Source organism: Pedobacter aquatilis (assembly GCF_032678405.1).
GTDB classification, from domain to species: Bacteria; Bacteroidota; Bacteroidia; order Sphingobacteriales; family Sphingobacteriaceae; genus Pedobacter; species Pedobacter aquatilis_A.
On record NZ_JAVTSJ010000009.1, the window covers coordinates 1 to 115,343 of the forward strand.

Genomic DNA, 115,343 nt, shown 5'->3' on the forward strand with positions numbered 1-115,343 from the left:
TTTTTTTACACCATATTAGAAATCTGTGAAACTAGCTTAATCTGCGGGATGAAATATTATTTTGCTATGATGCTGATCGCATAACCACCACCAGGTGCACAGTTAAGCGTTAATTTTGTCTTACTGGTAACCTCCATCTTGCGAATGGTATAAGCCTTAGGGTTTTTCTCATAGTGTGCATCCTTAGCATCAGCATAAATCGTAGCCGTATATTTTCTACCAGCATCAAGGAAACTTAAATCGATTTTTGAAGTTCTTGCTTCCTCATCATTGGTGCGACCAACAAACCAGTTATCCTTACCTTTTACCTTACGGGCGAAAGTGATATAATCTCCAGGCTCTGCTTCTAACACTTTAGTGTCATCCCAATCAACAGCTACGTCTTTTATAAACTGGAAAGCATCCATATATTTATTATAAGTTTCAGGTAAATCTGCAGCCATTTGCAGCGGACTATACATAGTAACATAAAGTGCCAATTGACGGGCAAGCGTACTGTGTACAAAAGAATTATTTTCAGGATTATAAGCGGAAACTTTTGTTTCAAAAATACCCGGCGTATAATCCATAGGACCGCCTATTAAACGAGTAAAAGGTAAAATAGTGGTATGATCAGCATTATTTCCACCAAAAGCTTCATACTCTGTTCCACGGGCAGATTCGTTACCGATTAAGTTCGGGTAAGTGCGTGCTAAACCTGTCGGACGAACGGCTTCATGAGCGTTTACCATAATTTTATAATCAGCTGCTTTTTGAATGGCATATAAATAATGGTTGTTTAACCATTGTCCATAATGATGTTCTCCACGAGGGATCATATTACCCACATAGCCACTCTTAACAGCATCATAACCATTTGCTTTCATAAATTTATAAGCGGTATCAAGGTGCCTTTCGTAATTACGTACCGATGAAGAAGTTTCATGGTGCATAATCATTTTTATGCCTTTGCTGGCTGCATAGCGATGTAATTCCTGAACATCAAAATCAGGATAAGGGGCTACGAAATCGAAAACATAATCCTTGGTTTTACCAAACCAATCTTCCCAACCTTCGTTCCAACCTTCAACCAAAACGGCATCCAGACCATTCTTAGCTGCGAAATCGATATATTCTTTCACATGAGCAGTATTAGCGGCATGTTTACCATTTGGCTTTGTTTTTGAATAATCGGTTACACCCAACTGAACACTCGTTAAATCATTATAAGCCCAGGTACTTTTTCCGGTAATCATTTCCCACCAAACACCAACGTATTTTGTGGGTTTAATCCATGATACATCTTTAAACTTTGTTGGTTCATTAAGGTTATAAGTTAATTTTGAAGTTAAAATATCGCCAGCTTTGTCGCTTACAATAATGGTTCTCCACGGTGATAAGCAAGGTGCCTGCATATAGCCTTTATCGCCTACTGCATCAGGCGTTAACCATGGTTCCAAAACCATGTTTTTATCATCCAGATTAAGCGACATCAAAGAATAATTAATTAATGCGGCCTCGTGGATATTGATATACAAACCATCTTTACTTTTCATCATTAAAGGCGTTTGTAAACCTGTTGGCGAAAAGGTAGTTTGTGAGGCATTAGGTGTTACCGCAGCCTTCATTTTACTACGAACTTCTGATAAGTTAGATGTTACCGTACTATATTCCTGCGTATCGTAATCACCTGGTAACCAAAAAGCCTTATGATCACCTGCCAAAGCAAACTGTGTTTTTTCTTCCTTGATTACGAAATAATCCAGGTTTTTCTGTTCCGGAAATTCATACCTGAATCCTAAACCATCATTAAACAAACGCAAACGAACAATAATGAAACGATTAGTTTCCTTCTGCGTTAAAGTTACTGCCAGTTCATTGTAGTGGTTTACAATTTCTTTCACTTCGCCCCAAACTGGTTTCCAGGTTTCGTTAAAAGTGCTTGTTTTAGTATCGCTGATTGTAAAACCACTTATTAGATTTTTGCCGTCCTTAAGCTCAAGTCCAAGCTTACTGGTTTTAATTACATCCTTACCTTTATATTTAAGGCTATAGCTTGGTATACCACCATCAGCTAAGGAAAAATTAGCGATAAGGTTTGCATCCGGCGATTTTAATTCCTGTCCGGAAACGTTCCCGGAAAATAGCCAAAAGCTAAAAAGCAGCAATAGTTTGGAGAGGTTAAGGGCCTTGTTAATGTTGTTTTTATTCACTTTCTATAATTTTTTAATAATTGTATTTAATTTACCATCATGCTGAATTCATTTCAGTCTCACTTAGTGTGAAGACCCTGAAATAAATTCAGGGTGAAGACTTTTCATTTTAATGGCACGAATCCTTAATCCAATAACAAGGTTTCATCGTCATCTTCGGTTAAGCTTAATTGTATGCTGTCGCTACCAGCTATGCCTTCAATCGAACCCCGGATGTGAGTTGCATTTAATAAAACTTTTTCCAGTTGTTTCTCACGGGCTTTCCATAAACGCTCCATCGCATCACGTTCGCGTTGGATAGACAATTTCATGCTCATAAAACCTTCACGAATGGCTTTCCATTGTTCAGAAAATTCTGCTCCCGTTAAATAATCATAAAGCATGTGCATTTTATCACCGCGGTTTTCCTGCGATTTCATTGCTGAAGCTAAGCGCAAAATTCCATCACGTAAAACATAGGCTACCGCATTTACTTCTTCAAACGAGCAGATCCAAACACCATCCCGCTGACCGAAACTCGTCATTCCTTTCGGATAACATTGACTAACAATAACGGCAACATCAACCCCCATGCTGCGCATGTCTTTCTTTAGTTTCTCAATCCAATCGCCACCAAAATCTTTGGTTCTTTTACTTTCGTAAATGATTTTGCCACATTCTTGTCCAAATTGGTTACGCACCAACTGAACGCAGTCTGCTCCTCGAACCCCCTTGCCTACTTCTTCAATTAAATCGAATGGAAAATTACTCCGTAATAACTCTTCCAAAATCAACTCTTGAACCTCACCCTGCAATTGCATACTCCCCTGTTCAGCCTTGCGCTTCATTTCTTCAGCAAGCTTTTTCTGATCTTCCAGTTGTTTATCTTTTTCGGCCAGCTTAAGTTTAAAATCAAGTTCTGCTTGTTGTAAACGTTGGTTTTCAATATTACGGATATCAATAGCTAGCTTTTCACGCTCTTCGGTTAAACGGCGCTGAATTTCTAAATCCAGCTCTTCCTGTTTACGCTTAAACTCATTAGCCATCTGCATATATTCCAACTCTTTTTGGCGGGCTTGTTTTAGTTTCTCCTCGTTCTCTTTATTATTATCATCTAAAAGCCTTAATTTATTCTCAAAATCAGCACTGATTGATTTACGAAGATTCCCTTCTAAATCATCTTTTAATTTGTTTTTCTCTGCTGCTAATTTTAAATCAAAAGCTTTCTGTTGTTGTTGCTTCTCTGTTTCTAGGGTTGCCAGCTTCTGCTGAAATTCTTGTTCATTTTTTTTCTTGAAAGCATTCATCTGCTCCCGTAGCTCTTTCTTGTAATCTTCGGCCATGGCTTCTTCCATCGGAAAAACATGGGCACAGTTAGGACATTTAATTTCTGTAGCCATAAATACTATTTACCTCAAAAAAATCAGGTTTTTACAAAGATACCAAAGCTTTGGTGGATTGTGTAAAGGAGTTTTGCACCATTTACTAGAGCACTTTAGAACGCACTTCGTGCCCCTTGGTTAATATTTTACTTACCGGACACTTAGAAGCAATATCCTCCAGGCGTTCTTTTTGTTCGTCCGTTAAATCCCCTGTACAGATAATTTCCTCAAAAAAAACTTCCTGTGCATTTTCGTTGATCATATTTACTTCTACCTCAATCTTTTCAATCGGCCATCCTTTTCTATCGACATACATCCTCAAGGTAATGGCAACACAAGATGCCAGGGAAGCCATTAATAATCCTTTTGGGGCAAAGCCTTTATGTGTTCCACCCAATTCAACTGGTTCGTCTACTACAATTTCATGCGAGCCATTGCTTACCGAGCAGGCGTAATGTTCCTTATTTATCGTCGCTTTTACCATATCATTAATTTTAGAATCCCAAATATTGAGGTTTAGCATTAAAATTAAGTAAAAAACAGGTCTTTTTTTGAATCCAGGCAAGCATTTACCTACTGCATTTAAAAAAAACAAAAAACATTATTAACCGCGGTTTGTTCCTTTAAAAAATCTTAGGTTATGAAATACAAGAAGTTAATCGGAAAATATTTAACGCAAAGATCAGATAATAATGCGCAAGTAGCTATTGCACTTGTTGCCGGTTTGGCCGTTGGAGCTGTTATCAGCATACTTTTCGCACCTGATAGTGGTGCTGGTACACGTGGAAAAATTGCCGGAAGCGCAAAAAATCTACGCTACGGTTTTCAGGACAAATATAACCTGCTTAAAGAAAAAGTATTTGGCGTTGAGGCCATCGAAAATGATATTGTTGAGCATGAGGTACCGCATTTTAAACACAGGGTAGCTAAAAAACCCAAATCTAGTGTGAAGGAAATTCTGGAAGATGCACATCAGAATGGTCAGGTACAGGAAGGCCTTGGTTAATTGTATTGCTGTCAATTAAAACAATTTATTAGTTTTACGGGATAATATCAATTAATGATCTTTATCCTCTCCAAAGTTTTATTGTTCTTAATTAAGCCATTTTTTTGGCTTTGTACTTTATTGGTGATTTCAGTTTTTGTTAGGAACAAAAAACTGAAAAAGCGTCTGTTTCTAGCGGCCGTAATGGTTTTGCTTATATTTTCCAATGGATATCTTATTGGTAAGGCATATAACCTTTACGAACCTGATTATCCTTCAATAAAAAAAAATTATGATGTAGCCATTGTTTTGGGTGGTTTTTCGGGATTGAATAAGCGAAACAACGAAATACAATTTAACTGGGCGAGCGACAGGCTTTTTCAAACTTTTTCTCTTTATAAAAAAGGCAAAGTAAAAAAAATCCTCATCACCAGCGGAAATGCCAGTTTAAGTGACAATGAAGTTAAGGAGGCTGATTTGGTTCAAAAATTCCTTAAAGATATCTGCATTCCGGATAGCGATATCATTATCGAAAACCAAAGCAGAAACACGATTGAAAACGCAAAATTCAGTACTCAGATCATTGAAAAAAAATATCCGGATGCTAGTATTTTAGTGGTAACAAGCGCCTGGCATGTACCAAGAGCCAGGTTAATCTTCAAAAGGTTTTTAAAAACTAAACCAGATTACCTGCCCACAAACTATATTGGCAAATACGAATATTCACCTGAAGACTTCATCCCCGACCCTGGTAATTTAAGTTCCTGGGAAATTCTTTTCAAAGAGTGGATAGGTTATCTGGTTGATCGTTGGAGAGCATAATTCCTGCTCAGGTATTAAGCCGTATAAAAGGGCTCTTGAAGCCACTCAAATTCCTTACCTGTTTTTTTCACATATCCTGTTCCAGGCCAGGGTAAATGATAGCCAATTGCTCTTACCTTAGTTTCGGCTAGTTGCTGTAAAATCTTTCTTCTTGAAGTTACCGCAATATCTAAATCGGTATCACCAGAGAATCCCCATTCCGGATGAGGGAATAAAATCACATCGTTATGAATCAAATCGGCCACAACCAGCAATTCTTCATTACCTGATTTTATTCTTGTTAAAGTCATGCCCGGCGTATGCCCCGGAGCAGGTTGAAAAGTGAAATCTTTATAAAGTGGCTCCTGATAATTGTAATAACTGATCGAAGGCTCAATCTTTTTCAAAATCTTGCGTAAGGCAGGAAATAAGGTTTTGAGAAAATCAAGTTGATTCACAAGTGCGCTATTTTTAAAATCACTTTCCGTTGCTTTCATCCAAAAATCGAACTCAATCTTCGAGATATGATATTTTGCGTTTGGATAAATAAGTGAATCATTTTTATCAACCAAGCCACCAATATGATCGGGATGGGCGTGGGATATAAAAACATCTGTGATCTGGCCGGCCTTAAAACCTGCCTCTTCGAGACTCTTTAACACAACACCCGTATTTTCATCGGCAAAAATACCCATTCCGCTATCAAAGAGTATAAGTCTATCTGCAGTTTTTACCAGCAATACATTCATTGCCATATCGATGTAACCATCAGGACGAAAATTATCTTTTAATATCTTTTTCAGTTCAGCAACATTAGCCCTTGGAGAATATGCATCAACATTTTTATCACGAATGTAACCGTCAGACAGTACAAATAAATCCAGTGTTCCTAATTTCAATTGTTTAAAGCCCGAAAGCTTTCTATCTGTAAGAATTAGTTGCTTATGCGTTTTTGCAAAGATACTTGAAGGCGCCATAGCAGCTAAAGCAGCGAAGCCACCGGTTTTTAATAGCGTTCTTCTATTCATTTTAGTTGTTTACCAGTTTCATTGCTCCCTCAGCATACCTTGCGCCAGTGTTCGGGTATTTGCTTAAAATGGCATCAATTGTTTTTAAATCGGCAGAAGAAAGATTAATTTCAGTGGCAGCGGCGTTTTGCTCCAGGTATTTTACCCGCTTGGTTCCAGGGATTGGAATCAAATCATTGCCTTGTGCCAAAACCCAGGCAAGAGCAAGTTGCGTTCCCGAACTATTTTTAGAAGCAGCAAATTCATTCAGTTCTTTTGCAAGGTTGGTGTTATTTTCAAGATACTCTTGCTGAAAACGCGGTAAGGTTTTTCTAAAATCACTTTCAGATAGATTTTTGACTTCTGAAATATTATTAAATAATCCTCTTGCGATCGGAGAATAAGGAACCAATGAGATGCCCAGTTCACGGATAAGTGGTAAAATTTCAGCCTCTACGTCTCTGGTTAACAAAGAATACTCACTTTGTAAAGCTGAAATCGGATGAATTGCATTTGCTTTTCTGATTGATTCTGCTGAAGCTTCTGAGAGCCCTAAATACCTTACTTTTCCAACTTTAACCAAATCAGCCATTGCACCAACGGTTTCTTCAACAGGGATATTCGGATCAACCCTATGCGCATAATACAAATCGATTTCATTAACCTTTAGGCGCTTCAAACTTAAATCTACCGCCTGTTTAATCCATTCAGGAGAGCCATCGAAATAAGTCCCGGATGAATTTGCTGGATTTTTGATATCATCTTTATAGCGGAAACCAAATTTTGTTGCAATAAAAACTTTATCACGATTTTCTACCAGTACTTTCGAAATCAGTTCTTCATTTGCTCCATTTGCGTACATATCGGCAGTATCCCAAAAGTTAATACCTAAATCGAGTGCTTTATATAAAGTTGCAATGCTTTCATTTGCATCAGACGGGCCATATGCAAAGCTCATGCCCATGCAACCTAAACCAATAGCAGAAAGCTGCTCACCTGTTTTTCCTAATGTTCTGTAATTCATAATCAATGTTTTTTGTAAATGAATAGAACAAAGTTATCCCGTAAAAGCATTGGCTGAATATAAGAATCAAACCAATTATTATAAAAATCAAACAGGCACGATTCTAAAGTTAACTGGCGACATACCTGTTCTTTTCTTAAAGTAATTGGTAAAATAAGCAGGTTCTTCAAAACCCAAACCATAGGCAATCTCGTTCACATTCCAATCGGTATGGTGGAGCAGCGCTTTTGCTTCCTGAATAATCCGTTCTGAAATAAGTTCGGAAGTGGTTTTACCGGTGATATCCTTTAAAGATCTGTTCAGCGAATTCACATGTACATTCAGGTTACTGGCAAAATCCGTTGCGGTTTTTAATTTAAGCACATTTTCGGGCCCATCGATAGGAAACTGGCGTTCCATAAGTTCCATAAAAAGAGAAACAACCCTTTGCGAAGCATTTTTATATTGTTCAAAGCTTTCTGCCGGACGCATTTTCAGCGCCTCATGAATGAGTAATTGCAGGTAGTTCCGAATTAAATCATACTTATGGATATAATCTGATTCTATCTCTGCTTTCATTTTCAAAAAAATGGCACTCACATCTTTCACCTGACTTTCAGATAAGAAGAAAACAGGTTCACCCCCAATTTTAAAAAATGAATTATCCTGAAGATTCAAAACTGCGTTTCCACCATGTACAAATTTTTCGGTAAACAAGCAGAACCAACCATCCTGTTCATCTGATTCTGCCTCCCAGGAAAAAGGAACTTTCGGATTTGAAAAAAGTAATGCAGGCTTGTCAATATAAATCCATCGGTCGGCATAATGCAACCTACCTTTACCAATGATGAGGGAAATCTTAAAATAATCACGTCTTCTGTAAGGAGAAACGACGGCACATTTATCTCTTGAAAAAACATTGAAATGTCCGAGACTTAATTCACACACCGATTCGGGCAAAAAGTCGAGCCCAAAAATTCTTTTATAAAAATCTGCGATATTTTCTGATGATTGCATTTTATAAAGTTATAAAAATCAAACATCAGAAAACAAAAAAAACGAACCTAAGTTCGTTTCTATAAATATTAAATAATTATTTCAATCAGTGATTAGCCCTCAATAGCCTTCCAAAGCATATCTTTCAATTCCAGAATATTTTTTTGTGCTACCGATGAAATAAATATGGATGGTATTTCCGGTAAATCTGCCTTCATTTCTGCCATCAGTTCATCATCCAGCATATCGGATTTAGTAACAGCCAACACGTGTGGCTTTTGCATCAGCTCGGGATTGTAAGACAACAACTCCTTTTTAAGGATTTCATATTCTTCTTTAATACTCCTACTGGTATCAGCAGGAATCATAAACAACAATACTGAGTTACGTTCAATGTGGCGAAGGAAACGGTAGCCTAAGCCCTTACCTTTCGATGCACCTTCAATAATCCCAGGAATATCAGCCATCACAAAAGATTTTCCTCCTCTGTAACTTACGATACCTAAGTTTGGCACAATGGTGGTAAATGGATAATCGGCAATTTCAGGCTTTGCTGCAGAAATAACAGAAAGCAAGGTAGATTTACCAGCATTCGGAAAGCCTACTAAACCCACATCGGCCAATACCTTTAGCTCAAGAATATTCCAAACCTCTTGCCCTTGTTCGCCTGGTTGGGCGAAACGCGGTGTTTGCTGCGTAGGTGATTTAAAATGTGCATTTCCCTGACCACCACGGCCGCCTGCTGTTAATATCTTAGTTTCACCATCTTTGGTAATCTCAAAGAGTACTTCTCCCGTTTCCGCATCACGGGCAATGGTTCCAAGTGGAACTTCTAATATCTCATCAGTACCCTGTTTACCAGATTTGTGCGAACTACCGCCAGCACCACCATCTTCGGCAATAATATGTTTACGGTATTTAAGGTGTAGCAAGGTCCAGATATGAATGCTCCCTTTAACAATGATGTGTCCTCCACGACCACCGTCACCACCATCAGGACCGCCCATTGATGTTAAAACATCACGGTGCAAATGCGCCGAACCTGCACCTCCCTTTCCAGACCGGCAACAGATTTTCACATAATCTACAAAATTCGAACCTTGAGACATATCGATTTTAATTTATTATTTTCAACTGGCAAGCAATTAAAAATGCTTTAAAAACAAAAATCCGCAAAAAAGCAATCAATGCATTTTTTGCGGATGAAATACTTTATTCTATATTTTAGAAACTATCGATAACCTTACACAGGTTATCAAAAATTACTTCAATTTCGCCGATTCCGTTTACTTTGTTTAACTTCCCTTGCTCCTCATAATATGGTAACACATGGATTGTTTTATCAAAGTACTCCGAAATACGTTTTTTCAATTTTTCTGCATCGTCATCCGGACGACCACTAATTTTATGGCGCTCGGCAATGCGTTTGGTTAATTCTGCCTGATCTACATCTAAAGCGATAACGCCAGCAATTTTACTGCCTTTACGTTCCAGAAATAAGTCAAGCTCTTTCGCTTGCGGCACCGTACGTGGAAAGCCATCAAACACAAATCCTTTTGCGTCAGGATTTTTATCTACCTCCTCTTCAAGCATTGCAATTGTAATTGCATCAGGCACTAATTCACCATCCGCCAACAACTGACTAACTTTTTTCCCTAATTTGGTTTCTCCCTTAACATGCGCTCTAAACAAATCGCCGGTTGAAATATGTACTAACTGATATTTTGAGATCAGTTTTTCTGATTGGGTGCCTTTACCCGCCCCCGGAGGGCCAAAGAGAACTAAATTAAGCATTCAAATTGTTTAGGTTGTCTTCAAAATTAAAAAAGCCTTATTCCTATGGCTCTGCTGAAAGCTTTTTTGTATTTGACTATAAAAGAATCAAATAACTATTGGCTTTCGAGGCTGCAAATATATAATTATTAATTTTAGAAGCCCTTTAAAATTGAGAATTTATTTAAAAAGAAGCAGTTTTAATGACATTTATCTTATCCTTTAAAGATTATTGTGCCATTTTTATATTTTAACGGAATAATCCGGCAAACTGCAGTAAAATTTAAAGCGATAAAATTGAGCATAAAAAAAGCTTCAGATTTCGCTGAAGCTTTTTTGTGCACTCGTAGGGATTCGAACCCCAAACCTTCTCATCCGTAGTGAGATGCTCTATCCAATTGAGCTACGAATGCATTTCCGTATCGTTAACGGACTGCAAAGGTATAAACTGATATTATAATTTCCAATTAAATTTTAAAAAAATCGTTTATTTTCTTGCAGAAAATTATGCTAAGCTTTCAACAAATCGTTAATCGCTTTAAAATCAGGCAACTCGTGCGCATCCTCTAAAACTTCTGCATAAATAATTTTACCTTCTTCATCAATAACAAAAGCTGCTCTTTTGGAAACACCTTTTAAACCGAAAACAAATTCGTTATATAAAGCGCCATAAGCTGCAGATACTTCTTTATTGAAATCTGACAATAATGGAAACTGATAATTCTGCACTTCTTTAAACTTAGCTAAAGAGAACGGAGAATCTACAGAAATACCCAGAACCTGTGCCTGAATACCTTCGTAAAAACTAAAATTATCTCTCATTGTACATAGCTGCTCGGTACATGTTCCGGTGAAAGCCATTGGAAAGAAGTGAATAATTACCTTTTTTCCTTTAAAGGCAGCTAAAGAGATTTCGGTAAGATCCGAACTGTATAATTTAAAATCTGGGGCCTGATCGCCAATTTGTAGTGACATATTTTATATTGTTTATTTATTATAATTAGTTAATTATTTATCTCAATAAACTATTGGGCTCTTTTTATCTGCTCATCAACAAACGCCAGCCCTTCCTCAAAAGTATGCGGCTGATAGTTTAAGTCTTTAATTGTTTTATCGAGTATAAATCCTGTTCTAGCAGGCCGTTTTGCTGTTTGATTTAAGCTTTCAGAACTTATCTCTGAAATGATTGATTTATCTAGCCCCCAATAATCGGCAACTTTTCTCACTAAATCCGCAATACTCATATAATCTTTACCCGATACATGATAAATTCCCTTTGCACTTTTCTCCACGGCCAGAATACAGGCCTCAGCCAAATCCTCGGCCAAGGTAGGCATTCGCCACTGATCGTTTACTACGTTAATTGGCTGCCCTTTTTCTAATGCACCCTTTGCCCAAAGTACAATATTGCTTCTGCTCATGTCATTGGTAATCCCATATACCAATATAGTTCTTAAAATTGCCCAGTTAGCATTCGATTTTTTCAGCAATTCTTCAGCTAATACTTTGCTTTCGCCGTAATAACTTACCGGGTTGACAGCATCATCCTCTTTATAGGGGCCCTTCGCCCCATCGAAAACAAAATCAGTACTCAGATGTACAAGTTGAATAGCATTTTCTTCACAGATCGATAACAATGTCTGAACCGCCTCCACATTGAGCTGATGACAAAGCTCTTTGTTTGCCTCAGCAGTATCAACATTCGTCATTGCTGCCGTATGTATAATCGCATCTGGTTTATACCTTTCTATAACCTTTCTAACCTGCTGAGCATCGAGAATATCCATTTCAGCATAATCATAACCTTCTTTAATTGGATAACGGTTTGCACCAATTGATGTTGCGACCAATTTTACCCGCCCCTCGTTTAAAACTTTTTCTGTTAATTTCTGCCCTAAAAGGCCGTTGCTACCCGTCGTTAAAATGGTTTTCATAGCTTAATTTTGTTCGCCTAAATTATCTATAAAAAGCTTGTTGAAAAAATTTATAATATATATTTAAAATTAAGTAAGAATAACTTAACTTTGCCAACCGAATTGGAGCCCCTATAAACAGCTTTAATTCATTGACTGTAATAAATTTACTCACAACAGATATGCCTAACTTAGGAAAAATAGCACAAATTATCGGCCCAGTGGTTGACGTTAGCTTTGCTGATGATGCCCATCTACCTAAAATTTTTGATGCGTTAGAGATAACGAAAGAAAATGGACAAAAAATTGTTTTAGAGGTTCAACAACACTTAGGTGAAGATCGCGTTCGTGCAATCTCAATGGACTCTACAGACGGTTTAGTTCGTGGAATGAAAGTAGTTGATACTGGTGCTGCGATTAAAATGCCAGTTGGCGACCAAATTAAAGGTCGTTTATTTAATGTAGTTGGTGAAGCGATTGACGGCATCAACACAGTTGATAAAACTGATGGACGTCCTATCCACGCAACTCCTCCTAAGTTCGAAGATTTATCTACTGAAACTGAAGTACTTTTCACAGGTATTAAAGTAATCGATTTATTAGAGCCTTATGCAAAAGGTGGTAAAATTGGTTTATTCGGTGGTGCAGGTGTAGGTAAAACTGTATTAATCATGGAGTTGGTTAACAACATCGCAAAAGCTTATGCTGGTTTATCAGTATTCGCAGGTGTTGGTGAGCGTACTCGTGAGGGTAACGATTTACTTCGTGAGTTTATCGAGTCAGGTGTAATCAACTATGGTGATGAATTCTTACACTCAATGGAAAAAGGTGGATGGGATTTAAAATCAGTTGATACTGAAAAATTAAAAGAATCTAAAGCAACATTGGTATTCGGTCAAATGAACGAGCCTCCTGGTGCACGTGCTCGTGTGGCATTATCAGGATTAACAGTTGCTGAATATTTCCGTGATGGTGATGGCGAAGGTGCTGGAAAAGATATCCTTTTCTTCGTTGACAATATCTTCCGTTTTACTCAGGCAGGTTCTGAGGTATCGGCTTTATTAGGTCGTATGCCATCAGCGGTAGGTTACCAGCCAACATTGGCAACTGAGATGGGTTTAATGCAAGAGCGTATCACTTCAACAAAACGTGGTTCAATTACATCAGTACAAGCGGTATACGTACCTGCGGATGACTTAACTGACCCTGCTCCGGCTACAACTTTCGCCCACTTAGATGCAACAACAGTACTTTCACGTAAAATCTCTGAGCTTGGTATCTATCCTGCGGTAGATCCATTAGATTCTACTTCACGTATCCTTTCGCCTGCTGTATTGGGTGATGAGCACTACAATACTGCTCAACGTGTTAAAGAAATTTTACAACGTTATAAAGAATTACAAGATATCATCGCGATTTTAGGTATGGATGAGTTATCTGAAGAAGATAAATTAACTGTACACAGAGCTCGTCGTGTTCAACGTTTCCTTTCTCAACCATTCCACGTAGCTGAACAATTTACAGGCTTAAAAGGTGTATTGGTTGACATCAAAGAAACCATCAAAGGTTTCAACATGATTATGGATGGTGAGGTTGATGAATATCCGGAAGCTGCATTTAACTTGGTTGGTAGCATTGAAGATGCCATCGAAAAAGGTAAAAAATTATTAGCAGAAGCGAACTAGTATCAAGATTTGAGTATCAGGTATTAAGACTGAAAATATAATCTTGATACTTGATACCAGCTACTTAATACTCAAATCTAAAAAGAATGAATTTAGAAATATTAACTCCAGATAAAAAAGTTTACGAAGGTGAAGTAACAGCAGTTACTGTTCCGGGTACTTTAGGTTCTTTTCAGATTTTAAAAGACCATGCCCCAATCATCTCTACTCTAGAAGATGGAGAAGTTATTATAAAAGCAAGTAAAACTGACGAGCAACGTTTCTTTATTAAAGGTGGTGTAGTTGAAGCTATCCACAATAAAATTGTTGTTTTGGCAGAAGGCATTGCTTGATCAATACTGGCACTGCAGTAATATTTCTGCTGCAAACAAAAGCCTTTCTAAAATTTATTTAGAAAGGCTTTTTTATTTTTCAGCAACCAAAGCGGGCTTTTAATCGTATCTTATATAAGAACGTTTTTTAAGCAATGAGTTCAATTAAAAGTTGCCTTATTATATTTTTACTTATTTTGTTTTCAGGAGCTGATGCAAAAGAGTTTGCTCGGCTCAATGATTATCTGCTCATTTATCCACAAGGTCTACATAATGGTTCAGATGGGAATTGGTTAAAAACCGACAGGGAAAAAGAAAATGAGATTTGGAACCACGCAAATAAATTCAACTTAACAAAACAAGATGGTTATCTTGAATACCAGACAATCTTCCAGCGTTGCGATTTTTATAAATGGTTTCAGCAGAAAACAGATTCATTAGGCTTTGAAACCAGGTGGCCTGAAGCCGCTAAAGAAACGACTTCGAAATTAAAAAAACTACTCAACCCGATAGCTATTGCTGCCGGAAATTCAAATCAGGAAATTGAAGCTTTTGTAAATACCGGGAATGGCATTATTTTCGACGATATCTGGAGCGACTTAACCATGCTTTATAAGCAACAGCCCTTAAAAGGAAAAGCCGCGGAAGTATGGGATGGACAGCTGCTTCTAAAAGAACAGCAGCTGATTGACCCCTATTACAAAAAACTTAGTGAAGCATCTTTAAAAAAACTTCAAAAATCATTAAGAAAAGAAACAGCACTATCAAAATTACTTACAGGCCTGGAGTTTGAAGGAGATTTACTAAATATCCAGGATAGATGGCTTTATGGAATGAAGATGATGCGCTATAAAAATGCGATTTTGAATGATTAAATCCTTAAGGTTTCCCTGTCAAAAAGCGCCCAAAATTTTTAATTTTTTGTACTAAGAAATCCGATTTAGGAAGAAAAATAGAAAATTTATAATGCAAGCATAATAAACATACCGTATACCGTTTTGATATTTAGTCTACGCCTATCGGCATAACCTCTCTAATCAAGCTTATAATAAGAACATTATTTTGAAAAATTAAATATTAACAATATAATATTCTGATTTCAATTTTTTCCATTTTCTTTTGCATATTAATGAACCAAAAACTAAATTGGTATTTATAAAGCATTAGGAAATTATGACAATTCAAACAAACACATCATTCAACAATATTATCGCTAATGCTATAGTGAATGTAGTGCTTTTACCTGTCATTATTTTCAACCTACTACTCCTAAACATTTTAGGAAGTACGAAGCGGGCGCAATTGAAATAGATTTTTGAAAAAGATATATCTAAAGCGTCCCGACAAAACGGGACGCTTTTTTTAAATAACAAAACAGCGTATTATGAAATACTATAATGCCAATACGATTATTTACCTTGACGGACGGTTTGAAAAAGCTGTAGATAGTAGCACAGATTTATATGGTCAGTCGCTACATTATGGTTATGCTGCATTTGAAGGAATCAGAGCATATAAAACTCATAACGGAAACCGTATTTTCAAAGCTGCTGCCCACTTTGACCGCCTGGAGCGTTCTTGCCAATTGGCAAATATTCCTTTCCCATGGGATAAAAACGAACTGATTAAGGAAACCTATAAATTACTTGAGCTAAATAAGCTTAAGGATGCATATATACGTCCACTGGTATTTTGCCACCCAAATATGAAATTGAATGATCCCAGTGGTGCTTCAATTTTAATTTGTGCCTGGGACTGGGATGCATACTCGGGAAATAAGTTATTGAAGCTAACCATTTCTGATTACGAACGTCCTAATCCGAAATCGACTCCAATGGAAGCGAAGCTAAGCGGAAATTATATAAACTCTATTTTAGCAACCACCACCGCAAACAGAAAAGGTTATGACGAGGCATTGCTTTTAGATATGTATGGCTTTATCGCGGAAGCTTCAGGCGCAAATATCTTTCTTGAAAAAGATGGAAAATTATATACCCCTTCATTAGGCAATATACTTCCTGGCATTACAAGGGCTACCGTAAAAGAACTTTGCGCTGTTCTAGACATTGAGTGTATAGAGAAAAAATTAACGGTAGAAGACTTGCGCAAAGCAGATAGTGCCTTTTTATGCGGAACAGCAACTGAAATTGCCGGAATTGCCTCAATTGATGATATTGTATTCCGTTCACTATGGCGGGAGTCAATCGGCTATACGATACAACGTGCCTACAAAAACCTTGTGCTTGAAAAAGTAAATTACGAGGTTATTATTTAGTACAAAATAGCGAATAGCAAGAACCAATATTAAAAAAAATATACATTACCAATGCATCAAGACATAAACCAAACATTTCCAAAAGCCTATCATCAAATCGATGATGCAACTAAAGCATCAGGATTTAATATGGCTTCAGATGTTTTGACTTGTTCATTGTTAAAAACACTTGCCACTTCAAAACCTGCTGGTCGTTTCTTAGAGTTGGGTACCGGAACTGGCTTATCAACTTCTTGGATTTTAGATGGAATTGATAAAAGTTCGACATTGATTTCTATAGATAATGATCATCAGTTTTTAAGCATTGCCAAAACATTTTTGGGAGATGATAAACGCCTTGCCTTAGTCTTATCAGATGGAGGCGAATGGTTTAAAAAAAATAAAGAAAAAAAATTCGATTATATTTTTGCGGATACCTGGCATGGGAAATATTTGCTTTTAGATGAGGCAATTAACATGCTAAATAAAGGTGGCCTTTATATTATCGATGATATGTTGCCTCAACCAAATTGGCCTGATGGTCATCAGGAAAAAGCAATTAAGTTGATTAAAGATTTAGAATCACGAGAAGATTTGCATATAACTAAACAAGTTTGGGCAACAGGGATTGTAATCGGTGTAAAAAAATAACCAGGTTTTTAACCTGCTATAAAATAACTAACAGAACCAGAATATACATTTTAAACGATGAGCGAATTAAACAAGTACAGTAAAACATTTACACAAGACCCCACCCAACCGGCGGCACAAGCCATGCTTTATGGAATCGGATTAACAGATGCAGATATGGCAAAAGCACAGGTCGGAATTGCGAGCATGGGTTATGATGGTAACACCTGCAACATGCACCTTAATGATCTTGCAAAAGACGTGAAAGCTGGGGTCTGGAAAAATGATTTGGTTGGCTTGATTTTCAATACCATCGGCGTGAGTGATGGAATGAGTAATGGTACAGATGGTATGCGTTATTCATTAGTAAGCCGTGACGTTATTGCAGATAGTATCGAAACCATCTGCGGAGGACAGTATTATGATGGCGTAATTGCCATCCCGGGGTGTGATAAAAACATGCCAGGTGCTATTATGGCTATGGCACGTTTAGACCGTCCGTCAATTATGGTTTATGGCGGAACAATTGCTCCGGGCTATTATAAAGGCGAAGAATTAAATATTGTTTCTGCTTTCGAAGCTTTAGGTCAAAAAATATGCGGTAACCTTTCCGATGAAGATTACCAGGGGATCATCAAACACACTTGCCCGGGAGCCGGTGCTTGTGGTGGTATGTATACTGCTAATACTATGGCATCTGCCATTGAGGCGCTGGGAATGAGTTTACCTTATTCAGCATCAAACCCTGCAGTAAGCGAAGAGAAAAAACAAGAGTGTCTGGATGCTGGTCAGTACATCAAAATTTTATTAGAAAAAGATATCAAACCATCTGATATCATGACCAGAAAAGCTTTTGAAAATGCCATCAGAACAATCATTGTTTTAGGTGGGAGTACAAATGCTGTATTGCACTTTATTGCTATTGGAAAAGCCATTGGTGTAGAAATTACACAGGATGATTTCCAGAGAATGAGTGACATCACTCCGGTATTATCTGATTTTAAGCCAAGTGGAAAATATTTAATGCAGGATTTACATCAATATGGTGGTACACCTGCAGTAATGAAATATTTGTTAAACGAAGGTTTAATCCATGGCGATTGTTTAACCGTTACAGGAAAAACAGTTGCAGAGAATTTAGCTGATGTAAAATCGATCATGGATTACGATCAGAAAATTGTTCAAAAATTAAGTGAGCCGATCAAAGCTACCGGTCACTTACAGATTCTTTATGGAAATCTTGCTGAAAAAGGCTCAGTAGCAAAAATTAGTGGCAAAGAAGGTGAGAAATTTGAAGGGCCAGCCCGTGTATTTGATGGTGAACATGATTTAATCGCAGGTATCTCAAGTGGTCGTGTTCAAAAGGGTGATGTTGTGGTAATCAAAAATGCTGGTCCTGTGGGTGCTCCTGGTATGCCAGAAATGTTAAAACCTACTTCTGCCATTATTGGTGCAGGATTAGGAAAATCTGTTGCATTAATTACAGATGGTCGCTTCTCTGGTGGTACACACGGCTTCGTGGTAGGTCACATTACTCCGGAAGCCTACAAAGGTGGATTAATTGGCTTGGTTGAAGACAACGATCCAATAATAATTGATGCTGTAAATAACATCATTAGCCTACAAGTTAGTGAAGAAGTGATTGCAGAAAGAAGAGCAAAATATGTTCAGCCTGCATTAAAAGTGACTAAAGGTGTTTTATACAAATATGCTAAAACTGTATCAGACGCAGCTAGTGGTTGTGTAACTGATGAATAATAACCCAATCATTTGGTTCAACAGTTTTGAACCAAATCAAAAAATATGAATCCGTCACAAATTGTGACCAGTTCCCTCAAAAGATTATCAATAGTGTTTGATAAAATAGCAAGGAACAGATAACCGCAAAAAAATAACTATGGAAACTGCACAAGATACAATTCAACCGGAGGCAAAAGCAGAAACCTCTAAAACATTATTTAAAGGAACGGGGTCACAGGTTCTTTTGAATGGATTAATTGAAGAAGGCGTAACCACCATCTTCGGTTATCCAGGCGGCGCAATCATGCCAATTTATGATGCACTATATGATTATGCTGATAAACTGGAGCATATTTTAGTCCGTCATGAGCAAGGAGGAATTCATGCAGCTCAGGGCTTTGCCAGAGCAAGTGGTCAGGTAGGTGTTTGTTTTGCAACCAGCGGTCCTGGCGCAACTAACTTAGTTACTGGTTTAGCTGATGCACAGATTGACAGCACGCCTTTGGTTTGTATCACCGGACAGGTTTTTGCACACCTATTGGGTACTGATGCCTTCCAGGAAACAGATGTGATTAACATTACGACCCCAGTTACGAAATGGAACTACCAGGTTACTGATGCTAAGGAAATACCAGAGGTTTTAGCTAAGGCATTCTACATTGCGAAAAGCGGCCGTCCAGGACCTGTTTTAATTGATATTACTAAAAATGCACAAATACAGGTTGAAGAATTCCCTGAATATGTAAAATGTAATCATATCCGCTCCTATCGCCCTAAACCAAAGGTTCGAATCGAATTCATTGAGCAGGCTGCTGCCTTGATCAACTCGGCTGAAAAACCTTTTGTTTTGTTTGGTCAGGGTGTTATTTTGGGAAATGCCGAGACAGAATTTAAAGCGTTTATAGAAAAAAGTGGCATTCCCGCTGCATGGACAATTATGGGCGAAGGTGCTATTCCTACCGATCACCCTTTAAATGTTGGGATGTTGGGTATGCACGGTAACTATGGACCTAACGTTTTAACTAATGAAGCCGATGTAATTATTGCCATTGGAATGCGTTTCGATGACCGTGTAACCGGACGTTTAGATAAATATGCCAAACAAGCAAAAATTGTTCACTTAGATATCGATCCTGCTGAGATTGATAAAAATGTTAAAGCAGAAGTTGGTGTTTGGGGTGATTGTAAAGAAACACTTCCGTTATTAACCGGATTGGTAAAAGAAACTAAACATGATGAATGGCTTGCTCAATTCAGAGCATACAACCAAGAGGAGATCGACCAAGTGATTACACCTGAGCTTTATCCAGCGGGCGATGAAATGACTATGGGTGAAGTATTAAGAACCATCAATGAAATTTGTGGTGGTGAAGCAATAATTGTGACCGATGTTGGTCAGCACCAAATGGTAGCTTGCCGCTATGCGAAATTCAATAATACCCGTAGCAACATTACTTCAGGGGGCTTAGGTACAATGGGTTTTGGATTACCTGCCGCAATTGGCGCAAAGTATGGTGCACCAGATAAAAACGTAATCGCAATTATTGGTGACGGTGGCTTCCAAATGACGCCACAAGAGTTAGGAACCATAATGCAGTTTGGCGCAGCCGTTAAAATCCTGATTTTAAATAACCGTTTCCTGGGAATGGTTCGTCAATGGCAACAGTTATTCCATGATAAACGTTACTCGTTTGTTAACATTACCAGTCCTGATTTCGTTGCCTTGGCAAAATCATACTACATTGAGGCGAGTAAAGTTGATGAACGTGCTAACCTGAAACAAGCGCTTGAAACAATGATTAATCATGACGGTTCTTACTTATTGGAAGTAATGGTAGGAAGAGAAAACAATGTTTTCCCTATGGTTCCACAAGGTTCGAGCGTAAGCGAGATTAGACTTAAGTAAGTTGAAAGATTAAAGCTAAAAGAAATTATCATGAGTACTGAAAGCACATTAGAACATAAAATAACAAAAGCCGATTTTGAAGGTAAGCAGGAGTTTACCATAACCGTTTACGCTGAAAATCGCATTGGCTTATTAAATAGAATTGCGATTATCTTTTCGAAAAGAAAGATCAATATTGAAAGCTTAAATACTTCTCCATCAGAAATTGATGGTATCCATCGTTTTAACATTGTAATTACTGAAAGTTACGACGTGGTGCGTAAGCTTGCCCGTCAGATTGAGAAGCAAGTGGAAGTTTTGAAAGTATATTTCAATACCAATGAAGAAATTATCTGGCAGGAACTTGCCCTATACAAAGTTTCTACCGATGAGATTGCTGAGCGTGTTACCGTAGAAAGACTTTTGAGACAGTATGGTGCAAGTGCTGTGGTAATCCGTAAAGATTATACTGTATTTGCCGTAACTGGTCACCGTGAAGAAACTGATGCATTGGTAAAAGCATTGGAACCTTATGAACTGATCGAATTTGTTCGTTCAGCGAGGGTAGCCATCATAAAAGATAGTGCAGGTTTTCACGAAAAGCTGAAAGAATTCGAAGCGATCGAACCTGGAGAGGAGCTTGTGGAAAACGAGTTTCTTGATAAGGGCGAGAAAATTTTCACGATGTAATCGGATCAGCTTTAAAAGTGAATCACAATGAGATGCAATAAAGTCACACCCATTTTAAGAATATTCGATTACGACAAGGCAATTGAGTTTTATGTAAATTGGTTAGGTTTTACCATAGACTGGGAGCATCGATTTGAAGATAACACACCTGTTTACCTGCAAATTTCATTGGGTGGCATTGAACTACATTTAAGTGAGCATCATGGCGATTGTTCTCCTGGTGCACATATTCATGTTGATTGTAATGGTTTGAAGGAATTTCACAAGCTGCTGATTGACAAGAAGTATAAGTATAACCGTCCAGGACTTGAAAAGACCTTTTATGGAACATGGGCAGTTACGGTAAATGATCCTTTTTTTAACAAGATTACATTTAATGAAACGATCAGAGAACAAAACTGAAAGATTAAAGCGAAAACAATAAAAATGAACGAAGTATTTGATTTTATCATCACCTCAAGACAGGCATTTATCCAATTACTGGATGGCCTAACGATTGAGCAGTTGAATAAGATACCTGACGGATATAACAATAATATTATCTGGAATTTTGGACATATTGTAGTGAGTACACAAACACTTTGCTACCTGCGTACCGGAATTGTACCTGATGCAACTGCGGTTAAATATGTGGATAGCTACAAGAAAGATACCCGTCCTACTTATTTCGTAACAGCAGAAGAAGTTGAGGAATTAAAAACAATTGCCTTAGCAAGTATAGAAAAGATAAAAGATGATTATAACAAGGGTGTTTTTTCAAACATTACCCCTTTTGCTACATCCACTTTTCATGCAGAAATGAAAAGCATTGAAGAAGTATTAATTACTACCATTGGACATGATAATGTACATTATGGTTACGCCTGGGCGTTGAAGAAAGGCGTTTAGCATAAATATTTGATGAAACCTCACAGGTTTTAAAAACCTGTGAGGTTTGAAAAGAATTTAACAAAAAGCACATAAACTGCTTTTCAAAACAAAGAATAAACCTTAAAAGAATAATAACAGAAATTAACCAATAAAAACGATGTCAAATTATTTTAACACATTACCTCTTAGAGAAAAATTAAACCAGCTTGGTGTTTGCGATTTCATGGAAAGCAACGAATTTTTAGATGGCGTTAGCGCATTAAAAGGCAAAAAACTGGTAATTGTAGGTTGCGGTGCACAAGGCCTAAACCAAGGTTTAAACTTAAGAGATAGTGGTTTAGATGTAAGCTACACGTTGCGCAAAGAGGCGATTGAAGGTAAAAGGGATTCATGGAAAAATGCAACTGAAAACAACTTCAAAGTTGGTACTTACGAAGAATTAATTCCTACAGCTGATGTGGTAATTAACCTTACACCTGATAAGCAACATACTGCTGTTGTAAACGCAATTATGCCTTTAATGAAAGAGGGTGCAACATTATCTTACTCACATGGATTCAACATTGTGGAAGAGGGTATGCAAATCCGTAAAGATTTAACGGTAATTATGGTTGCTCCTAAATGTCCTGGAAGTGAAGTAAGAGCAGAGTATGTTCGTGGTTTTGGTGTACCAACCTTAATTGCTGTTCACCCAGAAAATGACCCTCAAGGTAAAGGTTTAGCAGAGGCTAAAGCTTATGCTGTAGGCACAGGTGGTCACAGAGCTGGTGTTTTAAAATCATCATTTGTTGCTGAAGTAAAATCTGATTTAATGGGTGAGCAAACCATTCTTTGTGGATTATTGCAAACAGGTTCAATCCTTTCTTTCGACAAAATGGTTGAAAAAGGAATCGATGCAGGTTATGCTTCAAAATTAGTTCAGTATGGTGTTGAAGTAATTACTGAAGCTTTAAAACAAGGCGGTATCACGGCAATGATGGATAGACTAAGCAATGTAGCTAAAATCAAAGCTTTCGAGATCTCTGAAGAATTAAAAGACATTATGCGTCCGTTATTCCAAAAACACCAGGATGATATTATGAGTGGTGAGTTTAGCCGCATCATGATGGAAGACTGGGCTGCCGGCGATAAAAACTTATTGAAATGGAGAGCTGAAACAGGTGAAACGGCATTCGAAAAAACTCCTGCCGGTGATGTTAAAATCGGTGAGCAGGAATATTTCGACAATTATACTTTAATGGTAGCTTTCGTACGTGCTGGCGTTGAATTAGCTTTCGAAACAATGGTTCAGGCTGGTATTAAGCCAGAATCTGCTTACTATGAGTCGTTACACGAAACACCACTTATTGCGAACACGATTGCACGTAAAAAACTTTTTGAAATGAACCGGGTAATTTCTGATACTGCTGAGTATGGTTGTTACTTGTTTGATCAGGCTTGTAAACCATTATTGACTGATTTCATGAAAAAAGTAGATACTGACTTGGTGGGCAAAAACTTCAATGAAGGTAAAGATGGTGCTGTTGATAACAGAAAGTTAATTGATGTTAACGAGGCGATCTGTTCACATGAAGTAGAGCAAATTGGTGCTACATTACGTAAGGCCATGACTGCAATGAAGGCAATTAAAACTGCATAATACACTTACAAACCTTATAGGTTTTAAAAACCTATAAGGTTTATTAAACATAACAAAATGTCAAAAACATTAGTAGAAAAAATTTGGGATGCACACGTTGTAAAAAGTGAAGAAGGGTTTCCTGATATTTTATACATTGATACCCACCTCATACACGAAGTAACCTCGCCTCAGGCTTTTGATGGCTTGCGTAAAAGAGGCTTGCCAGTTTTCCGTCCAAAACAAACAGTAGCAACAGCCGACCATAACGTGCCTACTTTAAATCAATTATTACCGATTAAAGAAGAGTTATCACGTTATCAGGTTGATATGCTCACGAAGAACTGTGCTGAATTTGGCGTAGTACTTTATGGACTAGGACATCCTTTTCAGGGAATTGTTCACGTCATTGGACCGGAGTTAGGGATTACCTTACCTGGAAAGACCATGGTTTGTGGTGATAGCCATACATCAACTCACGGTGCTTTTGGCGCTATTGCTTTCGGTATTGGAACTTCTCAGGTAGAACAGGTTTTCGCTACGCAATGCTTATTGCAATCGAAACCTAAAACCATGAAGATTGAGGTTAACGGAGAACTTGGAAAAGGTGTTGGTGCGAAAGACATTATTTTATACATCATCTCTCAGATTTCTGCTGCAGGTGGAACGGGTTATTTTGTAGAGTTTGCTGGCTCGGCTATCCGTGGCTTAAGTATGGAAGCCCGAATGACAGTTTGCAATATGAGTATCGAAATGGGTGCCAGAGGTGGTTTGATTGCTCCAGACGAAACTACTTTCGAGTACATTAAAGGACGCGAATTCGCACCAAAAGGTGAAGAATGGGACAAAGCTTTAGCTTATTGGAAAACTTTGTATAGCGATGCTGATGCAAAATTTGATGTTTTATTAACTTATGATGCCGCAGCTATTGCCCCGATGATTACCTACGGTACCAACCCTGGTATGGGTATTGGTATTGGTGAAAAAGTACCTGCAACGCTCGCTCAACCACAAACAGAACAGGTTTCGTATAAAAAAGCACTTGATTATATGGGCTTTAACGATGACGAATCATTGTTGGGTAAACCTGTAGATTATGTATTTATCGGTAGTTGTACCAACTCACGTATTGAAGATTTACGTGCCGTAGCTGAATTTGTGAAAGGTAAGCAAAAAGCGGCTGGCGTTGAAGTTTGGATAGTACCAGGTTCGAAACAAGTTGAAGCACAAGCGAAGGCCGAAGGTATTGATAAGGTTTTCGAAGCTGCAGGTTTTCAATTACGTGAACCGGGTTGCAGTGCTTGCTTGGGAATGAACGAAGATAAAATTCCGGCTGGAAAATATTGCGTTTCTACTTCAAACAGAAATTTTGAAGGACGTCAGGGTCCTAACGCCCGTACCATGCTGGCAAGCCCGCTTACAGCAGCGGCAGCAGCTGTAACAGGAAAAATTACAGATGTTAGGGAGTTATTGGAAGAAGCTTAATAAGGCCGTCATTGCGAGGCATTATTGATATATGATTTTAGAAGTAGCCATATTAAATATCAAAGTAGGTTTATCGGCCGATTTCGAAAAAGCGTTTAACGAGGCTCAGGAAATTATTTCTTCAATGAAAGGTTATGTTTCTCATCAGTTGAAAAAATGCCTGGAAGAAGAAGATAAATATATCCTGCTAGTAAACTGGGAAACGCTGGAAGATCATACAATAGGCTTTAGAGGCTCAGATGCATATCAGGATTGGAAAAAGTTATTGCATCACTTTTATGAACCTTTTCCAGTTGTTGAACATTATGTAAATATAGATTGGAAATAAAAACCTGATCAACTCCTCCTCATGTCGAGGCACGAAGTTAGGAAGGTAATAAAAAATAGAAATTTATGCCAGAGATAGTTTGGGACGCGAATGTATATGATAAACAACACCACTTCGTATCAGATTACGGAGCTGATGTTGTGCAGTGGTTAGATCCAAAAGCGGGTGAAAATATTCTGGATGTAGGTTGTGGTACAGGACAACTTGCTGCGCAGATTGCAGAAAGTGGCGCTAATGTATTAGGAACAGATGCTTCGGCTGAAATGATTGAAAGTGCTCAAAAAGCCTATCCGGATTTAAAATTCGAAGTTGTAAACGGAACAGAACTTCCCTACAACCAAGATTTTGACGCCATTTTTAGTAATGCCACATTTCACTGGATCGAGAATCAGGAAGATTTGATTAAAGGTTTGTTGAAGAGCCTTAAACCAGGAGGAAGACTTGTTGCAGAATTTGGCGGAAAAGGAAATGTTCGTAGCATTACTGACGCGATTAAAAGCGCAGCAGAAAAGCTTAATCTTTCAAACAATGTAATCAGCAACTTCTGGTTCTTCCCCTCAGTAAGTCTTTACACCACAATGCTTGAATCTGCGGGTTTTGAAGTAGAGCAAGTATGGCTTTTTGACAGACCGACTAAACTCACAGGAGAAGATGGAATGTATATCTGGATCAATCAGTTTGCTCAACATGCTTTTAAAAATCTGAGCACTGAACAAGCTGAATCAATCAAAAATTTAGCAGTTGAAATCCTGAAACCCAAATATTTTATCAACGGCGAATGGGTAGCGGACTACAGAAGATTGAGAGTGAAAGCCTGGAAAAGGGCTTAAAGACTAAAGCAAAAAGACCAAAGCTAAAATAGCGATGGCAATATTAAAAGAAATAAAATCAGTGAAATCACCATAATCGGTGTAATCATATTATAAGATGAAAAAGTTCACAAAATTAACATCGGCCGTTGTGCCTTTAAACATAGAGAACATTGATACCGACCAGATTATTCCTGCGAGGTTTTTAAAAGCAACTACCCGCGAAGGATTTGGTGAAAACCTCTTTCGCGATTGGCGCTACAATGGTGACAATACACCAAAGCCAGATTTTGTATTGAATAACCCAACCTACAGCGGAAAGGTATTGGTTGCAGGTAAAAATTTTGGTTGCGGAAGTAGCCGCGAGCACGCTGCCTGGGCTATTCAGGATGCAGGGTTTGATGCGGTAATCAGCAGTTTCTTTGCTGATATTTTTAAAGGAAATGCATTAAACAACGGTTTATTGCCTATTCAGGTAAGCGATGATTTTTTAGCACAAATTTTTAAAGCAGTAGCTAATAGTGCTAATGCACCTTTGGAAGTTGATTTAGAAAATCAAACTGTAACCATCGTAGAGACCGGAGCAAGCGAATCTTTTGAAATTAATCCTTACAAAAAATCTTGTCTGATTAACGGCTATGATGATATCGATTTCATCCTGGCACAAACAAAACTAATAGAAGAGTTTGAAAAAGGATAAAAAATCAAAGATTAAAGCAAATAAAATATCTCATAACAACGCCTGCTAAAAACACAGAAAAAACCATCCAACTTAGATGTACTAAGGTTGCTTAGGTGGTAAAAAATTAACAAATGAAAGAGGGTTTCGTCAATATTCAAAATTTAAATCTGAAATACCAGCAAAAACCGGTGTTAACGGATTTGAACTGGGTAACTAATCCTGGTGAAAACTGGGTATTGGGTGGGCTTAGCGGAAGTGGAAAAACTTCTTTAGCAAAAATTATAGCCGGACAACATAAGGCCATTGGCGATATAAAAATCAATTACCAGAAAGCTGGCATTCTACCTGCAGAAACATTGTACGTTGACAGCTGGTATCAATTCAAAAACCTTGAAGGTGTAGCTAATTTTTATTATCAGCAACGCTATACCAGCCAACAGGCGAAAGATACTTTAACCGTTCACGCTGAGCTTGTTGCTTACGGAAAAGAAAAAGGGCTTCATTTAGATGCTGTTGAACCTATTTTGGAAGCACTTAATTTCTCTTCATTTGCCAGCTCACAATTAATTGAATTATCAAGCGGAGAACATAAAAAACTGCAACTGGTTAAGGCCATCTGGTTAAAACCGCAATTATTAATTATCGACCAGCCCTATACAGGATTGGATGCTTTATCACGCAAAAATTTAAATACCCTACTGGATGAAATTTCTGCTGAAGGTGTTCAGTTAATTTTAATATGTAATGATGCCGAAATACCTGGTTCAATTAATCGTTATGCGGAAATAAAAGAGGGGCAACTTGTACAAGTTGAATCTCTTGAGCACACATTAGCTGTCAATGCACATCAAAAGGCAATACCAGGCTTTTTAAAAGAATCACCCATTTACGCTTCGCAACAAATTGTTAAAATGGTTAATGTAAACATTAGCTATGGTGCAAAGCAGGTACTTAAAAATATTAACTGGGAAGTTAAAGCTGGGGAAAAGTGGTTACTACAGGGGCATAATGGCTCAGGTAAATCTACATTGCTTAGCCTGGTAAATGGCGATCATCCGCAATCTTATGCAAATGAGCTTTACTTGTTTGGAAACAGACGTGGTAGTGGCGAAAGCGTCTGGGACATCAAGCAACATATCGGTTTAATTTCACCAGAATTCCATTGGTATTTTGATGCATCAGCCACGGTTTGGCAAAGCATTGCATCGGGTTTCTATGATACCGTTGGACTCTTCCAGCAATTACCTTATTCCAAAAGTGCACAGGTTGATGAACTTGTGGAATATTTTGGTTTAACATCGAATAAAAATGAGTTGTTAACCTCGCTCCCACTGGGCAAACAACGACTGGTATTACTCGCCAGAACAATTATCAAAAATCCGGAATTACTTATACTGGATGAGCCATGCCAGGGACTAGATTTACAGCAAACTAAACATTTTAACCAACTGGTAGATGAGCTTTGCAGTAATGGCATGACGTTAATTTATGTTGGCCATTTTGAATCGCAGCTGCCAACCTGCATTGAAAAAAGAATATTATTAGAAAAAGGCGAGGTCAAAGTCGTCGAAAACATACTAGAAAGCGTTTAAGAATGAAGAAGAACATATTAGTAATACCTGGAGACGGTATTGGTCCCGAAGTTACCACATGGGGAAAAGCGGCATTAGAGAAAATTGCCGAAATCTTTGGACATGAATTTGTGTTTGACGAAGCTTTAATGGGGCACGCGGCAATTGAAGTTACAGGAGAGCCACTTCCAGACGAGACTCTGGAAAAAGCGAGAAAAAGTGACGCCATCCTTTTCGGGGCAATTGGTCACGCCAAATATGATAATGACCCAAGTTTAAAAGTAAGACCTGAGCAAGGCTTATTGAAAATCCGCAAGGAACTTGGTTTGTTTGCCAACCTCCGCCCAATATTACTATTTGATGAACTTCTTCAGGCATCAAGCATCAAGCCCGAAATCCTGAGAGGAACAGATATCTTATTCTTCAGAGAGCTTACTGGCGATGTTTATTTTGGTGAAAAATCACGCTCAGAAGACAGAAACACCGCTTCTGATTTAATGATTTACCATCGTTACGAGGTAGAGCGTATTGCACACAAGGCTTATCAGGCAGCACAACAGCGTAATAAAAGATTATGCTCGGTAGACAAAGCAAACGTTTTGGAAAGCTCTCGTCTTTGGCGTGAAACAGTTCAGGAAATTGCAAAACAGTATCCTGACGTAGAAACAGAACATATGTTTATCGACAATGCAGCGATGCAATTAATTAAAAACCCTAAGAAATTTGATGTGGTTTTAACCGCAAATCTGTTCGGAGATATTCTTACCGATGAAGCTTCGCAAATTGCAGGTTCAATGGGAATGCTGGCCTCTGCTTCTGTTGGGGATAGCACAGGCTTCTTCGAGCCTATCCATGGTTCAGCGCACGATATTACCGGCAAAGACTTAGCAAACCCACTTGCTTCTATCCTATCGGCAGCATTAATGCTCGAAATTGGTTTTGGTTTAAAAGAAGAAGCCAAATTATTGGTTGATACTGTAGATGAAGTATTGAAAGATGGTTTCAGAACGCATGATATCGCTGATCAAACAACCAATCGTTTCAAAGTATTAGGTACAGCTGAAATGGGCAAATTGGTGTTAAAATTCTTAAGTCAAAAAATTACTCAATCCTAAATAAAAGATTATGATTCACGATCCGAACAAAGTTTATATTTTCGACACGACATTACGTGACGGTGAGCAGGTTCCAGGCTGCCAGTTAGATACAAAACAAAAAATTGAAATCGCTAAATCACTTGAACTTCTAGGTGTTGATGTGATTGAAGCAGGTTTCCCTGTTTCAAGCCCAGGCGACTTTAACAGTGTTATTGAATTATCTAAAGCGGTTAACGATCCGATTATTTGTGCCTTAACCCGTGCAAACAGAAATGACATCGATGTAGCTGCTGATGCGTTACGTTATGCCAAAAGGCCACGTATCCATACCGGAATTGGTTCTTCTGATTTTCATATCAAACATAAATTTAACTCAACCCGCGAAGATATTTTAGAACGTGCCGTTGATGCCGTTAAATACGCTAAAAAATATGTAGAAGATGTTGAGTTTTATGCGGAAGATGCTGGCCGTGCTGACATTGAATTTTTAGCAAAAATGATTGAAGCGGTTATCGCTGCTGGCGCTACTGTTGTAAACATTCCGGATACTAATGGTTACTGTTTACCTGACCAATACGGTTCTAAAATTCTTTATTTGAAAGAAAACGTTAAAAATATCGATAACGCTATTATCTCTGTACACTGTCACAATGATTTAGGCTTAGCTACGGCAAATTCAATTGCAGGTGTGCAGAATGGTGCCCGTCAGGTTGAATGTACCATCAACGGTATCGGCGAACGTGCAGGAAATACTTCAATGGAAGAAGTAGTAATGATTTTAAAAACGCATAAAGTTTTAGGTTTAAATACCAGCATTGATGCCAGGCAGTTTTATGACATCAGCCAAATGGTGAGAAGCCAGATGAATATGCCTGTTCAGCCGAACAAAGCTATTGTTGGTGCTAACGCATTTTCGCACAGCTCAGGAATTCACCAGGATGGTTTCTTAAAAAACCGTGAAAACTACGAAATTATTAAACCAGAAGACGTTGGTTTCCCTGATGCAAGTATTGTTTTAACAGCGAGAAGTGGTCGACATGCATTAAAGCACCATTTAGTTCGCTTAGGGCATGATTTAGACAAAGACAATTTAGATATTGTTTACAAACAGTTTCTTGTTTTAGCCGATAGTAAACAAGGTATTAATGATACTGATTTAAATGAATTAGTAGCTTTGCACTTGGCATAAAATAAGCTGAAAGGCAAATGCTGAAAGCTTACAAACCCGTTATTGAGGGACATTAAGCAACTGCATTTGTTTTTCAGAAAATATAACCGGGTATGAGTTATGATACCCGACATCTGAATTTAAAATAATGAATACGACTACACCATACACACTCGATTTTAACGCTGCATCGCAACGGTTGAAAGACGTAGTGAAACGCACACCTTTGGAGTTTAACGCAGGCCTTTCCGAACGATACAATGCCAATATTTACTTGAAAAGGGAGGACTTACAAATTGTGCGTTCTTACAAATTGCGTGGTGCTTATAACAAAATCAGTACCCTTCCGCAAGAAGCATTAACCAATGGAGTTGTTTGTGCCAGTGCTGGTAACCACGCCCAGGGTGTAGCTTATTCCTGTAAAAAACTAGGTATTAAGGGAGTTATCTTTATGCCTGAAATAACACCAAAACAAAAAATCAAACAGGTAAATATGTTTGGTGGTGATAATATTGAAATCATCCTGGTTGGCGATACTTTTGATGATTGCCTAAAAGAAGCACTCATCTATTGTGAAGAAAAATCATCGACTTTCATTCCGCCTTTTGATGATGAAAAAGTAATTGAAGGGCAGGCTACTGTTGCTGTTGAAATCTTCGAAGATTTACCCGAATTAGATGCTATTGTTGTGCCTGTAGGCGGCGGTGGTTTAGCCTCAGGAGTAAGTTCTTATTTACAAACAGTAAAACCAAATGTGAAGATTTTTGGTGTAGAACCAATGGGTGCTCCCTCATTGAGTGAAGCACTAAAAAATGGCGGTCCGGTAACTGTTGAGAATATCGAGCGCTTTGTAGATGGTGCTGCTGTAAAGAGAATGGGCTGGATCACTTATCAGTATTGCAAAGAACTGCTAAGTTCTACTTATCTTATTCCCGAGGGGCAAATCTGTACTACCATCCTAAAGCTTTATAATGAGGATGCAATTGTAGTAGAACCAGCCGGAGCCTTATCTGTTGCTGCACTAGAACAGGTTAAAGATCAGATTGCCGGTAAAAATGTTGTTTGTGTCGTTAGCGGTGGAAATAATGATATCGAGCGGATGCAGGAGATCAAAGAAAAATCTCTACTGTTTGAAGGTTTAAAGCATTACTTCATTGTTCGTTTTCCACAACGTCCGGGTGCATTAAAATTATTTGTGAATGAGGTTTTAGGCCCAAAAGATGACATTACACGTTTTGAGTTTATCAAAAAAACAAACAAAGAAAACGGACCTGCTTTAGTTGGTATCGAGCTTTCAAATAAAAATGATTATGCAAGTTTATTACAACGCCTGAGGGATTTCAAATTTGAAATTATCGAACTGAACCAAGATCAAACTTTGTTTGAATATTTAGTTTAATTTGTACACCTAAAAAACTTCGTTGTGAGGCATAAAGCAATCCCTTGGAAATAACTTGCTTATGCCTCGCAACTACAAAAATACAACACCGCAAACTTCCCAGATATATGAACTTTAAAGATCTAACTAATAGGACATTAATTGCTGACGAGGATATCGATTGGGAAGAACTAGGTGATGGTGTCAGGCGTAAAATTATGGCTTACGATGACAACTTAATGTTGGTTAAGGTTGAGTTTAAAAAAGGTGCGGTCGGAGCCATTCATAATCATCCACATTTGCAGCTAAGTTATTTTGCCAAAGGTAGCTTTGAAGTGACTATAGGGGAAGATAAGAAGCTTCTCAAAGAAGGAGATGTTTTCTTTGCGCCAACCATGGTTTACCATGGTGTTCATTGTTTAGAAGATGGTTTGTTAATCGATGTATTTAACCCGCATCGGGAGGATTTTTTAAAATAATTTAAATCATATTCATCTCCCGAGTATTTCTTCGAACATGCGAGCTTACCTAAGGTGAAAAAAATATTTACTCAAAAGTCAGCCTTACATTTTTATAACCCAATCCTTCAATAATCGGTTTGAGCACACTTGCCGCATTTGTTTTGGTTTGAGTTAAGATATCAGATTTTTTTACCTCGGCCATTATTTTCTGTTCCGCGGCTTTATAGGCTTCATCAACCAGTTTTGCTTCTCTAAAGAAAGCCATTTTGGTATCGTAAACCCTTGAATTTTTGTGGTCAATCTTTACGTAACAAATTTCAGGCTGTGGTAAATTTACTACAGCAGTGTCCGCATCAATGGTAATGTTACTTCTGGTAATTTTAGCTAGATCAATACAACCAACGGCATCGGCTTTAACAATAAGCAAAACACTTGCTTCAGGTAAAAAATCGGTTTTGTTTTTATGTTCCAGTACGTCGCTAATTTGATAACGAACCAGTTCTAATTTACCAATAGCTTCGATTTTTTCTACCAAAAGCTGATGTTTGCTCTCTACAGAAGTATTTATGCTAAACTTTTTTGAGATAAAAAAATAACCAGCCACGGCTAATATAATCCAGGGCAAAACTCTAAAAAATAATCTCATCAGGGGATGTTGCTAATTTAAATTTCAATAATGTGCATTTATTAATAAACAATTATTAATCCATAATGTGTTTTCTGATTTTTTGGCAGCTATTTTGCATTACGCCAAACACACACAAATAAACACTAATCACATGAAAAAGCTAACCATTCTAATGCTATGCATTGCCACACTAGGTCTGGCATCCTGCAAAAAGGACACAATTGTTCAAAACACGCCTAACATTACGCTGTATAAAACCATCCAGGCAAATCAGTGGATTTCAGCGAGCGATGCCAATGGACTTTATTATTATGTAGATATCACCGATAACCGTATTGAACAATATGAAGATGACGGTATAATCTTATCCTTTGCCCGTTTTAATGATGATGGCTACGACGCTTTACCATTTACCTACGGAACAGATTCTTATAGTTACAGCTCTTTTCCAGGTAGAATAAGGGTTTATTTACAATATAACAATAACCGGAATACACTACCCGTAAGACCAACGGCAAGCATAGGTGCCAGAATTGTACTGGTTGCTTCTTCTTCCAACTAAAAAGTTTTAAAACGCTAAAAAACGACTTATGTTCAATTGAACGTGGTCGTTTTTTTTATGCGCTCCGCTATTCAATTGCAAAGCCCGAACATTTACGCCGTTTCTTTCCAAAAGTAACTCGTCGTAAAAACCCTTATAGTAAATATCTTTTACCTCAAACCTTCTGCTACTCCAACTGTTATTTAATTCAGCCCATTCGGGATAAAAAACAACAAATTGTTTGTCTGTTTTTAGTCCAAGTTTCTCAGCTTCCTCTTTTGTTAGCACAACTGCATTACCTAAAATTTGGGCAGTATAAATATGTTTAGGATGCTGGTAAATTTCAGTAGGTTTTCCCGTTTGCAGGAGTTCGCCATTTCTCAGAATCAGCATCTGATCGGCTAAAAACAAGCCATCTGCCGGATCATGCGAAACTAAGATAACTGTAACTCCTGTTTCGGATGCTATGCGCTTGATATCTGCCCTCAACTGGTTCTTTAACAAAGCATCTACCTGGCTAAATGGTTCATCCATTAACAAAACTTTTGTATCGGAAACCATTGCTTTCGCAATGGCTACGCGTTGCTGCTCTCCGCCACTTAGTTCGATTATTTTTTTGTTCCGCAATGGAAGAATCCTAAGATGCTCCATAATGGCCAAAGTTTTATCGTTCTTGGTTTTTAAATCAGTGTTCGATAATTGTGAGGCAATGTTATCATAAACCTTGGCATAAATGTTCAGCGAAAAATCCTGGGTTACCATTTTCATCTGCTTATGCCCTGGGATTAACTGTTCATCAGGCCCCAAAACTCGCCTATCTTCAAAAAATACTTCACCTTCGTCAGTTTTTAGTAAGCCATAAATAGATTTTAACAAAGTCGATTTACCACTTCCGCTTTCGCCGATTATGGCTACAACATCACCTCGATTGACGTTAAAATTAATGTTCTTAATTCCACTGGATTCTTCAGTCTGATATTGTTTGGTTAAGTTATTAACGCTGATTATAGTATTGCTCACGAAGTAAAGATAAGGCTTAAAGATTAAAGCGGAAAGACTAAAGCTTAAAGCATAAAAAATCCTGTTCCGCCTAACCGAAACAGGATTTGATTTATCTGTGTGTTGTTATGTTTAATTTAAACCAAAGGTTACACCAAAACTCATGTTTTTTAATCCAGCTTGCGCAGGTGTGGCAAACATATCATTGAAGTAGTATTTTGTAAATAAACCTAAACCTCCGTAACCGAATCTAAGTGTACCACCATAACGCATCGATTGGAAATGGTAATTATCGTATTGTTTAACTTTTCCAAATTCATCGCTAATCTGTTTAACTTTTCCACCAATCAGGAAACTTACTTCTGGGCCTACCACAAAATAGAATCTTTTACCTTTATTGTTTTCTTTCGTACGGAATTCAAAGTTTAAAGGAATGTGAGCGTAACTACTAGAGAAACGATTTTTAGAATAAATAATGTTATCAGTTGTGTAAGTTAGCGTTGGCTGGTTTTTCTGAATGGTGATATTATCTCTCAATCTGATTAAAGTCCAGTCGAAACCACCGGCTATATAAATTTTAAAGTTTGAGTTAAAGCGATAGCCAAACTGTAAGATATCGAAAGAAAATGTGCTGGTTTTACCACCCCTGTAATCAAGGAAATCGTTTGTTGGAGATAAGTTGAAATCACCGTTATCAATTAATCTGGAGAAACCTAAATCAACCCTGGTAAAAGTTACACCACCAACAAAACGTCCCTTTTTAGCATTCTCTGTAGAATCATTATTCTTTCTGATAATATTTCCACCACCTATCGTTAATGTATATTTAGTTTTTTTCCTGATCACCGTATCCTTAACTACTGTATCTTGTTGTGCAAAAGCACCAGGAGCCATAACACCGATAAGTCCGCTTACCAAAAGTGTTGTAAAAATTAAACGTTTCATATATTTTGTGTGTTTGTTTTTAAATCTTGAATTTTATTTTTTCTTTTTACCAAATCTGAAAGGCCCGATATTTATCGATGCAATTGATGAGTCATCATCATCGGTACGGAACTGAATCAGCTTATCTTTTCTTTTATCAACTTTGTTTACGATAAGATTTACCACATCTCCAACATTTCGAATCCCTTTGTTTTCAGCCTGACTATTATCTTCAGTTACATCATCTGTTTTAATAGTTGACGTAGCCGAGGCATAAACCGTTTCCGTATTAGTTTTTGAAACCGCATCAGCTATCTTTTCTTTGATATCTTTTTCAGGCTCAACCATTGCAAGCGTTGTTTCCTGTTTTTGCATTTCAGGTGCTGTAACTATTTTTTGTTTTTCAACAGCTTTCACATCTTCCTTTACCGTAGTTTTTGCAATTACTTCAATTGGTTTCGAAATTACCGGCGAAGCCTGTTCTGCTTTTTCATTCGGAACAATAGGGGTTTTTATTGAATCGATAACTGCAGGTTGTGCTTTCTCAAGGGGTTTAACCTCTTTCGTTGACATATTATTCGCGAACTGTTTCGGCTTAACATCTTGTTGCTGATAAATTAAAACCCCTACTGTAGCAATTACTAAAATCGCTGCCGCCGATAACCAATAAACAGGGAATATCCTTTTTTTCTTCGGCTCTATTTCACTTTCGATGCCACCCCACAAATCTCTTGATGGTGCGATTTCAACATCTTCGAAAGCATTTTTAAATAATTGATCAAAATCCTTATCCTGCATAGGTTGCATAACCAAAGCCCTCCATTTTTGTAATTTCTTCTTTTAATATTGCTCTTGCCCTCGATAATTGCGATTTACTTGCGCCCTCCGAGATACCAAGCGTTTCTCCTATTTCTTTGTGCGAATACCCCTCAATTACGTACATATTGAAAACCATTCTATAACCATCAGCCAGTTTTTGTATCGCTTTCATCAAATCCTGCATCCCTAAACGACTAAAATCAAATCCAGTCGATGGCTGTTCGTAAGCCTCATCAATTTCAACAACGCTTAAGCTCCTTAAATTTTTTCGGTAGCTTTCAATCGCTGTGTTCACCATTACCCGTCTAATCCATCCTTCAAACGAACCGTCACCCCTGTATTCTTTAATTTTCTGAAAAACCTTAATGTATCCCATCTGTAATACATCTTCAGCTTCCATCCTGTCTTTGGCGTAGCGCATACAAACGGCCATCATTTTCGATGCAGTTTGCTTATAAAGCAACTCTTGCATCTTCCGGTCGCCAGCTTTGCAGCCCTCCATCAAATCGTCTATTGTATAGCTTCGCGTCAATTTCATTGTGTGTTTGTATATAGAAGATGGCAGATTACAAACAATGGTTGCATCGGGGGCGAAAAAAAGTTAAATAAATGTTAAAAATCACCACTAACACCTGATTAACAGATAGATAAATATCAAATAAATTTCAAGAAAGATATTATTTTTTATTTAAAAACGGGCATTCAGTATTTTATGGCGAGCAGAAGTCCCGATATTTGCTTCAAAACCTCAGCGCGTTTCTCGCTTTCGGGTTTTACGCCGCTATTGGGTTTAGAAACTTAAACCTGTAATAACAGCAGATCGCAGACCCTATGGCCGACACTAAGAACAGTGCCAAACCTAACTAGCTGTAATAGCTAGGACTTTATGCAACCAGCGCTAATTAGCTTTAGCTGATCTTTTAAGAATAACTTATATTGCTGATCTTACCTTTCAGTTTTTTTTACCTTAAACAATTTAAAATCTTGCTTATAAGTTAAAAAGAATGAATGGTTAAATTGTAATTGTTTATCTGTATTATCTAAATCAATATGCGGTTCGAAACGAATATCGAGGTATAAATGTGGGATCAGTTCTTTTTGGTAAGCATAACGCAGGGAGACAATATTTCTTGAGCTTTGTCTTAAGCCTGGGCTATATAAATTATCAGAAACAGATTCGTACAATGGCATACCTTTGATCGAAATAAAATTATTTCCTTTCCAATAAGAAGCTACCAAACTTCCCCATTTACTTTCTACACCGGCATTTAACCATAAACCAAAACCACCCTGGTATGACCTGCGCTTATCGGGAGAAAAATCCTTGTAAACCGCAACATAGTTATCTGTATAAACCTGTTTAATATTTCCATTAATATCACGGTGAAGTTTCAAACCGGCAGCACCATTAAAAACCGTGCTGATTGGAATTTCTTTCAAAACGTCTATCTGGCCACCTTGGTGAAAAGCTAAAAACTGTGCTGGAATGCTCAATTTCCATTGACCTGTTTTTACCAGGAAAGATTCGGTTGATAAACCGCCAATAATCTCTTCCTTAGCCGCCTCTCCTTTATCAATCATTTTCTGCCAGGCAATCCAGGCATCGAGATTAAATTTATTTCTTTCTACCAATAATTGTGTACCATACTCGATCGGATTGGTTATCGTACGCTCAAAATCATAAAGCGGTTCGATATATTTATGTTGTATCCCGCCTTCCAAACTTCCGAAAATCAAGCTTAAATTACGTTTATGGTACTTTACACTAAATAATGGTTTAGCGTCAGTTATTCCATTTTTCCCAAAATCTTTGCGGATAAAAGCACCTGCAGTAATCGCTAAATTAGGATGTGCGAAATAGACTAATTGAGGCTGTAACTGCGTACCATATAACGTGTAACCATCATGAAAATCGTTGGTATATTCATAATTACGAACGTAGTTAAAATTATAAAAGTTAAAATGAACTTCGTTTGTTAAACTGCTATCAGGACGGATTCTATTCTCTAAAGCCGATTGATTAAATTGAGCAGAAGCAAAATAACTGGCGAAAAGAAAAGATATGATGAGTAAGGTTTTTTTCAAACCTGTAGTTATAAACATGAGCCTGGATTTTTATCGCTCAAATTTAGAATAGTTTTTGGTTTATTTAACCGGGAAGCACGTGAAGTTTACGCAAAGTAAACAAAGAAGCAGGTTGTATTTTACCTTTTACTTATTTCTTTAAACGATAATTCTTATACAGTTTTACAGCGATCATTATGGCCAATGCAATACCCATGATACCAATTAAGCCGTAAATCCAGTTAATGGCACTTTTGAGGATGACCACAAAAACAATTGCGATCATAAAAATGGTTGCCAGTTCTCGCCATAAACGAAGCTGAAAGCTACTTAGCTTAAACTGATTATTCCGTAATTGCTTTACAATATTGCGGCAAATGAAATGATAAATAATTAACCCGACTACAAAGCCTAATTTAACATGCATCCAATCCATTTGGAGTAAACTGCTATTTAATGTTAACATCCCAACGCCAGCAAACAGTGCAATAAGCATTGCCGGGGCACAGATAATTTTCCATAAAGTAGCTTCCATCTTCACAAATTGCTTTAACAGAATGCTTTTTTCAGGCTCTGGTTTTTCGTTTGCTTCGGTATGATAGATGAAAAGACTTAAAATATAGAATAAACCGGCCATCCAGCTAATAACGAATACGATATGTACGGCTTTGAAATATTGGTAATATGGTAAAAGGGCTTCTATCATTTAAAAGAAACTTTACAAAAAAGGTTGAGAGGCATGATGAATTGTGATTACCTCGATTTCATCATTATCCTTATCGAAATAATAAATAATGCGGTAATTCCCTTCAATTAGTTCACGAATAGATTCATTGTCTCTTTCAGGCACAATTCTGCCTAATTCAGGCATTTCTTTTAATATTTTAGTTTTGTTAAAAAGTCTTTTGATAAGTGCCGAGGCAAAACTATCAGAATATTGACTATGGTAATTGGCAATATTGTTTAAATCATCAATAGCTATCTCAGTCCAAACTATTTTAGCCATTTATCTAACTTTTGTTCCGCTTCTTCCTCTGAGTAAATTTTACCATCTTTTACCTGATTTAAGCCTGCGTCAATTTTCTGAAGTAAAACTATTCTTTCAATTAACTCATCAGCCGAAAATTCGTCAGGCATCTCTTTCAAAGTATTTATGATTTCTATCTTTTTCATGAAAAAAGTTTAATACAAGATAAAAAAATTAACCCAATATTTTAAATATTATTCAAAGTTACCCGCGGGAGGTGTAAGAATTAATACCTAAACTCTTTTACCACCTCAATTGCGTACTTCACGTTATCGAAAGGAATATCTGGCATAATACCATGGCCTAAGTTGAAAATAAATCCTTCTGTTCCACGCATACGCTCAAAAAGCTTATGGATTTGTGCTTTGATTACCGCTTGATCAGCATATAAAATATGTGGATCTAAATTTCCTTGTACTGCAATACCTTTTGGTAAGGCATTTTTAATGTTCAATAAATCGGCGTTCCAATCAACAGAAATTACATCTGGCTTAGCTTCTGCCATTATTGGAGCGAATACCGAACTTCCTTTACAGAAAGAAATTACAGGAATATCTTTTCTATTTAAGTTCGAAATAATTTCCTGGATATAGCGGTGAGAAAACTCCTGATAATCATTCCACGATAAGGCTAATGCCCAACTATCGAAAATCTGAAGTGCATTTACACCTGCGGCAATCTGTAAATTTAGATAGTCGGCAGTTACTTTAGCAATTTTTGCCAAAAGTTTATGTGCAAGCTCAGGTTGATTATGAATAAAAAGTTTCGTTAACTTAAAATCTTTAGATGATCCCCCTTCAATCAGGTAACTCATTACGGTAAAAGGTGCACCTGCAAACCCTATTAATGGAATCCTGTTATCCAACCGTTGTTGAATTACTTTGATCGCGTCTGCCACATATTGCAACTCATCTAAACAATCAACATTTAAGTTTTCAATGTCATGGGCATTGCGAACCGGATTTGCAAACTTAGGTCCAACACCCTGGGTAAAACTCAAATCGCCACCCATAGCCTCGCCAGTTACCAAAATATCACAGAATAAAATAGCCGCGTCAATATCCAACAAATCAACAGGTAACATCGTAACATCTGCAGCAATTTCAGGATTTTTGCACATCTCTAAAAAAGAGTATTTGTTTTTAATCTCCCAATACTGCGGCATAAAACGACCTGCCTGACGCATCATCCATACGGGTGGACGTTCTGTTTGTTTCGAAAATGCTGCGTCTAAAAATAAATTATTCTTCATGATTTGTTGTTAATTCTCCTGTAATCGCCATGCTTAAAGATCCCGGATCGAATTAGGATGACGTGGGGATAAAAATTTTAATTTTGCAAAGGTATAAAATAAAAAAAAACGAAGTGCCTTTTTATTCCTAAACAGGTGCTTCGTTTTTCAAAATGACAATAGAAATATTATAACTTGCTTATTTCCTTTTCTATTTTAACAATAATATCTTTCGATCGTTCTGTATCAGCAAGTTCTTTCGCTAATTTTGTATAAGCTTCGGCTCTTTCTTTATCTTTTTTCCTCAGCGCGAGATTAGCTAAGTGGATTAATACATAACCTTTCTGTGTTTTACCACCAACCGCAAAACGACTGGCAACCTGAAAGTGATATTCTGCCTTATCCCAATCTTCATCTTTCAAGGCGATACTGCCTTGCATAAACTCATAATAACCCCTGCGGCTTTTCGATAACCTTTCAGGCTTAGGTACCTCGGCAAGCATTAGTCTGGCTTTTCCAAACTCATTATTCTTAAAGTATTTAGAAGCCATTAATACCGAGCTGTGCTTGTAGTGGCTCCAGATAACAAATAAGAACAGGAAACCTGCAACTGCTGCCAGTTCGTATTGAACGAAATAAACACATACCAACGCGACCAGCAGAAAAATCGCCATTAAAATATACCTGCCTAAGCTATTGTACATTAATGACTATCCGTAAATTTATAACCTACGCCACGAATAGAGTGGAAATAAACCGGGTTTTTTTGATCGGGTTCGAAATACTTACGAAAGGTTAAAATAAAGTTATCGATTGTTCTGGTTGATGGATAAACATCGTAATTCCAAACGGTTTCCAAAATCTGTTCACGCGAAACAGCATCATTTTTACGCTCAATTAAAAGCTTCAATAACATGGTCTCTTTTTTGGTTAAAGGCGTTATCGTGCCGTCATCGTGTTTTAATTCGAATGAGTTGAAATAAATGGTTTTATCACCAATTTTATAAGAATTCAGTTCTTTCAAATCATCTGATTTTAAACTGCGTTTAACCAGAATACCTACACGAAGAATTAGTTCCTCTAAGTTGAAAGGTTTAACCAAATAATCATCAGCACCTTTTTTCAAGCCTAAAACACGGTCTTCAGAGGTGTTTTTAGCGGTTAAAAACATAATCGGAACTTCCGCATTCTCCAAACGAATGGTTTCACAAACCTGAAACCCATCCATTTCCGGAAGCATAACATCCAGTACAATTAAGTTGAAGCGTTCTTCTTTAAATACTTTAAGAGCGGTTTTGCCATCTTTAACGGCGTGAACTTTATATCCTTCAAGTTCGAGGTTTAATTTGATAGCGTCTAACAAGTGATCCTCGTCTTCTACCAATAGAATTCTTAATTTTTGTGACATAATTGAGATTAACTAAATGTTACTTCAAAAATACTTCCCTGAGGCAAATTGTCTTTTACTGTAATATCTGCATCATGGTATTGTAAAACCTCTTTCACAATAAACAAGCCTAAACCTGTTCCCTTCGCTTTTCTGACATTCTCATTACCAACACGGTAAAACTTATCAAATATCAACATTTTTTCGGCATCTGAAATACCCGGCCCTTTATCGATTACACTCAACCTAATATGCCCCTCAAACGTATCTAAATGCACATTTATCTCGTCACATGGGCTTGAATACTTAACCGCATTTTCTATTAAATTAGTAACCACTGACGATAAGGCAAATTTGTCACCCACTATCTGCAAATTTGGCTGAATATGGGCATTAATCAACTGTTCGTTACCACACGAGTGGACCTGCAAGCGATCTGTAATTTTATATACCAGTTCCGAAAAATTAAACTCCTCTTTAGGAAAGGTATAAGAACGGTTTTCAATCTTCGTGGCAAGTAACATATTCTCCACCAAATCATCAAGCCGTTCAATATCTTTTAACGAATTATTTAACAGCGAAACCTGGCGGGCTTTATCCAGATCTCTTTTAACAATGGTTTGTATCGATAGTTTTATCGCCGCCAAAGGCGATTTCAACTCATGGGTAATCGACATCAAAAAATTTTGCTGCTGCTCCCTTAATTTGTCTTCACGTTTTAATGATTGATGTAGAAAATAACCACCAAAACAAAGCAAAAATAAAAATACAGACCCTTCGCCCATGACCATCGTCATACGGCTAGGTTGCAAGCGCACAACCAGTGTGCCCCACGAAATGAGTTGAATTAAAGCGTAAAGCAATAATGCATAAAATATGATGATTGACTTCTTCATTTCAAGAATGTTTATTAGTCGAAGATATTAATATGTTACCTCAAGCACTAAATTATATTATTTTGAAAAGCAATTTTCTGTTCATTTTGGTTAAATCAGTCCCGCTTTCCGTTGCAATCTTTTTTAAACTTCTGTTATGCTGAGGAACGAAGCATCTGTTTCATCGGTTGCAGATGCTTCGTTCCTCAGCATGACAGTTTATCCAAGGTTGCTGCTAAAAAAATATTTTCACTTCAATCGGGTTTAGAAAAGTTTAGCTTGTGCAGGCGACTAAAAAACCACCCCCAACCCCTCCTTGAAAATAAGGAGGGGAGTTTCCCTCAAAGTTTTATAGAACCATCGTCGTAACTTTGTACCTCGCAATAACGACTTATTGAGCTTATATTTCCTTCAATGTATTATATGGTTAAAACTTTTTCACTCTCCTATCCATGGCTGGTAACACACCAACCATCATACAATCACACCTATTTCTTAAACACTAAATCCAGCGCCTCAAAAATTGCCCGCTTTGCTTTCTCCAACTCTATTTTAGTATGTGCTGAAGATACAAAACCAACCTCGTAGCCTGATGGCCCTAAATAAATTCCCCTGTTCAGCAATTCGCGGTGCATAATTTTAAATTTCTCCATACTGCCAGCATCAATATCATCTGCCGACTGAATTTTATCCTTATCCGTAAACGCGAACCAGAAAATAGAACCAATGGTGAATACCTTAAATTTGTAATTTCGGGCTGTTGCAAAACGCTGAATACTGGCCACAAATTCCTGCGCCTTATTATTCAGATCCTTGTAAAAACCTGATTTATTCAACTCTGTTAAAGTAGCGATACCCGCCGCCATAGCAACCGGGTTTCCTGATAGTGTACCAGCCTGGTAAACGCCCCCATCGGGCGAAATGTGTCCCATTATTTCAGCTGACGCACCATACATACCAACAGGCAATCCACCACCAATAATTTTACCATAAGTTACAATATCTGGTGTAATGCCATAATGGGCAGCAGCACCTTCAAAGCCTACACGGAAGCCTGTTATAACTTCATCAAAGATTAACAAAGAACCGTTATCAGTACAGATTTTACGCAAAAAGTGAATATATTCTTCATCCTGCATAATTAAACCATTGTTTGCAGGAATACCCTCAATAATTACGGCAGCAATCTGGTCTTTAAACTGATTGAATGCTTGTTCAATCGCTGTTTTATCGTTCAGTGGAATTACAATCGTTTCTTCTGCAAAAGATTTTGGAACACCAGCTGATGAGGTTTCTCCAAAAGTAACCAAGCCAGATCCAGCTTTTACTAGAAGTGAATCACTATGACCATGGTAACAGCCCTCAAATTTTAAAATTTTATCTCTGCCAGTGAAGCCTCTTGCCAAGCGGATGGCGGACATTACAGCTTCGGTACCAGAACTTGTAAACCGGATTTTCTCTACGAAACGATTGTTTTTGATAATCAGTTCTGCCAATTCATTCTCTAAAGCTGTCGGTGCACCGAAGCTCATTCCGTTCTGCATTACCTCGGTTACCTTTTCTCTAATCTTAGGATTGTTATGCCCTAATATAAGTGGGCCCCAGCTTCCGCAGAAATCAATAAATTGATTTCCATCTGCATCCCAGATAAAACAACCGTCACCTTTTTCAATAAATAATGGCGTACCATAAACCGATTTGAAAGCCCTTACCGGTGAATTAACGCCCCCCGGAAAATAAGTTTTCGATTTCTCATACAATTCGGCCGATTTTACTCTTGAAATATCAGGCTTACTCCCTGTGTTAACGGGAACATCGGCTTCATTGCCTGAAAACATCTTCTTTAACGAATCTAACATTTTTATTAAGCTAAAAGCTGAATGACTAAAGCTTAAAGCGAAGAGTAAAGCGTTATAAAATGGCTTCGATCTTTCGGCTTTTAGCTTTCAGCTTATCTACATCCAGTTGTTATTTAAAATATCTTTAATATGATAAGTGGTAATAATACTTGCACCAGCCCTCGCAAAGGCATGCATGGTTTCCATCACTACTTTTTGTTCATCGATCCAGCCACGTTCTGCAGCTGCTTTTACCATTGAATATTCACCCGAAACATTGTAAACTGCAATTGGTAAATTGGTATCTTGTTTTAGGCGTTGAATAATATCCAGATAAGCTAGACCAGGTTTCACCATCAAAACATCGGCGCCTTCCTGTTCATCGAGTTGCGCTTCGCGTAAAGCTTCAAGTGGGTTCCTAAAGTCCATTTGATAAGCTTTCCGATCCCCTTTACTCGGTGCACAATCTGCAGCCTCTCTAAATGGCCCATAATAAGCAGAAGCAAACTTTGTAGCATGGCTCATAATGGCTGCATTTACAAAACCGTTTTCATCCAAAAGATTACGGATGGCCGCTATCCTACCGTCCATCATATCAGACGGCGCAAACATATCTGCCCCAGCCTGCGCATGAGTTAACGCCATTTTTGCAATTACATCTACAGTTTTATCGTTCTGAACGTAATCATTCTCCATAATACCGCAATGTCCATGGGTAGTGTAAGAACATACACAGACATCAGTAACTACATATAAATCATCGCCAAACTGTTTTTTAAGCTCGCGAACAGCAGTTGGTACTAAAGAGTGATCATGATAGGCTGACTTGGCATCTGCCGATTTTTCGTCCCCAACACCGAAAAGCATAATTTTATTTAAGCCTTTCTTCATTCCGGTTTCCACATCTTTAACCAGGGTATCAACCGAATAGTGGTTAACACCAGGCATGGCATCAATAGCGTGAGTAACATTTGTTCCAGGTACCACAAAATAAGGGTACACAAACATATCTTTCGATAGTCGGGTTTCAGCTACCATCTCTCTCACTAAAGGATTCTTCCTCAATCTTCTCGGACGATGTAACATAATATTAGTATCAAGTATTTAGTATCAAGTATCAAGACTTGAATGTTTTGTTATTATTTATTTCCCGTCATTGCGAGGAACGAAGCAATCTTCTGGAAATTAGATTGCTTCGTTCCTCGCTATGACGATGTCGCCTCGCTTTAAGCTTTCCCCTCTAAGCTATCTTATTTCTATTCCAAAAACAGCTTCCGACAATCCAATTTCATCAGGTGAATACGGCAAGGCATATTTCACACCCATTTCATCAAATTTCTTACCGGTAGAATTACCGATGGCAATAACCTGCTGACCAGGTTCTAGTAAATTATCGGCAAAATAAGCATCAACATTTGACGGACTAGTAAAAATTAAGATGTCTGCAAAACTCTGATCGATGTTTTCTTCAATTACGGTTTCATAGATAGGTAAGTCGATAATTTTAGCATCAGCTGGTAACGACTTTTGAATTGACTGTAATGAATCCTGGGCTCTTGGGAACAATACATGCTTACCGGAAACCAATTTTGCAAAATCTTCTGCAACTTCAGTAATGTCTCCGCTCGTCCCTACGAAATCTGCAAAATGTCCAAATTTACGCAAGGCATCCTCAGAACCACGCCCCACCACACCAAATTGTGTTTTCTTAGGCAATAAAGGCTTCAGATTAAAAAAGTACTCAACACTATTCCTACTACTGAAGAAAATCCAATCGATATTTTTTAAAATAAACTGGTCCAAAACCGTCACTATAGGAAAAGTGCGAATTAAAGAACGTCCTTCAACTTCTATGTTATTGCTTTCTAAAGCTCTTCTAAAATAGCTGTGTTCACCAATTTCACGGGAGATGAAAACTTTTGCCGGTTTCTTACGCTCCTTATCAAATTTAGCTACAATTTTTTCCGACAAACCTTCACTCGTTGCAGAACGCAAAAATAATCGCTCAGGAAAGTCTTCAGCGGTATCCGCCTTTGCCGTCCATACTTCAAATTCACCATCCTCTTTTTTGCAATAGCAGCCTAAAGGCATATGGCAGCCCCCTTCAAAAAGGTTTAACACCTTACGTTCTACACCAACTTCCTCAGCGGTTGCCGGATTGTGCAGTTTTTGTAAAGCATCAAAAAGTTCTTGATCATTTTCCCTGATTTGAATGGCCAGCGCACCTTGCGCCGGTGCAGGAACAAATTCTGTAGGCTCTAATTCTTCTACGTGAAATTCGCTGACATCTAAACCTAATCGCTTAATACCCGCTTTAGCCAGCATAATTGCATCATAGTCTTCATCACGAAGTTTTTGAATTCGCGTTGGAACATTACCCCGTAAATCTTCAATTTCCAGATCGGAACGCAAACCTAAAAGCTGTGCTTTTCTTCTGTTAGATGAAGTACCCACCATCGCACCTTTTTTAAGCGACAGTTTTTGCGAAACATCTACACAGTCTTTCAAAATCAAAAGATATTCAGTTGCCTCTTCACGGGCTGGAATGGCAGCAATGGTTAAGCCTGCAGGATGTGTGGTCGGTAAATCTTTTAAACAGTGTACTGCCAAATCGATTGTTCCGCCTAAAAGCTCTTCTTCCAATTCTTTGGTAAAAAAACCTTTTCCTTCTAACTTATCTAATCTTAAGTTCAGGATTTTATCGCCCTGTGTTTTAATGATTTTAATTTCCGACTCAATACCAATAGCAGCCAATTCTGCCTGGATGTGATTTGCCTGCCATAAGGCCAGTTCGCTACCGCGAGTTCCAATGGTTAATTTCTTCACTATAAAGGTTAAATGAATTGCAAATTTAAGTTAATTAGTTATTTATACCATGAATTGTTTAAAAATGAGACAGTGAGCTTACAGAGAGAGGAGATTGAAATGAGTTTTAAGTTACGGGAACAGGCTTAATTTTAATAAACCAGATTGTAGTGGAGATATTTTTTGGCAACACCCCTGAACAAACTGTCATGCTGAGGCACGAAGCATATACAACCGATGAAACAGATTCTTCGTTCCTCAGAATGACTAACTTTAAAAAGATGGCTTCGTTTTTTGACAGGTGGAAATGGGCTACGACTGATTAACCAGAATCTCTTTAGCCATGATCATGGGAACGCTGATACATTTTTTTTCCATGTAGTTCATTACACGTTCTAAAACTTCACGAGAGGCATCGTCTAACTGGCTAATTTCATCAGCGAATACGCCGTTCAACGCCGTATTCTTGATTTCTTTTATCTTACGTGGCACATCTTGCATGGCCAGCTCAATACGACGCTGCTTTAACACAGTAAAGAACTCTGTAATGTTGTTAGCAATAATCTCTTCGGCGTGAACCAGTTCTTTATAACGTTCCTGAATATTTTTACGGGCAACTTCTTTAAGTGATTCTACCTCGATATAATGAACAGGATTATTATGAATAACTGCCGGAGCAACATCGTTTGGAATTGCTAAATCTACAATTACTTTCTTACCGGTATCACCATTAAGTAATTTGGCATACAATTCCTCTGTAATAATTGCTTCAGTGGCACCAGTACAAGTAATGATCACATCAAACCCTTCTGTAAAATTTTCAAGCGCAGTAAGGTGATAAGCTTTACCGTTTAACTCCTCAGCCAACGATTCGGCTTTAGAAAGTGTACGGTTGAAAACAGAAAAATTTGAATATTTATGTTTATTTAAGTATTTGGCAATATTCTGGTTCGTCTCGCCGGCGCCAATAATTAATATGCGTGAATTGCCACACATATTTAATTCTTTAAGCTTACGGTAAGCCAATGAAACTACTGATACTGGATTCTTAGAAATGTTGGTATGCGTATAAACTTCCTTTGCTGTTTTTACCACCCTATCCATAATCATGCGTAAATAGTCGCCGGTAAAACCTGCATCGCGGCAGTTCTCATAAGCCTTACGGATTTGGGCAAGGATTTCTTTTTCGCCAACAACAAGGCTCTCAAGTGAGCAAGAAGTTCTTAAAAGATGATTAAATGCTTCTTCGTTTTCATAAACCGTAACATTATCAAGGAAACGCTCCATAAATTCAGGAGGCAAGCCCATATCTAAAACGGTAAGAAATTTAGTTACGAATTCCTTATCTGTTTTTTCTTTGGTTAGAAAAACAAACTCAACACGATTACAAGTGCCAATGTAGAAAATTTCGCTAACGGGAAGTTCCGTTTGAATATTCTTCAACCTGCTATCTAAACTCTGGTCACAAATAACTAATTTCCCTAAAGATTTCAGGTCGATGTGGTGATGCGTAAAAGCTATTACTTTTAAATATTCCAAGTGATTCCGTTATTAACTATTATCGGGATACAAAAGTAATACGCTTGATGTATGTCAGCGTCATTAATCTGTAATTTACATCAATTTAGAACGGTTTTAAATAAATGCATAAAGTTGACAATCGAACATTTGCTTTCAAACTCTTCCTTTGGATTTACGCCATTTTCTATATCCTGGCAGGCCTAAATCATTTTATATCCACTAATGCCTATTACGCCATAATACCTAAATGGTTGCCTGCACATTCATTTTTAATTTATTTTTCGGGCTTTACTGAAATTCTTTTCGGCATATTATTGTATTATCGAAAAACAAGAAAAATAGCTTCCTTACTTATCATTTTAATGCTGATTGCCTTTATTCCAGCCCATATTTACATGATACAGATCTCACCATTTATGCTTGGAAAGTTATTAATTACACCGCTTATCGCCTGGTTAAGAATACCGTTGCAAGCACTGCTTATTGGCTGGGCCTGGTATTATTATCGAAATCCATGAATATAAATTTTAGAAAAGCAGGGTACAGTATTCTATTTTAATGTTAGTCCCGCTTTCCGTTATGATCTTTTTCAATTACTGCGCAAAAAGTATCTTCACTTCAATCGGGTTTAAAAAACTTAAGTCAAAACAGATAACAAAATCAAATATTGTAGGTTTATAAAACTATACCAATTCCTTAAATTATGATTATACAAAATGATTTTAGCCTCAGCGGTTCAGACGGAAAATTAATTATTGGCGACATTACCTACGATGATAAGAACCCCAAAACGCCAATTGTGCTTTTTGTTCATGGCTTTAAAGGTTTTAAAGACTGGGGCGCACACAACCTGGTTGCCCGTTATTTTGCTGCAAATGGCTATCGTTATATCAAATTTAACTTATCTCATAGTGGTGTTACAGCTGATAATCCAAAAGATGTGACCGATTTGGAAAGTTTTGCCAGCAATACCGTTTCAAAAGAACTTTTTGATGTTAATGCAGTCCTTGATTTTATCGAGAAAGCTTACGGCAGGGAAACTGAAGTGAACTTAATTGGACATAGCAGGGGCGGCGGATTAATAATTATTGAGGCTTCAAACGATTTAAGAATTAATAAACTTATTACCTGGAGTGCCATTTCGGGCTTTGAGACTTTATGGAAAAAAGAGCAGGAAGCTGAATGGCTTGAAAAGGGAAAAATTTATGTAACCAATGCACGTACGAAAGAACAAATGCCTTTAAACGTAACATTGCTTAACGATTTCAATGAAAATGCTGAGACCTTAAATATCATAGAGGCATCAAAACGGATTAATATTCCCTGGTTAATTATTCAGGGTGATGATGATGTGAATGTTCCTTTCGAAAATGCACAGAAACTTGCAGATGCCAATCCAAACAGCCGGCTTGTAAGAATTGAAGGCGCAAACCATGTTTATGGCGCAACACAGCCCTATGACAACGAAACTTTACCTCCGCTTTTATTAAAAGTTTGTGAAAAGTGTTTAACCTTTTTGGGCGAATAGATAATTCTGTCATTCTGAGCGTAGCGAAGAATCTGCAAGCGATGAAATACAATCGCCAGTTAACTCACAGCCGCGAAAATGGCAGGTGCTATATTTTATTTCATAGTCAATAATTTAGGAATTCTTCGCTACGTTCAGAATAACCAACCGTTTTAATCATTTCCCCTACCCACAAAACCACGCATATCACTTCCGCTTGGACTTTGAAAAATTTCGAGATCAAAATACGGTACCGCAGCCAACAAATGATCAAAGATATCTGCAGCAACTTCTTCAAACTTTTTCAATCCCTTTTCTTTCGAGAATACGTAAATCTCAATAGGTAAACCATTTTCTGTTGCCTGTAACTGACGAACCATAAAAGTTAAATCGGTATTGATGAACGGATTACTTTCCAGGTATTTTTCAGCATAAACCCTAAATGTTCCGATGTTCGTCATGTGCCGCCCATTAACCAGGTTATTAGGATCAACTGTATTTTCAGCATTAAAGACTGCTATCTGTTGTTGTGTTTCACGAAGGTAATCCTTAAGGAAATCAATGCTCTTCAAACGATCTATCAAATCCTCGTCGCAAAACTTAATACTGGAAATTTTAATGTTGATATGCCGCTTAATCCGACGCCCTTCACTTTCTTCCATAGCCCGCCAGTTTTTAAAAGATTCACTCACGATGGCATAACTTGGCACAATGGTTACTGTTTTATCCCAGTTTCTAACTTTAATTGTAGTTAAGTTTATTTCCGTAACTTCACCATCGGCACCATATTTCTCAACAGTAATCCAGTCGCCTACCCTTACCAAATCGATTGCACTCATCTGTACTGATGCCACAAAACCGAGAATTGGATCACGAAATACGAGAATAAATACCGCCGTTACTGCACCAAAGCCTCCAAAAATATACAATGGCGATTCATTTAAGATTATCGACAGAATCAGGACAAAACCGACAATATAGAAAATGATCTTGGCAACTTGCTTGTAACTTCTAATTGGCTTATCGGCGTATTTTCTGGATGATTCCATAATAGAAACCACGGCATTTAAAAATGCATTTACCGCAAACATTACCGCCAGAACGATGTAAATCTTTGCAAATATTAAAGCGTAGAAAAGCCAGCTTTTGAAATCAATAAACACAAAGGGAACAGCATTGTAAATAATATATGCACCAAAAATCAATGCAAAGGCCCTGAAAACCCTGAACTCGAAAAGCGCCTTTTGCCAATCAGATTTGGTCTTAGCACTTTTTACAACAACAATAAAAACCTGACGCGTTATAAATATCGTTACAAATAGGAATAGTGTAACGCCAATTAATCCAAGAAAAAAATACGCATAAAATAATTCACCATCAGAAAGGCCTTTATTCATCAGCCAGTTTCTCAATGCACCAAAAATAGTTTGAAACGTAGGAATGCTCATTAAGGCAATTTAATGATTTGATTAGAAAATAAAGATATGGAGATAATTAAACCTTTTCTACCCAGTTTCCGTCACCTTTAATAATCTCAATCAGTTCATCCAGTGCAAAAGCGGTATTTACATTTTTCTTCACTACATCCTGACCGCGGTATAAGGTAATTTTATCAGGACCAGTACCTACGTAACCGTAATCAGCATCAGCCATTTCACCAGGACCATTAACAATACAGCCCATTATACCAATCTTCAGGCCTTTCAAATGATCTGTACGGGAACGAATCAATTGCGTGGTTTCCTGTAAATCGAAAAGTGTTCTGCCACAACTTGGACAAGATATATACTCGGTTTTACTGATCCGGGTTCGCGTTGCCTGTAAAATCCCAAAACTTGTTGCATTAACCAGCGCCAGGTTATGTCCCTGGGTATCAATCCAAACTCCATCACCAAAACCATCAGTAAGTAAAGCGCCCAAATCGGTTGCCGCATATAACATCAGCGTATCTGCATCCAGATTTTCGTAAGTTCTTTTAATAATCACCGGAACCTGAATATTTTGCTGTTGTAAGCTGATGAAAAATGCCCGCTGTTCCGCCATTCCATGATTAGCAGAGGTTTTAAGGATTAAAACAATATTACTGAACTGATCAATCGCTAAATTATTAAGCTGTGTTGCATCAAGCTCAATGAAGTTCAGCGCTTCATCTTTAAGCGAAGCCTGACTAAATTCTTCCAAAGAAAATAATGGATGGGCATTATTTTTATCCTTTAATTTCAACCAGGTCTGGTAATTGTAAACCTGCTTTAAATTACCTGGAAACGAAAAAGATGGTAAGTTATCCCCAAGATAGGCTAAATCACAAGACTGGTCAGCCAGGTTATATTTATCCAATCCAGCACTATAGTTATACCCGACTGAACTTAAAAAATAGGGATCTTTCAGATTTTCATTAGAAACATCAATCATCACTAAAGGATGATGGTGTCCTCCAATATGTTGCACGGGTTCGGTAATCCGCCTTGAATAAGCATACGGAGAATACGTTTTGATGGAAGAGGTAGAGTGGGAAATGGGTGATACACTTTCACCCTCATGATGTCCGTTATCAGATTTTTGACTTCTAAGTACATACCGATCGGCTAAAGCCTTTGCAACCGGCGCTTCGAATTCAGGATCTTCGGTGAGTGATACACGAATCGTATCGCCCAGACCGTCTTCTAATAAAGTTCCGATGCCGACCGCTGATTTAATACGGCCATCTTCTCCATCACCAGCTTCTGTAACCCCTAAATGTAAAGGATAGTTCATACCTTCTTTAACCATCGTTTCTACAAGCAAACGATAAGCCTGAACCATAACCTGCGTGTTGCTGGCTTTCATTGATATAACCAGGTTATAATAGTTTTCAGCCTCGCACATACGGATAAACTCCATAGCAGATTCTACCATACCACGCGGCGTATCACCGTAATGGCTCATTATGCGATCGGAAAGGGAGCCATGATTTGTACCGATACGCATTGCCGTACCATACTCTTTACAGATTTTAATCAGTGGAATAAACTTCTTATTGATTCTTTCCAGCTCTGCATTATAGGCGTCTTGTGTGTACTCCAGGTTTTCGAATTTCTTTTTATCGGCATAGTTACCCGGATTAACACGAACTTTTTCTACAATCCTTGCGGCCATTTCGGCAGCATTTGGCGTAAAATGAATATCAGCAATCAGGGGAACATCATAGCCTCTGAAACGCAGTTCTTTTTTAATATTAGCAAGATTCTCGGCTTCTTTAATACTTGGCGCTGTTATCCGCACATAATCGCAACCTGATTCTACCATCCGGATGGTTTGTTCAACAGTACCGAGTGTATCCATGGTATCGGTTGTTGTCATCGACTGGATGCGTATGGGATTGTGACCGCCTAAGACAATATCCCCAATGTTTACTTCGCGGGTTAAAAACCTGGAATATTGCGTTAAACTATTGCAATATCCACCTTCTAATTCATGATTAACCGATATATTTTCCATGCGATTGCAAAGATAAGGATTGTTGGAATGTTTTAATGTTGGAATGCTGTAATTAAATCAGTCTATCTTTTATAACCAAAGTATCAGCCGCTATATCGTGCCAGCATTGATTTTTCTTATTCAGGAAACTATATAAATAACCAAAGAAGACAGGAATTACAGATAAAATTTTGGAGCAATTACGCATCAGCGAACGGCCAAAAGAAACCCGACTACCTTCTAAATCAGTTACCTTGATGTTAACCAATCGTTTTCCTATCGTACCTTGTTTTTTGCCTGATTCAGCAAAACTGCCATAAACTAGTTTTACAATGAAGATGGATGGCAGGGGCATTAAAAAAGCCATGATACCTGCATCTTTTCCTTCAACGAAAATAAAACTGATTAAAATAATGATGCAGTAAACGACAAAAATTAAGAAATGGTCTATTACTGAAGCGAGTAATCGCAAATCAAAAGCGGCAAAATATTGTGGAATGGTTTTCTGCAGCTGAAAACCAAGAAGCTCACGCAATTCTTTAATTGCATGAGCTTCTTTATAGTCATCCATTCCAGGTTTTCGGATGAATGTGTTCGGTGTAATATTTAAATTGCTAAGTTCAGCTAAACGATAGGGGCCTTGAGGCTTACCATTAACTACAACTGTATATACATCGTTATCCATTAGATTTAAAGATTTTGGCTAATGCTTTAATCTTTAAGCTTTCACCTGTTGGCTTTCTAATACCTGTTAACCTCAAAATTACTTAATCCGCCATCTAAATTAATAAAGATTTTTTTTGTTGATGTTTTATAGTTTGACGTTTCATAAACACCCTCACTTATCTTATCAAATCCTTCGAAATCTTTTGCTGATAAGCCTGTTTTGGTTTTTATGCGACAACCTGAACCTGCAGGGATTTTAATTTTAACATCGGCAACCCCTGATTTCACAACAACATCAGTAATTGGAAGTAAATCGCCTATTTTGATATCAAGTGATGCCGCACCGCCATCAAAATGGAAACTACGTACTTTGTAATGTTCAAAATCAAAATCAGCCTCACCTGCCCCAAGTTTCATGATGATATCCCAGTTTGGTGCTTTATTGAGTTTAAAATCTACATCATTTCCACCATCACCAAAATTCCATTTATTCTTTTTATCGCCCATTTTAAAGGTAAGAACAGTTGCCGTATCGGTAGCCTGTTTTGTTAACGAGAAGTTTCCTCTCCTTTTCTTAACATCAGCTTTGATTAGATCAGTGGTTTCTCCGTCTAAATTGAAAGAAATACCACCACCAGAAATATTTAAGACTGCTTTCTTTGTACTATCAGCTGCGACGAAAGGCTCCGATAAATTCAGCTGATTTAAAGCCGTATCCGTATCATCATTATCATCGTCGTTATCATCAATATTAATATCTACATCTTTCTTAAAGTTATGGCCCCACCATGAATTCTTGTCAGGTTCCTGTTGGCCTTTAAAAAATAAAAAGCTTAAGGTCAATACAAGCACAGCAATGGAAATCATACTGCCTGTTTGCGAATTGTTTTTGTTGAACAAAATATTAACCCCTGCAATGATTAAGAACACGGGCCAGAAATGCCATACATTACGCCAATAAAATTCTATTACACCAAAGTTTTCCAATAAGAGTACTCCGCCTACAAAAAGCAGTAAAATACCCCAAATTAATCTATCTAGTTTCATAATATTTATGCTTGAGGGTTATTAGGTGTTGAATTGTTTTCGTTCTTGGTTTCCTCTACAATTACTGCGTCGGTAACCGTTTCAGTTTTTGCTTCACTTGCAGCTTGTTGCTGGTTCTGAAAAGCGGCCCATTCATTTTTTCTTTTTGATTTTGCAATAATGCTGATACCCAAAGCGATGAATATTATTGGCCAGAAGTTCCTAAACCTAAACCAATCCGGAATAAAATCGAATTCGCGCATCAGAAAAAAACAGCCTACTACCAGCAGCATTAAGCCTCCAATGGTACGTCCTGTATCATTTGGCTTGCTGAATTTGCTAAAATCAGCCTGCGTTTCAAAAGGTGTTTTTTGTGCATCATTAACGGGCTGCGTCCAGTTTGTATTACCAGAACCTACCGGGCCTGAATAAGCATCGGCCTGGCCAAAGGGGTTCGCATTTGGATTATTCTTGTTAAAATAATCGTTAAATTTCGAGAATTTTGCTGCCGGATCGTTATTAACGGGCACAATAATCCACATAATTATATAGGCTACCAGGCCACCTCCGGCCATAAAAACAGTAGATAAAGCAAACAGTAATCTAACTATGGTCACCTCCACCTGCATGTATTCTGCAAGGCCCGAAGCTACACCGGCAATCATCTTATCGTGTTCGTTTCTAAAAAGCTTCTTTTCCATAACGTTGTTCATTTTGTGTTTAAAAATCGAGCGGCGTGATTAGCACTTCATCAACGTTTACCCCTTTACTTAAGTTTAAAATGGTAAATAAAGTGTCTGCAATATCTTCGGGTTGTACAAATTTTTCATCAGGAATCGTTGTTCCCTCCCAGGATGAAGTTTTGGTTGAACCCGGCAAAAAAGCAGTTACCTTAACATTGTATGGTGCCAACTCTTGCCGCAATACATGATTAAGACTCAACATCGCTGCTTTTGTTACACTATAGCTGCCACCATTTTTCACAGGAGCCTTACTCGCAACCGAACAGATGTTAAAAATATGCCCACGCTTGCTTGAACGCATTATTTTCCCAAAAAACTTACTGATATAGTAACCCGCATTCACATTAACACTTTGCTGTTTCTCAAAAATTTCATCGTCTTCATCGAGCATTACACCAGGTAAAAAAGCACCTACATTATTTACAAGAACATCTGCAAAGCCAAATTCATTTTCAATGGCATTTAAAAAAGTGTAGACTTCGTCTTTTAGCCCGCAATCAGCGGCATAAATTAGAACAGTCCGCCCAGTAACAAATAGCTCATCGCGAAGTTTTTCAAGTTCCTTTTGATCTCTGGCGACCAATGCTAAATCATATCCTTCTGACCACAATTTCAGGGCTATTGCCCTTCCAATTCCCTTTGTTGCACCGGTTATTACAGCTTTCATAGTTTTATGGTTTAATTTTTGTAAGCAAAAAACCATATTTATATTTAAAACCACGAATATTTTTGCAATTAACAAAGGGCTACAACTTTTTTATCGTTTCTTTGTAGTATTATATATTAACATTTAAATTAAGCAACACATACGGAATGAATTTTACCAATTTCGGCAGGTATATACTGCTACTCAAATCTGTATTCAGAAGGCCGGAGAAACTGAAGATATATCTTAAGGAAATCGCCAAACAAATGGATTATGTTGGCGTTGGTTCATTAGGCCTGATTGCTATTATTTCTACTTTTATTGGTGCGGTAATGACACTTCAAATCGCCTTCCAGCTCGTTAGCGATTTCATCCCTAAAACAATTATTGGTTCTGTAAACAGGGATTCGAGTATTCTTGAACTAAGCCCTACCATCAGTGCGATTGTACTTGCAGGTAAAATTGGTTCTGCAATCTCATCAGAAATTGGCTCTATGCGGGTTACTGAGCAAATTGATGCTTTAGAAATCATGGGTATAAATGCACCAGGTTATTTAATCCTGCCTAAAATTATTTCAGGCATAACAATGGTACCGATGCTGGTTATCATTTCCATGTTTTTAAGTATTTCTGGTGGTTATATCGGTGGTTCGATTTCAGGCGCTGTTACACCTGCTGAATATATACAAGGTATTACTACAGATTTTAATCCGTATACGATAACAGTTGCTTTGGTGAAAGCCTTTGTATTTGGCTTTATTATTACCTCAGTACCTGCTTATGAGGGTTTTTATGTTCGTGGTGGTGCCCTTGAAGTTTCTCAGGCAAGTACACGGGCGGTTGTTATTAGTTGTATTTCTATTTTAGCCTGCGATTATATCGTAACCCAATTATTATTGTAATGATAGAGATTAAAGATATTTATAAATCATTCTCTGGAAACGAAGTTTTAAAAGGCATATCAGGGAAATTTGAAGAAGGTGTAACCAACCTGATTATTGGTGGTTCGGGTTCGGGAAAAACAACTTTACTAAAATGTATGGTTGGCTTGCACCAGCCAGATTCAGGCTCGGTTTTATACGATGGCCGTGATTTCACCCCAATGACCTACGAACAACGCATCGAAGTGCGTAAGGAAATAGGAATGCTTTTTCAAGGCTCTGCACTTTTTGATAGTATGACGGTTGAAGAAAACATTATGTTTCCCTTAAACATGTTTACCGATCAAACCCGCAGTGAAAAAATAGACAGGGTAAATTTTTGCCTGGAACGCGTTAACCTTGCAGGTAAGAATAAATTGTTTCCGGCCGAACTATCGGGTGGTATGAAAAAACGTGTTGGTATTGCCAGGGCAATTTCAATGAATCCAAAATACCTGTTTTGCGATGAGCCCAACTCCGGTTTAGACCCTAAAACATCAATTGTGATTGATGAGTTGATTCAGGAGCTAACCGAAGAATATAAAACTACTACCATCGTGGTTACACATGATATGAACTCGGTAATGGGTATAGGCGATTATATTTTATTCCTGCACGAAGGAAAAAAATTCTGGGAAGGAAGCAACAAAGAAATTGCGCACACCGATATTAAGGAACTGAACGACTTCGTATTCGCCAGCCGCTTTATGAAAGCTGCAAAAGACAAGTTTTAAATAATATCGTCATTGCGAGGTACTAAGCAATCTCATCAAACAGATTGCTTCGTACCTCGCAATGACGATTTACATATAATATTACATGATACAATTATTAGCCCCAACCCACTGGAAAGACTATGAACTGATTGATTGCGGGGATTTTGAAAAATTAGAACGTTTTGGAAATGTTATCTTAATCAGGCCTGAACCCCAGGCTGTATGGAAGAAAACATTATCGGAAGAGGAGTGGAAAAAAACAGCCAATATTACTTTCAGAGGGCGCTCTGCAACCTCTGGTGAATGGGTTAAAAAAAATCCAGCCATTGCCGACCGCTGGCACGTTGAATATAAGAACAACGATGTGGCCATTAAACTTCGTTTAGGCTTAACCTCTTTTAAACATGTTGGTGTTTTCCCAGAGCAAGCTGTTAACTGGGATTTTATCTCCTCCTCCATTAGGAAGTTTAAAACACCTCAGCCAAAAGTCTTAAATCTTTTTGCTTATACTGGCGCAGCTTCATTAATTGCCAATGCAGCTGGTGCTGAAACAACGCATGTTGATTCAATTAAGCAGGTGGTAACCTGGGCTAACGAAAACCAGGAGCTTTCCGGTTTGAAAAATACACGATGGATGGTGGAGGATGCGCTAAAGTTTGTAAAGAAAGAACTTAAAAGAGGAAAAAAATACAACGGAATCATCCTGGATCCACCCGCATACGGACATGGCCCGAATGGAGAGAAATGGAAACTTGAAGACCATATCCAGGAAATGATGCAGGATGTTGTTCAGCTATTAGATGAAAAAGAACACTTTTTAATCTTGAACACCTATTCGTTAGGTTTCTCTTCTGTAATTGTCGAAAACCTGATCCGTACTTCATTTCCTAAAGTAAAGAATTTAGAAACCGGCGAATTATACCTTCAGGCTACGGCAGGCACAAAGCTTCCCTTAGGTGTTTTTGGTAAGTTCTGCAATGTGTAAATGTTGATTACTTTTTTTTGAACTATGGGTTTTCCAACCTACTTTCATGTTTTAAACAGATTCGGAAAAACTGTCTAAACACTAATTATCTATAACTATATCTATGAAATTTCCTCAACTAGCGGGCACTCTTATCTTAGGTTTTGCCGCAATTTCGTTATTTGCCAACTGCAATTCTGATGGCAAAAGCGGTGGTATTGGCAAAATGTTCTCATCAGACAGTACTAAAAAGAAAGCGGATTCTACAGTAAACGTAATGAAACCTGTTGACCCTAAATTATATGACTCGCTAGTACGTAAGCTGGCAAACGGCGATACAACCGGAAAATGGCCGGTAAAAAACCAACCGATTCCTCTAGCAGGAGCGATTTTACCATTTAAACGCATTGTTGTTTATTACGGAAACCTTCATTCAAAAAAAATGGGTGCACTTGGCGAATATGCCCCTAAAGAAATGTGGCAACGTTTAAATGCAGAGGTTAAACACTGGGAAAAAGCTGATCCAACAACCCCAGTGCAACCAGGATTGCATTACATTGCAGCAGTTGCCAGCGGAACACCTGGTAAGGATGGCAAATACATCAACAGAATGGGTGATAAGCAAATTGATTCGGTTTTAAAAATCGCCAAAATGCAACCAAATACCATTGTGTTTTTAGATTTACAGGTAGCTTTAAGTACTATAAAAGCAGAGCTTCCCAGAATTGAAAAATATTTAGAATTACCTTACGTTCATTTGGGTATCGATCCTGAATTTTCTATGAAAGATGGCTCTTTACCTGGAAAAAAAATAGGAACATATGATGCCGCTGACATTAACTATGTAACCGGCTATTTAGCAGATATCGTAAAAAAACACAATCTTCCTCCAAAGGTTTTCACGCTACACCGTTTTACCAAAAAGATGGTAACTAACTCGCAAAGCATCAAATTGCGCCCAGAAGTTCAAGTAGTAATGCATATGGATGGATGGGGAGAGCCAGAATTGAAAAAGGGCACTTACCGCCATTTTATTTACGGCGAACCTGTACAATTCACAGGATTTAAGTTATTTTATAAAAACGATTTAAAGAAAGAGCCGAAACGTTTAATGACACCTGAAGAGTTACTTAAACTTACGCCAAAGCCAATATATATTCAATATCAATAATAATAATAATAAAGCCCGTAATTTTGATTACGGGCCTTATTATTTACCGCTCTTTGTAAATATCAAAAAAGACTAAAAGAGTTCTTCCTGTTAGTCAAGAAAAGTTAGTAAAGCATGCTGACTCGCCGTATGCATATCCCGCCATACCCTGTTAATTTCTGATTCTTTTTTTGCAGCTTCTAATCCGCAATAAGGAAAAAGCGTATCTGTAGCCTTTCTGCACGCATGAGCAAGTTTTCTGCTTACCAGGCTTACTTCGAGTAGTTTATCCTCATCAATTTGGCCTTTTTCAATTAATTGCTGCCACGATTCATCAAAGTTTTTGTAAAAATCTAGCCTTAAATTCCGTACTTCTTCTTTGCATTGGTTCAATTCCTGGGTGAAAAAGGCAATCTGTTTTTCATTATATCTCCTCAATCCGGAGCGCGAAAAGAAAGATGCTTCAACCAGTTTAATAAAATGATTAGCCATCCCTAAGCTGTTAACGGCCAAAGTGGTTTCAGCCAGTTGAAGAAACGGATAATCAAATCCCTCATCATTAACTTCGATGGTATTATTTATTTTGAAGGTCCTATTCGCCGGAACGTTTAGCTGGTGTGCCTCAAAAGCGTGACTACCAGTGGCAATTAATCCAAAATACGACCATCCTGAAAGAATTTCAACTTCCTCTTTTTTAAGGATAAATGATCTGATCTCAGGATTTCCATTTTCATCCAATACCTCAGTACCATCGCTGTTTTGGAGTGTACAATTCGCTGTAAAAATAGTCGCATGTAAAGCACCACTAGCATATTTCCAATGACCATTAACGATATAACCGTCATTTGTTTTAACAGCGGTTCCACCAATGGCTCCGCTTCCGGCGAAGCAAACCTTTCTATCCGAAAAAACTTCTTTAGCAAGATCAGGATTGAGAAAGCCTGCAAACCATGCTGCCCCAGCACAAAGGGTAACCGTCCAGCCTAGGCTACCATCCGCTTCAGCCAGCTTCTCTTCCAACCTTAATATTTCAGGCAGTTTCTTCCCCGGACCTCCATAAACCTCAGGTACAAAAAGCTTAAACCAGTTTTCTTCGTAGGCAATTTCTAAAATCTCTGGATGTAATTCGCCAAGCTGTTCAGATTTTGCTGCGAATTCATTTACTTTCTCTTGCCAGGTTTGTGTTATTGTATCTTCCATAATGCCATTATTTTCTAACTAAAAATTTTTAAACCGATCTTAGCGCTCTCTTTCCAATAATTTTTTTCCAATCCATAAAACCAAATATGGCCACTACAAAAAGAAAAATGGTTAAGCAAGCCATCAAGGGTAATTTCTTGTGGAACAACAGCGGAATAGCAACAATATTTGAAATATTTAGGAAAATCCAGTTTTCGATTTTACGCTTTGCAAGCAACCACATCCCTGCCCAGGCCGTTGATGAAACAAAGGCATCAAGCAAAGGCACATCAGAATCGGTATGGTTTCTGAGTACAAAAAAGAAAACAAAAAAACCAATTACTGAGATGACAACAGCGATCAACAATTCGTTATTTGTACTCCATGCAACCTGGTTTTCACCTTCAAGTTTACGTTTTTTCCAGATCACCCATCCATAGATACTCATGATCAGGTAGTAAATGCTCAGCAGCATTTCTGCGTAGAGTTTAACATTCAATAGTAGAAACATGGATAGTAAAATCGAAACTATACCAGTAGGATACAGCCAGATGCTGTTTCTCTTTGCTAACAGCACTTCTGATACGCCGAAACCAACTGCCAGCCATTCAACTAATGATGTATGCGAAATTTGCTCCAGAAAAAGCCTGAACCATGCTTGAATATCCATTTACAATACCTCTATGTCCTTTCAGACCAAAAAAAATAGTTAAAAACTGCTTTCAGGGCGAAACAGTATTGTAAATTTAACCTCTTCCCTACGTCGGCATTATCCGAATCAGGTGCATTCAAGGTTGATGGCGGTAGGCTTGCCAGGTGGAGGGAAACCCTCTGCCTTCTTACCTTCTACCTTTCACCTTAAAATGGGTATAATCTCAGCCTTTTGGTAGCAACAGAAATTGCATGTTTCAAAAAGCACCCCTTTGAGTAAGGCAAATATAGTTTTTATATTGACAAAATTGATTTTTATTCAAATTGACTTTGAAGTCATCTCATTAAAACAAACCTAACTGACCTTTATCGTCAATATCGATATCATCAGGGTTTGTGATTTCAAAATCAATTTTCTTAACTGGCTTATCGTCGGCTTGGGTAATTTCCTCTTTTACTGGTTTAGCTTTCTCTTCGACTGGTTTTTCAGTCTTAGGCTGCTGAGGAGCCGGTTCTGCGTCAACTTTGTTTTTTTCCTCAGTTACTGGCTCAGCTTTACGTTCAAATTTAGGTTTTTGTTTTTCTTCAACTGGTTTTTCCTCAGTGACTTCTACTTTAACATTTTCAACAGGAACTTCGTTTTCATCAACCTCAACACCATTATCTTCTTCCAATACATCCTCATCAGCTTGATCAGGCTCATCATTTTCATCAAGCTCAATTTCAGGCTCTTCTAATACTACTTTTTGAACATCATGAGGAGATAAACGATTACCATTGGCCTTTAATCCCTTCACATCAATCAGCTCGGACAGTACCAAATCTAAAGTTTCAGGGATTTGTGTTTTACCCTTCAATACATCTACAGCAACCTTCGCTGCCGGATTTGCCGTTAAAAACAATAATCTTGATTTCTGCTCCTCACTAATGAAAATGGTTTTCTTACCAATTGATTGAAGTTCAAAAACAAAACGCTTGATGAAATAATTCTGTGCCTTTCCATCAAAATGAATAGCTGCAAAAACTTTCTCTGCATCAAACTTTTCAATCAATATCAGGCCATCATCAAAGTGATTACTTAACTCAAAGGAGCTGAGTTCGTAATAACCGTCTTTATGCACCTGGAGAATTCTGTCATCGCCGTCGAATTCGCCAAGGTATTTTCCTCTGCCATCAACATTCAGGCGCTTCAATAAATCATCATACCAGATTTTCAATCCTGATAATGTTGAAACACCTTTACTTTTCAGTATAATTTTCTTAACCGGATATTTTGAAACAATGTTTCCTTGTGAACCACGGCCTTTAATTGCCACCTCAGCAAAATCCAGGTCGAACTGCAGTTTACGCAATTTCGAATGAGGCTTTAAAGCCACGTTCACAATTTCTGCCTCGCCATTAGGATTAGCCGTAAAGTATAAAACTTTTGAGGCTTTGGAACCTTTTGTTAAATCATATTCCTTATCGCGGGTTACGCCAACAACGGCGAAACGTTTGATATAAGCTGTTCCTGATGAACCATCTTTATAAATCATATTATAAATGGTACGTTCATCATTTTTCTTGAAAACCTGGGCATGGATGATTCCTTTACCAACAAAGGTTTTGTCGGCAACTTTGGTGATTATACATTTTCCGTCTTCACGAAAAACAATTACCTCATCAATATCCGAACAATCTGCAATATGGACATCTTTCTTCAAGCCTGTACCAATAAACCCGTCTTCGGCATTCATATAAAGCTTCACATTTGCTAAGGCAACTTTCGACGCCTCAACCTTATCAAAAAGCCTGATTTCGGTTCTTCGCTCTCTACCCTTTCCATATTTATCTTTCAACTTCTGGTACCAGGCGATTGCATAATCGGTAAGGTGTTTAAGGTGATTTTTAACAACCTTAATTTCATCTTCCAGATTTTTCATCTGCTCATCCGCTTTTTTAACATCAAAACGGGTGATACTGCTCATCGGCTTATCAATAAGTTTTTTGAAATCCTCAGGCAGAATCTCGCGGTAAAGCGATGGTTTGAAAGGCTCGAACAATAAATGTAAAACCTCGACCACCGTTTCGAAATTCGCTGAATTTTCATATTCAGGGTTTTTATACATTCCCTCCTGAATAAATATTTTTAATAAAGAACTAAAGAAAATTTTCTCCTGCAATTCATGCAAGCGAATCTCCAATTCTTTTTTTAATAAGCTCTTAGTATGTTTCGTATTCTCAATCAGGATATCGTTCACACTCATAAAGTGTGGCTTATCCCCTAGAATAATACAGGTATTTGGTGAGATAGAAACTTCGCAGGCTGTAAAAGCATAAAGTGCATCTATTGTTACATCTGGCGAAATGCCTGGTGCGAGGTGCACAATAATTTCAACATTAGCCGCTGTACTATCTTCAATCTTTTTGATTTTGATTTTACCTTTGTCGTTGGCAGCCAGAATACTATCAATAACTGAACTGGTAGTTGTACTATACGGAACCTCCGAAATAACTAAGGTTTTTTTATCTTTTTCGGTAATTTTTGCACGAACACGTATTTTTCCACCACGCTGACCTTCATTGTAATTCGAAAAATCGGCGGCACCACCAGTAAAAAAGTCGGGCAAAATGTTCGGGCGGTTACCACGTAGCGCTTCCATCGAAGCATCCAATAGCTCAACGAAGTTGTGTGGCATTACTTTAGTTGCCAAACCAACGGCAATACCCTCTGCCCCCTGTGCCAATAACAGTGGAAATTTTACGGGTAAAGTAACCGGTTCATTATTACGTCCGTCATAACTTAATTGCCATTCAGTAGTATCGGGATTAAAAACAACCTCGTTCGCAAACTTTGACAAGCGTGCTTCAATATAACGAGGGGCCGCAGCACTATCGCCGGTAATCGGGTCGCCCCAGTTCCCCTGCATATCAATCAGTAAATCCTTTTGGCCAATCTGAACCATTGCATCACCAATAGAGGCATCCCCGTGCGGGTGATACTTCATGGTGTTACCAATTACGTTCGCAGCTTTATTGAAACGACCATCATCCATTTCCTTTAACGAATGCATAATGCGTCGCTGAACAGGCTTTAATCCATCATGAATATGTGGAACAGCACGGTCCAGAATTACATAAGACGCATAATCGAGGAACCAGTTTTCATATAAACCGTTAATTGGTGTTATGGTATGTTTATGCTCTTCGTTTACGTTTTGGTCTAATTCTTCACTCATCTATTTACAAAAATTGGCAGCCGTAAATATAATAAAAATGATTTCACACTATGAACAGAGGTTATTCACATTTCAAGCCTGTCCGTTTATGATGAAATTGATTTTGCGATATGTTTTTTGTTTTGCGCAATTATTCCGTTCCCAGCAAAACGCCCGAAACATTCCAGGCACTTGAACTCGAACCCTGCGGAGGGCCCATCGGGATAACAACTTTAACCGTATGTTTACCGGCCTTTAAATCGCCTAAGGGAATAATATTCGGATTAGTTACCGTACCTGGACACCAGTTTGAGCGGCTTAAATCAGAAGAGGAAAGCCCTGTTTCAAAATTTCCCGATGCCGGATTTGATAACCTGTAAGAGCCGCAATCCTGGCGCCAAGGGATAAAAGAAAAAGCCTCTTTTTCATCTAACCAGATGGTATTTTGCTTAGGCACGAATTCGTCTCCACCTCCCCAGCCACCATGGCCTGTAGTGATGTATCGAAGCTTTGCATCTTTAACATCTTTATCAAGTGTAAATGAAACTTCTAATCCTTTCTCACTGCTGAACATCGTTGCGTATTCCTGTCCGGCCATTTCCATTACGTTTGTAGAATTAAATAATGGCAAGATTAAAGGTTTATTTTCTTTTTCGCGACCACCATTATGAAGGGTAATATTTAGCGAAACCTTGTGCCCGCCTTTATCATAATTACCTATAAAAACCGCTACCCATACTTCCTTTCCGTTAACCAGCGGAAACAATTCTGTAACCTCTTGTCTGTAATAAACCTTGTCTGCCCAGTTTTTATCCTTTAGTTTCAAAGTGTTGTATTTCCCTACTCCAAAAGGTGTAAAAAACCGCATTAGCTCAATAACCGGGTTATAATTTGGCGTGGAAACAACACCTTGATAGACTTTACCATTCCCGTTATCGTAAACGGGCAAAACCTTAACAGAATTTTTCAGCGCATCCATTAAACTCAACTGTTTATCGGTTGGAATAATAAAAACAGAGCCTGTCCGGTCGTAAGCATCACCATTTGATTGTTCGGTTAAATCGACAAACACATTTGGCTGCCCTGTTAATGATGGAAACTTTATTTTTCTGGCAATTACGGTTCCTCCCGCAAACCTGAATATCGAGTCTGTAGATTGCGGCTTATCAATAAAATTAATGATTTCATTGTTAAAAACATTTAGGGTCGTAAACCGGCTTTTCCAGAGCAGGTCCTTGTACGACAAACCATCGGTAAGCCTTAGCTTGCTGATAGCTGCTTCCTTATGGCCTTTAATTTCTTCTATTTTTGTAGCAGTAACATAGCTGTTCCCGTTACGAACCTGTTCCAATACCAACCCAAGGCTTTGACCTAAAACTGTTGGTGCGGCATTAATTCCTGCCTCAGTAGTGTACCATAACTCTATGGTATTCGAGTTAACAATAATTTTAGCTTTCTTGCAGGTGTATCCCAAAATTACTTTGGTTTCATTACTAAATTCAAAAACCTGTTTAGCAATTGAGCTGCTATCTGCGGTAGCGATAATGTTGTCCTTACTTAAGTCGGCTACCTGAAATAAGATATGATCAGGCTTGGTAATAATATTTTGCTCAAACGGATATTTAGCCTTTCCTGAAAGCACACTTTCGCTGCTTAAAAGATTTTGCTTTGCTCCTGTAATGACAATCGTTGGATTACGGTCTTCTTTTGGCTTTCCGTCGGCAGAACGCCAATAAATAATTTTATAGGTAGCCCCGGGTTTTAATACCTGCTGGGCCTCAACATTTACACAAAATAGTAGGGAGAAAATAAAGATATATAGCTGCTTCATAATATCGAAAAACCAAATATAGTTAATCGCCCTGCTTATCTTTCCAATCTTTCCTCAACAAAGCCAAAAGGCAATAAACTCTTTACACTTGATACTTTTAAAACTTCTCCGTTAAGACAGTAAAAAATTACAGCTATAGGTGTTTCTTGTTTTCTTTCAAATTCCGCCATCACCTGTAAACAGCCGCCACACGAAGTAACTGGTTTTAATATCTCAAAAGCATCTGTTTGCGCAGTAATGGCCATACTCTCGATTACTGCATTTGGATAATTTGAGCCGATTGAAAAAAGTGCAACACGCTCTGCACATAGTCCGGATGGATAAGCAAGATTCTCCTGATTGCTTCCCAGGATAACTTCTCCCGAGGCTAAACGGATTGCAGTCCCGACCCTGAACTTAGAATATGGCGAATAAGAGCTAGTTAAAGCTTGCTCAGACAGTTCGCACAATTGCCTGTCGTCTTGACTTAACTCCGCTATACCAGTATATTGTTCAAAGCTTATATTTAGATTTAATACTTTCATTTTTAAAGATTTCTAAAACCGCCAATGTTAAATTTTTATAGCGGGCGAACAATTTAGGTTATTTTTTGTATTAATTATAAAAATCTGCCTTAAATTAATTTTAATGGCATGCTTTTAGCATTTTAGATAATCACCAAACACAATTAGCTTTGAATAAATACGTACGTAAAAGTCTTAAAATTTTACTTTGGGTTATTGCCTCAATTATCATACTCATTGTTGCTTTGGCTTTATCTTTAAATATCCCGGCTGTACAGAACTTTGTTAAGGATAAGGCCATTAATTACCTTAAAACGAAAACGAAGACAGAAGTTAGCCTCGAAAGCATCAAAATTGCATTGCCGAAAGATGTTGTGCTTAATAAGTTTTATATCGAAGACCGAAAGCATGATACCTTGCTATATGCTGAAAAATTAGCGGTTGATATTAGTCTTTTTAAATTATTGAAAAATACTGTTGAGATAAATAATATCGAACTGAAAACAATACGTGCCAATGTAAAACGTATAAGCCCTGATACAACTTTTAATTTCTCGTTTCTGGTTGATGCTTTTATGAGTGACCAGAAAAAACCGGAGGAGAAGGTTGATAAAGATACCACATCAACTCTTAAATTTTCGGTAGATAAAGTCTCATTTGAAGATATTGGGATTAATTATCGAGATGATGTTGCCGGAAATGATGTAAAACTTTACCTGGGTGCCTTTAAAACAAAATTAAAAACTTTCGATCTTGCAAATCAGCATTACGTAATCCGTGAGCTAACTTTAAAAAACACTTATTTAAAATACCTTCAGCAAAAACCATTAGTACAGCTGGTACAAAATATTACAAATAGTGTAGACAGCAGCCAGAAAGGAAGTGGAAAACTACCCTTGATTGAAGTTGAGAATTTTGCATTTAACAATGTAAAGGTTAATTACGATGACCAGATTTCGACAACAAAAGCCGTTGCTGATGTAAATGAGTTAGGGCTCGTAAACCTTAAAGTGGATTTAACCAACAGCAAATATGCAGTTGATGATGCAAAGCTGAATAAATCGAATATTCTTTTCGCTTTTAAACCAGCTCCTTCAAATGATCTAAAGAAAGTTAAAGATACTGTTGTAACCGAAAAATCACCCTTAGGCCTGATCATAAAAAACATTAGTCTGGCTGAAAACAATGTACAGTTTGACAACCTTGGTGCGAAAGCTGCACCAAAGGGTATGGACTTTAACCACCTAAAAATTAGCGGGCTTAATTTTGGTGCAGCAGATGTAAGTTACAGTGCCGACGGAATAAAAGCCAGGGTTAAAAATGGCTCATTAACAGAAAAAAGTGGTTTTATTTTAAACCAGCTAAGTGGAGATGCCATTTATAATGATAAGCAAATCAAGTTAAAGGATTTTGTTTTGAAAACGCCAAATACCAGTGTTGAAAATGCAACAGAACTGAATTTTACTTCAATGGATGATTTAACCAAACATCCTGAAAGAGTAAAACTGGCAATCAGTTTGAAAAACACAAGCTTAGGCCTAAAAGATGCAGGATATTTCAGCGATGCTATACCTGCAAACTACCGTAATGAGAAAATAAGGATTAATGCTGAAGTAAATGGTTACTTAAACAATTTAAGTATTCCACGTTTACAGGTTAACGGACTAAAAAATACTCAGATTGACATCAGCGGTACGGCTAAAGGATTACCCGATATTAATAAAACCTTCCTGGATTTAAACATCAAAAAACTTTATGTAACCAAACGTGATATTTTGGTCGCTGTACCGAAAAAATCGCTTCCGCCAAGCATCGAATTACCAAATGTAATTAATGCAAAAGGCAACTTTAAAGGTTCAATGACAGATTTTAACACCAACATGAATATCCAGACAGATATGGGTGGCGCAGTGTTAACTGCAGCAATGAAGGGACCAAAAGGAAAGGAAAGTTATAAAGCTAATGTTAACCTGAATAACTTTAATGTCGGCCGCTTATTAAAAATGCAGCCAAAACTAGGTCGGATTTCTGTTAAAGCAGATGTTGCAGGAACAGGCTTGGATCCTAAAAAAATCAATGCAAAATTTAATGCAAAAGTAGTGAGTGCCTACTACAATAAATACACTTATCACAATCTTAACCTGGCAGGAAATTACAGTAATCAGAACATCAATATAAAAAGCAGCATGCCAGACAGCAATGCAAACTTTGCACTTGATGCAAGGGTGAATATGGCTGGAAAATATCCTACAGTGAAAGCCAATCTTAATTTAAAACAGGTTAATCTACAGGCATTGAATTTTAGTCCGACGGTTTTAAGCGCTGCAGGTTTGGTAAAAATAGATCTGGCAACGGCTGATGCTGATTACCTAAACGGATCGATTGATATTACCGGATTACAGGTGGTAAAAGATGCACAAAGGATTAATGTTGATACCATTTCGGTCAGAGCTAAAACAACAGATACTGAAAATGAGTTAACTTTAAAATCTGAAATTTTATCAGCAAAAATTGATGGAAAATACCAGCTTACCAAAGTGGGGAATGCCATCATTAATGAAATTAACAAATACTACGCTTTTGGAGAGGTTACCAAGATACCTGATCAGCGATTAAGGTTTTTTGTACAGGTGTACGATTCCAAGTTGCTTAAAAATTTTGTTCCCGAGCTTACTGTTTTCAAACAATCGCAATTTTATGGTTTAATTGATACCCAGAAAGACAGCCTTCAAATCAAAGGAAATTTTCCTCAGGTAGTTTATGGCGATTTTAAAGTTGATACTACTGTTTTAAACATTAATAATGATAATAATAAACTAGCCTATTCACTTACGGTTAAAAGCTTGCAAAGTCCCTCCATTGCATTGTTTAATACTGAAGTTAGTGGCGATGCCGCAAACAATAATTTGGGCGTAAATGTATTTCTCCGCGACAGGCAACTTAAAAACAAGTATGTAATCGGTGGAAATTTTCAATCAATAAACAAGGACTTCAAATTTAGCTTAGACCCACAAAAACTTCTACTCGATTACCAGAAATGGATAGTATCACAAGATAACTACATCCAGTTTGGCGAATCCGGTATCCTTGTCAATCAGTTTCAAATTAGTAACAGTGGGCAGTCTTTATCCATAAATAGTAATCCTACACTAGCAAATGCACCTTTAGCTGTCGAATTCAAGGATTTCCAACTTGAAACCTTGACTAAGTTTGCTGAAACAGATACAACGCTAGTAGGAGGACGCTTAAACGGTACAGCAAATGTTAAGGATTTAGCATCGAACCCAAAATTTGAGGCTAATTTAACTATTGATCAGCTACGTTATCAGAAAGACCAATTAGGTACATTAAGGCTTGCGGTAAATAACAATACCGAAAATGCTTTTGAGGTTAATGTTGCCCTGACTGGTGTACACGAATTAAGGGTTAACGGTTTTTACTATACCGCACCGCAAAGTGCTTTAGACTTAACGGTAAACATCGATAAAATTGAGATGAAAAATATTGAGAGTTTATCGCAAGGACAATTAAAAAACGGAACAGGCACACTAACCGGTGCACTTTCTGTAAAAGGTGCTTTAACCTCCCCAAAAATACTGGGGGATTTAACCTTTAACAATGCAGGTATTAATGTTGCCTATGTTAATTCTTATTTCCGGATGCCGAATGAGAAAATATCGTTCACAAATGAAGGTATTAGCTTCAATAACTTTACACTAATTGATTCTTTAAATCAAAAGGCCACCATCAATGGAAAAGTATTAACAACCGACTTTAAAAATTTCCGTTTCGGTCTTGATATTAACATGAATAATTTCAGGGCAATTAACTCTACCTCGGCAGATAATGAAATGATTTATGGGAAAGTTTTTCTAACCAGTAATATTCGTGTTCGAGGCGATTTGAACCAGCCTGATGTTAATATGAACGTAACGGTAAACAAAGGAACTAAATTTTTCTTTGCTTTGCCGTCAAGTGATCCGGCCATTATAGACCAGGAAGGCATTGTTCAGTTTATTGATGCAGATGCCCCGCCATTTAACGGGCAAAAAGCGTTGAAAGTAGACAGCATTAGCAAATCGCCTATCAAAGGATTAAACCTTGTGGCAGCAATTAATATCGACCCTAAGGCTGAAATTAATGTGGTAGTAGATCCTTCAAACGGTGATGCTTTAAACATTAAAGGACAAGCTGACCTTAATGCAACAATGGACCCAAGCGGCAAGATTAGTTTAACAGGCCGTTATGAGGTAATTGATGGTTCTTATAACTTATCGGTTGGACCTTTGGGCAAAAAGGAATTTAGGATTGTAAAAGGCAGCACGATTGTGTGGACAGGTGAACCAACTACCGCAAATGTAAACCTGACCGCTATGTATGAGGTGAATGCGGCGCCAATAGATCTTTTAAATCAACCGGATAATTATGAGGCAAAAACGAAGCTCCCGTTTCAGGTTTATTTAATGATGAAAGGTGAGCTATTGAAACCTATAATATCCTTTAAAATAGACTTACCAGAGAACGAACGAAATGCCTTACAGGGTCAGGTTTACACCAAATTGATTAACGTTAACCGAGATGAAAGTGAACTCAACAAACAAGTTTTTGCTTTGCTTGCGTTAAACAGGTTTATTGCTAATAACCCTTTCCAGAGTTTAGCAGGCGGCGGTGGTGGAATCTCTACCCTGGCAAGATCCAGTGTGAGTAAATTATTAACAGAACAGCTGAATAATCTTGCTTCTGACTTAATTCAGGGGGTTGAATTGAATTTTGGCGTAAACTCTTCTGAAGATTACTCTACAGGTTCACTTCAACAGAAAACAGATTTAGAAATTGGCTTATCTAAAAAATTATTAAACGACAGGCTAACGGTAACTGTTGGAAGCTCATTTGCACTAGAAGGGCCACAGGCACCAGGCGAAAAATCGACTGACATTGGTGGGAATGTAAATGTAGAATACGCATTATCGGCAGACGGCCGTTATCGTTTAAGGGCCTACCGCCGAAACCAGAACGATGTAATTGTTCAGGGACAGATTATTGAAACTGGCCTCGGTTTTACACTCGTTGTTGATTACAACAAATTCAGGGAAATATTCCAGAAGAAACGCAATAGAAGAACAAGAACCGTTGAACAAAAACCTAAAGATGAAACAACTAACTAGACCTTTTTTATTTTTATTGGCCTGCTTAGTTTACATGGGCTGTAGCAGTACGAAATCATTAAAGCCCGGTCAAATTTTATATACCGGCGCAGAGGTGAAAATTAATCCAGACTCATCAGGTAAAATTGATGATGAAAAGCAAGTAAAATCTGACCTGGAAGGTAAAACCCGGCCACGCCCGAATAAATCTATTTTAGGCATCAAGTATAAATTAGGCATCTATAATCTGGCTGGCGAACCCAAAAAACCAAAAGGTTTCAGAAACTGGTTAAGAAGACAAGGGGAAGCACCTGTTTTGTTAAATGATGTAAAATTAAAATACAACAACGATGTTTTGACCAGTTATTTAATCAGTCAGGGATATCTTCAGGCAACCGTAACCGGTGATACCGTGGTTAAGGATAAAAAAGGTAAGGCCATTTATACCGCCGAAACCGGTAATCGTTATAAAATTAACAAGATTTCTTTTCCACCTGACACTGGGGTGCTCACTAAGATCATCAATGAAAATAAAGATAAAACCCTGCTGAAAGTTGGAAACTATTATGACCTTGATGTTTATAAAAATGAGCGCATCAGGATTGATAACGACCTGAAGGAAAATGGTTATTTTTACTTTAGCCCTGATTACCTGATTATGCAGGTAGACAGCACCATTGGCAAAAATCTGGTAAATATTACTGTTAAGGTAAAAGACATTGCCCCTGATGCGGCCTTAAAGCCATACACCATTAAAAATATTAATATTTACCCTAACTACACATTAAGGAGAGATTCTGCATTAAGAAAACTGAAACCATTGGAATATCATGATTTCAGTATCTATGATAACCGGAATACTTTTAAACCAAGATTATTTGACCGTCTGGTATTTTTTCAAAAAGGAGAACCATATAACCGGAAAGACCACAATCAATCTCTGAACAGAATGGTTAATGTAGGTGCTTTTCAGGATGTGAGGGCAGAATTTTTACCTATTGATAGTTTTAAAAACAATCAGCTGGATCTCAATATTTACCTCACACCACTAAAGAAAAATTCATTATCATTTTCAGTTACAGGTACAAGTAAATCGAACAACTTTGTGGGTTCGGAGGTGAAGGTTACCCAGACGACACGTAATTTGTTCAGAGGAGCGGAGCAACTGGATGTAAGTGTAAGCGGAGGCTTCGAAACACAGGTTAGAGGAACCGCTCTGGGAAAAAACTCTTTGTCGTTTACCTCCGAAGCGAAGTTAACCTTCCCAAGGTTTATCGTTCCTTTTTACAAGCCTAACAGTACAACGGCATTTATACCTAAAACCATTGCTTCAGCTTCTTACCAGATGCTAAACCGCGGAGGTGATTACACTCTACATGCAATTAAAGGAGAATTTGGCTATAATTTCAAGGAAAATCAATATAAGGAACATAATTTCAACCCCATTTCAGTAAGTTACGTATCTACCAGTTTTCCTGATTCAGCCAGAAAAGATACGCTATTTACACAAAATCCATTATTAAGATCAACCCTCGAAAACCAGTTCATTATTGGCAGTAATTATAATTTCACCTACACCAATCAAATGGAAACCAATCGTAGAAATAATGTTTATTTCTTCGGAGGACTAGAAACAGGCGGTAATGTATGGGGTTTATTTACACCAACGAATGCACAAGGTCAGAAAACATTATTTAATACCCCACTTACACAATTTATCAGGGCTGAAGCAGATTTCAGGGACTTTTATAAAATCAACAGGAATCTGATTTGGGCAAACAGGCTAAACCTGGGCTATGGTTATGCCTACGGCAATAGTACTTCCCTCCCATTTGTTCGCCAGTTTTTTGCAGGTGGCAGTAACGACATCAGAGCATTTCCTGCAAGAACCTTAGGTCCTGGAACATACAAAGTTCCCGAAAATGCCATCTTTGCCGACCAGGGAGGTGATATAAAATTAATGCTGAATTCAGAACTCCGCTTTAAGCTGGTAAGTGTTTTATATGGTGCGCTTTTTGTTGATGCGGGGAATATCTGGCTGAGAAAAGAGGATACCGGTACACCGGGAACCAATGATACCGGCAGACCAGGTTCGGAGTTTAAATTAAAAAACGCCTTAAATGAACTTGCTGTAGGTACGGGCGCAGGTTTACGGGTTGATGCCACAATTTTTGTGGTACGTTTGGATGTTGCTTTTCCCGTTCGTAAGCCTTATCTTCCCGAAGGTCAGCGCTGGGTATTTAACGATATCGCGTTTGGCAACAAAGACTGGAGAAGAGAAAATTTAATCTTTAACATTGGGATAGGTTATCCGTTTTAATTTATCAATGAAAATAATCCACAGAATTAAGAATTTCTTTATTGCCCTTTACCACCTTTTCATTGCGGCTGGAAAAGGATTTGTTGAAGACAGGGTTACCAAACTTAGTGCTTCACTGGCTTATTATACCATATTCTCATTAACACCACTCATTATCATTGTACTTTCTGCCGCCACATTATTTTTTGGCGACAAGATGAATACCCGTGATAAATTCTTTATGCAGGTAACTGATCTGGTTGGAAAAGATGCGGCGTTACAAATCCAGGGCTTTGTTGAGCATGCCAATAAATCTGGGCAATCAACCATTGGCTTAATTATCGGGATAGGTACACTGATTATTGGTGCAACTGCAATCTTTATTGAAATTCAGGATAGTATAAATATGATTTGGAAAGTGAAAGCTATTCCAAAAAAAGGCTGGCTAAAGATGCTTAGCAACCGCTTGTTATCCTTTTCCCTGGTGGTTTCAATGGGTTTTTTACTTTTGGTTTCACTTGTTGTAAATAGTGTTGTTGTGGGTTTGGGCGATAAACTTGTTGGCTTACTTTCGAAAAGCAAAATAGATGACGTTATACCAGTTGCCAATGATACCATGCAATTACTGATTTACATCTTAAATAACGTGATTACGGTTGCAGCGGTTACATCAGTATTCACGATAATTTTTAAGGTATTGCCAGACGTAAATATCAAATGGAAATCGGCAATCATCGGCGCTTTGTTTACAGCGGTACTCTTCAGTTTAGGTAAATACCTGATTGGTATTTATATTGAAAAAGGAAATCCTGGATCGGCTTTTGGAGCTGCCAGTTCAATTATTGTAATTCTGCTCTGGATTTATTACACTTCAATTATACTCTATTTTGGCGCCGAATTTACACAGGCTTACTCAGAAAAATATGATGGAGGCATCTCACCGAGTAAATATGCTGTATTCACGAAAATTACAATCATAGAGAAGAAGGTTGATGTACTGCCACCTCAACATCCGGAAGATACTGTTAATTCAACTGAAGAGTAAAACTTAATTATTTTAAAAACTTAATCACCTTCTCTATAAAATCCTTTTCTAAAAATGGTTTTAGTACCAGTTCATTCATTCCTGATTCAAGATATTTCTTTCTGTCTTCCTGCATAACATTTGCTGTTATACCTAAAATTGGAATATCTTTTTTCTTTAAATCCTCATCGCCCCTTATTTTCTTTGTGAGCTCAATCCCACCCATCTCCGGCATTTGAACATCCGTAAGTACCAAATCATATTTATTTTCATTGAACAATTCATAAGCCTCTACCCCATTATGAACCGCATCAAAATCTATTTTATATTTCTTCAAAATAGTACTCGCCAATAAAATATTCAATACGTTATCATCAGCCAAAAGCACTCTTTTACCAAGTAAATATCCTGCGTCTTTTATATGCACTGATTCATTAATTTCAGCGTCTTTGGCTTTGGCTGTCATCGTGAAAGGTAATTCAAAAGAAAATACTGATCCTTTTCCTTCTTCACTATTTACACTAATAGTACCATGCTGATGATCAATTATTTTTTTGCAAATGGCAAGTCCTAAACCAGTGCCTTGTTGTTTTTCTTTAGTTGAAGCATAATAAACCTGAGCAAACTCATCAAAGATTATTTTCTGATCGAGCTCATTAATCCCAACACCTGTATCAGAAACACTTACCTTTAAAACGGCTTGTTTACTGCTACTTTTTACTAAATCAGCTTTTAAGATTACTTCACCCTGATCTGTGAATTTAATTGCATTACTTAATAAATTCATGATAACTTGTTTCAAACGTAACGGATCTCCAAGTATAAATGCATTCTGATTAATCGGCATATTTAAAACAAAACCAATTTTCTTTTTATCAGCCTGGATTTTCATGCTATAAAACACATCACTAATTGCGGTAAAAGGTGAAAAAGGGATGTTCTCAAAAGTAACTTTACCAGTTTCATATTTAGAAAAATCAAGAATATCGTTAACTACGTCTAATAACATTACCGAAGAATTACGAATAGCTGTAACCTGCTCTTGCTGTTCATCATGAAGATTTGCCTTGGTTAACTGTTCAGAAAAACCCACAATTGAATTTAAAGGAGTTCTGATTTCATGACTCATATTCGCCAAAAACCTGCTTTTCGAAAGTGCGTATAACGAAGCTTTATTACCATAATCAATTATGGCCAGTTCATTCTTATATAATTTGTAGATTATGTAAATCACAATGATTAATAAGCCTATTGCAAGAATGAGTAAAATAACCGTAAACTTATCTAAGTTCTCAACAGTACTGAATGTATTTACCCGAACAAGTTGCTGTACGGTGGCATAGTATTTTTTTTCATTTACACGATAAGCCTTAAGTCCGTTTACAATGTTGACGATAAGCTTATGGTTAACTTCCAGCAACTGTTTTTCTTTATTTTTCAGTTGTTTGTTAATCCGATAAAGATTCAGATAATAATTATTAATGGCCTTTAACTGCATTTTGTTATAGGCCGTACTAACGGATGCAGTATCCGCAGATATGGTTTTTCTAACTAATGTTGACTTAGCACTATCAGTTCCTTTTATTTCCCGGCCATTTATAGCATCGAATATGCGGCCAAAGAATTTCTTTTTTGGGAGGGCTGTAGTGCCAGGTTTTATTGTATCAATAGTTACGATACTTTTAAATTGCCTTGTAGTAAAAAGTCCGCTTTTTGGGTTTATTTTTTCAACATCCTGATCTACCTCAATTGAAAAATTTATCAGGCTATCTGACATTTTTCGTAATTCGATAAACTGAGAAGTTCTTAGTTTTTTCTGCCGGATTAAATTATCGAAAGACTCTTTTGAAAGTGCTTGCTCCTGTTGATTTTGATGCTCTATCGTATCCATGATTAAGGAAACTTCCCTAATCTCATTAACAAACTGGTAATAGTATTTTCGCTCACCACTAACAACATACATTCTGCAACTGTTCTCTGCATTGTATAGCTTAAAAATACAGCTATCTAACTTGGTAAAATCGCTCTGTACCTGAACAATTTTATTTACCGATTTTAAAAGTGGTATTTTAGAAAAATTTACGAATAAACCTGCTGTTATTCCGAAAATAATTAAGATTAAAAATACAACTATTAAATACTTCCCTGCTGAACTTCTCGTTGTTTTCAAATGTGTTGATTTAATTTTGCGATTACATCAACGCCACGTTTTATGCTACATCATCGATAATTTTAGGTTCTTCTTCTACCTCGTCTTTTTCTACTCTCAGGTTTCTGATAATATGTTGTTGCCTGTCAGGTGTATTTTTTCCCATATAATACTCCAACAAACTTTTAATGGTCTGATCTTTTAAAATAACAGGATCAAGCCTGATATCTTTTCCGATAAACAAACCAAATTCATCGGGAGAAATCTCTCCCAATCCTTTAAAACGAGTGATTTCCGGTTTATTACCTAACTTCTCGATCGCATTCCGGCGCTCTTCATCACTATAACAATAAATGGTTTCTTTTTTATTTCTAACCCTGAATAATGGGGTTTGTAATATATACACGTGCCCTGCTTTTACTAAATCAGGAAAAAACTGAAGAAAGAATGTCATCATTAACAACCTGATGTGCATTCCATCTACATCGGCATCGGTTGCAATAACTATGTTGTTGTAATGCAGGCCTTCCATACCATCCTCTATGTTCAGGGCGTGCTGCAACAGGTTAAATTCTTCATTCTCATACACCACTTTCTTTGTTAGTTCGTAACAATTGAGTGGCTTACCTTTTAAGCTAAACACAGCCTGGCAATCTACATCACGCGATTTTGTAATCGAACCCGAAGCCGAATCCCCTTCGGTGATAAACAAAGTTGTTTCATATCGTTTCTCATGTGTAGAGTTAAAATGAACCTTACAATCGCGTAGCTTCTTGTTGTGTAATGAAGCTTTCTTTGCCCTGTCGTTAGCCAGCTTTTTAATACCGGCGATATCTTTACGCTCTCTCTCCGACTGGTTGATCCGCTTTAAAAGTGCATCAGCAACATCAGGGTTTTTATGTAAATAGTCATCAAGTTCCTTCTTAACAAAATCATTAATAAATGTAGCAACTGATGGCCCTTCAGGTCCCATATTCTGAGAACCGAGTTTCGTTTTCGTCTGCGATTCAAAAACAGGCTCCTGCACACGTACAGAAATTGCCGCAATTATCGATGAACGAACGTCGGCCGCATCGAATTCTTTCTTAAAAAACTCTCTTACCGTTTTAACAACAGCCGCCCTGAAAGCAGCCTGGTGAGTTCCCCCCTGCGTTGTATGCTGTCCGTTAACAAACGAATGGTAATCTTCGCCATACTGCTGTCCATGCGTCATCGCAATTTCGATATCATTACCAACCATGTGTATAATTGGATATCTGATTTCTTCAGGCTTATTAAATTTCGAAAGCAAATCGTAAAGACCACGCTCCGAAAAATATTTCTGGTTATTAAAATTTACAGTTAAGCCTGTGTTCAGGAACACGTAATTCCACACCATGCTTTCAACAAAATCCGGAATGTAATGGTAGTTGCGGAAAATGGTTTCATCAGGATAAAAGGTAATGGCGGTACCATTTCGCTGAGTAGTATCAATTACAGGTTGTTCATTTACAATTTCCCCCTTCGAAAACTCAACCTTTTTTGTTTTGCCATCGCGGTAGGATTGTACAGTAAAACTTGTTGACAAAGCATTTACAGCCTTTGTACCTACTCCGTTTAAGCCAACCGATTTCTGAAAAGCATTACTATCATACTTACCTCCGGTGTTTATTTTGCTTACACAATCTATAACTTTTCCCAGCGGAATCCCGCGACCATAATCGCGTACGTTTATTTTTTGCTCAGACATGGTAATTTCGATGGTTTTTCCTGTTCCCATCACAAACTCATCAATAGAGTTGTCTACAATCTCCTTTAACAAAACATAAATACCATCGTCCTGTGCCGAGCCATCACCAAGCTTACCGATATACATACCGGGGCGTAGCCTGATGTGTTCTTTCCAGTCTAATGAGCGAATACTGTCGTCGTTATAAATTACTTCTGCCATAAATTTTATTGTTTTTTATCAGATTGATTGAGCATTGTTTTTTACACACCGCAGCCTTACCGGGGGATGGCCGGAGCAAGCTTTAACGTTCAACCTGACAAGTATTTAGGGATGAATTGGTATCGAGATTCAGGAAATATTTTTATTAAAGTTTCACAAATCTCAAATAGCAAAAAATATTGTACAATAATAAACTTATTCTTCCATGAGAGCAAATCAAAATATCAACAAAAAGAAGGAAATAATTAAGGTATAATATGAATAATAAGCAACCCAAAAGCTTCATCTGTCTTACACCACCCGTCATCCATTTTATTAGCTATCTTCGCCCTGTAATAATCAGCTCAAATAATGCAGACAAAAAAGCAACTTTCACTTTTCGATTTATCCATGATTGTGGTTAGTTTAGTTATTGGTATGGGTATTTTTCGCACACCGGTTAATGTTGCCGCAAAAGCCCAAATTCCTGAGCTTTTCTATCTCGCCTGGTTTATTGGAGGGTTCGTAGCGTTTTGCGGTGCATTAACCTATGCTGAAATTGGTTCAAGATATCCGGTAACCGGTGGCTACTATAAAATCTTCTCGAAAGCTTACCACCCTTCTATTGCCTTTGCCATAAACTGTATCGTTCTTATTTCAAGTGCGGCATCGGTGGCGGCAATATCAATTATCGGGGCAGAGTATTTAGGCAAAATTATTCTGCCTTCCGAATTGCAAAACGAAACATATCGGGTGGCCATCGCCATAACCACGATACTTGTTTTTTATTTCATCAACCTTTTAGGACTAAAAGCCAGCTCAAAAACACAAAATATTTTAACCGTTATTAAAATCGGGCTAATCCTAACACTCATATGTGCCATATTTTTCAGCAGCGAAACACAAACCACCACACCAATATTCAAAAGCTTAAACGGAGCCGTCCCTACCTGGACTGATTACGGCAAAGCCCTGGGTTTATGTCTTATTGCGGTTTCATTCTCTTTTGCAGGTTATGCACAAACCATTAATTTTGGTGGCGAGGTTAAAGAAGCAAAAAAAGTAATCCCCCGTTCTATCATCATCGGTTTAAGCATTATTGTGGCACTTTATATTCTACTTAATTACGTTTATGTAAAAGTAATTGGTTTCGAAGAACTAAAAACCGCAGAAAGTATTGCAGCAATTCTGGCTTCAAAAATATTTGGCCCTGCAGGTTTTAAAATGCTTTCGGTAATTATATTCATTTCGGTTATGGGTTATGTTAATGTAAACCTGCTCAGTAATCCCAGAGCGATGTTTGCCATGGGCGAGGAAGGCGCATTACCAAAAATATTCAGTAAAATAAATAAGCGTACTGAAGTAATTACCTGGAGCCTAACTATTTTTACGGTAGTTGCAGTTGTAATTATTTTTTACGCCAAAACTTTCGATAAAATTTTAAACTACACCATTTTTCTGGAAAGTATTAGCATGGCGAGTTCTGCAGCTACAATTTTTATCTTGAGGAAACGAACAGCACATCTCGACCCGAAAACCATATACACCGTTCCATTATACCCAATATTGCCGGTAATATTCATTGCCGCCTACACCTTCGTGGCTTTTAGTATTTATGCCGATGACCCAAATGCCGCATTAAATGGGTTATATATTTTTATCGGGTTTTTACTCATCTATTTCATTTCAAAATGGTTTAATAAAAAGTAGTTTGCTTTTTTCCGGAAAAGCAGTGGCAGTGCTTGTCGGATTCTGCAGCCCCGCCATTCGCTACAATCTTTTTAAAACTCCTGTCATTCTGAGGCACGAAGAATCTGTTTCATAGGTTGCAGATTCTTCGTACCTCAGAATCACAGTCTATTCAAGGTCGTGGCAAATAAAAAGTATTTCCGCTGCTGTCGGGTTTAATTTGCAAATTTCTTACCTTGCTTAACGTAAGTTACCTGGCATGGTATTTAATGTAGTTAGCCCACGTAAAATCCAATCAGGTTAAAATTGCAATAGCTTAATCTTCGCAATAAATTAATGAATAAAAAACTCTCGTTAAAACAGGAAATCGCTTATGCTGCTGGTATGATTGGCTGGAGCACGATGACAAATATTATCATCGTAATGCTACCTTATTTCTACCTTCCGCCAAGTAATGCGGGTTTACATCCTTTGGTACCGCAACTTGTATTTTTGGGTTTGTTTAATATCCTGTCAATTATTGCAGCTTCAGGAAGACTGGTCGATGCAGTTTTCGATCCCTTTATCGCTTCCAAAAGCGATGCCAGCCAAAATCCAAATGGAAGGCGGATGCCTTTTATGAAGTGGGCAATTATTCCTGCTATTGTTTTTTGTGGATTGGTATTTTACCCCATTCAAAAAGGCGAAAGCTTACATAATGCCTGGTGGTTAACCCTTACATTATGCCTCTTTTTTGTTTCAGTTACCACTTACATTATACCTTATAATGCCTTACTGGCAGAGGTTACCAACACCCCCAAGCAAAAAGTTAAATTATCAAGCTACCAGCAGGTTGGTTTTGTAATCGGAATTATCTTATCGGCTTGCACCAACAATTTTGCCGATTTGGTTCAGATGAATTTTGTAGTTCCAAGCAGAAGTGAGGCTGTTCAAATCGCTATCTGGGGGCTTTGTGTGCTATCAGGATTGGTAATGCTACTACCTGTTTTCTTTATCAATGAAAAAGAATTTTCAGTTGCCAAGCCAACCCATATCCCACTTTGGCCGGCAATAAAAAATACTTTTAGAAACAACAATTTTAAATATTACCTCGTTTCCGATTTTGCTTTCTACACGGCATTGAGTATTATCTCAAGTGGATTACTATTCTTTTGCACAGTTTTACTGGGTTTAGATGAATCGCAAGGCGGCAAATTTATGGGAGTAATGGTAATGGCATCATTACTATTTTATCCGGTAGTAAATTTCGGTTCGGCAAAAATTGGCAAAAAGCCTTTTGTACTTTTTGCCTTTGTTGTTTTATGTCTGATCTTCGTAACCATTTTCTTTTTAGGAAAAATTCCACTACCCGCCGAGGTACAGCTTTACATTCTGGTATTGTCTGCAGCTTTCCCGCTGGCAGCCTTAGGTATTTTACCCAATGCCATCTTAGCAGATATTGCTCAAAAAGACACACAAAAAAGCGGTGAAAATCATGAAGGGATGTTCTTCGCCGTTAAATATCTTTTTGTAAAGCTAGGGCAAACTTTGGGTATCGCTATTTTTGCAATGTTAACCATTTATGGAAAAGATCCCGGCAACGATTTTGGATTACGCCTCAATGGAATTGTAGGTTTTGGGCTCTGTTTAATAGCTTTAATCTGCTTCAGCAGGTTTAAGGAGGAAAAATAACACCTGAATCGAAACATAAAAATAAAAGGGCAGAACCCTTAGGTTCTGCCCTTAAAAACTTCTGTTAAATTTTATTTTAGTAACCAGGACTTTGCTTCAAAGTACCGTTACTTCTGTCAATCTGATCCTGCGGAAGCGGGAAGTATTCATCTCTTGACTCAAAGACAATACCTTTCAGGTAATCAAAATAACCACCTTCGAACGCAAAATAACTTTCAAGGGTTTGTTTGGCAATACCCCATCGCACCAAATCAAAGAAACGATGGCCTTCCATTGCCAGTTCCAATCTTCGCTCGAAACGTACGGCAGTACGGGCATAGGCGGCATCAGGAAATGATGGATAAGGGTTTACCCTATATACCGCAGCAGCAGAACCATTTATTGTTTGCGGAACTATTTTAGCCGCACGCTGCCTAACAGCATTTACCAGTGCTAGGGCCCTCGGCAAATCGCCTGTTTCTACCGCACATTCGGCTGCCATCAGATAGATATCACCCAGGCGGATTAGGTTAACATTTAAGCCCGTAACGTTCGTAGAGCCTGGCGCAGTACCCGAAGCAATCTGCGCAGCTTCAATGGAATTTTTAACTGCCACAAAAGGCCCGCCATTACTTGCATCCCTAATCCAGCTATCACCGGCCATAATTCCCCAATCGCGATATGGAATCCCACGACGGCCAATGGTTGACTCTATTCTAGGATCGAGCGCAAGGGTTTTATCTACCTGGTAATTTGTTTTTGCTGTGCCTGTTAGCCCAAGATCTGACAGGTAAGGGTTAGTGCGGTAGCTGCCATCCAAAAATGGAAGCCCGGCTGCATTTACCTTAAATGAATTTGCCAAATCGAGTGTAGGCTGGAAAAATCCGCAGCAGTTAATTGGCGTAACACTTCCGTATGGAAAGTTTAGCATATCACCAACATTTCCGTTATCACCGCCGGTTCCATCTGTTCCAACAGAATGTTCTACCACCACAATCGATTCAGGCCCATCTTCTTTGGTAATATCGAAGTTGTCGCTATAGGGAAGTGTAACCAGATCAGGCTTTGCCGTGATGACAGCATTTAATAGCGTATATGCTTCAGCATACCGTTTTTGATAAAGTAAAACCTTACCCAAATATGCCTGAGCTGCATATTTATCCATTCTTCCTTTCTGGTTTTTAGGTTTTGTCGTACTTAGATTATCTACAGCAAATTGAAGATCGGTGATAATATTTGGGTAAATATCTTTATCATTAGCAACAAAAGTACCTGCACTAGCTTCGGTAACATATGGTACCAATTTAAATACCCTCACCAGGAAAAAGTAATAATGCGCTCTCAACAATCTGGCTTCACCCTGAATCTCCTTTGCCCTTGCATCAGAAAATTTAGTTGTGCCTTTTCCAGCCTGTAAATCAGCAAGAATTTTAAGGGTATTATTACAACGCTGAACTCCCTCGAAGCACCTGTTATAAAGATTAGAAAGGTTATCATTTGTACTGGTTGGCGCATGTTGCTCAATGGCATTCATGTTTGGCTGATCACCTACACTACTTCCCTTGTGCGCATTATCCGACGCTACTTCACCAAACAACCATTGGCTTGGTGCTGCACCGTAATTGCCCCAGGTACCGTTTATATTACCATTGAGTAAACCATAAGCGCCAACCAACAAACCTTCTACCCCATCCTGAGTAGTTAGTTGTTCGGCTGTAAGTTCAGCTTGCGGATTTAAAGAGAGAAAGTCTTTTTTACACGATACAAAGCATAGTATCAGTAAAAACAGGGATATATTTTTTATATGTTTCATCTTATATCTTTTTAATTAAAATCCAACATTAATACCTAGTAAAAACTGTCGAGGTGAAGGATAGACACCCTGATCTACACCAGGTGCAGTGAAAGTATCTGTAATCTGAGTAACCTCCGGATCAAGTCCTGTGTATTTGGTAATCGTAAATAAGTTACTTGCCGATGCATAAATCCTAAAGCGGCTGATCCCTGATTTAGTTCCGAAAACCTTAGCTGGAATAGTGTAGCCTATCTGAATATTTTTAAGTCTTAAAAAACTACCATTTTGAATGTAATAGCTCGAAGAAGCAAATTCTACGTCAGATGCACCTGCATAAGCCGATGGGATATTACTTGATCTGTTTGTTGGACTCCAGGCATTTAATAAACGTGTACTCTTCGCACCATCGAAAGATGGGAAATCAGTAAAATAACGGGTAGCTTCAAAAATATCATTGCCCTGTACACCGTATAAGAAAGCCGAAATATCGAAATTTTTATAAGATGCGTTCAGGTTTATACCGTACATAAAGTCAGGGTTTGGATCACCAATAATAGTTCTGTCTTTCGGATCGATGATTCCATCTCCATTAATATCCTGATATTTCAAACCTCCAACACGGGCACCCGCATACGAAGGACCAGCCTGAACTTCTGCCGTACTTTGATAAATTCCATTGGTTTTATATCCGTAAAATGAGCCGAAAGCTGCTCCCTCTTGCAATACACTTGTTTGTAAACTTCTGTAATTGCCATATACCTGATTAAAAATCCCTGGCGCAAGCCTGTCAATTTTGTTAACGTTTTTAGAGAAATTTAAACCGATATCAAACTTTAAAGGATCTTCAGCCTTGCGTCCGTAATGATAAGCAACATTAAACTCCACGCCCTTATTACTCATGTCGCCAATATTCACAAATGGCGCACTTCCTCCACCCACTACGCTAACAGGTAAAGGCAGGTTGTAAAGCATGTCTGTTGTTTTTTTACTATAAGCATCAATCGATCCGTCAAACCTGCCTTCGAATATGGTAAAATCAACCCCTACGTTAAGTGCTTTTAACGATTCCCATTTCACATCAGCATTTTGATAGGCATTCTGCCAAACCCCTGTGGTTAAGGTATTTCCTCCTCCAACAGCATAAGCCGCATTGATGATAGAACTTTGATACCTGTTAATATATTGATATGGCGGGATCCGCTGGTTACCGGTTTGGCCATAACCAACACGAAGTTTTAAGTCACTAACCCATTTGGCATTCTTCAGGAAACTTTCTTCTGATAATCTCCAGGCTACACTTCCGGCAGGATAAAAGCCGTATTTATTTGCAGGGCCAAAGTTAGAAGAACCATCACGACGAATGGTGAAACTTGCCAGGTAGCGATCGTTAAATGAATAATCTATTTTTGTAAAGAGTGAAAATAAGGAACCTATCGAACCTGTACTGGAGTTACTGATATTAGATGAACCGGTATTAAGGTAATAATAGTCCTGATCTCCCAGTAAGAAGAAGTCGTTTCTTGCTGCATTTAATTGCCTCGATCTTGAACGGATAGCCTCAGTACCAACTAATGCATTTAAACGGTGTTTCTCGCCAAATGTGGCTGTGTAGTTTAAGGTATTGGTCCACGTCCATTCGGTGTTATAGCCTTGGTATTCACTCAAACTATTCGAATTATTTCCCTCAGAGAATTCAAGGTTTGGATAACGCATAGATAAACCATTATAGTTTTCATAGCGTATACCAAAATTTGTTTTTAAAACTAATCCTTTAACAATATCACCTTCAGCGAAGATATTACCGAAAAAGAAATTGTTTTTGTTTACGTTGTCTTTAGCCCTGTAAAGTACTGCCAGTGGGTTTTCGGCATTCCCCAATTGGCTTCCACGGCTACCTGCAAAATTTCCGTTAATATCGTAAACCGGAATAATTGTAGGAATACGGTAAGCCCAACCTAAAGCACTACCCTGATCCTGATAGCTTCCTGGGGTATTCGGATTTACACCGAAACCATAGCCCTCAGAGTAACTATATTGTGCATTTTCGCCGAAACGTACTCGTTTATTAAATGCATTTACAGTAGTATTTGACCTGAAATTATAGCGTTTAAACCCTGTGTATTCAATCGTACCTTTTTGGTTTAAATAACCTGCAGATAAAGAGTATGTAGCATTTTCTGAACCACCAGTAGCACCTAACTGATAATTTTGAATTGGTGCTGCCTTAGTGATTTCATCGAACCAGTTTGTTCCTGCCTTATTAGTCCTTGTTATCTGATAAAATAAGCTAGGATCACGGCTGTAGTTGTATTTCGATGGATCAGCATCTGCGGCAGTAACATCCTGTCCCAATACAGAACCTGCTACCAGATAATCAGGTAATGTTGGTGTAGTACCGGAGCCGTAATTACGTCCCGCAGCAATGGTTTTGCCAGCATTGGTATAACTATCGAAAACATATTGAGCATATTGCTGAGGGTTCATCATCTCGGGGAAGCTGCCATTGCGTGGTGCCTGTGTTCCAAAATAAGAATCGACAGTAATTTTCGGTGCACCTGAAATCCCTTTCTTAGTAGTAATAATTACAACACCGTTATTTGCCCGCGACCCATAAATTGAGGCAGAAGAGGCATCCTTTAATACCTGTAAACTCTCTATATCATTCTGATTAAGCCATGAAAGTTTACCTTCAAAAGGAACTCCATCAATAACATAAAGTGGTTCGTTGTTATTGATTGTACTTGTACCCCTGATTCTGATTTGAGGTGTGGAACCTGGCGCACCATCATTAATAATGGAAACCCCGGTGGCTTTTCCCTGCAAGGCTTCAACTGCACTGGCAGCAGGCTGTGCTTTTAACAAGCCCATATCCACAACGGCAACAGCACCTGTTAAATCCTTTTTACGCTGAGCGGAATATCCAGTAACAACTACCTCTGATAGGTTATTGTTTTCCGCAGCAAGCGTAATCGTAAGATTAGTTTGACTGCCTACTACCACTTCCTGGGCAGCATAGCCCACAAATGAAATAACCAGTACATCCGCAGGCTTTGCACTAAGTGTGAAAACGCCATTTGCATCTGTACTGGTTCCGCCTGCTCCGTTTTTAATTTTAATACTCGCACCGACGACAGGTTGCTTATCATCGTTAGCAATTACCTTACCCGTAATTTTAGTTTGGGCATTGGCCCCGACCGCAAACAGCACGGCCAGTAGCCAGAGGAAAAGTCTCCTCTGAACAAAAGATTGGTTTTGTTTCATAAGATTTAATTGATTAGTTAAGGAAATAGGAATGGCCTAAAATATTAACGCCATTATTTATTTTGCCATACTAGCGCCAAATCAACAACAACAATGCGTTATACAACATGTTAGTTGATCGAATGAGTATGTAGTAGATAAGAATTTGTTTTCGGCAGAATAGGAAAGTAAGCCTACATGGATTAGTAGAGTAGTTTTCATAGTTAGGAATGTATATTCGGTTAGACTTATACTAATGACAAACTAAACCTACAAAATAATAGATTGAATTCCTACATAAATATAAAAATAAATCTGACAATGGCAATTTACCGCAAATACAATGCTTAAAATAGTATGAATTCTTTTGTTCATTTTATAAACCGTATCTTTGCGGCGAAGCAGGAATAAGGGCTTGCCATTCTGAATGGCATATTCTCTCCGCAAGTTAGTCCTTCAACATTTGATTGTTCTAGCTTCTTCAATAAAAAATTACAGAAATAAACACATGTTATTCAAAGAATTAAACCTCATTGAGCCAATTTTAAAGGCCCTTGAGAAAGAAGGTTATTCACAACCAACACCTATACAGGAGCAATCCATCCCAACCATATTAAAAGGAAAAGATTTATTAGGATGTGCGCAAACAGGAACAGGTAAAACTGCGGCCTTTGCCATCCCTATGTTGCAGTTATTGCACGAAAAACACCTCAACACCAAAGCAACTAAAAATATAAAAGCTTTGGTATTAACCCCAACCCGTGAACTCGCTATTCAGATTGAAGAAAGTTTCAAAGCCTATGGCAGCAATTTAAATTTACGCCATCTGGTAATTTTCGGAGGAGTAAATCAGTTCTCACAGGTAGAAGCATTAAAAAAAGGTGTAGATATTTTAGTAGCTACCCCAGGCCGTTTATTAGATTTAATGAACCAGGGATTTATCAACCTGAATACTATCGAACTTTTCGTTTTAGATGAAGCTGACCGTATGCTCGACATGGGTTTTATCCACGATGTGAAAAGAACGGTAGCCAAATTACCTGCAAAACGCCAGACCTTATTTTTCTCAGCCACCATGCCTGATGAAATTCAGAAGTTAGCCAATACCATTTTATCCAATCCAACCAAAGTAGAAGTTACACCTGTTTCTTCTACTGCTGAGACCATAGTACAATCTGTTTATTTTGTTTATAAACCTGATAAGAAGAAGTTGCTTATCCACCTGTTGGAGGATAAGGATATCCAGACGGCTTTGGTTTTCACAAGGACAAAACATGGCGCTGATCGTATTGTGAAAGATTTAGGAAATGCAGGTATCAAAGCGGCAGCTATCCATGGCAATAAATCGCAAAATGCAAGACAAAGGGCATTAACGGACTTTAAAGACAGGAAAATTCGCGTTTTGGTTGCAACTGATATCGCTGCCCGTGGCATCGATATCGATCAGTTATCGCACGTTTTCAATTATGAGTTACCTAATATTCCAGAGTCTTACGTCCACAGAATTGGTCGTACAGGGCGAGCTGGTGCAAATGGTATCGCCATTTCTTTTTGCGATGCAGAGGAAAACGAGTATTTACTGGACATACAGAAATTGATTAAGATTACACTTCCTGTTGTCGACAATCATCCTTATCCTTTAACCTGGGAGAAGATGTTGGCTAAAAATCAAATTAAGCGTAAACCTCAGGCTCAATCAAAAGGCGGCGGTGGTAAAAAAAGCGGTGGAGATGGTAACATGAGTGGCAAACCGCGTAATGCCAGCAACAACAGAAGATTTGGTGGAAATAGAAGAAGGAGAGATTAAGAAAGACAAAAGCTGAAAGCAAAAAGTTTAAAGCCTTCTTGCTAATAATATAAAAACCCGTCTGTAGTTCCGTCGGCTGAAACCTGACAGTAATAAATACTCACGATTATCCCTTATAAAAAAGAGAACCCCGGACTGATTAAATAATCCGGGGTTTTCTTTTGTAAAAAATGCAGGAAAGCTTTCCGCTTTAGCCTTTATGCTTTCAGCTTAAACTACCACATTAATAATCTTTCCTTTTACGAAAATGATTTTTTTAGGCGCTTTGCCATCCAAAAATTTCTGGAAGTGCTCATCAGCTAATAAAATTGCTTCTGCTTCTGGTTGCGCCAATGTTAAACTCAAGTTTAAATTCATCTTCATTTTACCGTTAATAGAAACCGGGTAAGCAAATTCATCCTCCACTAAATGCTCCGGATTGAAAATTGGAAACGCCGTGTAAGATAAGCTTCCGGCAGGATTCCCTAACTGCACCCAAAGTTCCTCACAAATGTGCGGTGCGTAAGGCGATAGAATAACCACCATATCCTGAAGAATTGCACGCTTATTACATTTCAAATCAGTTAATTCATTAACCGCAATCATAAAGCTTGATACCGAAGTATTGAAAGAGAAACGCTCAATATCATCCTGTACTTTTTTAATGATTTTATGTAATGATTTCAATTCGGCTTTTGTTGGTTCCTCATCCGAAACGGTAAATTCCCATGCTTCGTTATGGAACAATCTCCAGAATTTACGTAAGAACTTAAACACACCTTCAATACCGTTTGTATTCCATGGTTTGCTCTGCTCCAATGGACCCAAGAACATTTCGTACATACGTAAGGTATCTGCCCCATAACGCTCAATCAAATCATCCGGATTAACCACATTGAATTTTGATTTCGACATTTTCTCTACTTCAACACCGCAGATGTACTTTCCACCTTCGAGAATAAATTCTGCATTTGCATACTCCTCTCTCCAGGCCTTGAATCTATTTAAATCAAGTATATCGTTTTCAACGATGTTAACATCAACATGCAAAGCTGAAGTTTTGTATTCTTTTCTTAATCCAGCAGAAACGTAAGTATTTGTTGGTTTACCATCAGCATCATTAATTCTGTAAACAAAATTACTTCTGCCTTGAATCATCCCCTGGTTAATTAACTTTTTGAAAGGCTCTTCTTCTTTGGTGTAACCTAAATCTTTCAAAAATTTATTCCAGAAACGGCTGTACAATAAGTGACCTGTGGCGTGTTCAGAACCGCCGATATATAAGTCAACATCTTTCCAGTATTCAACAGCTTCTTTTGATGCGAAATCGCTGTTATTATTCGCATCCATATAACGATACCAGTACCAGCTGCTTCCTGCCCATCCTGGCATGGTGCTTAATTCGTATTCGAACTTACCATCATATTTCCAGTCTTCAGCACGGCCTAAAGGCGGCTCTCCAGATTCAGTTGGTAAATATTTATCAATTTCTGGCAAGATTAAAGGCAATTCTTCTTCCTTCAAAAGATATGGCAATCCATCATTAAAATAGACCGGAATCGGCTCTCCCCAATAACGCTGGCGGCCAAAAATAGCATCACGCTGGCGGAAGTTTACCTTTGCTTTCCCAACATTTTTTTCTTCCAACCAGTTGTTTAAAAATGAAACTGCTTCTTTATAAGTTAATCCATTAATAAAGCCCGAATTAATATACTTTCCCTCTTTGGTTGGATCTGCCTGTGTATCGATATCTTTTTGCCCATCCAGAATCTGGATAATCGGCAAATTAAAATGCGTGGCAAATAACCAGTCACGTTGGTCGCCGCTTGGTACGCCCATTACCGCACCAGTTCCATAGCCTGCCAATACATAATCGGCAATCCATAGCTGAACGCGTTCGCCACTCACCGGATTGATTACATAAGTTCCGGTGAAAGCACCTGAAACTGTTTTTGTATCCGCCATGCGGTCTAATTCCGATTTCTTTTTGGTTTGAGCAATGTAATTCTCAACAGCCTCTTTCTGCCCAGGTGTAGTTAATTGTGCTACCCATTCGTGTTCAGGAGCCAATACCAGATAAGAAACACCAAAAATGGTATCAACACGGGTGGTAAATACTTCTATTTGTTTATCATTACCTTCTACCTGAAATTTTACCGATGCACCAACACTTTTACCGATCCAGTTACGTTGCATTTCTTTAATCGGTTCCGGCCAGTCGATGGTATCCAAACCTTGCAAAAGTCTGTCAGAGTAAGCCGTAATCCTCATGCTCCATTGCATCATTTTCTTCTGCTCAACCGGAAAACCACCACGCTCAGAAAAACCATCCTTTACCTCATCATTTGCTAGAACAGTTCCCAAAGCCGGACACCAGTTTACTGTACTCTCGCGAAGATAGGTCATGCGATACTTCAAAAGCTCTACCTGTTTTTCTTCTTCGCTAAAGGTTGCCCAATCGCTAGGCAAGAATGTTTTCACATCATCATCACAAACAGCCTTAACATCGGCAGTTCCTGCAGCATTAAATTTCTCAATTAACGTTGTGATATCTTCTGCCCTGTCGTTTTCGATGTTATACCATGAATTAAACAATTGCATAAAAATCCATTGTGTCCATTTGTAATAAGATGGCTCACTGGTACGGACTTCCCTGCTCCAATCGAAAGAAAAACCAATCTGATCTAACTGACGACGATAAGTAGCAATATTTGCTTCTGTGGTAATTGCCGGATGCTGACCTGTTTGGATAGCATATTGTTCTGCAGGCAAACCAAATGAATCGTAACCCATTGGATGCAAAACGTTAAAGCCTTTAAGGCGTTTGTATCTCGAAAAAATATCTGATGCAATGTAGCCCAGTGGATGGCCAACGTGTAAACCCGCTCCCGACGGATAAGGGAACATGTCTAACACATAGTATTTTGGTTTTTCAGAATTGCTTTCAGCTTTAAACGTGTGGTTATCGGCCCAGAATTTCTGCCACTTTTGCTCTATTTCTTTGAATTGGTAATCCATTGCAAGTTTTAAATTTTTGAAGTTGCGAAATTACGGAAATTAAGGGGTTTAGTGAAACCAAAAAACATGTTAAAGCGTTAACTTATTTATTATTATCTTCGTTTATCAAAATGAGTATTTATGGCACATGTAACAATCGAAAATAAAAAATACGTACTCATCCCCGAAGAAAGCTTTCAAAAGCTACAAAAAACAGCTGCTTTAAAACACCATCCCGAGAAAACTTTTTCAATTGCTGAGGCTAGAGCCATTAGCAAAAAGTTAATCAGGAAATGGTCCGCAGAAAAATAATCATTAAAGAATCTGTTGTAGAAAGTATTGCTGCAATTTCATGGTTTATTGAATCTGAAGGATTTCCTGCAACAGCTGAAAAATTTGCTGATAATGTTTATGACTTTATTGAATTATTAGCTGATGAAAGAAAGCGATACAAAACATGTAGAGAGCCAGAAAGGGCCTTGATGGGTTATAAGTGTATCAATTATAAAAAATATACAATTGTAATACTTGAGCTTGACGCAGAAATAATGATTTGTGAGTTCATTCCCTCTAAAATGATAAACTGGTAAAATAAAAAATGCGCCATTAATTATAACAATCAATGGCGCAAGCAAATAATCGGGGGATTAGGCCTTTATCTTGTAAGGTAGTAAACCTTAACAATAGTAGATTTATCAATTTTTGCGGTAAAACGGAGTTGTGTATCAGACAGTGTTGATACGGTACAGTATGAAGTTCCTTCAGGAAAAACCATTCCAAATTCATTACCCATCGAAACGGTATAAGTGCCAATGGTACGCTGGTTACTTAAGCTCAACTCAACCTGATCATCATTATTCGATTTAAAGTCCATGTAATCATTAATAGTATAATTAGTTGTTCCGTTAAGTAATTCGTTTGAATTTCCGGAAACTTCAATTTTATTCACGGTCCACTTTCCCATCATCCGGGCCTTTAACGATGTTGTATCCTTTTTACAGGAAAATAGTGCAACACTCGCGACAAAAAGCAAGCTTAGAATGGTAATTTTTTTTTTCATTTAGAGTAGATTAAGTTTTAGTTATGCTTAAATAACGTAGTTTTTCTATCTTTCGTACCAGTTTTACAAAACCATTGGCTTAATCAGCTATTTCCAGTCCGAACTAAATCTGCTTCAGCTACGTTTATATTGATTTAGAAATGCTTTATATTGGCGTTTATCAGGGATAATTTATATTTTCGCAAAAACAAAATTGAAATACATGGAAGAATTCGAAGTAAGTGACGCATCTAAGAAAACCAAAACTGTTTATATCTCTACGATAATAAGTATTGCATTGGTTTTGTTAATGCTTGGGCTGCTTGGGTTGGTACTTGTACACGCCAAAAATCTGTCTAACTACGTTAAAGAAAACATTGTACTGAATATAATTGTTGACGAGGGCGCTAAAGAGACCGATGTATTGGCCTTCCAGAAAGAGCTAAATGCTAATCCGGCAGTTAAGCAAACACAATATGTAAACAAAGAACTTGCTGCAAGAAATTTAACACAGGACCTGGGCGAAGATTTCGTAAACTTCCTGGGTTATAACCCTTTGACTTCTACTTTTGATGTTTATTTAAAAGCAGAATATGCAAACAATAAAAGCATAGATGCTTTAAAAATAAGTATTGCAAAAAACCCGGTTGTAAAGGAAGTTGTTTACCAGAGCTCCTTAATCGATATGGTAAATAAAAATATCAATACCATAGGTTTGATTATTCTGGCTTTTGCAGCCTTACTATTAGTTATCTCTATCGCATTGATTAACAACACCATAAGATTGGCAATTTATTCACAGCGCTTTTTAATTAAAAGTATGCAGCTTGTTGGTGCAACGAAAAACTTTATCCGACGTCCTTTCTTATTGTATGCTGCTTTGCATGGTTTACTTGCAGCATTTATAGCGATTATTATTTTACTGGCAACATTAATTTACGCCCGCAAAGAAGTGCCGGAAATTATTATCCTGAACAATTACAAAGAATTTGGCTTTGTATTTATCAGCCTGTTAATTATTGGCATTTTTATTACAGGCATTAGCACATGGTTTGCCGTAAGCAGGTATTTACGTTTAAAATCTTATCATCTTTACAGATAATGGCAGAGAAAAAAACAAGTCCGGTGAAGGACGTTAAAAATGAACTGGTTTTTACAAAGAAAAATTACCAGTTACTCTTAATCAGTATTGCTATTGTAGTTATTGGTTTTATCCTAATGATGGGTACCACTGGCGATATCTATGATTTCAGAAGAACCCTATTAGCACCTTTGGTGGTATTGTTTGGTTTCGGATTTGGAATCTACGCGATACTGAAAAAATAAATTTACCTTAAAGATACCTCTAAAAACGCTCAATATTAATTGAGCGTTTTCTGCTATTTAAACAAACATGAATACTTTAGAAGCGCTTGTGTTGGCCATTATCGAAGGCTTAACTGAATTTCTTCCTGTATCGAGTACAGGGCACATGATTATCGGCTCATCTTTAATGGGCATTGCCAGCGACCCATTTGTGAAACTATTTACGGTGGCCATACAACTCGGTGCAATTCTATCGGTGGTTGTATTGTATTTTAAACGGTTTTTCAAATCAATAAACTTCTATTTTAAGCTTTTTGTTGCATTTATACCAGCCGCAATTTTTGGCCTTCTGCTCAGCAAAAAAATCGATGAGCTTTTAGAAAGCCCCCTTGCTGTAGGGATTTCACTTTTAGTTGGCGGTGTTATTTTATTGTTTGTTGATAAATGGTTTAATAATCCAACCGTTACCGAAGAAGAAGAGGTTAACTACCTTACCGCATTAAAAATTGGCTTTTTTCAGTGTATTGCCATGATTCCTGGTGTTTCACGCTCTGGCGCTACCATTGTAGGCGGTATGACCCAAAAACTCAGCAGAAAAGTTGCAGCAGAATTCTCATTCTTTTTAGCCGTTCCTACCATGTTTGCAGCAACGGCAAAAAAACTGTACGATTTTTACAAAGAAGGAAACACGATCACCCACGAGCAAACAAATTTATTAATCGTTGGAAACGTTGTAGCCTTTGTAGTAGCACTTCTGGCGATTAAAAGTTTCATTGGCTACCTCAACAAGCATGGTTTCAGGGTATTTGGCTGGTATAGAATTATTGCCGGATTAATCATAATCGCCTTATTATTAACAGGACATAACCTGCAAATTATTTAATCTGTATCTTTGCGCAAAAAAGATTTGTGAGTACAGAAAATTCAAAATTTAGAGATTTCAATTTTGCCGAAGGCGAACTGCTTTTAATTAATAAACCATACAAATGGACTTCCTTTGATGTGGTTGGTAAAATCAGGAATTCCTTAAAACCCTTAAAATTAAAGGTTGGTCATGCCGGTACCTTAGATCCACTGGCAACGGGTTTATTAATCATTTGCACCGGAAAATTAACCAAACAGATAGATACCTTTCAGGCCGAAGAGAAAGAATATACCGGAACCATGGTTTTAGGTGCAACCACACCTTCATTCGATATGGAAACCGAAGTTGACGAAACTTTCGACATCAGTAAAATCACAGAAACAGCCATTTACGAAGCCTGCAAACCTTTTATTGGCGATATTGAACAATATCCTCCGGCGCATTCTGCAGTAAAAATAAACGGTGAACGTCTTTATGTTAAAGCCAGACTTGGCGAAGAGGTTGAGCTGCGCAAACGTTTTGTTTCCGTTCCCGAATTCGAAATTACACGAATAGAATTACCTGAAATCGATTTCCGCATTGTATGCAGTAAAGGAACTTATATCCGCTCGCTCGTTTCTGATTTCGGAAAACAACTCAACAATGGCGCCTACCTTTCTAAACTTACACGCACCCGTAGTGGAAACTTTTTGCTTGCTGATTCGTTTGAGGTTTTAGAGCTCGTTAATTATATTCGTAGCAAGAAAGAAGAAGCTAAAGCACAGGAAGAGGCATGAACCACATTAAAAACAAGAACGCACGGTTAATAAAAGAATTACTTTTAATTGTGGCGGGGGTTACCTCAGCTTGTTTTGGTTTAAAGAGCTTTTTAATGCCGAGTCATTTCATCGATGGTGGCGTTACCGGTATATCACTTTTAGTAAGTACTTTAACGGGATGGGATTTATCTTACCTCATCGTAATTATTAACATTCCATTTGTAATTTTAGGCTACCGGCAAATCGGGAAAGGTTTCGCACTTAGAACAGCTGTAGCCATTGCTGCATTATCACTGGCTTTGGTTATTCTGCCCTTCCAGCCCATAACGCATGATAAACTATTAATCGCATTTTTTGGCGGTTTGTTTCTTGGTGGTGGTATAGGCCTGGCCATGCGTGGTGGTTGCGTAATCGATGGCACCGAGGTTTTAGCATTATACATCAGTAAAAACAGCATTTTAACCGTCGGCAATATCATCTTGATTTTAAACATCATTATTTTTGCTTTTGCTGCATACTTCCTAAATATAGAAACCGCACTGTATGCGATTTTAACGTATCTTTCGGCCTCCTACACCATTGATTACATTGTAAATGGTATAGAACAATATACTGGCGTAACCATTATATCAGAGCGCCAGGAAGCCATAAAAGGCTTTATTATTGGCAACATGAAACGGGGTGTAACCATTTATAAAGGAGAAGGTGGTTATGGCGATCAAAAAGATATCGACATTATATTTACCGTGGTTACCAAGCTGGAAATGAGTAAGCTCCAAACTGCAATCAGGCAAATTGATGCTGATGCCTTTGTGATACAACAACAAATAGCCGATTTAAAAGGCGGTGTGGTGAAACGCCACGCTTTACATTAATAATAAAATTTAAAAAGAATTTGGGCGTTACCCCAAGCTGCGCAAGGGGTCGGGCTGTACGCTAAATTCCCGATGAAAAATCGGGAGATACCGCTTCCATCCCTAACGCAAAACCAGACTCCCTAAAAAATAACCCATTGAAAATATACAACAACCTATTAGAATTTACCAAACTTGATAATGCCATTGTTACCATTGGCACTTTTGATGGTGTACATTTTGGCCATCAGAAAATCATTAAACAGCTGGTAGAAAAAGCGAAGGCCGAAAACGGAGAAAGCGTAATCTTAACCTTTTTCCCGCATCCGCGGATGATTATCGATCCTGAAAACCAGGACCTGAAAATGATCAACACCATAAATGAAAAAGCGCTGATTCTAAAAAGCCTGGGTGTCGATCACCTTATCATTACACCTTTTACCAGGGATTTTTCAAACCAACTCCCTGAAGATTATATCAAAAATACACTGGTAAACAACATTGGAACCAAACACATCATCATTGGTTACGATCACCGTTTCGGTAAAGACCGAACTGGCAACCTCGCCGATTTAAAAGCTGCAGGTTTACATTTTGGCTTCACTGTTGAAGAAATTGCCGAACAGGATATACACGATGTTGCCGTAAGCTCCACTAAAATACGTCAGGCACTTTTAGCAGGCGATGTAAGCCTTGCTGCTGATTATTTAGGTTATCCTTTCTCAATTTTCGGCAGGGTAATTAAAGGCGATAAAATTGGCCGTACCATTGGTTTCCCAACCGCAAATATCTTTGTGGAGGAAACCTATAAGCTTATCCCTGGCGATGGGATTTATGCTGTGACTGTCGAAATCGATTTTGAATCGGGGAATGCAGAAGCAGAAACACAAAAGCTGACATCAAAAAGCACTAAACCCCAAACTTTTAGGGGTATGGCCTACATTGGTCAAAGGCCAACCATAAACGGCATGACCAGAAATATTGAAGTAAATATCTTTGATTTTAACCAGGAAATTTATGGCCAGGATATCAAAATGAACTTCTTGAAATTCCTGCGTCACGATGTAAAATTCACTGGATTAGAAGCACTCACAGTTCAGCTCCAAAAAGATAAAGAAGCCACTTTGGCTTATTTTGATTCGATTGCGTAAATCGCCAAAATACAGTTTTCACTTTTAAAAAAGCCTTATTTTCGCTATATTAGCGGCAATGAGGCTTTTTTACATCATCATCTTTTTTCTTTTTTCAGTAAACTTTGCCGGTTTTGCAAGGCAGAAGAATGAAGATTATGCGCTTCGAAAAAGCAAATCTGTTAGTACAGTTTCAGTCAAAAACTTAACAAAAGTTACGCAGGGTTTTTCCAACGATAACGAACAGCTTCAGAAAGATTTAATAAACAACAATGTTTTAAAAATCTTCGGCTGTACCTGTATACTACTCACATTTCTTAGTTTTCTTTTTTTAAAGAACAAAATCAATAATGGCAAGGTTGTAATTAAAAGATTGAAATTTAATTATTGGTGCTTAATTAAAATGCTTTATCCGAAACACGTTTTCTGGTAATAAAAACCTAATTCTACCGCAGCGATGCGGAACTTCCCTAATACATCTCATGGCCGATGCCATGCTTTTTGTACATTTTTAATTTTACCGTTTTTATAATGCATTTACCAGATTTAATTGCCGATTTAGGATTAATTCTTGCCGCAGCAGGAATTACCACACTTATATTTAAAAGAATTAAACAGCCTTTGGTTTTAGGCTACATTTTGGCTGGCCTTTTAGTTGGCTCTCACCTCAGTTTTTTCCCTTCCGTAACGGATACTAAAAGTATTAATATCTGGGGCGAAATTGGTGTAATTTTCCTTTTGTTCAGTCTGGGTTTAGAGTTTAGTTTCAAAAAACTCGTAAAGGTTGGCGGTTCAGCTTCTATTACCGCCATTGTTAAAGTGCTGTTCATAATCCTTGCAGGTTACCTTGTTGCCAAAGCAATGGGCTGGTCAAATATGGATAGTCTGTTCCTCGGCGGAATCCTATCCATTTCATCAACCATGATTACCATAAAAGCTTTTGAAGAATTGGGTCTGAAACATAAGAAGTTTGCCGGCCTGGTTTTCGGGGTTTTAATTGTCGAAGATTTAGTAGCCATTTTGATCCTCGTGTTGTTTTCTACCCTGGCCGTTAGCCAGCAATCTGCAGGGACGGAGATGCTGTTTTCAATTTTAAAACTTGCCTTTTTCCTTGTGTTGTGGTTCCTGGGTGGTATATTCCTGGTTCCATCATTTTTAAAAGCAACAAAAAAGCTAATGAACGATGAAACCATGCTGGTCGTTTCACTGGCACTCTGCCTCGTAATGGTTTTGCTCGCTGATAAAGTTGGTTTTTCTCCTGCACTGGGCGCATTTATTATGGGCTCCATTCTGGCCGAAACAACACAGGCCGAACGTATTGAACATTTAACAAAATCGGTTAAGGACTTATTTGCAGCAGTTTTCTTTGTATCGGTTGGTATGCTTATCGACCCCACAATGCTGGTAAAATATGCTGTACCAATTCTTGTAGCCACATTGGTAATCATTTTCGGAAAAATTCTGTTTACCATACTGGGTGCATTACTTTCCGGACAGCCATTAAAAACCTCGGTGCAATCAGGAATGAGTTTGGCCCAAATCGGTGAGTTTTCTTTTATCATTGCATCGCTTGGTTTAACGCTAAAAGTAACCAGCGACTTCCTTTATCCTATAGCTGTAGCCGCTGCTGCAATTACCACTTTTACTACACCATACCTGATTAAGCTATCGGAGCCATTTTATCAGTTTCTGAAAAGAAAATTACCGCAAAAATGGCTCGACGGTATCGAGAGATATAGTTCAAGTACGGAGGGTATTACAACCTTGAGCGATTGGAGAATCCTATTACGCTCCTATATTTTCAACACCATTATCCATTCGGTAATTATTATAGCGATCATCTTTCTGGCTTACCGTTATGTGCAGCCTTTTATTGTTAAAAACATTGCCAATAGCCTAACTTCTATCATCATTAGTGTAATCGTTTCCTTTATTTTAATGTCGCCCTTTTTATGGGCACTATCCATCCGGAGGATTCAGAAAACAGCTTATTCGCATTTATGGCTGAATAAAAAATATACCCGCGGACCATTGATCGCCATAGAGATTTTCAGAATAGCCCTCGGTATTTTCTTTGTAGGCTTTTTAATGTACGAGTTCTTCGATACCTGGGTTGCTGCAATGATTGCTTTACTAATGATTGTATTAGGCATGATAATTTTCTCACGTAAACTACAATCGTTTTACGATAAACTCGAAAAGCGCTTTATGTTGAACTTAAATGCGAGAGAAAACCAAAAGCCCGCAATTTTACCGTGGGATACGCACCTTGCCGAATTAACAGTTTCACCAGAATCGGAAGTAGTTGGCATGACTTTATCAAGCTTGATGATCAGGGAAAAATATGGGGTGAACATTGCTATGATTGAAAGAGGCAGAAATACCATCCCAACCCCAGGCAGGGATGAAAGGCTATATCCTAATGATAAATTATTATTAATTGGAGCCGACGACCAGCTGGCAGCAGTGAAAAACATTCTGGAAGTAGATATCCCAGAAACAGAGCAGGAAAAAAGCTTCCCGGATAAAGAAATGAGTTTACAGAAAGTGGTGGTAAATACAGAATCGCCAGTTTATGGTTTAAGCATCAGAAATGCCGGAATCAGGGAAAAGGCTCAAGCTTTAATTGTTGGCATAGAACGGGGTGCTGACAAAATATTAAACCCTTCTTCTGATTTCGTATTTGACAACGGCGATGTTATCTGGATTGTTGGCAATAATAAAAAGATTAAAGAAGTGCTATAATCTGTCATTAAAAAGGAACACCACAGGAAAGCAATTTTATAAGATCTGATCAGGATGAGATTGCTTCCTTTGCTGAAAAATCAGTCTCGTAATGATGATCAAATTATTTACCTTCGTTTATAACCGGGATTATGAAAGTTGATAGAGAAAAAAGTGAATTTCTTGACGAAATGATTGATCAGTGGGAAATTGATGGTTTAATCAATGAAGAAACAGGTCAAAAGCTTCGCAAAAGTTATGAGACCAAAAACTTCGATTGGCTGCGTTTGGCTCAATATGCTTTTTGGGTAGCACTGGCTTGTGGTTTTATAGCCTTAGGTTCGCTACTGATTGATAATTCGATATTAAACTACCTTAAAAGGGTTTACGATACGCCAAACATTGTAATTGCAATCGTTTCTGGGGGATTAGCAGCCTGGTTATATATACTGGGCTTTAAAAGAAAGAAAAGCCTTCCCCATTTAAAGTTCAGCAACGAAGCAATTATATTTTCGGCAATATTGCTTACGGCAAATGCCATAGCTTATTTTGGAAAAGCATTAGATAATGGCTCAGGAAATTTTGCTGTACTGATACTAATCTCTGTTTTTGTATATGGTGCATTAGGTTATATTTTCAACTCGAGGTTAATCTGGATATTTGCTTTAATCTCCCTGGGCGCATGGTTTGGCACTGAAACCGGCTATTTAAGCCGATGGAATTATTATTTCCTCGGCATGAATTACCCCCTGCGTTTCGTAATTTTTGGAGCTGTATTAACGGCTGCATCCTTCATCATGAAAGTGAAACCAAAAATGCAGCACTTTTTCCAGGTAACTTACATCGCCGGAATGGTTTATCTTTTCGTTGCCCTGTGGGCTTTATCTGTATTTGGAAACTTTGCAAGCCTGGAAGAATGGTATAAAGTCAGGCAGTTGAGTTTATTCTACTGGGCTTTGATTTCAGCTGCTGTTTGCTTGGCAAGTACCTTATATGGACTGAAATACAGAGATGATATTGCCCGGGAGTTTGGTATCACCTTTTTATTCCTTAATTTATATACCCGCTATTTCGAATATTTTTGGGATAGCTGGCATAAAGCACTATTCTTTTCAGTATTGGCAGCTTCGTTCTGGTTAATTGGGCGGAAAGCAGAAAAGATTTGGAATGTAGAATTTCTGAAGTAAATAAAGAAATTATTAACTATTGGCTTGGCGCCATAATCCTGTCTTACCTTATCCCTTACCGATCTTTCGGCTTTAGCCAACGGCAACCAATAGAGAAAATCACTCAGGCTTCTGCCAAAAGGAAAAACTAAAAGATAATAATCAACTGCTTAACAATCAGATAAACAGCTAGTACATAAAGAAAAATGGCAATTGATTTATTAATAATCAGGCTGCTTAGTGCAAATTTCTCCTGAATAAAGGTTGCAAAATGTGCATACAGGTATAGTGCTAAAGCCGAGCCAAAACCCGAGCCAATACTAAATATAACCAGTGAAAGGTAATCGGTTTCAATCCATTCGTGAAGGATAACATAATTCCCAAAAAACAACCAGAATGGTATTTGAACCGGATTTAAAACACCAAGTATCAAACCATAAAGAACACTTCCACTACGTTTATCTTCTTTTGCACTACTTGTTTTCGGAACTTTTTTACGGTTTACCCAGGTGATTGTTCCCATTACGATAAACATCAGGATCATAAAACAATCTACCAGGGTACCAAGCCTTACCTCGCTAACCGCCTCATTTGGATTAATGTCGCTCATCGCCCAACGGGCAAAACGCATCATACCAAACGTGAAGCACACCTCTACGCAGGAGAATGACAAAATAAAATACCAAACCTGACGCATGCCTTTGTTAATGGCTAACTGGGCTACGGTTAAGTTAATGTTGCCTGGGGGGATGTAACCCATGGCGTTAAGTAATATGCCAATGAAAAACGTTAAAAAAAGCATTGCCGAAATTATGGATTTATTTTAAATGCGTAGCTAAATATTTTCCAGTATAAGAGTTTTTCGCTTTCACCAGGTCCTCAGGCATGCCTTCAAAAACAAGCTGACCGCCGCCATCACCACCCTCAGGACCGATATCGATAACCCAGTCGGCACATTTAATCATATCCATATTATGTTCGATAACCAGAATGGTATTACCTTGTTCAATCAAAGTATTCAACGCTTTAAGCAACTTTTTAATATCATGAAAATGAAGTCCCGTGGTCGGTTCATCGAAAATAAACAAGGTTTTATTTGCATTATTACCCTTTATTAAGAAAGAGGCAAGCTTAATACGTTGTGCCTCGCCACCAGATAAAGTATTCGACGATTGCCCCAGATGAACATAACCTAAGCCTACATCAACCAGCGGATTAAGTTTATTCAAGATTTTCGGTTCGTCCTTAAAGAATTCAACAGCCTCATCAATGGTCATATCAAGGATTTCAGAAACGTTTTTCTCTTTATAGGTAACATCCAGCACCTGCTGCTTAAACCTTTTGCCTCCGCAAGCTTCGCAAGGAAGGTAAATATCGGCCATAAACTGCATTTCAATCTTCACCTCACCTTCACCTTGGCAAACATCACAACGGCCACCCTCTACGTTAAACGAGAATGCAGCAGGTTTTAATCCGGCAGCCTTGGCAGCGGCTAAGCCAGAAAATAATGCCCTGATATCGTCCCAGGCTTTTACATAAGTTACCGGATTGGATCGACTCGAACGACCAATCGGATTCTGATCAACCAACTCTACAGCACTTACCAGATCATAGTTACCAAAAATCCCATCATATGCACCCGTCTGTTCACCTGCATAATTCCCTATTGCTTTCTGTAATGCTGGATACAGGATTTTCTTCACCAGACTGGTTTTACCCGAACCCGAAACACCACTTACGGCAGTAAAAACACCCAATGGAAATTTTACATCTATATTTTGAAGGTTATTTTCCCTTGCGCCCTTAATCAGGATATGGTCTTTCCATTTCCTGCGTTGTGTAGGAATGGCAATTTTTTCCTCACCAGATAAATACCGGCCTGTTAAGCTCTTTTTATCCTTAATAATTTCATCATAAGTTCCGCTGAAAACAAGGTTACCGCCATGGGTTCCGGCTTCAGGACCAATATCAATAATGTGATCGGCAGCATGCATCATTTCTTCTTCATGCTCAACCACGAGAACGGTATTACCAACATTCCGTAAAGAAACCAGTACTTCAATTAGCTTATTCGTATCGCGTGGGTGAAGGCCGATGCTCGGTTCATCCAGTACATAAATAGAGCCTACCAAACTGCTCCCCAAAGAAGTTGCCAGGTTTATTCTTTGCGACTCTCCACCCGATAAAGTATTTGAAAGACGGTTTAGCGTTAAATAACCTAAGCCAACATTATTAAGATAAAGAAAGCGGTTATTGATCTCAGCCAGCAAACGCTTGGCAATTTTAGCATCGTTTACACTTAATTTCAATTCATTAAAGAAATTCAGGGCTTTCGATAATGGCATTAAAACCACATCAATAATTGATTTATTTGCTATTTTTACATATGATGCATCTTTTCTAAGTCGCGATCCTTTACAATCAGGGCAGGTTGTTTTTCCACGATAGCGTGAAAGCATTACACGGTACTGAATTTTATAGGTCTGCTCTTCAAGTTCCTTGAAAAAAGCATAAAGACCTTCGAAATATTTATTACCTGTCCAAAGCAAACGCTGCTCTGCCTCAGTTAAGGCACTGTAGGGGCGATGTATCGGAAAATCGAATTTCGATGCCGCCTTAATAAAATTCTGCAGCCATACCCCCATTTTCTCCCCTCTCCATGGCGCAATCGCATTATCATAAACACTTTTACTTTTATCCGGAACAACTAAATCCTCATCAATACCGATGACATTTCCGTAACCCTCGCAACGCTTACATGCGCCATAAGGATTATTGAATGAGAAAAAATTAGGCGTTGGCTCTTCAAACTTTATCCCGTCTAATTCGAACCTGTCGCTAAAATGTTTTGTTTTTCCATTGGCTTCCACATAACAATCGCCCTTTCCTTCAAAAAAAGCAGTCTGTGCAGAATCGGCCAGGCGGTTCAAAGTTTCCTCTTCCGGATTGGTAACAATACGATCGATAAGAATCTGTACTGTTTTGTCGTCAGTTAATTCAACATCCTTAAAATCAGCATCATCTAAAACAGATTCAATTTTTAAAATTTTATTATTTAATAATACCCTTAAAAATCCTTTTTGTAAAAGGATAGCCAGCTCTTCCTTTATGGTTCTGTTATTATGAGGATATAGTGGGCAAAAAATAGTTACCGTTGTATCCTCCTCCATCGAACTGATGTAATCTACTACCGTACTTACTGAATCTTTTTTAACTTCTTTGCCCGAAACCGGAGAAATAGTTTTACCGATCCTGGAGAAAAGCAACTTTAAATAATCATAAATTTCTGTAGATGTACCCACCGTAGAGCGTGGATTCGACGTTATTACCTTCTGCTCGATAGCAATTGCCGGAGCAATACCTTTAATATAATCTACATCGGGTTTGTTCATCCTGCCCATAAACTGACGGGCATACGACGAAAGACTTTCTACATAACGTCGCTGTCCTTCAGCATATAAAGTATCAAATGCTAGTGAAGATTTACCTGAACCAGACATCCCCGTAACCACCACAAGTTTATTCTTTGGAATAGCAACATCTATGTTTTTCAGGTTGTGTACTCGGGCACCTTTTATAATAATATTTCTATGCGGATCTTTTTCGGCTTCTTTTTTGCTCATGAATTATTAAGATATAAAATATAACCCATTTTGCATTATTTGGGTTTTATAAAATGACATACAAAAATAGGGTACTGAGACGGTTAATTTATTTTTTAACATTTTATTTTTTGTTTTTTGATAAAAAAAACACTTTCTTTGATTATTAACAGTCTCAGAACCAAACTAACATCATTCAAAAAACATAGGAGAGCAGCTATAGAAATTAAACTTCTACAAATTAATTTTTAGCAAATAGTACGGGATTTAGTGTAGGTAAACCTATGAATTTACAATCATATAATGATCAGGACCTGGTAAAGTTATACATTACCGGGAACGAGAATGGATTGCAGGAACTTTTAAGAAGACATAAAAGCAAAATTTATACTTCTATCTACTTATTGGTTAAAGACCAATATCTGGCAGAAGATATTTTTCAGGATGCTTTTATTAAAGTGATTAACACGCTGCGATCAGGACGATATAACGAGGAAGGCAAGTTCTTGCCTTGGGTAATGCGTATTGCGCACAACTTAGTTATCGATTATTTCAGAAAAGAAAAAAGAACACCGATTATTACGAGTTCGGATGGAATGGATGTATTTAATATGCTACACTTTTATGATGAAAGTGCAGAGGAAAGAATGCTTCGCGACCAGACCCACAAAGACTTAAAAGCAATGATCCATTTACTGCCTGATGAGCAGAAAGAAGTACTTCTAATGCGTCATTATGCCGATTTAAGCTTTAAAGAAATTGCCGACTTAACCGATGTAAGTATTAATACGGCTTTAGGCCGTATGCGCTATGCTTTAAGCAACCTGCGCAAAATGCTTAAGACGAAAGAGATGACTTTCAAAGGGTAACATAAATATTACATAAAATGTTTTAGGGATTGAAATAAAGCAACTGAACTATCGTTAAGTTTATAAAACAATAACATCTTAGTTGCTTATGACAAAAACCTCTACATCAAAAACAAATGTAAATTTACCTTCACAAAACATGTTTCAGTCAACAACTGATAATGAATCGGATGCAGAAATCGACTTATTTTATGACCAGATCAAAAGTAAGTTAGATGGGCTGATGAAAAATCCTTCTGATGATACAATCAACAGGATTTTAGCCTACAGCAAAACAAAGTAAGTTTTACACGAGCAAAAAAGCTGTCCCACCATGTGAGGCAGCTTTTTTTATGCAATGAAATACGCACTCAAAAAAACTCCACCTCTTAGGTCCTACATCATCCATCTCTCATCATCCATCCTAAATCTTCCATCTTCTCCATCCCTCAGTCATTTATCTTCCATTTTTGCACCTACAACTTTCCATCTTACATTAAAAGCACTACCTTTACATAGTGTAATTTTAACACTAAGCATTATGAACAAGAACTTGCTTCCATTAACCTTAGGTGGTTTAGGTATAGGTATCACAGAATTTGTAATGATGGGACTCCTACCTGATATTGCAACTGGATTAAACGTAAGTATACCTAAGGCTGGCCATCTAATTTCAGCTTATGCACTGGGTGTGGTTATTGGTGCCCCGCTATTGATTATGATAGCTGGTAAATACCCACCTAAAAAGATATTGATCGCTTTAATGGTAATGTTTACTGTATTTAATGCATTTTCTGCATTTGCCCCAACTTTCAACACTTTATTCATTGCCCGCCTGCTTTCCGGATTACCACATGGTGCCTTCTTTGGTGTTGGCTCTGTTGTTGCCAGTCGGATTGCAGAGAAAGGAAAAGCTGCACAGTCGGTATCCTTAATGTTTATGGGTTTAACCATTGCCAACATTGTCGGTGTTCCTTTAGGTACTTTTATAGGCCACAACTTTTCGTGGCGAATCTCATTTGCAGTTGTTGTTTTTGTTGGCCTTGTAACACTATTGAGTCTTAAATTATGGCTACCTGCATTAGAAGCAACGAAAAACCGCGATTTGAAAGCGGAACTTAGCTTTTTCAAAAAACGCGACGCCTGGATTATCATCTTTATGATTTCTATTGGTACCGGAGGCCTCTTTACCTGGTACAGTTACATTGCTCCATTAATGACCGAAGTAGCAGGTTTTTCGCCAAACGCGGTAACTTACATTCTGATGCTGGCAGGCTTCGGCATGATGGTTGGAAATTACATCGGCGGCGTATTGGCTGATAAGTTTTCTCCGGCTAAGGCATCAGCTGCGCTTTTATTAACTATGGTAGTCACATTAACAGTTGTACATTTTGTTTCATTTAATCAGCCGCTGGCCTTAATCATGACTTTCGTTACCGGTGCCGTTTCCTTTGCATTGGCCGCTCCCATTCAAATGCTAATGATTCAAAGTGCTAAAGGTTCAGAAATGCTAGCTGCTTCTGCAAGTCAGGCAAGCTTTAATATTGGTAACGCATTAGGCGCATTTTTTGGCGGCCTGCCTTTGGTGTATGGTTTCGATTACACTTCACCGGCTTATGTTGGTGCAGCTATGGCCTTAGTAGGTGCTTTTTTTGCCTTTTGGCTCATTAAGCGGAAAGCATCGGGGACAGAAAGTAATGAGGAAGAGGCATCCAAAGCTGAATATGTTGTAATGCATTAAGCGGAAGAAGCTAAAATCGGAAAGCAGGGAGTACTTGGCGAAAATTATCGCTCAACCAGATTATATTTTCCTTGTTCCACTTTACATCTTTCATTTTACATTTTACATCACCCATTTTACATCCCCCATGTTTAGCTATATTTGCCAATGCTTAAAAAAGAACGTTATAAACTTTTTGTAGAACATTTCTCGGCAAAACAGCCTGATGCAGAAACCGAATTACATTATAATAATCCATATCAGCTGCTTGTAGCAGTAATTCTTTCGGCACAATGCACCGACAAAAGGGTCAATATGGTTACACCTGCCCTCTTTCAGCGTTTCCCTAATGCAAAAGCACTGGCTGAAGCTACACCCGATATTGTATTCGATTATATAAGAAGCATCAGCTATCCGAATAATAAAGCCAAACACCTGGTAGGTATGGCCAATATTTTGCTGCATGAATTTAATGATGTGGTACCTTCAGGCATTGACGACTTACAAAAAATGCCAGGTGTTGGACGTAAAACGGCTAACGTAATCGCTTCAGTAATCTATAACGCACCGGCCATGGCTGTAGATACACACGTATTCCGCGTGGCTAACCGTTTAGGTCTAACCAACGGAAAAACACCGCTTGCAGTTGAAAAAGATCTGGTTAAAAATCTCCCTGAACGCGACATCCACATTGCCCACCATTGGCTCATCTTACACGGACGTTACGTTTGTGTGGCCAGAAGCCCTAAGTGCGACATTTGCGAAATAACCTACATGTGCCGCTATTACGAACGTCTGCAAGCTAAAAAAGATCCTGAATCGGCTAAACGTTAAATTATTTTCAATTTACTATTGACATTAGCTAAAAAAGAATTACCTTAGCTAAATATTTTAGCAATACAACTTATAAACATAGCAGCATATTAGCCGACAATTCAATTATATTTACCGAAACAAATTTAAATAAATATGGCAAGCGCAAATCCAGATAAATTAAAAGCCCTACAATTAACCTTAGATAAACTTGAAAAATCTTATGGTAAAGGTACCATAATGAAACTAGGCGAAACAGCCGTAGAGGCGATTGAATATATATCAACTGGTTCTATCGGTTTAGATATCGCTTTAGGTATTGGTGGTATCCCAAAAGGTAGGATCATAGAAATTTATGGCCCTGAGTCATCAGGTAAGACAACTTTAGCCACGCACATCATCGCCGAAGCGCAGAAAAAAGGTGGCATTGCTGCATTTATCGATGCCGAGCATGCTTTTGATCAGTTTTATGCTAAAAAATTAGGTGTAGATACCGACAATCTTTTAATTTCTCAGCCGGATAACGGTGAGCAGGCATTGGAGATTGCCGATAACCTGATTCGTTCAGGAGCTATAGATGTTATTGTAATTGACTCTGTTGCTGCCCTTGTTCCTAAAAGTGAAATTGAAGGTGAAATGGGTGACAGCAAAATGGGATTACACGCCCGTTTGATGAGCCAGGCCCTGCGTAAACTAACCGGAACAATTGCAAAAACCGGCTGTTGCTGTATCTTCATTAACCAGTTACGTGATAAAATTGGTGTAATGTTTGGTAACCCTGAAACAACGACTGGTGGTAACGCATTAAAATTCTATGCTTCAGTTCGTTTAGATATCCGCCGTATTTCGCAGATTAAAGATACTGACGAAGTTTCTGGTAACCGCGTAAAAGTGAAAATCGTTAAAAATAAAGTTGCCCCACCTTTCCGTATTGCCGAATTTGATGTAATGTTTGGTGAAGGTATTTCTAAAAATGGCGAAATTATCGATTTAGGTGTCGATTTTGGCATCATCAAAAAAGCAGGTTCATGGTTCTCTTATGGCGATACAAAACTTGGCCAGGGAAGAGATGCCGTTAAACAGCTTTTAAGTGATAACCCGGAGCTTGCCGACGAACTAGAAGCAAAAATCAAAGCCGAAGTAACTGGCGAACACCTGGAAGAAAAGTAATTTAAAATAGCAAACAAAAGCCCCGAATTGGAATCAATTCGGGGCTTTTGCATTTTATTCTAGCTGATTTTTAATTTCCGTCCTGACTAAAAATTGCGTTAAAGTCTTTAGTTACATAAACAATAACCAGTATCGCTGCGATAATCAGGGCACCTAAAATAATAACACCCCAACTTCCTTTCAGCTTATTTTTATCTTTTCTAATCAGATAATATAAAATTCCGATTAGTGGAATTGCACAAACAATCCAAAATATTAACGATGCTCCTGTCATATAAAAAAATAATTATCAAATTTCAATTGTCAAACGGTTTTAACTTAGTTATTTCTCTAGCCATTTACCACAAATATACAAAGTCAGTTGGCAGTTTACAGTTAGCAATTAGCAAAGTTTGCCATAAACCCATCGACTCCGTTCCGGCTGACAACCAGTTCTGAGTTGGCAGTTTGGAGTTAATCGACTTAAACAATTAACCAGTTAACCTTCGCATTTACCAAAGTTTGCAATAACCCCTTCTACTCCATTAAGGATGACAACCAGTTCTGAATTGGCAGTATAGAGTTAAGCGGACTAAACAATTAAGCAGTTAACCTTCGCACTTACCAATGAACAAATGGCTAATGAACCAATGAACTAACGTACCTTAAAACTCCAATCTCGCCATTGGTGATACATCCTGCCCTACAAAATCCTGTTTCAGATATTTATGATAACCCGCTATGGCGATCATTCCTGCATTATCAGTACAATATTGAAACGCCGGTATATAAACATTCCATCCTAACGCCAAAGCAGTTTCCTGCAAGGTATTCCTTAGTCCCGAATTAGCCGATACACCACCAGCAATGGCAATTTCTTTAATACCGTATTGTATAGCTGCTTTCTTCAGCTTATTTAGTAAAATCTGGATAATACTGTATTGAACCGAAGCACAGATATCATTTAAGTTTTCAGCTATAAAATCAGGATTTTCCTTCTCCTGATTCCTGATAAAATAAAGCACTGAAGTTTTGAAGCCACTAAAACTGAAATTTAAATCATCTATTTTAGGCTCAGCAAATTTAAAAGCTTTCGGGTTACCCAATTGCGCATGCTTATCAATTAAAGGTCCTCCCGGATAGGGTAGCTGCAAAATCTTTGCTGTTTTATCAAAAGCCTCTCCGGCTGCATCATCCAACGTTTCACCAACTATTTCCATGTCGAAATAATCCTTAACCAGCACAATTTGTGTATGCCCGCCAGATACCGTTAAACATAAAAACGGGAAAGCCGGCTTCGGCTCATCTATGAAATGAGCCAGGATATGTGCATGCATGTGGTTAACAGCAATTAATGGCACATTAAGTGCCAGCGCAAATGATTTCGCAAAAGAAACACCAACCAATAACGAACCCAATAATCCCGGTCCACGGGTAAAAGCAACAGCTGTAATGTCCTGTTTTGTAACACCAGCATTTTTTAAAGCCTGCGCAACGGCGGGTACAATATTTTGCTGATGTACCCTGGAAGCCAATTCAGGGATTACACCACCATAATTTTCATGAATTGTTTGGTTTGCAATAACATTGGCCGTAATTTTGCCGTTGTTACAGATAGCGACTGATGTATCATCGCAGGAAGACTCGATAGCAAGTATAACAGACAAATTATTTTTATTTAAGACACAAAATTATTAAAAAACTATTTAAAATACTCCTCTGGATAATTGCATCAATAATTTTGCTGCTTGCGCTTCTCATTTTTTCGCTGCAATTTAAGTCCGTTCAAACTTTTTTTGCAAAAAAAGCTGCTGCCTACTTATCAAAGGAGCTTAACACTACTGTTTCCATTAAAAGCCTGTACATCAAACCTTTCAAATCCATTGTGTTCGAAGATTTGCTCGTTCTGGATTTACAGAAAGATACTTTACTGAACACGCCGGCACTTATGGTCGATATCAATCAGTTATCCATCGAAAAAAAGATAATTGACATAAACACCGTACAAATCAATAACGGAACATTCTTTCTAAAAGATTTCAAAGATAATTCTTCTAACCTCGATTTCATTATAAATTACTTCGATTCAGGTAAACCTAGTGTAAAAGATCCAACTAAAAAGCCCTACAAAATTGATTTAAGGAGAACAATCATAAATAAGCTCAATTTCAAATACAAAAACTTTAAAGCAAAAGATTTAAGCCAGGGTAACAGCGTAAATTTTGATAACGTCGATGTTAAGGATCTGAGCATGATTCTAGAGGGTTTAGACACGAAAAACCACTTGCTTAAAACCAATATTAAAAACCTGACCCTACGGGAAAGAAGTGGCTTTTATCTTAAAAACCTAAGCGCTGAAACTACCGTTGATTCAAATGCTATCGAGTTGAAAAACCTACTGTTGGTTACCAATCAAAGTCGTTTAACCAATTATTATCAGATGAAATTTAAAACCTTCAGGGATTTTAATCATTACATCGATAATGTACGTATGAAAGCCATCTTTAAAGATAGCCACATTACCTCTAAGGATGTCGCCTATTTCGCACCGGAACTAAAAGACATGAAGCTTGACCTGGATGTGGATGGACAGATTACCGGCCTGGTAAACAACTTAAAAGCCAAAAAGCTTTCAGTAAAATCAGGAAAAGCAACCTATATAAAAGGCGATTTCATAATTAAAGGTTTACCAAAATGGGAAGAAACTTTTATGGACCTGAAAATCGACATGGCCGGAACCAACAAAACCGACCTCGATGAAGTACTTGCCGGTATTACGGGTAAAAAGAAAGCCATCGTTCCATCGATAATAAACAAGTTTGGAAACATTAACTTCAATGGAAGCTTTACCGGTTTCCAGAACGATTTTATCGCTTATGGCGAATTTAAAACCAAACTGGGCCGTGTGGTTTCTGATGTCAACATGAAAATCGATAAAAATGACGTGCCATCCTATTCAGGTAATGTTAAAACATACGATTTCAACTTGGGCAACCTGCTTGATGAAAAGAGCTTAGGGAGAATAAGTTCATCCTTATACGTAAAAGGCAAGGGTACCGAACTTAAACACCTGACAGAAAAGCTTAACGGCACTGTAGATTATATTGATTTTAATGATTACCGCTACCGCAATGTGAAAGTTGATGGTACTTTCGATAAAAAATATTTCGACGGTAAATTA

Annotated in this window: 99 protein-coding genes, 1 tRNA gene and 1 riboswitch (1 of these 101 running past the window's edge); of the genes, 51 read left to right on the top strand and 49 right to left on the bottom strand. The window is 38.0% G+C overall.

Features of this window, described 5'->3' with window-relative positions:
- Positions 1-56 precede the first annotated feature (56 nt).
- The 3 genes from R2R71_RS20295 to R2R71_RS20305 all read right to left on the bottom strand — a co-directional run bounded on the left by R2R71_RS20295 (position 57) and on the right by R2R71_RS20305 (position 4,076).
- Positions 57-2,192: a glycoside hydrolase family 97 protein gene (locus R2R71_RS20295; RefSeq protein WP_316833122.1), complete on the bottom strand. Its 2,136-nt coding sequence runs from the start codon at positions 2,190-2,192 to the stop codon at positions 57-59.
- A gap of 125 nt (positions 2,193-2,317) precedes the next feature.
- Positions 2,318-3,571, bottom strand: a complete 1,254-nt coding sequence (locus R2R71_RS20300) for a DUF2130 domain-containing protein (RefSeq protein ID WP_316833123.1) — start codon at positions 3,569-3,571, stop codon at positions 2,318-2,320.
- A gap of 85 nt (positions 3,572-3,656) precedes the next feature.
- Positions 3,657-4,076: an OsmC family protein gene (locus R2R71_RS20305; RefSeq protein ID WP_316833124.1), complete on the bottom strand. Its 420-nt coding sequence runs from the start codon at positions 4,074-4,076 to the stop codon at positions 3,657-3,659.
- Between the two features lie 117 nt (positions 4,077-4,193).
- Between R2R71_RS20305 and R2R71_RS20310 the strand changes: the two genes are divergently transcribed.
- Both R2R71_RS20310 and R2R71_RS20315 read left to right on the top strand, forming a co-directional pair.
- Entirely contained in the window at positions 4,194-4,559 is a 366-nt protein-coding gene (locus R2R71_RS20310) for a YtxH domain-containing protein (RefSeq protein WP_316833125.1), read from the top strand.
- Positions 4,560-4,742: 183 nt separating this feature from the next.
- Positions 4,743-5,360, top strand: coding sequence for a YdcF family protein (locus tag R2R71_RS20315; RefSeq protein ID WP_316833126.1), 618 nt, complete (start codon positions 4,743-4,745; stop codon positions 5,358-5,360).
- A 14-nt stretch (positions 5,361-5,374) separates the two neighbouring features.
- On the opposite strand, the gene R2R71_RS20320 is transcribed toward R2R71_RS20315, so the two are convergent.
- From R2R71_RS20320 to R2R71_RS20355, 8 genes are all read right to left on the bottom strand, one after another.
- The gene (locus tag R2R71_RS20320; RefSeq protein ID WP_316833127.1) at positions 5,375-6,367 is read right to left on the bottom strand and encodes an MBL fold metallo-hydrolase; all 993 of its coding nucleotides are present in this window, start codon (positions 6,365-6,367) and stop codon (positions 5,375-5,377) included.
- A gap of 1 nt (position 6,368) precedes the next feature.
- Positions 6,369-7,370, bottom strand: coding sequence for an aldo/keto reductase (locus tag R2R71_RS20325; protein WP_316833128.1), 1,002 nt, complete (start codon positions 7,368-7,370; stop codon positions 6,369-6,371).
- Between the two features lie 87 nt (positions 7,371-7,457).
- Positions 7,458-8,366 (bottom strand): AraC family transcriptional regulator, encoded by a 909-nt coding sequence (locus R2R71_RS20330; protein ID WP_316833129.1) that lies wholly within the window; start codon positions 8,364-8,366, stop codon positions 7,458-7,460.
- A gap of 92 nt (positions 8,367-8,458) precedes the next feature.
- Entirely contained in the window at positions 8,459-9,454 is a 996-nt protein-coding gene (gene obgE, locus R2R71_RS20335; protein ID WP_316833130.1) for a GTPase ObgE, read from the bottom strand.
- A 115-nt stretch (positions 9,455-9,569) separates the two neighbouring features.
- Positions 9,570-10,139 carry an adenylate kinase gene (locus R2R71_RS20340; protein ID WP_316833131.1) on the bottom strand — a complete coding sequence of 190 codons (570 nt, stop codon included), beginning with the start codon at positions 10,137-10,139 and terminating at the stop codon, positions 9,570-9,572.
- Between the two features lie 318 nt (positions 10,140-10,457).
- Positions 10,458-10,531, bottom strand: a tRNA-Arg gene (locus tag R2R71_RS20345).
- Between the two features lie 97 nt (positions 10,532-10,628).
- The gene (locus tag R2R71_RS20350) at positions 10,629-11,093 is read right to left on the bottom strand and encodes a redoxin domain-containing protein (RefSeq protein WP_316833132.1); all 465 of its coding nucleotides are present in this window, start codon (positions 11,091-11,093) and stop codon (positions 10,629-10,631) included.
- A gap of 50 nt (positions 11,094-11,143) precedes the next feature.
- Positions 11,144-12,052 (bottom strand): SDR family oxidoreductase, encoded by a 909-nt coding sequence (locus R2R71_RS20355; RefSeq protein ID WP_316833133.1) that lies wholly within the window; start codon positions 12,050-12,052, stop codon positions 11,144-11,146.
- Between the two features lie 161 nt (positions 12,053-12,213).
- On the opposite strand from R2R71_RS20355, the gene atpD reads away from it, so the two are divergent.
- The 20 genes from atpD (at position 12,214) to R2R71_RS20455 (ending at position 32,711) form a co-directional block, all read left to right on the top strand.
- A complete protein-coding gene (atpD, locus tag R2R71_RS20360) occupies positions 12,214-13,716 on the top strand; it encodes a F0F1 ATP synthase subunit beta (protein ID WP_316833134.1) in 1,503 nt (500 codons plus the stop codon).
- Positions 13,717-13,802: 86 nt separating this feature from the next.
- Complete coding sequence (gene atpC, locus R2R71_RS20365; RefSeq protein ID WP_316833135.1) at positions 13,803-14,048, top strand: ATP synthase F1 subunit epsilon; 246 nt, start codon at positions 13,803-13,805, stop codon at positions 14,046-14,048.
- 134 nt (positions 14,049-14,182) lie between these two features.
- Positions 14,183-14,902 (top strand): hypothetical protein, encoded by a 720-nt coding sequence (locus R2R71_RS20370; RefSeq protein WP_316833136.1) that lies wholly within the window; start codon positions 14,183-14,185, stop codon positions 14,900-14,902.
- A gap of 509 nt (positions 14,903-15,411) precedes the next feature.
- A complete protein-coding gene (ilvE, locus tag R2R71_RS20375) occupies positions 15,412-16,302 on the top strand; it encodes a branched-chain-amino-acid transaminase (RefSeq protein WP_316833137.1) in 891 nt (296 codons plus the stop codon).
- 51 nt (positions 16,303-16,353) lie between these two features.
- A complete protein-coding gene (locus R2R71_RS20380; RefSeq protein ID WP_316833138.1) occupies positions 16,354-16,932 on the top strand; it encodes an O-methyltransferase in 579 nt (192 codons plus the stop codon).
- 57 nt (positions 16,933-16,989) lie between these two features.
- The gene (gene ilvD, locus R2R71_RS20385; protein WP_316833139.1) at positions 16,990-18,669 is read left to right on the top strand and encodes a dihydroxy-acid dehydratase; all 1,680 of its coding nucleotides are present in this window, start codon (positions 16,990-16,992) and stop codon (positions 18,667-18,669) included.
- A gap of 139 nt (positions 18,670-18,808) precedes the next feature.
- Positions 18,809-20,557, top strand: coding sequence for a biosynthetic-type acetolactate synthase large subunit (gene ilvB / locus R2R71_RS20390; protein WP_316833140.1), 1,749 nt, complete (start codon positions 18,809-18,811; stop codon positions 20,555-20,557).
- A gap of 30 nt (positions 20,558-20,587) precedes the next feature.
- Positions 20,588-21,226, top strand: a complete 639-nt coding sequence (gene ilvN, locus R2R71_RS20395; RefSeq protein WP_316833141.1) for an acetolactate synthase small subunit — start codon at positions 20,588-20,590, stop codon at positions 21,224-21,226.
- A gap of 27 nt (positions 21,227-21,253) precedes the next feature.
- Positions 21,254-21,628, top strand: a complete 375-nt coding sequence (locus R2R71_RS20400) for a glyoxalase superfamily protein (RefSeq protein ID WP_316833142.1) — start codon at positions 21,254-21,256, stop codon at positions 21,626-21,628.
- A 24-nt stretch (positions 21,629-21,652) separates the two neighbouring features.
- Positions 21,653-22,114, top strand: coding sequence for a DinB family protein (locus R2R71_RS20405; protein WP_316833143.1), 462 nt, complete (start codon positions 21,653-21,655; stop codon positions 22,112-22,114).
- 139 nt (positions 22,115-22,253) lie between these two features.
- The gene (ilvC, locus tag R2R71_RS20410; protein WP_316833144.1) at positions 22,254-23,735 is read left to right on the top strand and encodes a ketol-acid reductoisomerase; all 1,482 of its coding nucleotides are present in this window, start codon (positions 22,254-22,256) and stop codon (positions 23,733-23,735) included.
- 57 nt (positions 23,736-23,792) lie between these two features.
- Positions 23,793-25,199 (top strand): 3-isopropylmalate dehydratase large subunit, encoded by a 1,407-nt coding sequence (leuC, locus tag R2R71_RS20415; RefSeq protein ID WP_316833145.1) that lies wholly within the window; start codon positions 23,793-23,795, stop codon positions 25,197-25,199.
- A 31-nt stretch (positions 25,200-25,230) separates the two neighbouring features.
- Complete coding sequence (locus tag R2R71_RS20420; RefSeq protein ID WP_316833146.1) at positions 25,231-25,527, top strand: antibiotic biosynthesis monooxygenase; 297 nt, start codon at positions 25,231-25,233, stop codon at positions 25,525-25,527.
- A 65-nt stretch (positions 25,528-25,592) separates the two neighbouring features.
- Entirely contained in the window at positions 25,593-26,357 is a 765-nt protein-coding gene (locus R2R71_RS20425; protein WP_316833147.1) for a methyltransferase domain-containing protein, read from the top strand.
- Between the two features lie 97 nt (positions 26,358-26,454).
- Entirely contained in the window at positions 26,455-27,036 is a 582-nt protein-coding gene (gene leuD, locus R2R71_RS20430; protein ID WP_316833148.1) for a 3-isopropylmalate dehydratase small subunit, read from the top strand.
- Between the two features lie 113 nt (positions 27,037-27,149).
- Positions 27,150-28,610 (top strand): ATP-binding cassette domain-containing protein, encoded by a 1,461-nt coding sequence (locus R2R71_RS20435; protein ID WP_316833149.1) that lies wholly within the window; start codon positions 27,150-27,152, stop codon positions 28,608-28,610.
- A 2-nt stretch (positions 28,611-28,612) separates the two neighbouring features.
- Positions 28,613-29,704, top strand: coding sequence for a 3-isopropylmalate dehydrogenase (leuB, locus tag R2R71_RS20440; protein ID WP_316833150.1), 1,092 nt, complete (start codon positions 28,613-28,615; stop codon positions 29,702-29,704).
- Between the two features lie 10 nt (positions 29,705-29,714).
- Positions 29,715-30,875 carry a 2-isopropylmalate synthase gene (locus tag R2R71_RS20445; protein WP_316833151.1) on the top strand — a complete coding sequence of 387 codons (1,161 nt, stop codon included), beginning with the start codon at positions 29,715-29,717 and terminating at the stop codon, positions 30,873-30,875.
- Positions 30,876-31,002: 127 nt separating this feature from the next.
- Entirely contained in the window at positions 31,003-32,253 is a 1,251-nt protein-coding gene (gene ilvA / locus R2R71_RS20450; protein WP_316833152.1) for a threonine ammonia-lyase IlvA, read from the top strand.
- A gap of 107 nt (positions 32,254-32,360) precedes the next feature.
- Positions 32,361-32,711, top strand: a complete 351-nt coding sequence (locus tag R2R71_RS20455; RefSeq protein ID WP_316833153.1) for a cupin domain-containing protein — start codon at positions 32,361-32,363, stop codon at positions 32,709-32,711.
- A gap of 67 nt (positions 32,712-32,778) precedes the next feature.
- Here the strand turns inward: R2R71_RS20455 and R2R71_RS20460 are convergent, their stop codons facing one another.
- Positions 32,779-33,339 carry a DUF4230 domain-containing protein gene (locus R2R71_RS20460; protein WP_316833154.1) on the bottom strand — a complete coding sequence of 187 codons (561 nt, stop codon included), beginning with the start codon at positions 33,337-33,339 and terminating at the stop codon, positions 32,779-32,781.
- Between the two features lie 133 nt (positions 33,340-33,472).
- Here R2R71_RS20460 and R2R71_RS20465 point away from each other — a divergent pair, with 133 nt between their 5' ends.
- Positions 33,473-33,883, top strand: coding sequence for a hypothetical protein (locus R2R71_RS20465; protein ID WP_316833155.1), 411 nt, complete (start codon positions 33,473-33,475; stop codon positions 33,881-33,883).
- Positions 33,884-33,889: 6 nt separating this feature from the next.
- On the opposite strand, the gene R2R71_RS20470 is transcribed toward R2R71_RS20465, so the two are convergent.
- The 16 genes from R2R71_RS20470 to hemA all read right to left on the bottom strand — a co-directional run bounded on the left by R2R71_RS20470 (position 33,890) and on the right by hemA (position 49,370).
- Entirely contained in the window at positions 33,890-34,882 is a 993-nt protein-coding gene (locus R2R71_RS20470) for an ABC transporter ATP-binding protein (protein WP_316833156.1), read from the bottom strand.
- Between the two features lie 111 nt (positions 34,883-34,993).
- On the bottom strand, positions 34,994-35,806 hold the full coding sequence (locus tag R2R71_RS20475; protein WP_316833157.1) for an outer membrane beta-barrel protein: 813 nt from the start codon (positions 35,804-35,806) through the stop codon (positions 34,994-34,996).
- A gap of 33 nt (positions 35,807-35,839) precedes the next feature.
- A complete protein-coding gene (locus R2R71_RS20480) occupies positions 35,840-36,592 on the bottom strand; it encodes a hypothetical protein (protein WP_316833158.1) in 753 nt (250 codons plus the stop codon).
- The gene (locus R2R71_RS20485; protein WP_316833159.1) at positions 36,573-37,142 is read right to left on the bottom strand and encodes an RNA polymerase sigma factor; all 570 of its coding nucleotides are present in this window, start codon (positions 37,140-37,142) and stop codon (positions 36,573-36,575) included. Before R2R71_RS20485 ends, R2R71_RS20480 begins: the two co-directional genes overlap by 20 nt.
- 407 nt (positions 37,143-37,549) lie before the next feature.
- Positions 37,550-38,707 (bottom strand): hypothetical protein, encoded by a 1,158-nt coding sequence (locus tag R2R71_RS20490; protein ID WP_316833160.1) that lies wholly within the window; start codon positions 38,705-38,707, stop codon positions 37,550-37,552.
- A gap of 112 nt (positions 38,708-38,819) precedes the next feature.
- The gene (locus tag R2R71_RS20495; protein WP_316833161.1) at positions 38,820-39,374 is read right to left on the bottom strand and encodes a CopD family protein; all 555 of its coding nucleotides are present in this window, start codon (positions 39,372-39,374) and stop codon (positions 38,820-38,822) included.
- A 12-nt stretch (positions 39,375-39,386) separates the two neighbouring features.
- On the bottom strand, positions 39,387-39,674 hold the full coding sequence (locus R2R71_RS20500) for a type II toxin-antitoxin system RelE/ParE family toxin (protein WP_316833162.1): 288 nt from the start codon (positions 39,672-39,674) through the stop codon (positions 39,387-39,389).
- Entirely contained in the window at positions 39,662-39,841 is a 180-nt protein-coding gene (locus R2R71_RS20505; protein WP_316833163.1) for a hypothetical protein, read from the bottom strand. The genes R2R71_RS20500 and R2R71_RS20505 overlap by 13 nt, the downstream gene beginning before the upstream one ends.
- 80 nt (positions 39,842-39,921) lie before the next feature.
- Positions 39,922-40,947, bottom strand: coding sequence for a uroporphyrinogen decarboxylase (gene hemE / locus R2R71_RS20510; RefSeq protein ID WP_316833164.1), 1,026 nt, complete (start codon positions 40,945-40,947; stop codon positions 39,922-39,924).
- 167 nt (positions 40,948-41,114) lie between these two features.
- On the bottom strand, positions 41,115-41,630 hold the full coding sequence (locus R2R71_RS20515; protein ID WP_316833165.1) for a hypothetical protein: 516 nt from the start codon (positions 41,628-41,630) through the stop codon (positions 41,115-41,117).
- Positions 41,630-42,334 (bottom strand): response regulator transcription factor, encoded by a 705-nt coding sequence (locus tag R2R71_RS20520; RefSeq protein ID WP_039477978.1) that lies wholly within the window; start codon positions 42,332-42,334, stop codon positions 41,630-41,632. The genes R2R71_RS20515 and R2R71_RS20520 overlap by 1 nt, the downstream gene beginning before the upstream one ends.
- Positions 42,335-42,342: 8 nt before the next feature.
- Positions 42,343-43,209, bottom strand: a complete 867-nt coding sequence (locus R2R71_RS20525; protein WP_316833166.1) for a sensor histidine kinase — start codon at positions 43,207-43,209, stop codon at positions 42,343-42,345.
- Between the two features lie 467 nt (positions 43,210-43,676).
- Complete coding sequence (hemL, locus tag R2R71_RS20530; protein ID WP_316833167.1) at positions 43,677-45,047, bottom strand: glutamate-1-semialdehyde 2,1-aminomutase; 1,371 nt, start codon at positions 45,045-45,047, stop codon at positions 43,677-43,679.
- A 96-nt stretch (positions 45,048-45,143) separates the two neighbouring features.
- A complete protein-coding gene (gene hemB / locus R2R71_RS20535; RefSeq protein WP_316833168.1) occupies positions 45,144-46,112 on the bottom strand; it encodes a porphobilinogen synthase in 969 nt (322 codons plus the stop codon).
- A 159-nt stretch (positions 46,113-46,271) separates the two neighbouring features.
- Complete coding sequence (gene hemC, locus R2R71_RS20540; protein WP_316833169.1) at positions 46,272-47,852, bottom strand: hydroxymethylbilane synthase; 1,581 nt, start codon at positions 47,850-47,852, stop codon at positions 46,272-46,274.
- Positions 47,853-48,143: 291 nt separating this feature from the next.
- The gene (hemA, locus tag R2R71_RS20545; RefSeq protein WP_316833170.1) at positions 48,144-49,370 is read right to left on the bottom strand and encodes a glutamyl-tRNA reductase; all 1,227 of its coding nucleotides are present in this window, start codon (positions 49,368-49,370) and stop codon (positions 48,144-48,146) included.
- 104 nt (positions 49,371-49,474) lie between these two features.
- Here hemA and R2R71_RS20550 point away from each other — a divergent pair, with 104 nt between their 5' ends.
- Positions 49,475-49,870: a DoxX family protein gene (locus R2R71_RS20550; RefSeq protein WP_316833171.1), complete on the top strand. Its 396-nt coding sequence runs from the start codon at positions 49,475-49,477 to the stop codon at positions 49,868-49,870.
- A gap of 185 nt (positions 49,871-50,055) precedes the next feature.
- The gene (locus R2R71_RS20555; RefSeq protein WP_316833172.1) at positions 50,056-50,880 is read left to right on the top strand and encodes an alpha/beta hydrolase; all 825 of its coding nucleotides are present in this window, start codon (positions 50,056-50,058) and stop codon (positions 50,878-50,880) included.
- 152 nt (positions 50,881-51,032) lie between these two features.
- On the opposite strand, the gene R2R71_RS20560 is transcribed toward R2R71_RS20555, so the two are convergent.
- The 6 genes from R2R71_RS20560 to R2R71_RS20585 are packed head-to-tail and all read right to left on the bottom strand — an operon-like array spanning position 51,033 to position 57,417.
- Positions 51,033-52,307, bottom strand: coding sequence for a mechanosensitive ion channel family protein (locus R2R71_RS20560; RefSeq protein WP_316833173.1), 1,275 nt, complete (start codon positions 52,305-52,307; stop codon positions 51,033-51,035).
- Positions 52,308-52,353: 46 nt separating this feature from the next.
- Complete coding sequence (gene ispG, locus R2R71_RS20565; protein ID WP_316833174.1) at positions 52,354-54,336, bottom strand: (E)-4-hydroxy-3-methylbut-2-enyl-diphosphate synthase; 1,983 nt, start codon at positions 54,334-54,336, stop codon at positions 52,354-52,356.
- Between the two features lie 52 nt (positions 54,337-54,388).
- Complete coding sequence (locus R2R71_RS20570) at positions 54,389-55,000, bottom strand: RDD family protein (RefSeq protein ID WP_316833175.1); 612 nt, start codon at positions 54,998-55,000, stop codon at positions 54,389-54,391.
- Positions 55,001-55,056: 56 nt separating this feature from the next.
- On the bottom strand, positions 55,057-56,028 hold the full coding sequence (locus R2R71_RS20575) for a LiaF transmembrane domain-containing protein (RefSeq protein ID WP_316833176.1): 972 nt from the start codon (positions 56,026-56,028) through the stop codon (positions 55,057-55,059).
- A 5-nt stretch (positions 56,029-56,033) separates the two neighbouring features.
- Positions 56,034-56,708: a PspC domain-containing protein gene (locus R2R71_RS20580; RefSeq protein WP_316833177.1), complete on the bottom strand. Its 675-nt coding sequence runs from the start codon at positions 56,706-56,708 to the stop codon at positions 56,034-56,036.
- Between the two features lie 19 nt (positions 56,709-56,727).
- Positions 56,728-57,417: an SDR family oxidoreductase gene (locus R2R71_RS20585; RefSeq protein ID WP_316833178.1), complete on the bottom strand. Its 690-nt coding sequence runs from the start codon at positions 57,415-57,417 to the stop codon at positions 56,728-56,730.
- A gap of 146 nt (positions 57,418-57,563) precedes the next feature.
- On the opposite strand from R2R71_RS20585, the gene R2R71_RS20590 reads away from it, so the two are divergent.
- The 4 genes from R2R71_RS20590 to R2R71_RS20605 all read left to right on the top strand — a co-directional run bounded on the left by R2R71_RS20590 (position 57,564) and on the right by R2R71_RS20605 (position 61,167).
- Complete coding sequence (locus R2R71_RS20590) at positions 57,564-58,298, top strand: MlaE family ABC transporter permease (RefSeq protein WP_115402805.1); 735 nt, start codon at positions 57,564-57,566, stop codon at positions 58,296-58,298.
- Positions 58,298-59,050 (top strand): ABC transporter ATP-binding protein, encoded by a 753-nt coding sequence (locus tag R2R71_RS20595; RefSeq protein ID WP_316833179.1) that lies wholly within the window; start codon positions 58,298-58,300, stop codon positions 59,048-59,050. The genes R2R71_RS20590 and R2R71_RS20595 overlap by 1 nt, the downstream gene beginning before the upstream one ends.
- 85 nt (positions 59,051-59,135) lie before the next feature.
- Positions 59,136-60,017 carry a class I SAM-dependent methyltransferase gene (locus R2R71_RS20600; protein WP_316833180.1) on the top strand — a complete coding sequence of 294 codons (882 nt, stop codon included), beginning with the start codon at positions 59,136-59,138 and terminating at the stop codon, positions 60,015-60,017.
- Between the two features lie 103 nt (positions 60,018-60,120).
- Positions 60,121-61,167: a hypothetical protein gene (locus tag R2R71_RS20605; RefSeq protein WP_316833181.1), complete on the top strand. Its 1,047-nt coding sequence runs from the start codon at positions 60,121-60,123 to the stop codon at positions 61,165-61,167.
- A gap of 90 nt (positions 61,168-61,257) precedes the next feature.
- On the opposite strand, the gene R2R71_RS20610 is transcribed toward R2R71_RS20605, so the two are convergent.
- From R2R71_RS20610 to R2R71_RS20630, 5 genes are all read right to left on the bottom strand, one after another.
- A complete protein-coding gene (locus R2R71_RS20610; RefSeq protein WP_316833182.1) occupies positions 61,258-62,346 on the bottom strand; it encodes an acyl-CoA dehydrogenase family protein in 1,089 nt (362 codons plus the stop codon).
- 28 nt (positions 62,347-62,374) lie between these two features.
- Entirely contained in the window at positions 62,375-62,995 is a 621-nt protein-coding gene (pnuC, locus tag R2R71_RS20615) for a nicotinamide riboside transporter PnuC (RefSeq protein WP_316833183.1), read from the bottom strand.
- 68 nt (positions 62,996-63,063) lie between these two features.
- Positions 63,064-63,259: riboswitch (TPP riboswitch) on the bottom strand.
- A 61-nt stretch (positions 63,260-63,320) separates the two neighbouring features.
- The gene (locus R2R71_RS20620) at positions 63,321-66,194 is read right to left on the bottom strand and encodes a DNA gyrase/topoisomerase IV subunit A (protein ID WP_316833184.1); all 2,874 of its coding nucleotides are present in this window, start codon (positions 66,192-66,194) and stop codon (positions 63,321-63,323) included.
- Between the two features lie 130 nt (positions 66,195-66,324).
- Positions 66,325-68,004 (bottom strand): PNGase F N-terminal domain-containing protein, encoded by a 1,680-nt coding sequence (locus R2R71_RS20625; protein ID WP_316833185.1) that lies wholly within the window; start codon positions 68,002-68,004, stop codon positions 66,325-66,327.
- 35 nt (positions 68,005-68,039) lie between these two features.
- Entirely contained in the window at positions 68,040-68,528 is a 489-nt protein-coding gene (locus tag R2R71_RS20630; protein WP_316833186.1) for a cytidine deaminase, read from the bottom strand.
- A gap of 149 nt (positions 68,529-68,677) precedes the next feature.
- On the opposite strand from R2R71_RS20630, the gene R2R71_RS20635 reads away from it, so the two are divergent.
- From R2R71_RS20635 to R2R71_RS20645, 3 genes are read left to right on the top strand one after another with little or no spacing between them, the layout of a single operon-like run.
- Positions 68,678-73,672: a translocation/assembly module TamB domain-containing protein gene (locus R2R71_RS20635; RefSeq protein ID WP_316833187.1), complete on the top strand. Its 4,995-nt coding sequence runs from the start codon at positions 68,678-68,680 to the stop codon at positions 73,670-73,672.
- On the top strand, positions 73,656-75,971 hold the full coding sequence (locus R2R71_RS20640) for a BamA/TamA family outer membrane protein (protein WP_316833188.1): 2,316 nt from the start codon (positions 73,656-73,658) through the stop codon (positions 75,969-75,971). Before R2R71_RS20635 ends, R2R71_RS20640 begins: the two co-directional genes overlap by 17 nt.
- Positions 75,972-75,978: 7 nt before the next feature.
- Entirely contained in the window at positions 75,979-76,995 is a 1,017-nt protein-coding gene (locus R2R71_RS20645) for a YihY/virulence factor BrkB family protein (RefSeq protein WP_316833189.1), read from the top strand.
- Positions 76,996-77,002: 7 nt separating this feature from the next.
- On the opposite strand, the gene R2R71_RS20650 is transcribed toward R2R71_RS20645, so the two are convergent.
- Positions 77,003-79,144 carry an ATP-binding protein gene (locus R2R71_RS20650; protein ID WP_316833190.1) on the bottom strand — a complete coding sequence of 714 codons (2,142 nt, stop codon included), beginning with the start codon at positions 79,142-79,144 and terminating at the stop codon, positions 77,003-77,005.
- A gap of 40 nt (positions 79,145-79,184) precedes the next feature.
- Positions 79,185-81,053: a DNA topoisomerase IV subunit B gene (locus tag R2R71_RS20655; protein WP_316833191.1), complete on the bottom strand. Its 1,869-nt coding sequence runs from the start codon at positions 81,051-81,053 to the stop codon at positions 79,185-79,187.
- Between the two features lie 351 nt (positions 81,054-81,404).
- On the opposite strand from R2R71_RS20655, the gene R2R71_RS20660 reads away from it, so the two are divergent.
- Together R2R71_RS20660 and R2R71_RS20665 are read left to right on the top strand one after the other, a co-directional pair.
- Positions 81,405-82,742 (top strand): APC family permease, encoded by a 1,338-nt coding sequence (locus tag R2R71_RS20660; protein ID WP_316833192.1) that lies wholly within the window; start codon positions 81,405-81,407, stop codon positions 82,740-82,742.
- Positions 82,743-83,057: 315 nt separating this feature from the next.
- Positions 83,058-84,392, top strand: coding sequence for an MFS transporter (locus R2R71_RS20665; RefSeq protein ID WP_316833193.1), 1,335 nt, complete (start codon positions 83,058-83,060; stop codon positions 84,390-84,392).
- Between the two features lie 76 nt (positions 84,393-84,468).
- Here the strand turns inward: R2R71_RS20665 and R2R71_RS20670 are convergent, their stop codons facing one another.
- Positions 84,469-86,184, bottom strand: a complete 1,716-nt coding sequence (locus R2R71_RS20670; protein WP_316833194.1) for a RagB/SusD family nutrient uptake outer membrane protein — start codon at positions 86,182-86,184, stop codon at positions 84,469-84,471.
- A 15-nt stretch (positions 86,185-86,199) separates the two neighbouring features.
- Positions 86,200-89,427, bottom strand: coding sequence for a TonB-dependent receptor (locus R2R71_RS20675; RefSeq protein ID WP_316833195.1), 3,228 nt, complete (start codon positions 89,425-89,427; stop codon positions 86,200-86,202).
- A gap of 487 nt (positions 89,428-89,914) precedes the next feature.
- Between R2R71_RS20675 and R2R71_RS20680 the strand changes: the two genes are divergently transcribed.
- Positions 89,915-91,213: a DEAD/DEAH box helicase gene (locus R2R71_RS20680; RefSeq protein ID WP_316833196.1), complete on the top strand. Its 1,299-nt coding sequence runs from the start codon at positions 89,915-89,917 to the stop codon at positions 91,211-91,213.
- 210 nt (positions 91,214-91,423) lie between these two features.
- Here R2R71_RS20680 and leuS read toward each other — a convergent pair whose 3' ends face one another.
- Positions 91,424-94,210 carry a leucine--tRNA ligase gene (gene leuS, locus R2R71_RS20685; protein WP_316833197.1) on the bottom strand — a complete coding sequence of 929 codons (2,787 nt, stop codon included), beginning with the start codon at positions 94,208-94,210 and terminating at the stop codon, positions 91,424-91,426.
- Between the two features lie 120 nt (positions 94,211-94,330).
- Between leuS and R2R71_RS20690 the strand changes: the two genes are divergently transcribed.
- On the top strand, positions 94,331-94,501 hold the full coding sequence (locus R2R71_RS20690; RefSeq protein WP_316833198.1) for a hypothetical protein: 171 nt from the start codon (positions 94,331-94,333) through the stop codon (positions 94,499-94,501).
- On the top strand, positions 94,483-94,779 hold the full coding sequence (locus R2R71_RS20695) for a type II toxin-antitoxin system RelE/ParE family toxin (protein ID WP_316833199.1): 297 nt from the start codon (positions 94,483-94,485) through the stop codon (positions 94,777-94,779). The genes R2R71_RS20690 and R2R71_RS20695 overlap by 19 nt, the downstream gene beginning before the upstream one ends.
- Before the next feature lie 65 nt (positions 94,780-94,844).
- Here R2R71_RS20695 and R2R71_RS20700 read toward each other — a convergent pair whose 3' ends face one another.
- The gene (locus R2R71_RS20700; RefSeq protein WP_316833200.1) at positions 94,845-95,249 is read right to left on the bottom strand and encodes a lipocalin family protein; all 405 of its coding nucleotides are present in this window, start codon (positions 95,247-95,249) and stop codon (positions 94,845-94,847) included.
- Positions 95,250-95,451: 202 nt separating this feature from the next.
- Between R2R71_RS20700 and R2R71_RS20705 the strand changes: the two genes are divergently transcribed.
- The 8 genes from R2R71_RS20705 (at position 95,452) to R2R71_RS20740 (ending at position 104,051) form a co-directional block, all read left to right on the top strand.
- On the top strand, positions 95,452-96,330 hold the full coding sequence (locus tag R2R71_RS20705; RefSeq protein WP_316833201.1) for a cell division protein FtsX: 879 nt from the start codon (positions 95,452-95,454) through the stop codon (positions 96,328-96,330).
- Positions 96,330-96,554, top strand: coding sequence for a DUF3098 domain-containing protein (locus tag R2R71_RS20710; RefSeq protein ID WP_316833202.1), 225 nt, complete (start codon positions 96,330-96,332; stop codon positions 96,552-96,554). The genes R2R71_RS20705 and R2R71_RS20710 overlap by 1 nt, the downstream gene beginning before the upstream one ends.
- Before the next feature lie 67 nt (positions 96,555-96,621).
- On the top strand, positions 96,622-97,416 hold the full coding sequence (locus R2R71_RS20715; protein ID WP_316833203.1) for an undecaprenyl-diphosphate phosphatase: 795 nt from the start codon (positions 96,622-96,624) through the stop codon (positions 97,414-97,416).
- Positions 97,417-97,442: 26 nt separating this feature from the next.
- Complete coding sequence (gene truB / locus R2R71_RS20720) at positions 97,443-98,174, top strand: tRNA pseudouridine(55) synthase TruB (RefSeq protein WP_316833204.1); 732 nt, start codon at positions 97,443-97,445, stop codon at positions 98,172-98,174.
- Complete coding sequence (locus tag R2R71_RS20725; RefSeq protein ID WP_316833205.1) at positions 98,171-99,031, top strand: YitT family protein; 861 nt, start codon at positions 98,171-98,173, stop codon at positions 99,029-99,031. The genes truB and R2R71_RS20725 overlap by 4 nt, the downstream gene beginning before the upstream one ends.
- A gap of 137 nt (positions 99,032-99,168) precedes the next feature.
- The gene (locus tag R2R71_RS20730) at positions 99,169-100,161 is read left to right on the top strand and encodes a bifunctional riboflavin kinase/FAD synthetase (RefSeq protein ID WP_316833206.1); all 993 of its coding nucleotides are present in this window, start codon (positions 99,169-99,171) and stop codon (positions 100,159-100,161) included.
- Positions 100,162-100,671: 510 nt separating this feature from the next.
- A complete protein-coding gene (locus R2R71_RS20735) occupies positions 100,672-102,885 on the top strand; it encodes a cation:proton antiporter (RefSeq protein WP_316833207.1) in 2,214 nt (737 codons plus the stop codon).
- Positions 102,886-103,016: 131 nt separating this feature from the next.
- Entirely contained in the window at positions 103,017-104,051 is a 1,035-nt protein-coding gene (locus tag R2R71_RS20740) for a DUF2157 domain-containing protein (RefSeq protein ID WP_316833208.1), read from the top strand.
- 127 nt (positions 104,052-104,178) lie between these two features.
- Here the strand turns inward: R2R71_RS20740 and R2R71_RS20745 are convergent, their stop codons facing one another.
- Positions 104,179-104,790 carry a LysE family transporter gene (locus R2R71_RS20745; RefSeq protein WP_316833209.1) on the bottom strand — a complete coding sequence of 204 codons (612 nt, stop codon included), beginning with the start codon at positions 104,788-104,790 and terminating at the stop codon, positions 104,179-104,181.
- Positions 104,791-104,848: 58 nt separating this feature from the next.
- Complete coding sequence (uvrA, locus tag R2R71_RS20750; protein ID WP_316833210.1) at positions 104,849-107,653, bottom strand: excinuclease ABC subunit UvrA; 2,805 nt, start codon at positions 107,651-107,653, stop codon at positions 104,849-104,851.
- Positions 107,654-107,916: 263 nt separating this feature from the next.
- Between uvrA and R2R71_RS20755 the strand changes: the two genes are divergently transcribed.
- The 5 genes from R2R71_RS20755 (at position 107,917) to recA (ending at position 112,183) form a co-directional block, all read left to right on the top strand.
- Positions 107,917-108,501 (top strand): RNA polymerase sigma factor, encoded by a 585-nt coding sequence (locus R2R71_RS20755; protein WP_316833211.1) that lies wholly within the window; start codon positions 107,917-107,919, stop codon positions 108,499-108,501.
- Between the two features lie 88 nt (positions 108,502-108,589).
- Complete coding sequence (locus tag R2R71_RS20760) at positions 108,590-108,784, top strand: hypothetical protein (RefSeq protein WP_316833212.1); 195 nt, start codon at positions 108,590-108,592, stop codon at positions 108,782-108,784.
- Positions 108,785-109,021: 237 nt separating this feature from the next.
- On the top strand, positions 109,022-110,221 hold the full coding sequence (locus R2R71_RS20765) for an MFS transporter (protein WP_316833213.1): 1,200 nt from the start codon (positions 109,022-109,024) through the stop codon (positions 110,219-110,221).
- A 147-nt stretch (positions 110,222-110,368) separates the two neighbouring features.
- Positions 110,369-111,034 (top strand): endonuclease III, encoded by a 666-nt coding sequence (gene nth / locus R2R71_RS20770; protein ID WP_316833214.1) that lies wholly within the window; start codon positions 110,369-110,371, stop codon positions 111,032-111,034.
- A gap of 135 nt (positions 111,035-111,169) precedes the next feature.
- Positions 111,170-112,183, top strand: a complete 1,014-nt coding sequence (gene recA, locus R2R71_RS20775) for a recombinase RecA (protein ID WP_316833215.1) — start codon at positions 111,170-111,172, stop codon at positions 112,181-112,183.
- A 70-nt stretch (positions 112,184-112,253) separates the two neighbouring features.
- Here recA and R2R71_RS20780 read toward each other — a convergent pair whose 3' ends face one another.
- Together R2R71_RS20780 and tsaD are read right to left on the bottom strand one after the other, a co-directional pair.
- On the bottom strand, positions 112,254-112,457 hold the full coding sequence (locus tag R2R71_RS20780) for a hypothetical protein (protein ID WP_316833216.1): 204 nt from the start codon (positions 112,455-112,457) through the stop codon (positions 112,254-112,256).
- Positions 112,458-112,827: 370 nt separating this feature from the next.
- Positions 112,828-113,829, bottom strand: a complete 1,002-nt coding sequence (gene tsaD, locus R2R71_RS20785) for a tRNA (adenosine(37)-N6)-threonylcarbamoyltransferase complex transferase subunit TsaD (RefSeq protein ID WP_316833217.1) — start codon at positions 113,827-113,829, stop codon at positions 112,828-112,830.
- 218 nt (positions 113,830-114,047) lie between these two features.
- On the opposite strand from tsaD, the gene R2R71_RS20790 reads away from it, so the two are divergent.
- Positions 114,048-115,343 carry the beginning of a translocation/assembly module TamB domain-containing protein gene (locus R2R71_RS20790; protein ID WP_316833218.1) on the top strand. It continues 2,991 nt past the right edge of the window, so only the first 1,296 of its 4,287 coding nucleotides appear in the window; it begins with the start codon at positions 114,048-114,050; its stop codon lies beyond the right edge, outside the window.

What these genes read in the sequence shown, in the direction of transcription:
- R2R71_RS20300 (WP_316833123.1), bottom strand. Translation starts at nt 3,571, where the DNA reads ATGGCTACAGAAATTAAATGTCCTAACTGTGCCCATGTTTTTCCGATG.
- R2R71_RS20305 (WP_316833124.1), bottom strand. Translation starts at nt 4,076, where the DNA reads ATGCTAAACCTCAATATTTGGGATTCTAAAATTAATGATATGGTAAAA.
- R2R71_RS20310 (WP_316833125.1), top strand. Translation starts at nt 4,194, where the DNA reads ATGAAATACAAGAAGTTAATCGGAAAATATTTAACGCAAAGATCAGAT.
- R2R71_RS20315 (WP_316833126.1), top strand. Translation starts at nt 4,743, where the DNA reads ATGGTTTTGCTTATATTTTCCAATGGATATCTTATTGGTAAGGCATAT.
- R2R71_RS20320 (WP_316833127.1), bottom strand. Translation starts at nt 6,367, where the DNA reads ATGAATAGAAGAACGCTATTAAAAACCGGTGGCTTCGCTGCTTTAGCT.
- R2R71_RS20325 (WP_316833128.1), bottom strand. Translation starts at nt 7,370, where the DNA reads ATGAATTACAGAACATTAGGAAAAACAGGTGAGCAGCTTTCTGCTATT.
- R2R71_RS20330 (WP_316833129.1), bottom strand. Translation starts at nt 8,366, where the DNA reads ATGCAATCATCAGAAAATATCGCAGATTTTTATAAAAGAATTTTTGGG.
- obgE (WP_316833130.1), bottom strand. Translation starts at nt 9,454, where the DNA reads ATGTCTCAAGGTTCGAATTTTGTAGATTATGTGAAAATCTGTTGCCGG.
- R2R71_RS20340 (WP_316833131.1), bottom strand. Translation starts at nt 10,139, where the DNA reads ATGCTTAATTTAGTTCTCTTTGGCCCTCCGGGGGCGGGTAAAGGCACC.
- R2R71_RS20350 (WP_316833132.1), bottom strand. Translation starts at nt 11,093, where the DNA reads ATGTCACTACAAATTGGCGATCAGGCCCCAGATTTTAAATTATACAGT.
- R2R71_RS20355 (WP_316833133.1), bottom strand. Translation starts at nt 12,052, where the DNA reads ATGAAAACCATTTTAACGACGGGTAGCAACGGCCTTTTAGGGCAGAAA.
- atpD (WP_316833134.1), top strand. Translation starts at nt 12,214, where the DNA reads ATGCCTAACTTAGGAAAAATAGCACAAATTATCGGCCCAGTGGTTGAC.
- atpC (WP_316833135.1), top strand. Translation starts at nt 13,803, where the DNA reads ATGAATTTAGAAATATTAACTCCAGATAAAAAAGTTTACGAAGGTGAA.
- R2R71_RS20370 (WP_316833136.1), top strand. Translation starts at nt 14,183, where the DNA reads ATGAGTTCAATTAAAAGTTGCCTTATTATATTTTTACTTATTTTGTTT.
- ilvE (WP_316833137.1), top strand. Translation starts at nt 15,412, where the DNA reads ATGAAATACTATAATGCCAATACGATTATTTACCTTGACGGACGGTTT.
- R2R71_RS20380 (WP_316833138.1), top strand. Translation starts at nt 16,354, where the DNA reads ATGCATCAAGACATAAACCAAACATTTCCAAAAGCCTATCATCAAATC.
- ilvD (WP_316833139.1), top strand. Translation starts at nt 16,990, where the DNA reads ATGAGCGAATTAAACAAGTACAGTAAAACATTTACACAAGACCCCACC.
- ilvB (WP_316833140.1), top strand. Translation starts at nt 18,809, where the DNA reads ATGGAAACTGCACAAGATACAATTCAACCGGAGGCAAAAGCAGAAACC.
- ilvN (WP_316833141.1), top strand. Translation starts at nt 20,588, where the DNA reads ATGAGTACTGAAAGCACATTAGAACATAAAATAACAAAAGCCGATTTT.
- R2R71_RS20400 (WP_316833142.1), top strand. Translation starts at nt 21,254, where the DNA reads ATGAGATGCAATAAAGTCACACCCATTTTAAGAATATTCGATTACGAC.
- R2R71_RS20405 (WP_316833143.1), top strand. Translation starts at nt 21,653, where the DNA reads ATGAACGAAGTATTTGATTTTATCATCACCTCAAGACAGGCATTTATC.
- ilvC (WP_316833144.1), top strand. Translation starts at nt 22,254, where the DNA reads ATGTCAAATTATTTTAACACATTACCTCTTAGAGAAAAATTAAACCAG.
- leuC (WP_316833145.1), top strand. Translation starts at nt 23,793, where the DNA reads ATGTCAAAAACATTAGTAGAAAAAATTTGGGATGCACACGTTGTAAAA.
- R2R71_RS20420 (WP_316833146.1), top strand. Translation starts at nt 25,231, where the DNA reads ATGATTTTAGAAGTAGCCATATTAAATATCAAAGTAGGTTTATCGGCC.
- R2R71_RS20425 (WP_316833147.1), top strand. Translation starts at nt 25,593, where the DNA reads ATGCCAGAGATAGTTTGGGACGCGAATGTATATGATAAACAACACCAC.
- leuD (WP_316833148.1), top strand. Translation starts at nt 26,455, where the DNA reads ATGAAAAAGTTCACAAAATTAACATCGGCCGTTGTGCCTTTAAACATA.
- R2R71_RS20435 (WP_316833149.1), top strand. Translation starts at nt 27,150, where the DNA reads ATGAAAGAGGGTTTCGTCAATATTCAAAATTTAAATCTGAAATACCAG.
- leuB (WP_316833150.1), top strand. Translation starts at nt 28,613, where the DNA reads ATGAAGAAGAACATATTAGTAATACCTGGAGACGGTATTGGTCCCGAA.
- R2R71_RS20445 (WP_316833151.1), top strand. Translation starts at nt 29,715, where the DNA reads ATGATTCACGATCCGAACAAAGTTTATATTTTCGACACGACATTACGT.
- ilvA (WP_316833152.1), top strand. Translation starts at nt 31,003, where the DNA reads ATGAATACGACTACACCATACACACTCGATTTTAACGCTGCATCGCAA.
- R2R71_RS20455 (WP_316833153.1), top strand. Translation starts at nt 32,361, where the DNA reads ATGAACTTTAAAGATCTAACTAATAGGACATTAATTGCTGACGAGGAT.
- R2R71_RS20460 (WP_316833154.1), bottom strand. Translation starts at nt 33,339, where the DNA reads ATGAGATTATTTTTTAGAGTTTTGCCCTGGATTATATTAGCCGTGGCT.
- R2R71_RS20465 (WP_316833155.1), top strand. Translation starts at nt 33,473, where the DNA reads ATGAAAAAGCTAACCATTCTAATGCTATGCATTGCCACACTAGGTCTG.
- R2R71_RS20475 (WP_316833157.1), bottom strand. Translation starts at nt 35,806, where the DNA reads ATGAAACGTTTAATTTTTACAACACTTTTGGTAAGCGGACTTATCGGT.
- R2R71_RS20480 (WP_316833158.1), bottom strand. Translation starts at nt 36,592, where the DNA reads ATGCAACCTATGCAGGATAAGGATTTTGATCAATTATTTAAAAATGCT.
- R2R71_RS20485 (WP_316833159.1), bottom strand. Translation starts at nt 37,142, where the DNA reads ATGAAATTGACGCGAAGCTATACAATAGACGATTTGATGGAGGGCTGC.
- R2R71_RS20490 (WP_316833160.1), bottom strand. Translation starts at nt 38,707, where the DNA reads ATGTTTATAACTACAGGTTTGAAAAAAACCTTACTCATCATATCTTTT.
- R2R71_RS20495 (WP_316833161.1), bottom strand. Translation starts at nt 39,374, where the DNA reads ATGATAGAAGCCCTTTTACCATATTACCAATATTTCAAAGCCGTACAT.
- R2R71_RS20500 (WP_316833162.1), bottom strand. Translation starts at nt 39,674, where the DNA reads ATGGCTAAAATAGTTTGGACTGAGATAGCTATTGATGATTTAAACAAT.
- R2R71_RS20505 (WP_316833163.1), bottom strand. Translation starts at nt 39,841, where the DNA reads ATGAAAAAGATAGAAATCATAAATACTTTGAAAGAGATGCCTGACGAA.
- hemE (WP_316833164.1), bottom strand. Translation starts at nt 40,947, where the DNA reads ATGAAGAATAATTTATTTTTAGACGCAGCATTTTCGAAACAAACAGAA.
- R2R71_RS20515 (WP_316833165.1), bottom strand. Translation starts at nt 41,630, where the DNA reads ATGTACAATAGCTTAGGCAGGTATATTTTAATGGCGATTTTTCTGCTG.
- R2R71_RS20520 (WP_039477978.1), bottom strand. Translation starts at nt 42,334, where the DNA reads ATGTCACAAAAATTAAGAATTCTATTGGTAGAAGACGAGGATCACTTG.
- R2R71_RS20525 (WP_316833166.1), bottom strand. Translation starts at nt 43,209, where the DNA reads ATGAAGAAGTCAATCATCATATTTTATGCATTATTGCTTTACGCTTTA.
- hemL (WP_316833167.1), bottom strand. Translation starts at nt 45,047, where the DNA reads ATGTTAGATTCGTTAAAGAAGATGTTTTCAGGCAATGAAGCCGATGTT.
- hemB (WP_316833168.1), bottom strand. Translation starts at nt 46,112, where the DNA reads ATGTTACATCGTCCGAGAAGATTGAGGAAGAATCCTTTAGTGAGAGAG.
- R2R71_RS20550 (WP_316833171.1), top strand. Translation starts at nt 49,475, where the DNA reads ATGCATAAAGTTGACAATCGAACATTTGCTTTCAAACTCTTCCTTTGG.
- R2R71_RS20555 (WP_316833172.1), top strand. Translation starts at nt 50,056, where the DNA reads ATGATTATACAAAATGATTTTAGCCTCAGCGGTTCAGACGGAAAATTA.
- R2R71_RS20560 (WP_316833173.1), bottom strand. Translation starts at nt 52,307, where the DNA reads ATGAGCATTCCTACGTTTCAAACTATTTTTGGTGCATTGAGAAACTGG.
- ispG (WP_316833174.1), bottom strand. Translation starts at nt 54,336, where the DNA reads ATGGAAAATATATCGGTTAATCATGAATTAGAAGGTGGATATTGCAAT.
- R2R71_RS20570 (WP_316833175.1), bottom strand. Translation starts at nt 55,000, where the DNA reads ATGGATAACGATGTATATACAGTTGTAGTTAATGGTAAGCCTCAAGGC.
- R2R71_RS20575 (WP_316833176.1), bottom strand. Translation starts at nt 56,028, where the DNA reads ATGAAACTAGATAGATTAATTTGGGGTATTTTACTGCTTTTTGTAGGC.
- R2R71_RS20580 (WP_316833177.1), bottom strand. Translation starts at nt 56,708, where the DNA reads ATGGAAAAGAAGCTTTTTAGAAACGAACACGATAAGATGATTGCCGGT.
- R2R71_RS20585 (WP_316833178.1), bottom strand. Translation starts at nt 57,417, where the DNA reads ATGAAAGCTGTAATAACCGGTGCAACAAAGGGAATTGGAAGGGCAATA.
- R2R71_RS20590 (WP_115402805.1), top strand. Translation starts at nt 57,564, where the DNA reads ATGAATTTTACCAATTTCGGCAGGTATATACTGCTACTCAAATCTGTA.
- R2R71_RS20595 (WP_316833179.1), top strand. Translation starts at nt 58,298, where the DNA reads ATGATAGAGATTAAAGATATTTATAAATCATTCTCTGGAAACGAAGTT.
- R2R71_RS20600 (WP_316833180.1), top strand. Translation starts at nt 59,136, where the DNA reads ATGATACAATTATTAGCCCCAACCCACTGGAAAGACTATGAACTGATT.
- R2R71_RS20605 (WP_316833181.1), top strand. Translation starts at nt 60,121, where the DNA reads ATGAAATTTCCTCAACTAGCGGGCACTCTTATCTTAGGTTTTGCCGCA.
- R2R71_RS20610 (WP_316833182.1), bottom strand. Translation starts at nt 62,346, where the DNA reads ATGGAAGATACAATAACACAAACCTGGCAAGAGAAAGTAAATGAATTC.
- pnuC (WP_316833183.1), bottom strand. Translation starts at nt 62,995, where the DNA reads ATGGATATTCAAGCATGGTTCAGGCTTTTTCTGGAGCAAATTTCGCAT.
- R2R71_RS20620 (WP_316833184.1), bottom strand. Translation starts at nt 66,194, where the DNA reads ATGAGTGAAGAATTAGACCAAAACGTAAACGAAGAGCATAAACATACC.
- R2R71_RS20625 (WP_316833185.1), bottom strand. Translation starts at nt 68,004, where the DNA reads ATGAAGCAGCTATATATCTTTATTTTCTCCCTACTATTTTGTGTAAAT.
- R2R71_RS20630 (WP_316833186.1), bottom strand. Translation starts at nt 68,528, where the DNA reads ATGAAAGTATTAAATCTAAATATAAGCTTTGAACAATATACTGGTATA.
- R2R71_RS20640 (WP_316833188.1), top strand. Translation starts at nt 73,656, where the DNA reads ATGAAACAACTAACTAGACCTTTTTTATTTTTATTGGCCTGCTTAGTT.
- R2R71_RS20645 (WP_316833189.1), top strand. Translation starts at nt 75,979, where the DNA reads ATGAAAATAATCCACAGAATTAAGAATTTCTTTATTGCCCTTTACCAC.
- R2R71_RS20655 (WP_316833191.1), bottom strand. Translation starts at nt 81,053, where the DNA reads ATGGCAGAAGTAATTTATAACGACGACAGTATTCGCTCATTAGACTGG.
- R2R71_RS20660 (WP_316833192.1), top strand. Translation starts at nt 81,405, where the DNA reads ATGCAGACAAAAAAGCAACTTTCACTTTTCGATTTATCCATGATTGTG.
- R2R71_RS20665 (WP_316833193.1), top strand. Translation starts at nt 83,058, where the DNA reads ATGAATAAAAAACTCTCGTTAAAACAGGAAATCGCTTATGCTGCTGGT.
- R2R71_RS20670 (WP_316833194.1), bottom strand. Translation starts at nt 86,184, where the DNA reads ATGAAACATATAAAAAATATATCCCTGTTTTTACTGATACTATGCTTT.
- R2R71_RS20675 (WP_316833195.1), bottom strand. Translation starts at nt 89,427, where the DNA reads ATGAAACAAAACCAATCTTTTGTTCAGAGGAGACTTTTCCTCTGGCTA.
- R2R71_RS20680 (WP_316833196.1), top strand. Translation starts at nt 89,915, where the DNA reads ATGTTATTCAAAGAATTAAACCTCATTGAGCCAATTTTAAAGGCCCTT.
- leuS (WP_316833197.1), bottom strand. Translation starts at nt 94,210, where the DNA reads ATGGATTACCAATTCAAAGAAATAGAGCAAAAGTGGCAGAAATTCTGG.
- R2R71_RS20690 (WP_316833198.1), top strand. Translation starts at nt 94,331, where the DNA reads ATGGCACATGTAACAATCGAAAATAAAAAATACGTACTCATCCCCGAA.
- R2R71_RS20695 (WP_316833199.1), top strand. Translation starts at nt 94,483, where the DNA reads ATGGTCCGCAGAAAAATAATCATTAAAGAATCTGTTGTAGAAAGTATT.
- R2R71_RS20700 (WP_316833200.1), bottom strand. Translation starts at nt 95,249, where the DNA reads ATGAAAAAAAAAATTACCATTCTAAGCTTGCTTTTTGTCGCGAGTGTT.
- R2R71_RS20705 (WP_316833201.1), top strand. Translation starts at nt 95,452, where the DNA reads ATGGAAGAATTCGAAGTAAGTGACGCATCTAAGAAAACCAAAACTGTT.
- R2R71_RS20710 (WP_316833202.1), top strand. Translation starts at nt 96,330, where the DNA reads ATGGCAGAGAAAAAAACAAGTCCGGTGAAGGACGTTAAAAATGAACTG.
- R2R71_RS20715 (WP_316833203.1), top strand. Translation starts at nt 96,622, where the DNA reads ATGAATACTTTAGAAGCGCTTGTGTTGGCCATTATCGAAGGCTTAACT.
- R2R71_RS20725 (WP_316833205.1), top strand. Translation starts at nt 98,171, where the DNA reads ATGAACCACATTAAAAACAAGAACGCACGGTTAATAAAAGAATTACTT.
- R2R71_RS20735 (WP_316833207.1), top strand. Translation starts at nt 100,672, where the DNA reads ATGCATTTACCAGATTTAATTGCCGATTTAGGATTAATTCTTGCCGCA.
- R2R71_RS20740 (WP_316833208.1), top strand. Translation starts at nt 103,017, where the DNA reads ATGAAAGTTGATAGAGAAAAAAGTGAATTTCTTGACGAAATGATTGAT.
- R2R71_RS20745 (WP_316833209.1), bottom strand. Translation starts at nt 104,790, where the DNA reads ATGGGTTACATCCCCCCAGGCAACATTAACTTAACCGTAGCCCAGTTA.
- uvrA (WP_316833210.1), bottom strand. Translation starts at nt 107,653, where the DNA reads ATGAGCAAAAAAGAAGCCGAAAAAGATCCGCATAGAAATATTATTATA.
- R2R71_RS20755 (WP_316833211.1), top strand. Translation starts at nt 107,917, where the DNA reads ATGAATTTACAATCATATAATGATCAGGACCTGGTAAAGTTATACATT.
- R2R71_RS20760 (WP_316833212.1), top strand. Translation starts at nt 108,590, where the DNA reads ATGACAAAAACCTCTACATCAAAAACAAATGTAAATTTACCTTCACAA.
- R2R71_RS20765 (WP_316833213.1), top strand. Translation starts at nt 109,022, where the DNA reads ATGAACAAGAACTTGCTTCCATTAACCTTAGGTGGTTTAGGTATAGGT.
- nth (WP_316833214.1), top strand. Translation starts at nt 110,369, where the DNA reads ATGCTTAAAAAAGAACGTTATAAACTTTTTGTAGAACATTTCTCGGCA.
- recA (WP_316833215.1), top strand. Translation starts at nt 111,170, where the DNA reads ATGGCAAGCGCAAATCCAGATAAATTAAAAGCCCTACAATTAACCTTA.
- R2R71_RS20780 (WP_316833216.1), bottom strand. Translation starts at nt 112,457, where the DNA reads ATGACAGGAGCATCGTTAATATTTTGGATTGTTTGTGCAATTCCACTA.